126 protein-coding genes and 2 tRNA genes (1 of these 128 only partly in view) are annotated in these 106,195 nt (G+C 66.7%); 69 read left to right on the top strand and 59 right to left on the bottom strand.

What is annotated here, in order from left to right; translation table 11 throughout:
• Positions 1-178: 178 nt before the first annotated feature.
• The 7 genes from ABEJ63_RS06865 to ABEJ63_RS06835 all read right to left on the bottom strand — a co-directional run bounded on the left by ABEJ63_RS06865 (position 179) and on the right by ABEJ63_RS06835 (position 5,887).
• Positions 179-1,126 carry a homoserine dehydrogenase gene (locus tag ABEJ63_RS06865; protein WP_375795614.1) on the bottom strand — a complete coding sequence of 316 codons (948 nt, stop codon included), beginning with the start codon at positions 1,124-1,126 and terminating at the stop codon, positions 179-181.
• Positions 1,123-1,644: an amino acid-binding protein gene (locus ABEJ63_RS06860; RefSeq protein WP_375795613.1), complete on the bottom strand. Its 522-nt coding sequence runs from the start codon at positions 1,642-1,644 to the stop codon at positions 1,123-1,125. The genes ABEJ63_RS06865 and ABEJ63_RS06860 overlap by 4 nt, the downstream gene beginning before the upstream one ends.
• A gap of 88 nt (positions 1,645-1,732) precedes the next feature.
• On the bottom strand, positions 1,733-2,461 hold the full coding sequence (gene nucS / locus ABEJ63_RS06855; protein WP_375795612.1) for an endonuclease NucS: 729 nt from the start codon (positions 2,459-2,461) through the stop codon (positions 1,733-1,735).
• Between the two features lie 301 nt (positions 2,462-2,762).
• Positions 2,763-3,161 (bottom strand): DoxX family protein, encoded by a 399-nt coding sequence (locus ABEJ63_RS06850; protein ID WP_375795611.1) that lies wholly within the window; start codon positions 3,159-3,161, stop codon positions 2,763-2,765.
• 61 nt (positions 3,162-3,222) lie between these two features.
• Positions 3,223-3,813 carry a 50S ribosomal protein L15e gene (locus tag ABEJ63_RS06845; protein ID WP_375795610.1) on the bottom strand — a complete coding sequence of 197 codons (591 nt, stop codon included), beginning with the start codon at positions 3,811-3,813 and terminating at the stop codon, positions 3,223-3,225.
• Between the two features lie 176 nt (positions 3,814-3,989).
• A complete protein-coding gene (locus tag ABEJ63_RS06840) occupies positions 3,990-4,895 on the bottom strand; it encodes a serine/threonine-protein kinase RIO2 (RefSeq protein WP_375795609.1) in 906 nt (301 codons plus the stop codon).
• Between the two features lie 71 nt (positions 4,896-4,966).
• Positions 4,967-5,887, bottom strand: a complete 921-nt coding sequence (locus ABEJ63_RS06835; RefSeq protein ID WP_375795608.1) for an alpha/beta hydrolase — start codon at positions 5,885-5,887, stop codon at positions 4,967-4,969.
• A 94-nt stretch (positions 5,888-5,981) separates the two neighbouring features.
• Here ABEJ63_RS06835 and ABEJ63_RS06830 point away from each other — a divergent pair, with 94 nt between their 5' ends.
• The 9 genes from ABEJ63_RS06830 (at position 5,982) to ABEJ63_RS06790 (ending at position 12,943) form a co-directional block, all read left to right on the top strand.
• Positions 5,982-6,245, top strand: a complete 264-nt coding sequence (locus ABEJ63_RS06830; protein ID WP_375795607.1) for a hypothetical protein — start codon at positions 5,982-5,984, stop codon at positions 6,243-6,245.
• A gap of 77 nt (positions 6,246-6,322) precedes the next feature.
• Positions 6,323-7,630 carry a kynureninase gene (gene kynU / locus ABEJ63_RS06825; RefSeq protein ID WP_375795606.1) on the top strand — a complete coding sequence of 436 codons (1,308 nt, stop codon included), beginning with the start codon at positions 6,323-6,325 and terminating at the stop codon, positions 7,628-7,630.
• A 39-nt stretch (positions 7,631-7,669) separates the two neighbouring features.
• Entirely contained in the window at positions 7,670-8,275 is a 606-nt protein-coding gene (locus ABEJ63_RS06820) for a DJ-1/PfpI family protein (RefSeq protein ID WP_375795605.1), read from the top strand.
• A gap of 626 nt (positions 8,276-8,901) precedes the next feature.
• Positions 8,902-9,636 carry a ribonuclease H-like domain-containing protein gene (locus tag ABEJ63_RS06815; RefSeq protein WP_375795604.1) on the top strand — a complete coding sequence of 245 codons (735 nt, stop codon included), beginning with the start codon at positions 8,902-8,904 and terminating at the stop codon, positions 9,634-9,636.
• Positions 9,633-10,445, top strand: a complete 813-nt coding sequence (locus ABEJ63_RS06810) for a biotin/lipoate A/B protein ligase family protein (RefSeq protein WP_375795603.1) — start codon at positions 9,633-9,635, stop codon at positions 10,443-10,445. Before ABEJ63_RS06815 ends, ABEJ63_RS06810 begins: the two co-directional genes overlap by 4 nt.
• 107 nt (positions 10,446-10,552) lie before the next feature.
• Complete coding sequence (locus tag ABEJ63_RS06805) at positions 10,553-11,419, top strand: deoxyribonuclease IV (RefSeq protein ID WP_375795602.1); 867 nt, start codon at positions 10,553-10,555, stop codon at positions 11,417-11,419.
• A 105-nt stretch (positions 11,420-11,524) separates the two neighbouring features.
• Positions 11,525-12,307: a class I SAM-dependent methyltransferase gene (locus ABEJ63_RS06800; RefSeq protein WP_375795601.1), complete on the top strand. Its 783-nt coding sequence runs from the start codon at positions 11,525-11,527 to the stop codon at positions 12,305-12,307.
• A gap of 62 nt (positions 12,308-12,369) precedes the next feature.
• Entirely contained in the window at positions 12,370-12,642 is a 273-nt protein-coding gene (locus ABEJ63_RS06795; protein WP_375795621.1) for a winged helix-turn-helix domain-containing protein, read from the top strand.
• A gap of 4 nt (positions 12,643-12,646) precedes the next feature.
• Positions 12,647-12,943: a hypothetical protein gene (locus tag ABEJ63_RS06790; RefSeq protein WP_375795600.1), complete on the top strand. Its 297-nt coding sequence runs from the start codon at positions 12,647-12,649 to the stop codon at positions 12,941-12,943.
• 114 nt (positions 12,944-13,057) lie between these two features.
• Here ABEJ63_RS06790 and ABEJ63_RS06785 read toward each other — a convergent pair whose 3' ends face one another.
• Positions 13,058-13,732, bottom strand: a complete 675-nt coding sequence (locus ABEJ63_RS06785; protein WP_375795599.1) for a hypothetical protein — start codon at positions 13,730-13,732, stop codon at positions 13,058-13,060.
• Positions 13,733-13,827: 95 nt separating this feature from the next.
• On the opposite strand from ABEJ63_RS06785, the gene ABEJ63_RS06780 reads away from it, so the two are divergent.
• Positions 13,828-14,802, top strand: a complete 975-nt coding sequence (locus ABEJ63_RS06780) for a tRNA 2-thiolation protein NcsA (protein ID WP_375795598.1) — start codon at positions 13,828-13,830, stop codon at positions 14,800-14,802.
• A gap of 160 nt (positions 14,803-14,962) precedes the next feature.
• Here the strand turns inward: ABEJ63_RS06780 and ftsZ are convergent, their stop codons facing one another.
• The 3 genes from ftsZ to ABEJ63_RS06765 all read right to left on the bottom strand — a co-directional run bounded on the left by ftsZ (position 14,963) and on the right by ABEJ63_RS06765 (position 17,090).
• A complete protein-coding gene (ftsZ, locus tag ABEJ63_RS06775) occupies positions 14,963-16,150 on the bottom strand; it encodes a cell division protein FtsZ (RefSeq protein WP_375795597.1) in 1,188 nt (395 codons plus the stop codon).
• A 1-nt stretch (position 16,151) separates the two neighbouring features.
• Positions 16,152-16,328: a ribbon-helix-helix domain-containing protein gene (locus tag ABEJ63_RS06770; protein WP_375795596.1), complete on the bottom strand. Its 177-nt coding sequence runs from the start codon at positions 16,326-16,328 to the stop codon at positions 16,152-16,154.
• Between the two features lie 231 nt (positions 16,329-16,559).
• Entirely contained in the window at positions 16,560-17,090 is a 531-nt protein-coding gene (locus ABEJ63_RS06765) for a double zinc ribbon domain-containing protein (protein WP_375795595.1), read from the bottom strand.
• Between the two features lie 138 nt (positions 17,091-17,228).
• On the opposite strand from ABEJ63_RS06765, the gene ABEJ63_RS06760 reads away from it, so the two are divergent.
• Together ABEJ63_RS06760 and ABEJ63_RS06755 are read left to right on the top strand one after the other, a co-directional pair.
• Positions 17,229-17,302: transfer RNA gene (locus ABEJ63_RS06760), tRNA-Tyr, on the top strand.
• 106 nt (positions 17,303-17,408) lie between these two features.
• The gene (locus tag ABEJ63_RS06755; RefSeq protein WP_375795594.1) at positions 17,409-17,603 is read left to right on the top strand and encodes a cold-shock protein; all 195 of its coding nucleotides are present in this window, start codon (positions 17,409-17,411) and stop codon (positions 17,601-17,603) included.
• 48 nt (positions 17,604-17,651) lie between these two features.
• On the opposite strand, the gene ABEJ63_RS06750 is transcribed toward ABEJ63_RS06755, so the two are convergent.
• The gene (locus ABEJ63_RS06750) at positions 17,652-18,584 is read right to left on the bottom strand and encodes an ArsA family ATPase (RefSeq protein ID WP_375795593.1); all 933 of its coding nucleotides are present in this window, start codon (positions 18,582-18,584) and stop codon (positions 17,652-17,654) included.
• Positions 18,585-18,831: 247 nt separating this feature from the next.
• Here ABEJ63_RS06750 and ABEJ63_RS06745 point away from each other — a divergent pair, with 247 nt between their 5' ends.
• From ABEJ63_RS06745 to cobS, 5 genes are all read left to right on the top strand, one after another.
• Positions 18,832-19,002: a hypothetical protein gene (locus ABEJ63_RS06745; RefSeq protein ID WP_375795592.1), complete on the top strand. Its 171-nt coding sequence runs from the start codon at positions 18,832-18,834 to the stop codon at positions 19,000-19,002.
• Positions 19,003-19,068: 66 nt separating this feature from the next.
• Complete coding sequence (locus ABEJ63_RS06740; RefSeq protein ID WP_375795591.1) at positions 19,069-20,241, top strand: M24 family metallopeptidase; 1,173 nt, start codon at positions 19,069-19,071, stop codon at positions 20,239-20,241.
• A gap of 48 nt (positions 20,242-20,289) precedes the next feature.
• A complete protein-coding gene (locus ABEJ63_RS06735) occupies positions 20,290-20,904 on the top strand; it encodes an HAD family hydrolase (RefSeq protein ID WP_375795590.1) in 615 nt (204 codons plus the stop codon).
• On the top strand, positions 20,901-21,827 hold the full coding sequence (gene cbiB, locus ABEJ63_RS06730; protein ID WP_375795589.1) for an adenosylcobinamide-phosphate synthase CbiB: 927 nt from the start codon (positions 20,901-20,903) through the stop codon (positions 21,825-21,827). The genes ABEJ63_RS06735 and cbiB overlap by 4 nt, the downstream gene beginning before the upstream one ends.
• Complete coding sequence (gene cobS / locus ABEJ63_RS06725; RefSeq protein WP_375795588.1) at positions 21,824-22,570, top strand: adenosylcobinamide-GDP ribazoletransferase; 747 nt, start codon at positions 21,824-21,826, stop codon at positions 22,568-22,570. Before cbiB ends, cobS begins: the two co-directional genes overlap by 4 nt.
• 629 nt (positions 22,571-23,199) lie before the next feature.
• Here the strand turns inward: cobS and ABEJ63_RS06720 are convergent.
• From ABEJ63_RS06720 to uvrA, 10 genes are all read right to left on the bottom strand, one after another.
• Positions 23,200-24,405 (bottom strand): lactate 2-monooxygenase, encoded by a 1,206-nt coding sequence (locus ABEJ63_RS06720; protein WP_375795587.1) that lies wholly within the window; start codon positions 24,403-24,405, stop codon positions 23,200-23,202.
• 295 nt (positions 24,406-24,700) lie between these two features.
• Positions 24,701-25,372 carry a cob(I)yrinic acid a,c-diamide adenosyltransferase gene (locus tag ABEJ63_RS06715; protein ID WP_375795586.1) on the bottom strand — a complete coding sequence of 224 codons (672 nt, stop codon included), beginning with the start codon at positions 25,370-25,372 and terminating at the stop codon, positions 24,701-24,703.
• Between the two features lie 39 nt (positions 25,373-25,411).
• Positions 25,412-26,107, bottom strand: coding sequence for an adenosylcobinamide amidohydrolase (locus tag ABEJ63_RS06710; RefSeq protein WP_375795585.1), 696 nt, complete (start codon positions 26,105-26,107; stop codon positions 25,412-25,414).
• Entirely contained in the window at positions 26,094-27,116 is a 1,023-nt protein-coding gene (locus tag ABEJ63_RS06705; RefSeq protein WP_375795584.1) for an aminotransferase class I/II-fold pyridoxal phosphate-dependent enzyme, read from the bottom strand. The genes ABEJ63_RS06710 and ABEJ63_RS06705 overlap by 14 nt, the downstream gene beginning before the upstream one ends.
• On the bottom strand, positions 27,113-27,673 hold the full coding sequence (locus tag ABEJ63_RS06700; RefSeq protein WP_375795583.1) for an NTP transferase domain-containing protein: 561 nt from the start codon (positions 27,671-27,673) through the stop codon (positions 27,113-27,115). Before ABEJ63_RS06700 ends, ABEJ63_RS06705 begins: the two co-directional genes overlap by 4 nt.
• Before the next feature lie 80 nt (positions 27,674-27,753).
• The gene (locus ABEJ63_RS06695; RefSeq protein ID WP_375795582.1) at positions 27,754-28,569 is read right to left on the bottom strand and encodes an aminoglycoside N(3)-acetyltransferase; all 816 of its coding nucleotides are present in this window, start codon (positions 28,567-28,569) and stop codon (positions 27,754-27,756) included.
• Between the two features lie 37 nt (positions 28,570-28,606).
• Complete coding sequence (locus ABEJ63_RS06690) at positions 28,607-29,686, bottom strand: geranylgeranyl reductase family protein (protein ID WP_375795581.1); 1,080 nt, start codon at positions 29,684-29,686, stop codon at positions 28,607-28,609.
• Between the two features lie 33 nt (positions 29,687-29,719).
• Positions 29,720-30,613, bottom strand: a complete 894-nt coding sequence (locus ABEJ63_RS06685) for a WD40/YVTN/BNR-like repeat-containing protein (protein WP_375795580.1) — start codon at positions 30,611-30,613, stop codon at positions 29,720-29,722.
• Between the two features lie 3 nt (positions 30,614-30,616).
• The gene (locus ABEJ63_RS06680; protein ID WP_375795579.1) at positions 30,617-31,246 is read right to left on the bottom strand and encodes a winged helix-turn-helix transcriptional regulator; all 630 of its coding nucleotides are present in this window, start codon (positions 31,244-31,246) and stop codon (positions 30,617-30,619) included.
• Positions 31,247-31,342: 96 nt separating this feature from the next.
• The gene (gene uvrA / locus ABEJ63_RS06675; protein WP_375795578.1) at positions 31,343-34,312 is read right to left on the bottom strand and encodes an excinuclease ABC subunit UvrA; all 2,970 of its coding nucleotides are present in this window, start codon (positions 34,310-34,312) and stop codon (positions 31,343-31,345) included.
• Between the two features lie 97 nt (positions 34,313-34,409).
• Here uvrA and ABEJ63_RS06670 point away from each other — a divergent pair, with 97 nt between their 5' ends.
• Positions 34,410-34,838 carry a rhodanese-like domain-containing protein gene (locus tag ABEJ63_RS06670; protein WP_375795577.1) on the top strand — a complete coding sequence of 143 codons (429 nt, stop codon included), beginning with the start codon at positions 34,410-34,412 and terminating at the stop codon, positions 34,836-34,838.
• A gap of 477 nt (positions 34,839-35,315) precedes the next feature.
• Here ABEJ63_RS06670 and ABEJ63_RS06665 read toward each other — a convergent pair whose 3' ends face one another.
• Positions 35,316-36,056, bottom strand: coding sequence for an SDR family NAD(P)-dependent oxidoreductase (locus ABEJ63_RS06665; RefSeq protein WP_375795576.1), 741 nt, complete (start codon positions 36,054-36,056; stop codon positions 35,316-35,318).
• Positions 36,057-36,133: 77 nt separating this feature from the next.
• Here ABEJ63_RS06665 and ABEJ63_RS06660 point away from each other — a divergent pair, with 77 nt between their 5' ends.
• Positions 36,134-37,561, top strand: a complete 1,428-nt coding sequence (locus ABEJ63_RS06660; RefSeq protein WP_375795575.1) for an LVIVD repeat-containing protein — start codon at positions 36,134-36,136, stop codon at positions 37,559-37,561.
• 73 nt (positions 37,562-37,634) lie between these two features.
• Here the strand turns inward: ABEJ63_RS06660 and ABEJ63_RS06655 are convergent, their stop codons facing one another.
• Together ABEJ63_RS06655 and ABEJ63_RS06650 are read right to left on the bottom strand one after the other, a co-directional pair.
• On the bottom strand, positions 37,635-39,020 hold the full coding sequence (locus ABEJ63_RS06655; protein WP_375795574.1) for a DUF402 domain-containing protein: 1,386 nt from the start codon (positions 39,018-39,020) through the stop codon (positions 37,635-37,637).
• The gene (locus ABEJ63_RS06650; protein WP_375795573.1) at positions 39,017-39,388 is read right to left on the bottom strand and encodes a hypothetical protein; all 372 of its coding nucleotides are present in this window, start codon (positions 39,386-39,388) and stop codon (positions 39,017-39,019) included. The genes ABEJ63_RS06655 and ABEJ63_RS06650 overlap by 4 nt, the downstream gene beginning before the upstream one ends.
• Positions 39,389-39,471: 83 nt before the next feature.
• On the opposite strand from ABEJ63_RS06650, the gene ABEJ63_RS06645 reads away from it, so the two are divergent.
• The 9 genes from ABEJ63_RS06645 to ABEJ63_RS06605 all read left to right on the top strand — a co-directional run bounded on the left by ABEJ63_RS06645 (position 39,472) and on the right by ABEJ63_RS06605 (position 48,381).
• Positions 39,472-40,548 carry a PrsW family intramembrane metalloprotease gene (locus ABEJ63_RS06645; RefSeq protein WP_375795572.1) on the top strand — a complete coding sequence of 359 codons (1,077 nt, stop codon included), beginning with the start codon at positions 39,472-39,474 and terminating at the stop codon, positions 40,546-40,548.
• A gap of 64 nt (positions 40,549-40,612) precedes the next feature.
• Positions 40,613-41,317 carry a helix-turn-helix domain-containing protein gene (locus ABEJ63_RS06640; protein WP_375795571.1) on the top strand — a complete coding sequence of 235 codons (705 nt, stop codon included), beginning with the start codon at positions 40,613-40,615 and terminating at the stop codon, positions 41,315-41,317.
• Between the two features lie 71 nt (positions 41,318-41,388).
• Positions 41,389-42,792 carry an ABC transporter substrate-binding protein gene (locus ABEJ63_RS06635; RefSeq protein ID WP_375795620.1) on the top strand — a complete coding sequence of 468 codons (1,404 nt, stop codon included), beginning with the start codon at positions 41,389-41,391 and terminating at the stop codon, positions 42,790-42,792.
• The gene (locus ABEJ63_RS06630) at positions 42,792-43,583 is read left to right on the top strand and encodes an ABC transporter ATP-binding protein (RefSeq protein ID WP_375795570.1); all 792 of its coding nucleotides are present in this window, start codon (positions 42,792-42,794) and stop codon (positions 43,581-43,583) included. Before ABEJ63_RS06635 ends, ABEJ63_RS06630 begins: the two co-directional genes overlap by 1 nt.
• Before the next feature lie 8 nt (positions 43,584-43,591).
• Positions 43,592-44,290, top strand: coding sequence for an ABC transporter ATP-binding protein (locus ABEJ63_RS06625; protein ID WP_375795619.1), 699 nt, complete (start codon positions 43,592-43,594; stop codon positions 44,288-44,290).
• Positions 44,287-45,306: a branched-chain amino acid ABC transporter permease gene (locus ABEJ63_RS06620; protein WP_375795569.1), complete on the top strand. Its 1,020-nt coding sequence runs from the start codon at positions 44,287-44,289 to the stop codon at positions 45,304-45,306. Before ABEJ63_RS06625 ends, ABEJ63_RS06620 begins: the two co-directional genes overlap by 4 nt.
• Positions 45,296-46,612 (top strand): branched-chain amino acid ABC transporter permease, encoded by a 1,317-nt coding sequence (locus ABEJ63_RS06615; RefSeq protein WP_375795568.1) that lies wholly within the window; start codon positions 45,296-45,298, stop codon positions 46,610-46,612. The genes ABEJ63_RS06620 and ABEJ63_RS06615 overlap by 11 nt, the downstream gene beginning before the upstream one ends.
• A 38-nt stretch (positions 46,613-46,650) precedes the next feature.
• Positions 46,651-48,150: a carboxypeptidase M32 gene (locus ABEJ63_RS06610; protein WP_375795567.1), complete on the top strand. Its 1,500-nt coding sequence runs from the start codon at positions 46,651-46,653 to the stop codon at positions 48,148-48,150.
• Positions 48,151-48,213: 63 nt separating this feature from the next.
• Complete coding sequence (locus ABEJ63_RS06605; RefSeq protein WP_375795566.1) at positions 48,214-48,381, top strand: HVO_0416 family zinc finger protein; 168 nt, start codon at positions 48,214-48,216, stop codon at positions 48,379-48,381.
• Positions 48,382-48,435: 54 nt separating this feature from the next.
• Here ABEJ63_RS06605 and ABEJ63_RS06600 read toward each other — a convergent pair whose 3' ends face one another.
• Genes ABEJ63_RS06600 through ABEJ63_RS06590 form a run of 3 tightly spaced genes read right to left on the bottom strand, consistent with a single transcriptional unit; the run spans position 48,436 to position 52,056 of the window.
• The gene (locus ABEJ63_RS06600; protein ID WP_375795565.1) at positions 48,436-49,932 is read right to left on the bottom strand and encodes a carboxypeptidase M32; all 1,497 of its coding nucleotides are present in this window, start codon (positions 49,930-49,932) and stop codon (positions 48,436-48,438) included.
• Between the two features lie 48 nt (positions 49,933-49,980).
• Positions 49,981-50,337 carry a hypothetical protein gene (locus ABEJ63_RS06595; protein WP_375795564.1) on the bottom strand — a complete coding sequence of 119 codons (357 nt, stop codon included), beginning with the start codon at positions 50,335-50,337 and terminating at the stop codon, positions 49,981-49,983.
• A 42-nt stretch (positions 50,338-50,379) separates the two neighbouring features.
• The gene (locus tag ABEJ63_RS06590) at positions 50,380-52,056 is read right to left on the bottom strand and encodes an aldehyde ferredoxin oxidoreductase C-terminal domain-containing protein (protein WP_375795563.1); all 1,677 of its coding nucleotides are present in this window, start codon (positions 52,054-52,056) and stop codon (positions 50,380-50,382) included.
• Between the two features lie 89 nt (positions 52,057-52,145).
• Between ABEJ63_RS06590 and ABEJ63_RS06585 the strand changes: the two genes are divergently transcribed.
• Positions 52,146-53,042, top strand: a complete 897-nt coding sequence (locus tag ABEJ63_RS06585; RefSeq protein WP_375795562.1) for a diacylglycerol/lipid kinase family protein — start codon at positions 52,146-52,148, stop codon at positions 53,040-53,042.
• Here ABEJ63_RS06585 and ABEJ63_RS06580 read toward each other — a convergent pair.
• A complete protein-coding gene (locus ABEJ63_RS06580; protein WP_375795561.1) occupies positions 53,024-53,953 on the bottom strand; it encodes a hypothetical protein in 930 nt (309 codons plus the stop codon). The two genes, ABEJ63_RS06585 and ABEJ63_RS06580, sit on opposite strands and share 19 nt — an antisense overlap.
• 47 nt (positions 53,954-54,000) lie before the next feature.
• A complete protein-coding gene (locus tag ABEJ63_RS06575; protein WP_375795560.1) occupies positions 54,001-55,203 on the bottom strand; it encodes an iron-containing alcohol dehydrogenase family protein in 1,203 nt (400 codons plus the stop codon).
• 108 nt (positions 55,204-55,311) lie between these two features.
• On the opposite strand from ABEJ63_RS06575, the gene ABEJ63_RS06570 reads away from it, so the two are divergent.
• Genes ABEJ63_RS06570 through ABEJ63_RS06550 form a run of 5 tightly spaced genes read left to right on the top strand, consistent with a single transcriptional unit; the run spans position 55,312 to position 59,183 of the window.
• Positions 55,312-55,920: a VOC family protein gene (locus ABEJ63_RS06570; protein ID WP_375795559.1), complete on the top strand. Its 609-nt coding sequence runs from the start codon at positions 55,312-55,314 to the stop codon at positions 55,918-55,920.
• A gap of 38 nt (positions 55,921-55,958) precedes the next feature.
• Positions 55,959-56,846, top strand: a complete 888-nt coding sequence (locus tag ABEJ63_RS06565) for a DUF4129 domain-containing protein (protein ID WP_375795558.1) — start codon at positions 55,959-55,961, stop codon at positions 56,844-56,846.
• Complete coding sequence (locus ABEJ63_RS06560) at positions 56,843-57,397, top strand: hypothetical protein (protein WP_375795557.1); 555 nt, start codon at positions 56,843-56,845, stop codon at positions 57,395-57,397. The genes ABEJ63_RS06565 and ABEJ63_RS06560 overlap by 4 nt, the downstream gene beginning before the upstream one ends.
• Entirely contained in the window at positions 57,394-58,680 is a 1,287-nt protein-coding gene (locus ABEJ63_RS06555; RefSeq protein WP_375795556.1) for a DUF58 domain-containing protein, read from the top strand. Before ABEJ63_RS06560 ends, ABEJ63_RS06555 begins: the two co-directional genes overlap by 4 nt.
• Complete coding sequence (locus ABEJ63_RS06550; RefSeq protein ID WP_375795555.1) at positions 58,677-59,183, top strand: hypothetical protein; 507 nt, start codon at positions 58,677-58,679, stop codon at positions 59,181-59,183. The genes ABEJ63_RS06555 and ABEJ63_RS06550 overlap by 4 nt, the downstream gene beginning before the upstream one ends.
• 50 nt (positions 59,184-59,233) lie before the next feature.
• Here ABEJ63_RS06550 and ABEJ63_RS06545 read toward each other — a convergent pair whose 3' ends face one another.
• Positions 59,234-60,184, bottom strand: a complete 951-nt coding sequence (locus tag ABEJ63_RS06545; protein ID WP_375795554.1) for an AAA family ATPase — start codon at positions 60,182-60,184, stop codon at positions 59,234-59,236.
• Positions 60,185-60,270: 86 nt separating this feature from the next.
• Here ABEJ63_RS06545 and ABEJ63_RS06540 point away from each other — a divergent pair, with 86 nt between their 5' ends.
• Complete coding sequence (locus ABEJ63_RS06540; protein ID WP_375795553.1) at positions 60,271-60,804, top strand: hypothetical protein; 534 nt, start codon at positions 60,271-60,273, stop codon at positions 60,802-60,804.
• Here the strand turns inward: ABEJ63_RS06540 and ABEJ63_RS06535 are convergent.
• Together ABEJ63_RS06535 and ABEJ63_RS06530 are read right to left on the bottom strand one after the other, a co-directional pair.
• Positions 60,801-62,573 (bottom strand): PAS domain-containing protein, encoded by a 1,773-nt coding sequence (locus tag ABEJ63_RS06535; protein ID WP_375795552.1) that lies wholly within the window; start codon positions 62,571-62,573, stop codon positions 60,801-60,803. The genes ABEJ63_RS06540 and ABEJ63_RS06535 overlap by 4 nt on opposite strands.
• The gene (locus ABEJ63_RS06530) at positions 62,570-64,021 is read right to left on the bottom strand and encodes an ATPase domain-containing protein (RefSeq protein WP_375795551.1); all 1,452 of its coding nucleotides are present in this window, start codon (positions 64,019-64,021) and stop codon (positions 62,570-62,572) included. Before ABEJ63_RS06530 ends, ABEJ63_RS06535 begins: the two co-directional genes overlap by 4 nt.
• Before the next feature lie 93 nt (positions 64,022-64,114).
• Between ABEJ63_RS06530 and ABEJ63_RS06525 the strand changes: the two genes are divergently transcribed.
• Positions 64,115-64,199 (top strand) — tRNA-Ser (locus tag ABEJ63_RS06525).
• Here the strand turns inward: ABEJ63_RS06525 and ABEJ63_RS06520 are convergent.
• Positions 64,181-64,438 carry a hypothetical protein gene (locus ABEJ63_RS06520; protein ID WP_375795550.1) on the bottom strand — a complete coding sequence of 86 codons (258 nt, stop codon included), beginning with the start codon at positions 64,436-64,438 and terminating at the stop codon, positions 64,181-64,183. The genes ABEJ63_RS06525 and ABEJ63_RS06520 overlap by 19 nt on opposite strands.
• Positions 64,439-64,722: 284 nt before the next feature.
• Here ABEJ63_RS06520 and ABEJ63_RS06515 point away from each other — a divergent pair, with 284 nt between their 5' ends.
• A complete protein-coding gene (locus tag ABEJ63_RS06515) occupies positions 64,723-64,977 on the top strand; it encodes an Rdx family protein (RefSeq protein ID WP_375795549.1) in 255 nt (84 codons plus the stop codon).
• Between the two features lie 47 nt (positions 64,978-65,024).
• Positions 65,025-66,209, top strand: a complete 1,185-nt coding sequence (locus ABEJ63_RS06510; RefSeq protein WP_375795548.1) for an MFS transporter — start codon at positions 65,025-65,027, stop codon at positions 66,207-66,209.
• 11 nt (positions 66,210-66,220) lie between these two features.
• On the opposite strand, the gene ABEJ63_RS06505 is transcribed toward ABEJ63_RS06510, so the two are convergent.
• From ABEJ63_RS06505 to ABEJ63_RS06490, 4 genes are all read right to left on the bottom strand, one after another.
• Positions 66,221-66,475: a hypothetical protein gene (locus tag ABEJ63_RS06505; RefSeq protein ID WP_375795547.1), complete on the bottom strand. Its 255-nt coding sequence runs from the start codon at positions 66,473-66,475 to the stop codon at positions 66,221-66,223.
• Positions 66,476-66,587: 112 nt separating this feature from the next.
• Positions 66,588-66,878 (bottom strand): hypothetical protein, encoded by a 291-nt coding sequence (locus ABEJ63_RS06500; protein WP_375795546.1) that lies wholly within the window; start codon positions 66,876-66,878, stop codon positions 66,588-66,590.
• Positions 66,879-66,920: 42 nt separating this feature from the next.
• Positions 66,921-68,471, bottom strand: a complete 1,551-nt coding sequence (locus ABEJ63_RS06495) for a 2-isopropylmalate synthase (RefSeq protein ID WP_375795545.1) — start codon at positions 68,469-68,471, stop codon at positions 66,921-66,923.
• A gap of 105 nt (positions 68,472-68,576) precedes the next feature.
• On the bottom strand, positions 68,577-68,918 hold the full coding sequence (locus tag ABEJ63_RS06490) for a DUF192 domain-containing protein (protein ID WP_375795544.1): 342 nt from the start codon (positions 68,916-68,918) through the stop codon (positions 68,577-68,579).
• Positions 68,919-69,002: 84 nt separating this feature from the next.
• Between ABEJ63_RS06490 and truD the strand changes: the two genes are divergently transcribed.
• The 5 genes from truD to ABEJ63_RS06465 are packed head-to-tail and all read left to right on the top strand — an operon-like array spanning position 69,003 to position 71,798.
• The gene (truD, locus tag ABEJ63_RS06485) at positions 69,003-70,331 is read left to right on the top strand and encodes a tRNA pseudouridine(13) synthase TruD (protein WP_375795543.1); all 1,329 of its coding nucleotides are present in this window, start codon (positions 69,003-69,005) and stop codon (positions 70,329-70,331) included.
• 46 nt (positions 70,332-70,377) lie between these two features.
• Positions 70,378-71,100, top strand: coding sequence for a DUF2103 domain-containing protein (locus ABEJ63_RS06480; RefSeq protein WP_375795542.1), 723 nt, complete (start codon positions 70,378-70,380; stop codon positions 71,098-71,100).
• 51 nt (positions 71,101-71,151) lie between these two features.
• Positions 71,152-71,421 (top strand): 50S ribosomal protein L37ae, encoded by a 270-nt coding sequence (locus ABEJ63_RS06475; protein ID WP_375795541.1) that lies wholly within the window; start codon positions 71,152-71,154, stop codon positions 71,419-71,421.
• The gene (locus ABEJ63_RS06470) at positions 71,422-71,556 is read left to right on the top strand and encodes a DNA-directed RNA polymerase subunit P (protein WP_375795540.1); all 135 of its coding nucleotides are present in this window, start codon (positions 71,422-71,424) and stop codon (positions 71,554-71,556) included.
• A complete protein-coding gene (locus ABEJ63_RS06465) occupies positions 71,553-71,798 on the top strand; it encodes a KEOPS complex subunit Pcc1 (protein WP_375795539.1) in 246 nt (81 codons plus the stop codon). Before ABEJ63_RS06470 ends, ABEJ63_RS06465 begins: the two co-directional genes overlap by 4 nt.
• Here ABEJ63_RS06465 and ABEJ63_RS06460 read toward each other — a convergent pair.
• A complete protein-coding gene (locus tag ABEJ63_RS06460) occupies positions 71,795-72,028 on the bottom strand; it encodes a hypothetical protein (protein ID WP_375795538.1) in 234 nt (77 codons plus the stop codon). The two genes, ABEJ63_RS06465 and ABEJ63_RS06460, sit on opposite strands and share 4 nt — an antisense overlap.
• Positions 72,029-72,136: 108 nt before the next feature.
• On the opposite strand from ABEJ63_RS06460, the gene ABEJ63_RS06455 reads away from it, so the two are divergent.
• A complete protein-coding gene (locus ABEJ63_RS06455; RefSeq protein WP_375795537.1) occupies positions 72,137-72,535 on the top strand; it encodes a prefoldin subunit beta in 399 nt (132 codons plus the stop codon).
• A 4-nt stretch (positions 72,536-72,539) separates the two neighbouring features.
• Positions 72,540-72,791, top strand: coding sequence for a DUF3194 domain-containing protein (locus tag ABEJ63_RS06450; protein ID WP_375795536.1), 252 nt, complete (start codon positions 72,540-72,542; stop codon positions 72,789-72,791).
• A 6-nt stretch (positions 72,792-72,797) separates the two neighbouring features.
• On the opposite strand, the gene ABEJ63_RS06445 is transcribed toward ABEJ63_RS06450, so the two are convergent.
• The 5 genes from ABEJ63_RS06445 to ABEJ63_RS06425 form a co-directional block, all read right to left on the bottom strand.
• Positions 72,798-73,091 (bottom strand): hypothetical protein, encoded by a 294-nt coding sequence (locus ABEJ63_RS06445; RefSeq protein WP_375795535.1) that lies wholly within the window; start codon positions 73,089-73,091, stop codon positions 72,798-72,800.
• Positions 73,082-73,375, bottom strand: a complete 294-nt coding sequence (locus tag ABEJ63_RS06440) for a hypothetical protein (RefSeq protein WP_375795534.1) — start codon at positions 73,373-73,375, stop codon at positions 73,082-73,084. The genes ABEJ63_RS06445 and ABEJ63_RS06440 overlap by 10 nt, the downstream gene beginning before the upstream one ends.
• Before the next feature lie 41 nt (positions 73,376-73,416).
• Positions 73,417-75,276, bottom strand: coding sequence for a DUF2070 family protein (locus ABEJ63_RS06435; protein ID WP_375795533.1), 1,860 nt, complete (start codon positions 75,274-75,276; stop codon positions 73,417-73,419).
• Positions 75,277-75,340: 64 nt separating this feature from the next.
• A complete protein-coding gene (locus tag ABEJ63_RS06430; RefSeq protein ID WP_375795532.1) occupies positions 75,341-75,913 on the bottom strand; it encodes a GMP synthase subunit A in 573 nt (190 codons plus the stop codon).
• Between the two features lie 79 nt (positions 75,914-75,992).
• The gene (locus tag ABEJ63_RS06425; RefSeq protein WP_375795618.1) at positions 75,993-76,526 is read right to left on the bottom strand and encodes a hypothetical protein; all 534 of its coding nucleotides are present in this window, start codon (positions 76,524-76,526) and stop codon (positions 75,993-75,995) included.
• A 101-nt stretch (positions 76,527-76,627) separates the two neighbouring features.
• On the opposite strand from ABEJ63_RS06425, the gene ABEJ63_RS06420 reads away from it, so the two are divergent.
• Positions 76,628-78,472, top strand: coding sequence for a UvrD-helicase domain-containing protein (locus tag ABEJ63_RS06420; RefSeq protein ID WP_375795531.1), 1,845 nt, complete (start codon positions 76,628-76,630; stop codon positions 78,470-78,472).
• Positions 78,473-78,522: 50 nt separating this feature from the next.
• Complete coding sequence (locus ABEJ63_RS06415) at positions 78,523-78,798, top strand: hypothetical protein (protein WP_375795530.1); 276 nt, start codon at positions 78,523-78,525, stop codon at positions 78,796-78,798.
• Here ABEJ63_RS06415 and ABEJ63_RS06410 read toward each other — a convergent pair.
• Complete coding sequence (locus ABEJ63_RS06410) at positions 78,795-79,040, bottom strand: hypothetical protein (protein ID WP_375795529.1); 246 nt, start codon at positions 79,038-79,040, stop codon at positions 78,795-78,797. The two genes, ABEJ63_RS06415 and ABEJ63_RS06410, sit on opposite strands and share 4 nt — an antisense overlap.
• Before the next feature lie 84 nt (positions 79,041-79,124).
• On the opposite strand from ABEJ63_RS06410, the gene ABEJ63_RS06405 reads away from it, so the two are divergent.
• On the top strand, positions 79,125-79,724 hold the full coding sequence (locus ABEJ63_RS06405; RefSeq protein ID WP_375795528.1) for a riboflavin synthase: 600 nt from the start codon (positions 79,125-79,127) through the stop codon (positions 79,722-79,724).
• A gap of 107 nt (positions 79,725-79,831) precedes the next feature.
• Complete coding sequence (locus ABEJ63_RS06400) at positions 79,832-81,676, top strand: PINc/VapC family ATPase (protein ID WP_375795527.1); 1,845 nt, start codon at positions 79,832-79,834, stop codon at positions 81,674-81,676.
• 5 nt (positions 81,677-81,681) lie between these two features.
• Here ABEJ63_RS06400 and ABEJ63_RS06395 read toward each other — a convergent pair whose 3' ends face one another.
• Both ABEJ63_RS06395 and ABEJ63_RS06390 read right to left on the bottom strand, forming a co-directional pair.
• Positions 81,682-83,409 carry an Hvo_1808 family surface protein gene (locus ABEJ63_RS06395; protein ID WP_375795526.1) on the bottom strand — a complete coding sequence of 576 codons (1,728 nt, stop codon included), beginning with the start codon at positions 83,407-83,409 and terminating at the stop codon, positions 81,682-81,684.
• A 59-nt stretch (positions 83,410-83,468) separates the two neighbouring features.
• Positions 83,469-83,750: an ArsR family transcriptional regulator gene (locus ABEJ63_RS06390; RefSeq protein WP_375795525.1), complete on the bottom strand. Its 282-nt coding sequence runs from the start codon at positions 83,748-83,750 to the stop codon at positions 83,469-83,471.
• Positions 83,751-83,899: 149 nt separating this feature from the next.
• On the opposite strand from ABEJ63_RS06390, the gene ABEJ63_RS06385 reads away from it, so the two are divergent.
• Genes ABEJ63_RS06385 through ABEJ63_RS06375 form a run of 3 tightly spaced genes read left to right on the top strand, consistent with a single transcriptional unit; the run spans position 83,900 to position 86,444 of the window.
• Positions 83,900-84,214 (top strand): hypothetical protein, encoded by a 315-nt coding sequence (locus ABEJ63_RS06385; protein WP_375795524.1) that lies wholly within the window; start codon positions 83,900-83,902, stop codon positions 84,212-84,214.
• A 1-nt stretch (position 84,215) separates the two neighbouring features.
• Complete coding sequence (locus tag ABEJ63_RS06380; protein WP_375795523.1) at positions 84,216-86,057, top strand: ribosome biogenesis/translation initiation ATPase RLI; 1,842 nt, start codon at positions 84,216-84,218, stop codon at positions 86,055-86,057.
• A 39-nt stretch (positions 86,058-86,096) separates the two neighbouring features.
• Positions 86,097-86,444 carry a DUF4112 domain-containing protein gene (locus ABEJ63_RS06375; RefSeq protein WP_375795522.1) on the top strand — a complete coding sequence of 116 codons (348 nt, stop codon included), beginning with the start codon at positions 86,097-86,099 and terminating at the stop codon, positions 86,442-86,444.
• A 194-nt stretch (positions 86,445-86,638) separates the two neighbouring features.
• On the opposite strand, the gene engB is transcribed toward ABEJ63_RS06375, so the two are convergent.
• Positions 86,639-87,259, bottom strand: coding sequence for a GTP-binding protein EngB (gene engB, locus ABEJ63_RS06370; RefSeq protein WP_375795521.1), 621 nt, complete (start codon positions 87,257-87,259; stop codon positions 86,639-86,641).
• Between the two features lie 50 nt (positions 87,260-87,309).
• On the opposite strand from engB, the gene ABEJ63_RS06365 reads away from it, so the two are divergent.
• Positions 87,310-88,038: a 5-formyltetrahydrofolate cyclo-ligase gene (locus tag ABEJ63_RS06365; RefSeq protein WP_375795520.1), complete on the top strand. Its 729-nt coding sequence runs from the start codon at positions 87,310-87,312 to the stop codon at positions 88,036-88,038.
• 15 nt (positions 88,039-88,053) lie between these two features.
• On the opposite strand, the gene ABEJ63_RS06360 is transcribed toward ABEJ63_RS06365, so the two are convergent.
• Together ABEJ63_RS06360 and ABEJ63_RS06355 are read right to left on the bottom strand one after the other, a co-directional pair.
• Positions 88,054-88,449 (bottom strand): DUF4382 domain-containing protein, encoded by a 396-nt coding sequence (locus tag ABEJ63_RS06360; protein ID WP_375795519.1) that lies wholly within the window; start codon positions 88,447-88,449, stop codon positions 88,054-88,056.
• Positions 88,446-88,835 (bottom strand): hypothetical protein, encoded by a 390-nt coding sequence (locus ABEJ63_RS06355; protein ID WP_375795518.1) that lies wholly within the window; start codon positions 88,833-88,835, stop codon positions 88,446-88,448. Before ABEJ63_RS06355 ends, ABEJ63_RS06360 begins: the two co-directional genes overlap by 4 nt.
• Before the next feature lie 199 nt (positions 88,836-89,034).
• Here ABEJ63_RS06355 and ABEJ63_RS06350 point away from each other — a divergent pair, with 199 nt between their 5' ends.
• From ABEJ63_RS06350 to ABEJ63_RS06335, 4 genes are all read left to right on the top strand, one after another.
• A complete protein-coding gene (locus ABEJ63_RS06350; protein WP_375795517.1) occupies positions 89,035-89,466 on the top strand; it encodes a DUF5810 domain-containing protein in 432 nt (143 codons plus the stop codon).
• Positions 89,467-89,549: 83 nt separating this feature from the next.
• Complete coding sequence (locus ABEJ63_RS06345; protein WP_375795516.1) at positions 89,550-89,963, top strand: DUF5809 family protein; 414 nt, start codon at positions 89,550-89,552, stop codon at positions 89,961-89,963.
• Positions 89,960-90,364: a hypothetical protein gene (locus ABEJ63_RS06340; RefSeq protein ID WP_375795515.1), complete on the top strand. Its 405-nt coding sequence runs from the start codon at positions 89,960-89,962 to the stop codon at positions 90,362-90,364. Before ABEJ63_RS06345 ends, ABEJ63_RS06340 begins: the two co-directional genes overlap by 4 nt.
• Positions 90,361-90,924 (top strand): NUDIX hydrolase, encoded by a 564-nt coding sequence (locus ABEJ63_RS06335; protein WP_375795514.1) that lies wholly within the window; start codon positions 90,361-90,363, stop codon positions 90,922-90,924. The genes ABEJ63_RS06340 and ABEJ63_RS06335 overlap by 4 nt, the downstream gene beginning before the upstream one ends.
• On the opposite strand, the gene rimI is transcribed toward ABEJ63_RS06335, so the two are convergent.
• Entirely contained in the window at positions 90,916-91,386 is a 471-nt protein-coding gene (gene rimI, locus ABEJ63_RS06330; RefSeq protein WP_375795513.1) for a ribosomal protein S18-alanine N-acetyltransferase, read from the bottom strand. The genes ABEJ63_RS06335 and rimI overlap by 9 nt on opposite strands.
• 211 nt (positions 91,387-91,597) lie before the next feature.
• Entirely contained in the window at positions 91,598-93,568 is a 1,971-nt protein-coding gene (locus tag ABEJ63_RS06325; protein WP_375795512.1) for an aconitate hydratase, read from the bottom strand.
• Positions 93,569-93,843: 275 nt separating this feature from the next.
• Here ABEJ63_RS06325 and ABEJ63_RS06320 point away from each other — a divergent pair, with 275 nt between their 5' ends.
• Positions 93,844-94,590 carry a coenzyme F420-0:L-glutamate ligase gene (locus ABEJ63_RS06320; protein WP_375795511.1) on the top strand — a complete coding sequence of 249 codons (747 nt, stop codon included), beginning with the start codon at positions 93,844-93,846 and terminating at the stop codon, positions 94,588-94,590.
• Positions 94,591-94,644: 54 nt separating this feature from the next.
• On the top strand, positions 94,645-95,625 hold the full coding sequence (locus tag ABEJ63_RS06315) for a 5,10-methylenetetrahydromethanopterin reductase (RefSeq protein WP_375795510.1): 981 nt from the start codon (positions 94,645-94,647) through the stop codon (positions 95,623-95,625).
• Here the strand turns inward: ABEJ63_RS06315 and ABEJ63_RS06310 are convergent.
• Positions 95,614-95,847: a hypothetical protein gene (locus ABEJ63_RS06310; RefSeq protein ID WP_375795509.1), complete on the bottom strand. Its 234-nt coding sequence runs from the start codon at positions 95,845-95,847 to the stop codon at positions 95,614-95,616. The genes ABEJ63_RS06315 and ABEJ63_RS06310 overlap by 12 nt on opposite strands.
• 76 nt (positions 95,848-95,923) lie before the next feature.
• On the opposite strand from ABEJ63_RS06310, the gene ABEJ63_RS06305 reads away from it, so the two are divergent.
• The 5 genes from ABEJ63_RS06305 (at position 95,924) to yciH (ending at position 100,959) form a co-directional block, all read left to right on the top strand.
• Positions 95,924-96,175 carry a hypothetical protein gene (locus ABEJ63_RS06305; protein WP_375795508.1) on the top strand — a complete coding sequence of 84 codons (252 nt, stop codon included), beginning with the start codon at positions 95,924-95,926 and terminating at the stop codon, positions 96,173-96,175.
• 279 nt (positions 96,176-96,454) lie between these two features.
• Complete coding sequence (locus ABEJ63_RS06300; protein ID WP_375795507.1) at positions 96,455-97,402, top strand: AAA family ATPase; 948 nt, start codon at positions 96,455-96,457, stop codon at positions 97,400-97,402.
• Positions 97,399-98,385 (top strand): DUF58 domain-containing protein, encoded by a 987-nt coding sequence (locus ABEJ63_RS06295; RefSeq protein WP_375795506.1) that lies wholly within the window; start codon positions 97,399-97,401, stop codon positions 98,383-98,385. The genes ABEJ63_RS06300 and ABEJ63_RS06295 overlap by 4 nt, the downstream gene beginning before the upstream one ends.
• Complete coding sequence (locus ABEJ63_RS06290; RefSeq protein ID WP_375795505.1) at positions 98,382-100,607, top strand: DUF3488 and DUF4129 domain-containing transglutaminase family protein; 2,226 nt, start codon at positions 98,382-98,384, stop codon at positions 100,605-100,607. The genes ABEJ63_RS06295 and ABEJ63_RS06290 overlap by 4 nt, the downstream gene beginning before the upstream one ends.
• A gap of 58 nt (positions 100,608-100,665) precedes the next feature.
• The gene (yciH, locus tag ABEJ63_RS06285) at positions 100,666-100,959 is read left to right on the top strand and encodes a stress response translation initiation inhibitor YciH (protein ID WP_375795504.1); all 294 of its coding nucleotides are present in this window, start codon (positions 100,666-100,668) and stop codon (positions 100,957-100,959) included.
• A gap of 28 nt (positions 100,960-100,987) precedes the next feature.
• Here yciH and ABEJ63_RS06280 read toward each other — a convergent pair whose 3' ends face one another.
• Both ABEJ63_RS06280 and ABEJ63_RS06275 read right to left on the bottom strand, forming a co-directional pair.
• Positions 100,988-101,344, bottom strand: coding sequence for a rhodanese-like domain-containing protein (locus ABEJ63_RS06280; RefSeq protein ID WP_375795503.1), 357 nt, complete (start codon positions 101,342-101,344; stop codon positions 100,988-100,990).
• 40 nt (positions 101,345-101,384) lie between these two features.
• Positions 101,385-101,651 carry a thioredoxin family protein gene (locus ABEJ63_RS06275; protein WP_375795502.1) on the bottom strand — a complete coding sequence of 89 codons (267 nt, stop codon included), beginning with the start codon at positions 101,649-101,651 and terminating at the stop codon, positions 101,385-101,387.
• Between the two features lie 109 nt (positions 101,652-101,760).
• Between ABEJ63_RS06275 and ABEJ63_RS06270 the strand changes: the two genes are divergently transcribed.
• The 4 genes from ABEJ63_RS06270 to hisE are packed head-to-tail and all read left to right on the top strand — an operon-like array spanning position 101,761 to position 103,360.
• Positions 101,761-101,922 carry a preprotein translocase subunit Sec61beta gene (locus tag ABEJ63_RS06270; RefSeq protein ID WP_375795501.1) on the top strand — a complete coding sequence of 54 codons (162 nt, stop codon included), beginning with the start codon at positions 101,761-101,763 and terminating at the stop codon, positions 101,920-101,922.
• A gap of 38 nt (positions 101,923-101,960) precedes the next feature.
• Positions 101,961-102,584 (top strand): pyridoxal 5'-phosphate synthase glutaminase subunit PdxT, encoded by a 624-nt coding sequence (gene pdxT / locus ABEJ63_RS06265; protein WP_375795500.1) that lies wholly within the window; start codon positions 101,961-101,963, stop codon positions 102,582-102,584.
• 31 nt (positions 102,585-102,615) lie between these two features.
• Complete coding sequence (locus tag ABEJ63_RS06260; protein ID WP_375795499.1) at positions 102,616-103,065, top strand: bifunctional nuclease family protein; 450 nt, start codon at positions 102,616-102,618, stop codon at positions 103,063-103,065.
• On the top strand, positions 103,058-103,360 hold the full coding sequence (gene hisE, locus ABEJ63_RS06255; RefSeq protein WP_375795498.1) for a phosphoribosyl-ATP diphosphatase: 303 nt from the start codon (positions 103,058-103,060) through the stop codon (positions 103,358-103,360). The genes ABEJ63_RS06260 and hisE overlap by 8 nt, the downstream gene beginning before the upstream one ends.
• Here hisE and ABEJ63_RS06250 read toward each other — a convergent pair whose 3' ends face one another.
• Positions 103,361-103,684, bottom strand: a complete 324-nt coding sequence (locus ABEJ63_RS06250) for an ASCH domain-containing protein (protein WP_375795497.1) — start codon at positions 103,682-103,684, stop codon at positions 103,361-103,363. It abuts the gene before it with no gap.
• 87 nt (positions 103,685-103,771) lie between these two features.
• On the opposite strand from ABEJ63_RS06250, the gene ABEJ63_RS06245 reads away from it, so the two are divergent.
• Complete coding sequence (locus tag ABEJ63_RS06245; RefSeq protein ID WP_375795496.1) at positions 103,772-104,758, top strand: NOG1 family protein; 987 nt, start codon at positions 103,772-103,774, stop codon at positions 104,756-104,758.
• Here the strand turns inward: ABEJ63_RS06245 and ABEJ63_RS06240 are convergent.
• The 3 genes in view from ABEJ63_RS06240 to ABEJ63_RS06230 are tightly spaced (at most 49 nt apart) and all read right to left on the bottom strand, a layout consistent with a single transcriptional unit that may run on beyond the window.
• Complete coding sequence (locus tag ABEJ63_RS06240) at positions 104,725-105,225, bottom strand: HPP family protein (RefSeq protein WP_375795495.1); 501 nt, start codon at positions 105,223-105,225, stop codon at positions 104,725-104,727. The genes ABEJ63_RS06245 and ABEJ63_RS06240 overlap by 34 nt on opposite strands.
• A gap of 49 nt (positions 105,226-105,274) precedes the next feature.
• Complete coding sequence (gene npdG / locus ABEJ63_RS06235; protein WP_375795494.1) at positions 105,275-105,940, bottom strand: NADPH-dependent F420 reductase; 666 nt, start codon at positions 105,938-105,940, stop codon at positions 105,275-105,277.
• Between the two features lie 48 nt (positions 105,941-105,988).
• Positions 105,989-106,195 carry the final stretch of a hypothetical protein gene (locus ABEJ63_RS06230; RefSeq protein WP_375795493.1) on the bottom strand. Its footprint extends 387 nt past the window's final position, so the window shows 207 of its 594 coding nt (coding positions 388-594); its start codon lies beyond the right edge, outside the window; the stop codon is at positions 105,989-105,991.

The raw sequence follows: 106,195 nt of genomic DNA, 5'->3' as shown, positions 1-106,195 counted from the left end.
TTCCGTGGTCGACGTGGCCGATGACGGCCAGGTTCTGGTGCGGTTTGTCGCTCATTGGTGTATCTCACGCGCTGAGGCGCTGTGTGCCACTGGTTCGACACTCGCCCGTAAAACGATTTCGAAAGGGTCCCCCCGAATTCGACCGCCTCAGGCGGTTTGGGGGCCGTTCACACGACGGCTACCGCCGCGACAGCCGACCCACGTCCGCCAGCACCGCACTCGCTGTCTCCGGGCCACCCGCACCCCGTCCGGAGATGTTGAGCCGTCCGGCATGCTCCGTCTCTAACTGGACGATATTGCGCGTGCCTGTCACCGCGAGCGTTCCGTTCTCGGGAACGAGCCGCGGGCCAACCCGAACCGTTCCGTCGGCCACCTCGCCGATGAGCCGGACGGTGCGTCCGTCCTCGGCCGCGAGCTTGAGGGCGCTGCCTGGTAGGTCTGCGATGCCTGATACCTCTGCGTCCGCGAGCGTGTATTCACGGTCATATAGCACGTTCGCAAGGATGACACACTTCAGCGCCGCGTCAGTCCCCTCCACGTCGAAGGTCGGGTCCGCCTCCGCGACGCCGAGGTCCTGTGCCTCTGCGAGCACGTGCTCGTAGTCAAGCCCTTCTGCGGCCATCCGCGAGAGAATGAAGTTTGCCGTCCCGTTCAGTACGCCTCGGACCGCGGTGACGCGATCGGCTCCAAGATCGCCGATAGTCGACAACGTTGGGATAGCGCCCGCGACGGTCGCCTCGAACAGAACCGACCCCGCGCTCGCTTGCTCTGCCGCCCGCAGGTCACCGTACCGCTCGGCGACCGGCCCTTTGTTGGCGAGGACAACGTGTCGGTCCCGCTCCAGCGCCGTCCCGACGTGTGAAAAGCCCGGTTCGGCGTCGCCGAGCGTTGTTGGCGTCGCCTCCACGAGCACATCGTAATCGGCCGCCAGCGCGTCGGCTGGCTCGCCGTCGCCTACCTGTCCTTCGTCGTGCTTCCGGCGGGTAACCACCTCAGGATCGAGCCCGTCGGCGTCGACGGCCGCCGACGCCGAATCGGCGACGGCGACGACATCGTGGCCGTAGTCGCCCGCCAACTCCAGCACGCTCGTCCCCACCGCGCCGGCGCCGAAGACAGCGAGTTTCATGCCGCATCACCCGCTAGCGGTGCGATGATACGAAGATTCTTTTCGTCGGCAACTGACCGGACGGCTGACAGCGCCGCCTCTGCCCCGCCCGACTCGGCGACGAGCCGAAGCCGGGCAGACGAGACACCCTCAGTTCCCTCCGGCGCCGACAGCGACAGATCCGCGACGGATGCCTGTCCACACTCTTGCACGCGTGAGAGCGTGTCTGAGAGGTCTGTGTCGACGATGTGGCCCGTCAGCACGACAGTCACCTCCTCGCTGTAGCGCTGTGCGCCCGCCTGGACAACGTTAACGCCCGCCGACCGGAGCGCGTCCACGATGACGTCGAATCGCTCGGGTGTCGCCTCGATATCCACCTCCACTGGAATGTGGCCTCGGGGTGTGAGGTTGCCGCGCTCGTGGAAGATGGACAGCAGGTTGCCGCCGTTCTCAGCGATGGGTTCGAGCGCGCGCAACAGCTCACCCGGTTCGTCGACCAGCTCAAGCCGTACCGTGTACGCGCGCACTGCGTCGCTCACCGCGTGGTCACCCCGTTCATACCCACGGCGAGCGCGGCCGCGCGCATAAGCCTCCCGTCTCTGTACCACGAGGGCGAAGCCTGCCAGCTCATGTACCTTCCACCGATGGCTCGACGGCGACGAACTCTAGCCCCTCCTCGGCGAGCAGCTCGCGTGCCTGATTGGTCACCGAGGGTGCGGCTAGCACTCCGCGAATGGACGCAGCGTCATGACTGTCACGTCTGAGTGCTTCCACGTAGCGACGGAGCTGGCCGACCGCGTCCGGCCCGGCCCGTCGACGCTTCAACTCCACGATCACCGTCCGGCCGTCAGCGTCGACCCCGTACACGTCCACGGCGCCTGCAGGCGTGTCACGTTCGGTCGCGCGCGGCTCGAACCCCGCCTCTATCAGTTCCGGCTCTGTAAGCACCCGCTCCTTGAGGTCTGCTTCTGTTCCCTCAACGGTTGGGCCGGACCCCTCGTCGGCTGGGTAGCGAGTCACCTGCGCCACAGTCTCGAACCGCACGAGCAGCGTCTCCTCGGCCCCCGAGCGCGTACTGGCCACGACCAACCCCTCGCTGTCGACGGTGGGTTCATGTTCACCGCCGGGCGGCTGCCAGTTCACCGGCTGGTGGCCGGCGGCGGTGTGGACGAGCGCGGTGCCGTCTGGTTTCAGGAGAAGGAGTCGGTCACCCGTTTCCAGCCGGGAGCTGGCGCGGCCGTCGTAGGTCACCCGACACCGTCCGAAGAGACTCACCACCTCCCCAGCTGACAGCCCCGCTTCGACTGTCGCGCGGGCACGCTCGGCGTCAGGCCCGCTGCGTACCGTCGCATCCATACCTGTCGGTCAACTCCCGCGGGCTAAAAGCCGCCGGCGACGGACACTGTCGCTGCGATGCCGCAGACCTGCTCGACAAGATATAGAACGCGTCAATCGTGCCCGTGTGCCTCTTCCCCGAATCCACCCGCAACCGGCGACTTCACACCCGTGAACCGGCTCCGTGCGTACGGTCCGCCGGTAGCCACGAGCAACATCCCGTCGCCACCTGAGCCGCGCTGTGGGTGCTGAAGCCAAACCAGCAGACCAGGGACGACACAACATCCCGATGTGCGCGGCGTGGTACAATCCAGTCTGAATCCTACCGGTAAGCCTCCCGGAGGAACGCCAGCGCTGCGCCGAACATCGCGAGATTGCCGAAGAAGGCGAGTCGCTCGCCACTTGCATCTCCCTCCTCGTTCCAGAAGTCATGCATTGTCGGCGTCACCACGGCAAGGAACGTCGCGACGGCGCCGGTAGCGAGCCGGGGAGCGCGCCACAGCGCCACCCCGAGCCCCCCAGCGAGCATCATTCCCGAGGCGAATGGCGCCGCAAGATCCGGCAGTGGCACGCCCGCAGACTCGGCATACTCGACGGTGTCGTCCATGTCACGGAAGTCTTCGGAAGCCTGTAGCGCCAGCCCAAGCCCGAACAGCACCCGTCCGAGCGTCGACGGCGTGGTATCTTTGCCGGTATCCATCCGGTCGATGTCATCTCCCATACCCGTGGCTCTCGGGGCTGGCGCTTAAAGATACGCGCGCAGTGAGGTACTTGCCGCGGTGTTACTTGCCGCGGTTGTTATTCGAGCGGACCGACGGCCGGGTATGCTCGGCACCGGTGCCCCGCGTGCCCAGCCCACGGCCCTGCGTTCCGGCGCTGGTCTTGCCCCGGAAGACCCGGCCCTGCTGGTCGTCAGCGCAAATCCAGCTCAGGTCGTCGTCGTTCTGGATGGCGCCGTGTTCCGGATCAACGAGGATGATTTCATACCACTTGCGCGAGCCGTCTTCCCCGACCCAGTAGGAGTTGAGTACCCGCAGATTCGGGTACTTACGGGAGGCGCGCTCCTCGCCGATGCGCTGGATGGACTTGCGGCGCGTGATGCGGTTGACGCCCTGCCGCTTGGAGCGGCGGCCAGCCTTGAACCGCTGTTTGCGCGCGCTGCCCTTCCGGACTGCCACGCGAACAACGACAATGCCCTGTTTGGCCTTGTAACCAAGCGAACGGGCTTTGTCGAGCCGCGTGGGACGGTCGATGCGCTCGATAGCGCCCTGTTTCCGCCAGTCCTGCTGTCGCTGCCATTGGAGCTCGGCGAGCTTCCCCTCCTTCGGGGTCTCCCAAGCCTCGCTGATGTGCGAATAGAAGCTTCGTGCCATTGTGTTCACCGCGGGCGTCGTGTGGTTCAACGCGTCAAGCGCGTCACATTCCGGCCTGCCGTAGCAGGTGCCCGCCGGTGCCCGCTGTCCGGCGTGCTTAGCTTATCTTACTGTTCGTGGTAAAAAGCGCGTCGAATCACTGCTAGCGGACGTGGTTTCATATCGCCATATTCGGTTTATGCAAGCGCACGCACGCTCTCGAACTCGCCGTCCCGGAGCGTCTCTGCGAGCCGCTCGGCGCTGACATCGGGCGTCTGGCCGGGGTACTTCCGTCGGAAGTAGCCAACGACGTTCTCACAGTCTCGTTCGAGGAACTCTGCGGCGTTTTCATGATCGACGGGAACCGCCTGCGGCCAATCGAAGACGGTGACTCCGTCGCTGTCGACGAAGACGTTGTACTCGGACATATCTGCGTGGACGTAGCCCTGCTCGTAGGCGGTCGCCACCTCGTCTAGAATGAGATCGAGCACGCCGACGGCCTGTGCCGGGTCCAATTCTGCCTTCGATAGTTCGACGCCCTCCAGCTTCTCCATCACGATGCCGTGGCGATTGTGGTCGAGCGGTCGAGGCACTGATACCTCCGGATACACTGCCCGGAGCGCCTCGTGTTCTCGCTCGGCGGCCTTGCGCGCGGTGTAGAACCACGAGATATGGTCGCGATCGGCGGTGTACTCGCGTTCCTTCTGGACCTCTCGGAAATTGGTGTACCCCTCGCGGTGGAATTTCAGGGCTAGCGGTTTGTATGAGCGGACCTCGTAGACATCTGACTCCTTGCCGACGCCCAGCGGCGCACCCACCCCCTCGATGGTTTCACGTTCGGAGAAGGTCCGGAGCGCGAGCGCGTCGTAGCCCTCGAAGGTAAGCCGGAACCCCGTGTACTGGATAGTCTTGCGCTCGATGAGCCCACGCCGTTCACAGCGGTCGAGCCGGTAGTCCATCTCCTCGCCGTCCAGCCGCGAGAACTCCGCTATTTTCCCCCGGGCGACCCATCGCGAGAAGCGCATCCCCTGCTCAAGGCCTGATAGCAGGTAGAAGTCCTCAGGCTCCAGCTCCGCCATCAGCGGAGCGACGTTCTCGACCATGCCGCCCGTACCGCCCGGAGACGCAAAAGCGGCTCGTGCCGGCTCGATAAAGCGTATGCGACGATATAGAACTACTTGGCCAGCGACGCTGCTACTCCGGCAAGCGCCTCATCCGCGAGTGTCACCTCGTCTGCTGTCGAGAGGAACCCATGGCAGGCGGATGGGTAGTGGTTGTGAGTGACGGTGACTCCGGCCTCGTTCAGTGCGTTGGCGTACGTACGCCCCTCGTCACATAGCGGGTCGTGGCCGGCCGTCACCACCGTCGCGGGCGGGAGACCGGTCTGGTCACCACATAGTGGAGCAACGTAGGGATTCGCCCGGTCAACCGGCGAACGAACGTACTCTCCCCAGAAGTGCTCGATGGCTGCCTGGGTGAGCAGCGGCACATCGCCGTGCTCACGGTACGATTCTCGGGTGAAGTCGTCATCAACCATTGGATAGAGGAGTGCCTGGCGGTCGGGTGCCGGCGGCGTGTGGTCGCGACAGTAGCGGGCGACACCGGCCGCGAGGTTGCCGCCCGCACTCGTGCCCGCGACGCACACTCGGTCCGTATCGCCGCCGAAAGCGTCGGCATGCTCGCGTGCCCACACGTACGCGGAGATACAGTCATCTAATCCCGCAGGGAACGGATATTCAGGCGCTAACCGATAGTCGACCGCGAGAACGACTGCTGGCACCCGGTCGGCCAGCGCTCGGCAGATGTCTTCGACGGAATCCAGCCCGCCTAGCGCCCACAGGCCGCCATGATAGAAGACAACTGTCGGGAGCGGGCCCGCCGCGTCCGGTCGCACCACCCGGACTGGTACCGGGCCTTCCGGGCCATCAACCGCCACATCGCGCGTGTACGCGACCGGCGTTGTCCGCTCAGGGCCGAACAGCTCCATTTCGAGCTGCCGGGCGCTCTCGACGGTTACCGCGTGCCACTCTGGGAGACCGTCGCCCAGTTGATCGACGACTGCCGACAGTTCTGGATCCAGATCTGTCTCCGTCATACCCAGGATTCGCTGCCGTCCGTGCTCAAGCTTGGGGGGTCAGTCGAACAGGTTCGGGCCAGCGGTCATGGGCTACAGGCGTCAATACGTCGACATGCGACGCACGCTGGCCATACTCGCTATCGTCGCCCTGCTTGTGTTCGCTGTCGGGGGAACGGTTGCGGTGGCGGACACCTCTCCCCAGCAGAACGACAGCGCCGACACGAATCAGCCAGCCGACGGCTGTCACTGCCCGTGTCACGAGCACGACAATCACGACCACGGGCACACAAGGGGCGGGCACCGTCACCCAGAGCATGACTACGACAACTGCGGTCATAACGTCCACCGTGATCATCACGGTGGTCGTAGCCGCTGATACGGATTTGATATCGCGACATACGGTTTATCATCGCGCTCGAAAGGGTTGATGAGGCGGTAGACCGACTCATCCGTATGGAGACGCCAGCCGTCGCGTTCGGCGAGACGGGCCGCCAGCGGGCGCGAGCGGCCGACGAGCGGGATCCGCTTGCGGAGTTCGCCAATCGATTCGACGTACCGGGGACGTACATGGACGGCAACTCGCTGGGGCCGCTGTCAGCGGACGCCGTGGCGGCTGTCGAGCACGTGCTTGATGAGTGGCGTGACTACGCCGTCGAAGGATGGACTGACGCCGACCCAGACTGGTTCCACTATGGAGAACGGCTGGGCGGCAGACTCGCTCCCCTCGTTGGCGCTCGCGAACCGGAGGTGGCCGTCTGCGGCTCTACGACGGCGAATGTCCACACGCTCGTGGGCACCTTTTACGACGCAGCAAATGGAGGAAACGCCGCCCACGCCGATGACCCCGGTGTCGTGCTCGTCAACGAACTCGACTTCCCTACGGATCACTACGCAGTCCGCGCACAGTTGCGCGCCCGCGGGCTTGACCCCGATGACCACCTCGCTGTTGTCGAGTCGCGAGATGGCCGCACCATCGAACAATCCGATATCGAGCGGGCGCTCCAGGAGCAAGACGTCGACATCCTGTTTTTTCCGAGTGTGCTCTACCGGTCAGGCCAGCTGTTCGACATCGCCGAACTGGCTGCCCTCGCGCACGAATACGGCGCCTACGCAGGGTTTGACCTCGCCCACTCCGTCGGTGTCGTGCCCCACGATCTCCACGGGGCAGGCGTTGATTTTGCGGTCTGGTGTCACTACAAGTACCTCAACGCCGGTCCCGGCGCGGTCGCGGGACTGTTCTGTCACGAGGAGCACTTCGGTATCCAACCTGCGCTTGCTGGCTGGTGGGGCCACGAGAAAGAGACCCAGTTCGAGATGCGTCAGACCTTCACCCCCGCGGCGAATGCCGGCGCCTTCCAGATTGGGACGGTCCCGGTGCTCGCAGCCGCGCCACTGGACGGCGCGCTTGACGTGATCCATGAGGCCGGCATCGCGTCGCTCCGGGAGAAGTCGGCCGCGCTCGCCGAATATCTGGTCGCGCTCGTTGACGAACTCCCAGACGCCTTTGCCGTCGGCTCTCCCCGCGACCCGGCGCGACGGGGCGGCCACGTTGCCGTTGAACACGACGAGGCTGCCCGGCTGGCGGCAGCGCTGACGGACCGCGATGTCATTGTCGACTATCGCCCGCCGAACGTCGTCCGCGTCGCGCCGGCGCCGCTATACACCGGATTCGTGGATGTCCACCGAGTGGCCGCGACGCTCCGGTCACTCCACGAGTCTCGTGCGTACGAGGCGTACGAGCCGCCCTCCGGCGTGACGTAGCGCCGCAACGCTCAACGTCGCTGCCGTCCAGACCCGACCGTGAACGTTGAGATACTGCTGTACGAAGGGTTCGACGAGCTCGATGCGGTGGGCCCCTACGAGGTGCTGGCGAACGGGTTCCGGTACGCCGACCGCGAGGGCGGCGTCCGGATGGTCACCCGCGACAGGACCGATGAGGTGCGCGCGAGTCACGGCCTTCGGGTCGGCGCCGACGGCCAACTTGGCGACACTGACCCCGCGCTCATTGTTGTTCCTGGCGGCGGCTGGACCGACCCCGACGCGGCGACCGGCGCCCGTGCAGAGTACGACGACGGCCGAATCCCGGCCGCACTCGCCGCGCTGTACGACGATGGCGTAACGCTCGCGACTGTCTGTACTGGCGGGATGCTGGTTGCGAAACCCGGCCTATTTGAGGGCCGAAAGGCAGTCACTCACGCTGGGGCGCTCAAGGATCTCGCCGCCGCAGGCGCAGACGTCCAAGACTCCCGGGTGGTGGACGACGGTGATCTGCTTTCGGCGGGCGGTGTCACAGCTGGGCTGGACCTCGCCTTTCATCTCCTCACGCGGGAGTTCGGGCAGACGGTGGCCGATCGCGTCGCCCGCGAGATGGAATACGAGCCGAGCGGCGACATTGTCGTCGGTTAAGTATACACGGCTCGCATTTTCTTTGACATCCCCCTCCGCGTGAACGCGGCGGACTCCCGAGCGGTGGGCGTTTCAGGTCCGCAGTCCAATCACCGGACTACCACACCTTTCGGGCGCGGGTAGTCCCACAGCATCGGTGTGGTGGACTGCTGGCGGTGCCAAGCCGCCGGTACCCCTATCCTCGACCGTGTACGGCGTCCCGGTGTTGGTTTGGCCACGGGGACGCCAGCAGGCGTCAACAGAGTCGGGGGTATCGTCCGGTTCGCTTTGCGCAGTCGGCACGTCGGCACACCCTTCGAGGATATGTCGTTCACCGACTGGTCTTTCGGATACTGCCTCGTTACGTGGGCGGACAGGCCGCCTCCGACGGACGGGTCGGAATCCGCTCCGTTCCGACCAATTCCTCCCTACTGATCGGGGTTCCTGTCGCTTCAACGCCAGTCTGCTGACACGCAGCGTGCTGTCGACCGTGGATACGGTCCCCAAGTGACGGCGCGTATCCACGCCCTGAAGGCCGTGGTATTGCGCCTGCTCAGCATATAAACCACCGGCCGCGATACCAAATCCGCCGCCACGCTCGCTCGCGTGAGCGAGAGGTTTTAGCCGCGCCGACGGTAGCCTCGTGTATGCGAATCGAGAACAGCTTCATCCCCGTGCGCGGAGTCGGGGAAAAGACAGAACGGGACCTCTGGCGGGCGGGCGTCACCCACTGGGACGAGTTTGATCCCTCTCACGTGGGGGAGACAACGGGCCAACGTGTGTCGTCGTTCATCGAAGAGGCCCGCGACCGGTTGGCGGCTGGCGACGCCCATTTTTTCGGTGAGCAATTCCCCAACCCGTCACTGTGGCGCTGCTACGAGAACTTCCGCGACGAGACCGTGTTTTTCGACATTGAGACGACAGGGCTGTCGAAGCACCGCGACCAGGTAACGACAGTCTCCTTCCATCGTGACGGCGAGACGACGACGCTCGTGCGGGGTGACGACCTCACGCGCGAGAACCTCAGCCGTGAACTCGACGGCGCACTGCTCGTTACGTTCAACGGCTCGTCATTCGACGTTCCATTTCTCGAGACATCCTTCGACATCGACATTGAGGCTCCGCATCTCGACGCCATGTACGCTGCCCGCCGGGCCGGACTGTCAGGTGGGCTGAAGGCCGTTGAGCGGCAGATTGGCATCGAGCGCGACCGGCCGGATATCTCCGGCGAAGACGCCGTCCGGCTCTGGCACGAGCACGAACGGGGGGTCGACGGTGCACTCGAGCGGTTGGTCTCGTACAACCGCGAGGATGCCGTCCACCTGCGCAAACTGATGGATGTCGTAACTGAGCGGCTTCACGCCGAGACATTCGTCGAATGAGTGCCGACCGCGAGTGGCGGCTGATTCGCGAGCAGCCGCTTGACGGCGCGCTAGCGATGGCCTACGACGAGGCCGCTGCACGGACGGCCGCCGCTGGTGGCCCCCGCACTGTTCGTCTCTACCGCTGGCGGCCCAGCACACTCTCGTTGGGGTACGGGCAGGCGACCGACACTGTCGACTGGGCCGCCTGCGAGCAGCGGGGCGTCGATGTTGTCCGCCGGAACACGGGCGGGGGCGGTATCTACCACGACACATACGGCGATGTTTCCTACTCGATCATCGCCCCCGCCGACGAGGTTCCCGGCGACCTGCTGGCGACGTACGAGCGGTTCTGCGAGCCGCTGTTCGCGGCGTTCGAACGGCTTGGTGTTGAGGCCCACTTCGCTGAGAAGGAGCGCCCGCCGGTCCACCAGCCCGCCTGCTACCTGCGGGGACTCCACCCCGCTCATGACATCGTCGCCAAGGACGGGCGAAAGCTGTCTGGTAACGCCCAGTACCGACGTGAAGATGCTGTCGTCCAGCACGGCTCCGTCACGTTCCGCGCAGAGCCCGAACGCCACCTCGACTGCTTCGCCACCGACGCGGTGACGCCCGCCGACTTCGGCGACCGCGTGACGAGCCTTGAGGAGCAGAATCCCGCCCTGACCCGCCGCGAGACGGTGGACGCGCTGACGGCCGCGCTCGCGGACTGGGCCGGTGCCGAGACTGGGTCATGGACTGACGAGGAACGGGCGTTCGCCGAGCGACGGGCCGACGAGAAGTACCGCGCCGAGGCGTGGACCCGTGAACGGACGGACCCGACCGACTGACACGTAGCGAGCGGAAGCCCCCCGCGAGTGGAATCTAACAGCTTCAGCGTGGGAGGTGGCCAATGGCTTCCGACACGGCTTTGCAGAGTCCGCGCCAGCGGTGACACATGAGCACCGACGAGACGCTCCGGATTGGCGCACACGCCTCCATCGCGAAGTCCGCGGGCCCGTACGACGGGCCGGCGAACGCTGTCCACAAACAGGTTGAGTACGGCGGCAACTGCGGGCAGATATTCAGCCACTCGCCACAGGTGTGGCAGTCGCCCGATATCGACGAGACGGCAGCCGACGAGTTCCGCGAACTCACGGCCGAACACGACATCGGCCCGTGGGTGATTCACACCTCGTATCTCGTTAATCTCTGTACACCCAAAGAAGACCTTCGCGAGAAGTCGGTCCAGTCGATGCAGGAGGAGGTCGACATCGCCGCGGCCCTCGGGATTCCGTACGTGAACGTCCATCTCGGTGCCCACACTGGTGCCGGCGTTGAGGGAGGCCTCCAGAATGCTGGCGCGGTGCTGGACGATCTGGACGTGCCCGATGGCGTCACTGTGCTCGTGGAGTCGGACGCCGGCTCCGGCACGAAGCTGGGCGACCAGTTCGAGCACCTCGCGACCGTCGCCGACGAAACGAGCCTCGACGTGGAGTTCTGTCTCGATACCGCCCACGTGTGGGCCGCCGGCTACGATATTTCGACGCCCGACGCCGTTGCGGAGACGTTCACTGAGTTCGACGATGTCGTCGGTCTCGACCGACTGGCGTACGTCCACCTCAACGACTCGAAACATGGGCGCGGGACGAACAAGGACGAACACGCGCACATCGGTGAGGGCGAGATTGGTGTTGAGGGAATGCAGGCGTTTATCCGCCGTACCGCCGCCGAGGGGATTCCGATGGCGCTGGAGACGCCCACTGAAGACGGGAAATCCTTCGCGTGGAACATCGAGCGTGTTCGGGAACTCTACAGCGCCTGACCCGAGAGAGCGACGAACGAGAACGATTACCGGAAGTGACGCGCGAGCAGTGCAGCAACGAGGAGGAGCGACGCTGTTTTCACCCGCTCTTCCCTCAGACCCCGCGTGCGCCGCTTCAGCGCCGAGTATCTCGACCGGACCCGCGAGGGCCTGTGGACTGACCGGACGGCGCTTGCTCCGCTCCAGCTCGCGGACCGCGGCTCCGTCCTCGATGTCGGCTGTGGCACTGGTGAGCTGACCCGCGTTGTCCGGGAGACGTGTCCTGGCCGGGTTATCGGCGCCGATCGCGACCCCGGACTGCTCGCACACCTGCCTGCCGAGGTCGACGCTGTTCGCGCGGACGCCTACCGGCTCCCGCTGCCGGACGATAGCGTCGATTTGGTGGTCTGTCAGGCGCTTCTCGTCAACCTGCCAGACCCCGAGCGGGCGCTCCGGGAGTTCGCCCGTGTCGCCCGCGACGCGGTGGCGGCCATCGAGCCGGACAATGCTGGTGTCACCGTCGAATCAACCGTTGAGGCGGAACCAGGTCTGGCTCAGGAGGCGCGACGCCGCTACATCGCCGGTGTTGAGACAGACGTAACTCTCGGTGGAGACCTTCCCGGACTGTTCGCCCGGGCCGGGCTCTCGGGGGTCGAGACGGCCCGCCGTGATCACGTCCGACGGGTCACAGCGCCGTACTCAGCCGACGAGCTTGAGGCGGTCGGCCGGAAAGCTCGTGGGACGGCAATCGGGGAGCGGCGCAACGAGATGGCCGGCGACGCGGACGCGCTCGACGCGCTCCGGACAGCGTGGCGGGAGATGGGCCGGGAGGCACTCGCGCAGGCCCAGACCGGCGAGTACGAGCGCACAGAGACGGTTCCGTTCCACGTCGCCGTCGCGGCCGTATGAGCGACGGGGACACACGCCGACCGAACGACTTTGTGGCGGGCGCCCGGTCACCGAACGAACCAATGGAGAAGGCGCTGTGGTATCTGCTCGCCGGCACCCGGGGCGGAGCGAACCGCGCCCGCATCATCCGGCTCCTCGACGAGCAGCCCCGCAACGCCAATCGGCTCGCCGACGAGCTCGATGTCGACTACAACACCATCCGCCACCACCTCGACGTGCTCGTCGAGCACGATGTTGTGGAGGCAGGCGGCGATGACTACGGTCAGCTCTACTTCCTGACCGATCGCTTCGAGCACCACCGCGAGACCTTCGAGGAGGCCACTGAACACCTGTAACACCATGATGGGACCCCAGCTACTGATTGCGACCGCGCTGTCGGCGCTGAACGCCGTACTACTCGTCGTGCTACTTGCCGTCTGGTACCGCAACTACCGGGCTGTCGGCTCGCGGCTGACGCTCGGGCTCGTCGCGTTCGCGCTGGCGATGCTCGTCGAGAACGCCGTCGCAGTCGGCTTCTTCTTCCGGTCGGGCGCCTCGCTGTATGCTATGGGCGAGGGGGTCGCAAGCGTCGTTGCGGGGATGCGGGGGCTTCAGTTCATCGCGCTTGCCTTCCTCGTGTACGTCTCTATGGAGTGATTCAAAATTTGAACAACCTTTTTGTCCCCATCCGGCCGGCACTCACACGGGGCGGCCCACGCAGCGTGGACTGGTATCCCTCGCGCTGGCTCCCCCGCTTCACCTACTGAGAGGTCAGACCACGTCGCCACGCACCGTCGAGCCCGACTGCCGTCGGCGCCCCTCACGAACTGTCTCGGCGGCCCGTTCGGCTTCGGCTTCGTCCAGCCCTAACATCTCCAGTGCGGCCGAAAGCGTCGGGAAGACGAACTCGTTGGCCCGGAGCTTTTCGAGGGCTGACTCGCTCACGCGCTCATCGTCACCATCCCCTGCCCACAGCATCGCGGCCCGCGGGTCGAGCAACTGCCGATACTCCTCGCGGGCGCGGGCCGCCTCGAGCCGGCGGGTCACGTTATCCTCGAAGCCGGTGTTGCACACCTCCAGGTGGACCGGCTCGTCGTCGGGGAGCAACTGCGCCGCCAGACACCGCTCGGGGGCGGCATGGCCGTTCTCATTCGCCCGTAACAGCTCAGGGTTCGCCTCTGCCCAGTCTGCGCGGACTGTCCGCCCGACCCCCTCAATGCCGTGGGAGTCAATGAACGTCGCCTCCCGATCGGGAGCATCTTTGAATAACAGGTCCTTCGTCACGTACACGTCCACGCGGGGGACGGGGTCGAGCCCGAGCACGACGTCGCCGTACACCCACACCTCGCGCACCGGCACGGGGAGCCGTTCTGTCCGGACCGTCTCGAGTATCTCCTCGACCCGCTCGACGGCCCGCTTGCGCGCCAGCCCCTCCGTCTCGTCCATACAGGATGCGGACGCCCGAGAGACAAACGGCTTGCGTCGGCCGGCCGGACACGACAACCCGCAACCCATACCCTCGCGCGCACGGATGAGCCCGTATGGACTGCGATAAGTGCGGCGGGGCGGCGGTCACCCACATCGCTTACTCCGGCCTTCACCTGTGTGAGGGGTGTTTTTCAGAGTCGGTTGAGACGCGGGTGCGCCAGCGCGTCCGCGAGGACGGGCTTCTTGACGAGTCGGCTACGCCCGAGAACCCTGATACGTGGGTTGTCGGCCTTTCTGGGGGGAAGGACAGCGTCGTCCTCACGCGGGTGCTCCACGACACTTTTCAAGAAGACTCGCGGGTGGAACTCGTTGGTCTGACCATCCACGAGGGTATCGAGGGGTACCGGGACGCAAGCGTCGAGGCCTGCCGCGAACTCGTGGCCGACCTCGGGCTCAAACACGAACTCGTCGCATACGAGGAGGAGTTTGGCGTTCGCATGGATGACGTCGCCACCGAGGACCCAGAAGGGATGGCTCCCTGTGCGTACTGTGGGGTGTTCCGCCGGGACGTGCTCGAGCGGTATGCTGAACAGTTGGATGCGGACAAGCTGCTCACCGGCCACAACCTCGACGACGAAGCACAGACAGCACTGATGAACTTTCTTGAGGGCGACCCGGCCCAGATTGCCAAACATTTCGACGCATCGTTAGGGAGCTTCGACGACCGAGAGGCACAGGAGACGTTCGTCCCGCGTGCGAAGCCACTGCGGGACATCCCCGAGAAGGAAGTGGCGCTGTACGCCCACCTCAATGACCTGCCGGCTCATATCACAGAGTGTCCGCACGCCAGCGAGGCGTACCGTGGGGAAATCGCCGACCTCCTGCGCGAACTGGAAGAGAACCACCCCGGAACACGCCACTCCATCATGGCGGGCTACGAGCAGCTTGCGGAGGCGGCTGCCGATTCGCTGCGCGGTGGCGCCGACGATCTCGGCGACTGCGACCGGTGTGGTGCGCCGACCGACCGCGACGTTTGCCGAAAGTGCTATCTCGTCGACGCTGTCGGCGGCGATGTTCCGGCCCGCTGAGCCCGTCGTCTCTGCGGCATCCGTGTGTCAGACGCGCGTCGGTCAGGTGTAATACGGACTGAACCTGTCCCCACACTCGGCAAGTATCAAATTACTTAATCCTATAGCTACACCAAAAAGCGATGTAAGAAAGCGGGGAACGAATACTATAAAATCTGATTTATCGAATGACGTCGAGACCGTTGTTGGTCTCTGTCTCCGAGCGACCGCCATCGGTCTGGCCGTACGTCTCCGAGGCTCCGTGGACCTCACTGACGCCGGCGTCAGCCTCCGCGTCGCCACTGTCGATGGCCTGTCGGGAAGCATCGGCCTGCTTCTGAGTCGTCGGGCCGAGAATCTGGGCCGACTGGACGCCGGTCATGATGGCCATGACCCGCACCTTGCCTTTGTACTCTTCTTGGATGCGCGCGCCCCAGATGACATTGGCGTTGGCCTCCAGTCGCTCGGTGATGTTCTGGGCGATTCCTTCTGCCTCCTTTAGCGTGAGGTCAGGTCCGCCCGTAATGTGGACGAGGCCACCCGTCGCACCCCGATAGTCGACATCGAGCAGCGGGTGATTCATCGCGTCCTTCACCACCTCCTCGGTCTTGTTCTTGTCTTGTGTCTCGCCGACGAGCATGACGGCGACGCCGCCTTGCCCCATGATAGAGGTCATGTCGGCGTAGTCGAGGTTGATGAGGCTCGGCTGGGTGATCGTCTCCGAGATGCCCTTCACCGTCTCGGCGATGATCTGATCCATCACCGAGAACGCCTTGCCGATGGGCAGGTTCGGGACGTAATCCAACAGCCGGTTGTTATCCAGCACGATGATGGAGTCGGCCTTGTTCCGTAGTTTCTCGAGCCCCTCTTCAGCTTTCACCGTACGGGCCCGCTCTACGTTGAACGGCGTCGAGACCATGCCGACGACGATAGCGCCCTGCTCCTTGGCAATCTTGGAGATGACCGGCGCGGCGCCGGTACCGGTACCGCCACCCATGCCGGCAGTGACGAACACCAGGTCCGCGTCGCCGAGCACCTCTTTGATTGTTCCTTGGGCCATCTCCGTGGCACGCTCGCCCACGTCAGGCTCGCCGCCCGCGCCCAGCCCCTCGGTGAGGGACTTGCCGACGAGTATCTTCGTGTCGGCCTCGATCATCTGCAGGTGTTGTTTGTCCGTGTTAACCGCGATGGTGTCAGCACCGTCAACGCCGATGTTGTACAGTCGGTTGACGGTGTTATTGCCGGCACCGCCGGCGCCGACGATGGCGATGCGCGGATCGCCAAACTCGGAGGCGTCACCATCCGCGTCACTCAGGTCACGCGACTCCTGTTCTGCGTTCTCCAGCGCGGAATTGACGAGGTCCTGCATCCTACACCTTCGCCCACGGGCGGCGCTTGCCGTCCTCGTGTTCTTCGGCTTGTTCATTAATCATCTCCCGCACGGCCGACCGGATTGCTTCGCTCCGGTTCGGGAACTCTCCCGTGTCGACCATGCGTTCGACCTCCTCGATCTGCTGCTTCGGAATCCGTAGTGTCACACGCTCCATATTTTACTTTCCCCTTGTTGGAGTAAGACGGCACACGGTGCACACCCGCGTCGCGTCTTACAGCACGTGACCGCCCGACTGCACCGGGTCGTACCACGACCCGCCCGCGCTGTAAGACGACCGTCTTACGCAGCCGTATGCACAGACTGGTGCATTATAAAACTTTGCGCCGGCGTAAGACACGAGGGAAGAATCGGCCGTAGAGGTGCCAAAGCGTGTGTTCGCGGCGTCTTACAAATCTTTCAGTACGTCTGCTGCGGGGGTGCGACGGCCACAGCCGGGGCAGAACGACCAGTCCGAGCGGAGTTCATCGCCGCACTCACAGAACGCTCTATGTGACGCTTTTTCGCCGCAGTTGGAGCAGTAAACGGCAGACGGCTCCAAGTCATCGCCACACTGTTTACACACATCGGGGGCCGCGTCCGGCGCGTTTGCGGCCTCCGGCTCGTCTGTCTTACGCGGCTCCGCAGACTCCGACTCCTGAAGGGTCGCTGCGGCCCCCTCAAGTGTGATATTTACGTTCACGTCCTGCGGTTTACGCGGCGTAAACGAACCACCAAGTCGCTCTTCGATCAGGGTATCGACCCGCTCTGTGAGCACGTCATCGAGCGTCTCACTGCCCATGTCGTCCGCCCGCGTCCCGGACGTCGGCTCTCCAAGGTACTCCCGAAGAGCCTCCCGCATTACCTCGCTCTTAGAGGCGTCAAACTCCTCGAGCTGGCGGATGAGTTCGTCGTCCGCCCGGAACGTTATTTTGCTCATCAATCGTCATAGCCTGTGTTCCCCCGGCATTTCAATCTTCCCGCGTGTCCGACACCTGTCTGTCACCCGTCCGTCAGACGCGTCACACGCGACGGGATGATAACCGTTAAGTCCGCCAGTCGACTCGTTTCTGGTGGCCCGCCCTTAGCTCAGACTGGTAGAGCAGTCGACTGTAGATCGACTTGTCCCCCGTTCAAATCGGGGAGGGCGGACTCCTCGTCTCTCGTGACGTGATTCCTGACGAATCGTTGGCTAATCCTCCGTGATACCACGACCCTCGGAAAGGTTATTACCCGCTCGAGCGTCCGTTCATTCGTAATGGCAAACGGAAAAGTTGACTTCTTCAACGACACTGGCGGTTACGGTTTCATCTCGACTGACGACGCTGACGAGGACGTGTTCTTCCACATGGAGGACGTTGGCGGCCCGGACCTCGAGGAGGGGCAGGACATCGACTTCGATATTGAGCAGGCCGACAAGGGCCCCCGCGCGACGAACGTCGTCCGCAACTGACTGAGTATTCGACACGCCCGCGGCCGGCGGGTCTGATTCTGCGTTCTGTTACTGCTCTGCCAGCTGAGTCCCAACTCGCTCAAGCGCCGCGAGACCCGTTACCTCGCCGTGTGTCTCGGGGACTCGCCGGACCGGCACTTCGGGCAGCGCCCGCTCCAGTTCTCCGAGCGTCTCCGTCTGGACGGTGTGGCGCGCGCGACAGCGCTCGCAGTCGCCAGGGTCCTCAACGACCTTGTTGACGACGAGCGATGCTACCGGCACGTCGAACTCCCGTAGCTGTGCGACCAGCCGTTCCGTCTCGCGGACGGCCATCGTCTCGGGAAGGGTGACAACGTGGAAAGCGGTCCGGTCAGCGTCCCGGAGTGCAGCCCCCACGCGGTCCATCCGCTCGCGCAGGTCAGTGAACTTGCCGGGCGTCTCGCGGTCGCCGGCGGCCATCGGGCCAAACAGCATTGTCCGGGCGGCATCGACCTTTCGACGTACCTGCTCGCGGAGGTCCATCGCCGTCGCCAGCCCGCGGTCCATCACCGCTGGCAGGTCGAGCAGTCGGAGGGTGTGGCCCGTCGGTGCGGTGTCGAATACCACCCGGTCGAAGCGGTCGGCCGCAAGGTACGTCGCTAACCCGTCGAGCGCGGCCAGCTCGTCGCTGCCGGGCACCACGCCCGAGGAGAATAGCGCCGCCACCTCGTCTTCATCCAACTGGATGCCGGCCTCGCCGAGTTCGGCTGCGAGCGTCTCGAACAGCGCTTGGTAGCGGTCGATGCCCGCTTCCGGGTCGACCTCGACGCCCCACAGGCCGTCGCGGATTGGCGTCGGCTCGCCCCCGAGGTCGGTCTTGGTGACGTCCCCCAGCGAGTGGGCCGGGTCAGTTGACACGACCAACGTATCGTCGCCGGCTGCGGCCGATTGCAGGGCCGAAGCGGCTGCCATCGTGGTCTTTCCGACGCCTCCCTTCCCGCCGTAGAGGACGACCTCGGTCACATGCACGATTTACAGCGTGACCTCTTAACCGGGTCGCCCAGCAGTCGGGCCAAAATTGGCAGACGGTTTCGAGCCAGTTGTGTCCCGCTCACGCCGAATTGCTGTAATATTCCCCCGAAATACTCAAGCACTTGGAGAACGCCTTCCACCGCAAGGGGCTGGAGATGTTCGTTGCCGAGGAACTCAATGGGCGCAGACGTGCTCTCAGCCCTCGGCGAGCGTGTCCGGATGAAACTGTCTGAATATTTTGCTCCTGCTGGGCGGGAATGGGTTCGCGCTCTACTACTACGTCGTCGATCCGACGCTGTCAGCGTGGTTCGATACACAGGTGCCGCCGGTCGTCTGGCGCGCGATGCTGCTGTTTCACGCGCTCGAGACGCTCGCGATTGGCTTTCTGACATGGGTGACGCTTGATTGAGCCATCGACTGGACCGGTGTCCGACTTGGACGCCACACTTACCTCCCGACCCGCCCGAGCGGACGTATGCCGACGACGCTGCCCGACTCGGAGTACCGCACCCGGCTCACTGCGGTCCGCGCTCGACTCGCCGACACGGATGCCGATGCCGCGGCGTTCTTCTCCGCGACGAGCATTGACTATCTGACCGGCTTCGACCATATCCAGACAGAACGGCCTGTCCTGCTGGTCGTGGCTCCCGACGCCGTCGGCATCGCCGTCCCGCGACTCGAGGTCGAGCGCGTCGAACCAAACCCCCGCATCGACCACGTCGTCTCCTACTTCGACTACCCTGGTGGCCAGCCAGTCGAGACGGCCGCCGGACTGTGTCGCGAACTGGGCGCCGAGTCCATCGTCGCTGACGCCGAGGGCGCCCCTGGTGTGATGGGCTACGAGGGGCCGCCACTGTCGGACTTCCTCAATGTCGAGACCCAGTCGTGGGTCCCGCGGATGCGGTGGGCGAAGTCAGACGCCGAGATTGACCTCATCCGCGAGTCAGCCGAGTGGGCCAACCTCGGCCACCGCTATCTTGCTGACTACACTGAGGTCGGCGCCCACCCTGCGACTGTCTCTCAGCGCGCCTCAACGGACGCCTCCCGCGCCATGCTCGACACGCTCGGCAACCGCTACGATGTCCGCGTGCGCGGGGGTGGGCCGGTCCACGCCGGCTACATCTCTGGCGACGAGACGCGGCTCCCCCACGGCCACACCCCAAACGAGCGACTCTCAGAGGGAGACGTGCTCATCACGGGCGCCTCGGCGAATGTCGGTGGCTACCACTCAGAGCTTGAGCGGACAATGTTCGTCGGGTCGTACACCGACGATGACGAGCACTACTTCGAACTGATGTGTGAACTCCAAGAGACGGCCATTCAGGCGATGGGACCGGGCGTCGAACTGGCCGCCGTTGATGAGGCGGTGCACGAACGTGCCCGCGAACACGGCGTTGCCGACCTGCTGCGCCACCATGTCGGTCACAATATCGGAATGGACGGCCACGAGCCGCCGTACATCGACCGCGGCTGGGGCGAGCGGTTCCCCGACGACGCGACGATGGAAGCCGGCCACGTCTACACCATCGAGCCAGGGCTGTACGCGGAGACAGCGGGCTACCGCCACTCGGATACGGTCGCCGTCACTGACGACGGTACCGAGCGGCTCACCTTCTTCCCCCGAGATATCGACTCGAACACCGTCTGATCGCCCGTAGCCAGCATCTTCAAGTCGGCTACACACCGAACACGGACAGTGCCCGTCACGTTCGACCTGTTCGGGACGCTTGTCGCGGCTGACCGACCCGACAACCCCGCCGTCGCCGTCGCGCGGGAGCTCCGCGAGCGCGGCGTCACGGTCCCAGACGACTGGACCGACGCGTACGCCGAGCCGCATATCAACGCTCCCGACGGCGCAGAGGTGCCTCTGCCGGCACACGTTGCCGCCGCGCTCGCGTCCCGCGGCGTGACCGTCCGGGAGAACGCCGCCCGCCGCGCTGTCGTCGCCGCTTTCGACCCGCGCGTTGAGCGCTGCCCGGGCGCGCTGGCGGCCGTCGAGCGGGCCCGCGAGCGGGGCCCGGTCGGCTTGCTGTCGAACTGCTCTGTCCCCGAGCTCGTCCGCCGGAGCTTGCGGGCCGCAGACCTGTGGGTCGGTGACAACGGTCAGCGCTTCGACGCTGTCGTCGCCTCCTGTAGCTGTGGCTGGCGGAAACCGGACGCCCGCGCGTTCGAGACGGTCGCTAACGCGCTTGACTGTGTGCCGGACGAACTGGTCCACATAGGTGACAGTGCCGCCGATGCCGGTGTTGAGGCCGTCGGCGGCCAGTTCGTTGATACGAGAGAGACGCCGCTATCGGCCGTCCCACCGTGAGCCTTGCCGCCGCCGGAGCCGTCCTGCTCGCGGGCGGCCTTGATCGACTGGTCGGTGAACCCCCCGAGCGGCTCCACCCCGTCGCGCTGTTCGGCAGCGTCGTCGCCCGCGTCGACCGGGCATGGCCGCGGCCGTGGCTCACTGGCGGTCTCGTGGCGCTCATGCTCCCACTTGCGGCCGCCGTGGCTGTCGCCGCGCCCGTCGCGCTGGCCGCCCGGGTCGCTCCGGCCGCGGCTGTCCCGCTCGCGGCCCTGGCCCTGTTCGCGACGACGAGCCTGCGGCTGCTGCTCCAGGAAGCACGGGCCGTCCTGCAGCTCGTGGACACGGACCTGTCGGCTGCCCGCGACCGGTTACGGTCGCTTGCTGGCCGGGATTCGAGTGACCTCAACGCGGGGCTTGTTCGGTCGGCCGCCGTCGAGAGCGCCGCCGAGAATCTCGCCGACGGACTGGTCGCCCCGCTCTCCGCGTTCGCGCTCGCGGCGCCATTCGGCCTTGCGGCCGCCGCGGGCGCTGCCGCGTGGGTGAAGGCGGTTAACACGCTTGACTCGATGCTAGGCTACCCGGCCAAATCACACGGGACGGCGAGTGCGCGACTCGACGACGCCGTGATGTGGATTCCTGCGCGGCTATCGGCGCTCGCGCTCGCGCTCGCGGCTGCCAAACCCATGGCGGCGCTCCGAGCCCGCGCGTGGACCGACCGGGTTCCGTCGCCTAACTCCGGCTGGCCGATGGGCGTCGCCGCCGCCGCTGTCGGCGCCCGCCTCGAGAAGCCTGGTGTCTACGTGCTCAACGACGCTGCTGGACTCCCTGGCTCGACCGCAGCGAGCCAGGCCGTCGATGTCGTCGCGCGTGCTGGTCTGCTCGCGTGGGCTGTCGCGGCCGCTGGGCTCGCTATCCCGGCGCTTGCGGGGGTGGTCGCGTGAGCGGCCGACCGCTCCGGGGTGCTGCTGGTTTCCTCACTCGACTCCCGATCGCAACTGACGAGACTGACTGGCACGCCTTCGCCGCCTCGCCGTGGACGTTTCCTGTCGTCGGCATACTCGTCGGCGCGCTCGTGGCTCTTCCGCTTCTCCTCCCGGATCTCGTCGGCGCGCTCGGATTCGTCGTCGCCGTCTACGCGCTCATCGGAATCAACCACGCCGATGGCCTCGCAGACTTGGGCGATGCAGCCGTCGTCCACGGCGACGCCGAGCGACGCCGCGCCGTGCTGAAAGACAGCGCAGTCGGCGTTGGCGCGCTCGTCGCTGTCGGGCTCGGACTGGTCGGCCTGACCCTCGCGGCCGTCGGCCTCGCTAGGCTGCCGTGGCCGCGCGCGCTTGCACTCGCCGTCGCCGCGGAAGTCGGCGCGAAGGCCGGGATGGCGACGCTCGCCTGTCTTGGTCGCGCCGGCCACGAGGGGTTCGCGAGTGCCTTCACCGGCCGGTGCTCGCCGACGGGGCTCGTCGGTGTCGCCGCTGCGACGCTTCCAGTTATCGCCGCTGCGGCGCTGCTCGCTCCAGAAGTCGGGCTGGCGGCACTGGCAGCACTGCTGTCGGCGCTTGCGGTCGCCATCTGGCTCGGCCGCTGGGCAGACGCGAACCTTGGGGGAGTCACTGGCGACGTATTCGGCGCGGCCAATGAACTCGGACGGGTAGCCGCCCTGCACGCCGGCCTGCTCCTGTTTTGACATCCTCCTCCGTGTGAACGCGGCGGACTCGCGAGCGGTGGGAGTTTCAGGTGTGTAGTCCAATCACTGGACTCACAGCTCTTCCGGGCGCGGGTAGTCCCACGGTATCGGACTGGTGGACTCCTGGCCATGCCAAGTGGCCGTCATCCCTACATTTAAACAGCGAAAGAATCCCGCCGTTTATGGCGGGCGTGAATCGCGTCCGCTCCGTGCCACAACCCACCGGAGACGGTATCCCTAGAACCCCAACGCTTAGTTTCGCTCGTGCCAACAGTTAACACACGGGTTCCGCCGACTCCCGGCGGCTGGCGACCCCGGGAGTCGGACCGCATTCCACCTATGTCTGCGGTGCGCGGGAAGCCCGGGTGATGGGTTGCTCCCGAAAAGGTGTGAACCGCGCCGGTGAATGTGCCGGGAGGCACGACCGCCATGGAGAGAGCCGCGTTGAGAAACCGCGGGGCATTGACTTCCCGGTGGATGGGAGCCCCCGTGGCAGGGCCACAGGACGCTCCCGAGCGAGGGTCGAACCCCGCCCTGCCGACCTGGGGAGAGCCAGTCCTGAAACCGACCGGCACCGGGCCGGGTTCCCTTTGTGTAGGGAAGCCGCGCCGTTCACGGCGCGGAGGATGTCACAATGTGCGCTCGTCGCGCACGGCCTCCCGAGTAATCTCGCCGACGTCGTCGATACCCGCCAGTCCCATCGTCAGGTCGAACTGCGAGATAGTGTTGCGAAGCACGTTCTCGACGCCGGACTGCCCGGAATGGGCGAGCCCGTAGGCGAACGGCCGGCCGAGCATCACCGTGTCGGCACCGAGTGCAAGCGCCTTGAACACATGTTCGCCGCGGCGAATTCCGGAATCGAAGAAGATGGTTGTGTCGTCGCCTACCTCCTCGGCAATCTCCGGGAGTGCCTCGATAGCTGTGATGGAGCCGTCCACCTGTCGGCCGCCGTGGGTTGACACCTGGATACCATCAGCGCCCGCCTCCACCGCACGACGGGCATCCTCGGGGTGGAGCACGCCCTTGACAATAACCGGCAGGTCGGTGCGCTCGCGGACGAATGCGAGGTCGTCCCAGGTAAGTGAGGCGTCGCCAAAGATCGACAGGAAGTGGTCGACTGCCGCCTCGGGATTCTCCTCCGGCGGCTCGTCAAGTTGCGCGCGGAAGGCGGGATCGGAGAAGTAGTTCCCCATCCCCTCGCCCTCGAGGAACGGGTAGTAGCCCTTCTCAAGGAGCCGCTCGCGCCAGCCGAGCGTTGGCGCGTCGACAGTGACGACAATTGCCTCGTAGCCGGCGTCCTCTGCCCGATCGAGGAACGACTCCGCGACGGCGTCGTCTGACGACCAGTAGTACTGGAACCACTTCGGCGTGTCACCCAGCGCCTCGGCCACATCTTCCATCGACCGCGAAGAGAGCGACGACAGCACGAACGGTACATCGAGTTCGCGACACGCCCGGGCCGTCGCCACTTCCCCTTCCTCGTCGAGCATGCCCTGGACGCCCAGCGGCGTTATCATCAGCGGGTACTCGTGGGTTTGGCCAAACACCTCGGTCGTGAGGTCACGATCGGCGACACCCCGGAGCATCCGCGGGACGATGCGCCACCGCGAGAAGTCCTTGTTGCGCTCGAACGTCTCCTCCGTGCCGGCACCGCCGTGGACGTACGCCTCCGCCTGCCACGACATCCGCTCTGCAGCCTCCGCACGGAGCTCGTCGAACGACACCGGGAAATCCGGCGATTCGTCCTCGAACATTCCGCGTCGGTAGACGTCGCGAATGTGCTTGACGCCAAACTGCTCCGCGTGGACATCCCGTTCGCCTTCAGGCTCACTCATGAGCGCCCATCGGGGTCGGCGGGTAATGGCTCTGACCCCCGCGGCGAAACGGTCCACTCGCTGAGCAACTGCTCAAAGGGGGTCTAACCGGCCGCGCGGCACCGCTCAGGGGCGCGGTATCCTGGCTTGCACGCAGCGACAATCAGCACCATTATGCCCATCCCACGGACGTCAGAGGAACGTCCCTCGGTAGATGCGGAGAGCGTGTGACTCTCCGACGGCCTCACCGGGCGGGCGGTCGCCCGCCGTATAGCCTTTTCGCGGTGTCGGACGGCCGTCCGTCCCGCGTCCGACGTCAGTATTCCGTTCCCTTGCGCGCCCGAATGCCCGCATCGATAGGATGCTTCACCTTCCGAACGTTTGTGACGAGGTCAGCGTGGTCAGTGAGATAGGCTGGTTCTGCATGTGCGCCTGTCAGAACGAGCTCGAGGTCAGCGGGCTTCGACTCGACGAGCTCGACGACATCAGTGGGCGCAACGAGTTCCCGATCGGCGGCGTACAGCAGCTCGTCGATGACGAGCATGTGGACGCCCTCGTCGGCGGGCGTATCAAGCGGAAACGGGCTCGTCAGGTCTGCATCCTGGCAGGCAGCGACGAGTTCCTGTGCCCGCTCGAAGCCCGCGGTCGCCTCGGCGGCGTGGTCGCGGTCGTCGCTGCCGTCGTTGAGCGCGTGCCAGCCGTAGTGGCCGAGGTTCTCGTATGAAAGGCCCGGCAGCGCCGCGATAGCGTTGTACTCGCCTCGTTCGTCCTCAACGCTGTCGGCACCGCCCTTCATTAACTGGCAGATATGAACGCGGTAGCCATGACCGGCCGCCCGCATCGCCATCCCGAGGGCGGCGGTGGTCTTTCCTTTGCCATCTCCCCACCAAGCCTGTGTCAGTCCGAACTCCTCGGGCGCGCTCGCCTCGATGGGCCGCGCCTCCGGCGTCTGCCCTTTGCCCGGCGTCGTTGGTTCGTCGTCGGTCATACGCGGCGTTGCGGCCGGCCGGGCAAAGCGGTGTCGTCCTCAGGGCTCAAACGTCTCCGCGCGCGCCTCCGTCGTCAGTCCATGGGCCGCGGCCGCGACGGAGTCAGGTGGCGTCTCGCAATCGTAGCGGGAATCGAGGCTCCCCGCGACTGCCTCCCGAACACAGGCCCGGGCGGCCGCGCCGACCTCGGTGCCGCTGCCCGCGAACCGAACGCGTGGCTCATCGGTGGCGCCGCCGACAACAGCCGCGTCTGACGTCGTGCCAGGGACGCCAACTCTGTCGAGTAGCGTCGCAGCCTTCGCCTCCGTAACAACGGCGAGCAGCGAGGCGAGCGCGCCGTCCGGTAGCGACCGCGCGACGCCGACCAGCACATTCACAGTCCCTTGTTCGGGTTGGCCCGCCTCGGGGAGCGGCCCGCCTGCGGGATCCATTGGGAGTGCTGCGGGGTTGGAGACGCCGGCCGTCGCCACCGCAGTCACTGGACCGAGTCGCGCGCCGACCGCGTGGGCCTGCTCAACGCCGGTGAGCAGGGTCCGACCTGGTTCCGTGAATCCCGCCGCTTCCCGCCGCTCGGCGGCGTATCTCGCCAGATCAGTTCGGTCGAACCCGTCCGAGACCGTCGTGTTGTACGCCGCTCGCCCGTCTGTGTAGCCGCCGGGTGTTCCCGAAGAGAGCCACCGGGTCGTCGGGCCGCGGAGCCGGCAGACACCGGCGCGCCGTTCAGTCCGGTACATCTATATCGAGCGCAGCGAGCAGCCGCTCGTTATCCACTCGGTCTCGTACCGCCACGCGAACGTGGCTGTCTAGCCCGCGGAACGTCGTCGCATCTCGAAGGACGACACCCCGTTCGCGGGCTGCGTTTAGGAGGGCAGCCGGATCTTCACCGACGTCAACGAGCAGGAACGGAGCGTCACTGTTGTGCACCTGGAATCGCCGGCTGAGCCGCTCATCAAGAAACGCCCGCTCGCGGGCGACCCGCTCGCGGGTGGTCGCGACGAACGCCTCGTCGCGCATACAGACGCGTCCGACGCGGGCGGCCGGCCAGCCGAGCGACCACGTGGGCCGTGCCGTCGCCAGACGGTCATAGAGGTCCGTGTCGGCGGCCGTGACTGCGAACCCAGCGCGGAGACCAGGGTAGCCGAACAGCTTGGTCAGTGACCGTGCGACGACCACACCCGGCTCGCCCGCAAGCGACGGCTCGCCAGTGAAGCCGAGGAACGCTTCGTCGACGAGTAGCGTTGTCTCTGCCGCTCGGCACCGGCGGGCGAACGCCCGGAGCGCGTCGGCATTGTACGCCTCACCGGTGGGATTGTTTGGGTTACAGACGATTGCGAGTGCGTGGGGCGCCGGGTCAGCTGCCAGCATCTCGTCGTGGGAAACGAACACCGGGTCGCCTCCCTGGAGTTCGACTTCGCGGGCGTACTCCGCAAAACTCGGCTTCGGGACGAGGGCTGACTCACCTGCTTCGACGCTCACGGCCACGGCAAGCCGTATCGCTGCCAGCCCCCCCGCCATCGGTACCACCTCGTCGGCGCGACAGTTGACGTACTCAGCGGCAGCCGCGCGGAACTCTGGATAGCTCTCAGGGGGGTACGAACGCGATTCGTCGAGCGCCGCGTCGTAGGCTGCCTGCGCGCCGTCGGGGACTTGCGTATTGATGTTCGCCGAGAAGTCGAGCACATCCGGGTCGTCGCTGGAGCCGTGAGGCACCCGCTCCGTTGCGCGGACGGCCTCGCGGTTCACACTAGCGCCTCCGCGACGGCTGCGTCCGTCTCGTAGTTCACGTTCACTGCCGCGCGGGCATCCCATGTCTGCTCGACCCGCTCACCATCGCCGTCCCCGACGACATTGAGTCCTGTCGGCGAGAGCCGGCGACCGTCCCAGTCGCGGGTACGCTCGGCGGAGACACCGAGCCGGTCTTTCAGTCGGGTCGGCACGCAGATGGTGACGTTGCGACCGTCGTGGGCTGTGACCGCCCGGTCGACGAGTGTGGGCGCGAGCAGCGGGAGGTCTGCAACCACCGTCAGCGCCGGCCGACCGACAACTGACAACCCCCGGTCGAGGTCCGCGACGTACCCGTCCCCGGTACCGTCGACGACTGACCGGCCTCGCTCCGCGAGGTGTGTGCGGGTATTCGGGGTATCCGGCGACGCAACGGCGTGGACTGTCTCGACGGCCGAGCCGTCGAGCGCGGCGAGCACTCGCTCGATCATCGGCTCGCCGCCCACCTCGTACAGCGGCTTCTCGACGGCGGCACCGAGACGTGTCCCTCTGCCGCCACACATCACGAGTGCGTCCATGCCCGGGCCGTCGCCCCGGACGGCCGTGGCTCTTTCGGGGGCCGCCAAACAGAGAGGCTGTCAGGTTCGGTTGACACACCTCACCGGCGGGCCTGAGCCAACCACTCGGTCGCGAAATCGACGAGCGCGGGTTGGTCGAAAAGTGTCGCATCGGCCGCCCCGACAGTACCGGTCGTCACCGACTCCGGATGCGTCTCCGCGAACGCTCGGGAGCAGTCTGCGAAGTCGGAGTCGTCCATATCGAGCAGGTCGTAGGTGACGTACTCGCGCTCGCCATCGACGAGCACAGGCGCGCCGTTCGGCTCGTAGGCGTGGCTGATGTCGGCACGGTGCTCCGCAAGGTGGAGCGAGGTGTTCCGGCCGAGGTCGCAGCCGAGCATTAGCACCGCACCGTCGCGCTCGTAGACAGCCGCGAGCGGTGACCCCTCGCCGAGCGCAGCCGCGAAATTGTGACCAGCGACGATCGGTTCGGCGGCGGCCCCGAGTGCCGCGAACGAGTAGTGTGGATGGGCGCTCCGGACTGCCTCGTCGTAGTCGCGCAGACACTCTGGTATCGCCCCCATACCACGGGTCGGCGTCGCATCCGGTCGGTAGGGTGGTGTCTCGGCGCGAACGGTCTCGTACCACGACTCTGGTATCGGCGGATTCTCCCAGTCGCTCGGATCCGTCAGGTCCGTCGAATGGGTAGGGACGACGAGAGTGCCCTTCCCGCCGACAGCCATACGCAGCCCCTCGACGGCACCCTGCGGGCCGCCGGGCACCCAACCGAGCGCCGACAGCGATGAATGGACGAGCAGCGTCTCGCCGGGATTGACACCGAGATCAGCGAGATCCGCCGCGATGCGAGCCGGTGTCACCGGCTCGTCGACCCTGTCGACCGGGCGGTCGTCGGTCATCACGACCACCTCGCACTGCGCCGACCATCGGGGCGACTCATGGCAGCATCGCGCGCAACTGATCACGCGAGAACAGCGTCGTCGGTTCGTCCATGTGGACGCCGATTTCCCCCGAGAAGACCCACAGACCAAGCCGCTGGAGCGGTGTCGGCAGCGAGTACCCTGCGCGGACGAGCGCGCCGAGCCGCTGGTCTGTCCGGAGTGCGTCCCGCCAGGCGTCCTCGTATCGCCCCAGCGTTTCGGGTCGAGACGGCACCACCGTCCGGGCGGCGTGATCGGCCGCGCGCATCCCATAGAGGATGCCGCCGCCGGTGAACGGCTTCGTCTGGCCGGCGGCGTCACCCACGAGCAGCGACCGGCGGCCGGTGACGCGTGGCGGTGGACCGACGGGGATAAGTCCCGAGCACCGTCGGTCAATGTCCGCGTTGTAGCCGTCGACCAGCTGGTCGAATCGGCCGTTCGGGTCGTCGCCGGGCGCGACTGCGAGCCCGTACTCGACACCTGCATCGCCACGGGGGATGCGCCACGCGAAGAAGCTGGGGATGGTGAGATGGACATCGACGAAATCCTCGTCGTCGGGCGTCGGGTCGAAGCCAAGTACACCGTGGAGGAATTCGTCGGGGTCAGGGAGGCTACACTCGTCGCGGACCCGCGAGCGGGGGCCGTCGGCACCAACCACAAGTCGCGTGTCGAACCGCTCGTGGCCATCTGGGCCGCGAGCGGTGACAGTCACCGAGTCGTGACCCTCGTCGACGCTGGTGACAGTGTGGCCGTCGCGAACGTCAGCACCCGCGTCGGCCGCCGCTGCGGCCAGTGTCCGGTCGAGGCCAACCCTGTCGACGGCGTTCGAGACGGGGCCGTCGCGGTAGAATGGATAGGCTCGCGAGCCAGGGCCGCCGACATGGAACCGCGCACCGCGAATCTCGTTTTGAAACAGTGCCGGACGGGCGTCGTCGGGAACGTACTCCCACACGTCCAGCGAGACGTGACCCGAGCAGGCGAGTGGCTTCCCCACCTCCCCCTGTTCGAGGACGAGTACGTCGTGGCCCCGCCCGGCAGCCGAGCGGGCGAATCGCGAGCCGGCGGGACCTGCCCCGACGACGACGAAATCGCGCATACTCGACGCTGCGCCGGGACGAATAAGTGCTTTTCAGTCGCCCGTGAGGAGGCCGACCGGCGGCACATTGGGGAGGTCATCAGGCGGACGGAGTTGCTGCCACTCGGTCGCGGTGGCGTCCCCACGGTAGAGTCCGCGGTTCGACACTGCGAGAAACCCGTCGCCGTCGCGGCGGACCACCGACCGGTAGACGCCCTCGCCGGCCGGAAGCTCGTCGACCTGCTCCCAGCCGTCGCCAGCGTTCCGGTAGACACTCGAGACCCCACGGCGGTGGGCGTGGGTCGCGGAGCGGGCGGCCGACAACACGCGCAAATCGGGGTCGCCCCCGACAGCGACGCTCCAACAGTACTGCTCGTCCAACCCTGACTGCGGGTACCGCCATGTCTCGCCACCGTCTGTCGACTCGGCGTAGCCATCACCCGCAGCACAGTAGAGCCGGCCCGTCTTGGGGTGGACGGCGAGTTCGTGGGTGTCGCGGCGCGCCCCGGCGACGCGGTCCTCCCACGTCGCGCCCGCATCGTCCGTGCGGACGAGCGCGCCCGCCTCGACGGCGACATACCACCGTCCTGGTCGGGTCGGGTCTGGGGCGAGCCACCGAACGTGGTGGGTGTCGGGCCGCGGCGGGAACGACCACTCGTCGCTTGAGGGGAGGTCGGTCAGCCCCGGCCGCTCCGTCCACTCGCGGCCGTCCGACGAGCGGTAGACAGCGCTCGGCTCTGTCCCGAGCCACCACTCGCCAGTCCGGTCGTCGAACGCCAATGCGGTGACGTGCCCAGTGAAACGCTGCTCGTCGCTCTCGAGCGTGTACGCGCCCTCGACAGTGCCGACGAGCGTCGTTCCACCGCCCCGGGCGAGACAGGTCACCTCGGCTGGCGGAACCAGCGTCCCGTCGTCAGCGACCAGCCGGTCTGGAAAAGCGGCAAGCACCGGTCAGTCGCCGCCGAGCAGCCGCCGGAGCACGAGCAGCGCGACAACGCCTACGGCGACAGCCGCGAGCGCACGGAGCCCCTCCTCGTCGTCGGACAGTTCGGGCAGGTCAACCTCCTCTTCTTCCTCGTCTCCACGGTCGGCGGCCGTTCGAGTCTCCGTCGCTGCGTCGGGCGTCTCGACGTCCGGCTCCGTGTTGGCCTCGACGGCCTCTACCTCGACCTCCGTCGGTCCATCATCAGTTTCGGCCTTCGACTGATCGGTCGCCGTTACCTCAACCTCTGCAGACTCGTCTTCCGTCTCGTCGGGGTCCGTCTCCTCCTCGCCACCGGCTGGCTCGTCGCTCTCTTCCGCCTCGGCTGTGTCGGCTTCCGCCGTGTCCTCGTCTTCAGCGTCTGGCTCGGCTTCCGCCTCGGCTGCCTGCTCGTCGGCCCGCTCGGGGAGCCACCAGACAACTTCGTTCCCCTCTGTGGTCCGCTCCAGGAGCCCATCGTCGACGAGCCGCTGGAGGCGAGTCCGTGTCGTCCCGCGGGTCACCGGAAGGTGGCCGGCCACTTCCGTCGTCGTCATCCGTGGCTGCTCGTTCGAGCGCAGTACCTCCAGTATTGTCTCGTCGTCGACCGTGGCGGACATACTTGGAGGGTCGTCGCGCTTGGCCTTAAGCCCCCCAGACGCCGGGCCACCAGCCGCGGATCGATCGACCGCCCGACCGGTCAACAATCGGGTCGATTAGTCGTCCGCTGCGGGCGCCTCCGCGGCGTCCTGCTTTTGCTGGTGGCGCTCGCTGTCGGCCCGCGGGCCCTCGAGATCTACGGCCGGCAGCAGATCCCGTAGATACCGACCGGTGTGTGACGCCTCGGTGCGGGCGACCGCCTCGGGGGTCCCCTCGGCGACCAACTGACCGCCGTGCTCGCCTCCCTCCGGCCCGAGGTCGATGATGTGGTCAGCGTTCTTCACCAGATCGAGTTCGTGTTCCACGACGACGACAGTATTACCCTTGTCGGTCAGCCGCTGAAGCACCTCAATGAGCTTCCGCTCGTCGTGAGAGTGGAGGCCGGTCGTCGGTTCGTCAAGCAGGTACAGCGTCTCGCCGCCATCCTGTTTACCGAGCTCCTCGGCGAGCTTCACGCGCTGAGCCTCACCGCCCGAGAGGGTCGTCGACGGCTGGCCGAGTCGCATGTAGCCGAGCCCGACATCCTTCAGCAGTTGAAGTCGCCGGCGCAGCCCAGAGTGGGACTCGAAGAACTCGTAAGCCTCGTCGACCTCCATGTCGAGCACATCCGAGATTGTCCCGCCCTTGTACGTCACGTCGAGCGTCTCGTCATTGTAGCGTGCACCGTCACAATCCTCACAAGGGACATACACGTCCGACAGGAAGTTCATGTCTATCTTGACGGTCCCCTGGCCGCCGCAGGCCTCACACCGGCCGCCTTTCACATTGAATGAAAAGCGGCCTTTTGCGTAGCCACGCTGTTTTGCGAGCTTCGTCTCAGCGAACAGCTCGCGGACATAATCGAAGACCCCGGTATACGTCGCCGGATTCGAGCGGGGTGTCCGGCCGATGGGCGACTGGTCGATGAGTCGCACCCCCTCAATCTGGTCGACGCCCTCGATGGCGTCGTGTTCACCGGGATTAACATCGGTGTCGTTCATCCGCTTGCGCAGCCCCTTGTAGAGTATCTCGTGGAGCAGCGTCGACTTGCCAGAGCCGGAGACGCCGGTGACAGCGGTGAAGGCGCCGAGCGGAATCGACACGTCGAGGTCGGCAAGGTTGTGCTGGCGGGCACCTCGAACGGTGAGGTGACCGTCGGGCTCGCGCCGCTCCTCGGGCACTGGGATGGCCTTCCGGCCGGCGAGGTAATCGCCCGTCACGGAGTCGTCGGCGTCCATCACCGTCTCGACGCCGCCGTGAGCGACAATCTCACCGCCCCGCTTCCCTGGCCCGGGCCCCATGTCGATGACGTTGTCTGCCCGCCACATCGTCTCCTCATCGTGTTCGACGACGAGCAGGGTGTTGCCCAAGTCACGCAGACCCTCCAGGGTGTCGAGCAATTTGTCGTTGTCCCGCTGGTGGAGACCGATGGACGGCTCATCGAGCACGTACAGCACACCGACGAGCCCGGAGCCGACCTGCGTCGCCAGTCGGATGCGCTGGCTCTCGCCGCCCGACAGCGTCGATGCCTCGCGATCCAGTGTCAGGTACTCCAGTCCGACCTCCTCCATGAAGCCGAGTCGGGCGCGTATCTCCTTGCAGATCTCCTCGGCGATGGTGCGCTCCCGCTCAGAGAGGTTTGCCTCAAGCCCCTCGAAGTGGCTCAGTGCATCGCCGATGGACATCCGGTTGACCTCGGTGATGGGTGTGTCCGCCACTAGGACAGCCCGCGACTCCGGTCGGAGGCGGGTCCCGTCGCAGGCGGGACACGCCGTCGTCGCCATGTAATTCTCGATGTGGTCGCGAGTACTCTCGGAGTCTGTCTCGACGTAGCGGCGGTCGAGATTCGGGATCACACCCTCGAACCGCTTTGTCTTCCGGCGGGTCCCGTTCTTCGTCTGCCGGCGGAATACCACCTCCTCGTCGGTGCCGTAGAGGAACGCCTCCTGTACCTCCTCGTCAAGCTCGGCGAAGGTGGTGTCGACGCTTACGCCAAAATGCTCGGCGACGGCGTCGAGCCGCGTCCGGTAGTACGACCGCGAGTACGACCACGGCTCGAACACGTCTCGGAGTGGCTTCGACGGGTCGGTGACAACGAGGGCCTCATCAACCTCTTTCGTCTCGCCGATACCCTCACACTCCGGGCAGGCGCCGTGCGGTGAGTTGAACGAAAACGAGCGAGTCTCTATCTCCGGCAGATCAATGCCACAGTGGGTGCAGGCGAGTTCCTCCGAGAAGGTGACGACCAGCCGGTCGTCGCTCTCGCCGGCTAGGTCGCCGGTCGAGCGGGTCTCGGTGCCGCCGATATCAACGTCTGCAGGCGGGTCTGGCAGGATAAGCTTCAGCGCGCCGTCAGCCTCCGCCAGCGCCGTCTCGACGGAATCGGTGATGCGCGAGCGGTCCTCCGCGCGCACCGCCACGCGGTCGACGACGACATCGACCGTGTGGTTGTAGTTCTCGTCAAGATCAGGTCGCTCGGTCGCGAGGTCGTACTCCTCGCTGTCCACCTCGACACGGGCGTACCCCTCGCTTGCTAGGTCGTCGAACAGGTCCTCGAAGGCTCCCTTCTGGTCGCGGACGACTGGCGCAGCAATCTTCACTCGGGTCCCTTCGGGCAGGGCGAGCACCCGTGAGACCATGTTCTGTGCCGACTGTTCGCCCACTTCGCGGCCACACTCCGGACAGTGGGGCGTGCCGACCCGCGCGTACAACAAGCGGAGGTAATCGTGGAGCTCGGTGACTGTCCCGACAGTCGAGCGAGGGTTGTTCGCGGCGTTCTTCTGGTCGATAGAGATGGCGGGTGAGAGCCCTTCGACGTTTTCCACCTGCGGTTTGTCCATCTGGCCGAGGAAGTTGCGCGCGTAGGCAGACAGCGACTCGATGTAGCGACGCTGGCCCTCAGCGTATATGGTCTCGAAGGCGAGCGAGGATTTGCCCGATCCCGACAGCCCGGTGACAACGGTGAACTCCTCGCGGGGGACACGGACGTCGATGTCCTCGAGGTTGTGCTCCTCGGCCCCGCGGACCTCGATGTAGTCCTTGCTCATCTGTGCGGACGCACGGGCGCGCGTGTGGAAACCCTGTCGGTCACGCGGTCCCGACGTGCCCCGTACCTCTAAGCACACCCGCTGCCTTTCTGTCCGTATGACTGACGAGCCTGACTTCGAACTGGCCGAACACGCGTGGGCGCTCGCCGAGGCGGCTGATGCCGAGGTGGAGTCCGTCACCGTCGATCAGCTGGCGGCCGAGCGCGATGATCCGGACACCGTCGTGCTGGACGTCCGGGATGTCCGCGAGCGGTGGATAGAGGGGGCGATTCCCGGCGACCGCCACGCCCCCCGTGGAATGGTGGAGTTCTGGGCCGACCCAGACACCGACTACTACAAGGACTTCTTCCATCCCGACCGGCGGTACGTCTGCTACTGCAATGAGGGAGGACGGTCGGCGCTGGTCGCCAAGCGGCTCCGCGAGATGGGCTTCGAAGATGTCGCCCACCTGTCTGGTGGGTTCACGGCATGGCAGGCGGCCGACGAGGAGACGGTCGCTGTCGAGCAGCGCGACTACGGCGACTAACGGCCCCAGAACGTATTCCGTAGGGCGAGTCGTCGCCGTCGTGACCACTGCTGCTCGTAGGCCATCCCGGGCGTTGACCTGACGGCCGCCGAATACACCGTCGTCCAATCTCTCGTGCGCAACCGCTGCCGGGCGACCGATCCCGACGGCGGGGTGGTGCTCCGGAACAGACGGCCGCTGTCCCGGCCGCGCAGAAAGTTTCCATTCACTGGGAACGGTGCTGATCTATCGCCGTTACAGCTCGTACACGGCTCTGTTACCGTCGCAGTCCGGACACGCCACCCGCGTGCAGTCGAGGTTGCGACCACAGCGGCGACACTCACAGTGTCGCTCTTGACGGCCGACGACCCTCTACAGTCGCTTACGGAGGCTCATTGCGACCTCATCTTCCGGTCAGAAATCGTCGGGGGCAAGCAAAAGGGCTCCGGCAACCACTTCGAACCGGACGTGTGTGCAGTTCGGCGGACGGCGGCCCGCTCAGACGTCCTCTGGAAGCCAGCCGCCGTCGACCTCGACGTTCTCGCCGGAGACGTACTCGGCGGCGTCCGAACAGAAGAATAACGCTGGCGCGAGCAGGTCATCGAAGCGCGCCCACCGACCGCGAGGGGCGTCCTCAGGGAACTCATCGGAACTCTCAACGACGTACGGGGAGACGGCGTTCACGGTGATGCCGTCCGCCTGTGTGTCGGCCGCGAGCATCCGTGTGAACATCAGTACACCCGCCTTGGCGACAAAGTACGGGAAGTTCTTCGGCGCGACGAGTCCCCGCTCGGCAGAGGCGTATCCCACATTGACGATGCGACCCCATCCCTGCTCACGCATCGGTCCGAGCGCGCGCCGCGAGCAAAGCACTGTCCCCTCGTAGTTGGTTGCCGTGACCGACCGCCACCGTTTCCAGTCGATATCCTCCCAGTGACGCGGCGCGAAGTCGCCGACGTTGTTGAATAGGACGTCGACGCTCCCCAGCTCGGCCTCGACAGCGTCGAAGGCGGTGTCTACGGCGGCCGGATCGGTGATGTCCGCGCCGACGGCAGTCGCGGCGACGCCCTGATCGCGCACCTCGGCCGCGGTCGCGTGGGCTGCTTCCTCACTCGTGTTGTAGTGGACCGCCACGTCCGCGCCACAGTCAGCCAGCCCAAGTGCGAACGCGCGGCCGAGACCGGTCGCTGCGCCGGTGACGAGCGCAACGCGCCCCGAGAGGTCGGGTGAAAGCTCCATGTCCGACGGAGATGCGCCGCCGCTATAGGCGTGCCGACGGCCCCCTCGTTTATTCGTGTCGGCATCCATTCGGGGGTATGCGACGCCGCGCGACGCTTCGGGCGCTTGGGGGGGTGGCAGCGCTGGCGCTCGGCGGGACGGCGGCGACTGGGCAGAGCCGCGCCAGCGGCCAGACGCTCGCCCCCAGCGGCCAGCTCGTGCTCCCAGGACTCAAAGAGGTCGTCGTCGCTGGCGAAACGGCTTACGCCGCCGTCTCGGATGGCTTCGCCGTCGTCGACGTTTCGGAACCAGCGGCGCCGACTCTTCGCGCCGAGAATCGGGCTATCCTCTCAGAGCATCCTGATGGGCCGCTGTCAGATATCTACGACGTGGCCGTCGACGGCGACCGGTTGGCTGTCGTCGGCCCAGCCCACGGAGGTGCGAGCCTGCAGGCAGCCGTTGTCTACGATGTGAGCGACCCGGCCGCCCCCGAGCGGGTTGCCGTCCACGAGACTGACTTCTTCAACCACAACTGCGACATCGCCGACGGGACTGTCTACCTCTGTGGCAACGACGGCGAGCGGAACCCGCTGGTGACCGTCGACGCGGCCACCGGCGAGCGGCTCGGCTCGTGGTCGGTCGTCTCCGTGGAGCCTGGCTGGCAGGACGCCCCGACTGGTGTCTGGCCGCTCCACGACGTCACCGTCCAGAATGGTGTCGCTTACCTCGCACAGTGGGACGCCGGGACGTGGATGGTCGACGTGAACGACCCAGCCGTGCCGGAGCTCCGTGGGCGGGTACGCGGCCAGCCGGTCGGCGACTACGTCGACATGTCGAGCGAAGAGAGCAGCATTGCACGGGTGCAGGTACCCGGTAACGACCACTTCGCCGCACCCAACGACGACGGCTCACTCGTCTGTATCGGCGCCGAAGCGTGGGACGTCGGCACTGAAGAGCAAGCGGCCACGCCCGGCGGTCTCCACCTCTACGACGTGACCGATCCCGCCGACCCACAGGCGCTTGCGACCATCGCCGCCCCCGAGACGGCTGACGAGGGGTTCGACGGCACTTGGACGAGCGCACACAACTTCGAAATCGATGGCGATACCCTCGTCTCCTCGTGGTACCAAGGGGGGGTCCGCAGCTACGACATCTCCGATCCGACTCGGCCGATACTCACGGGCGCCTACCGCGACGCCGACGCGACGAGCTTCTGGACTGCACAGCATGCCGGCGACGGGCGTTTCCTTGCCGCGAGCCGGGGAGACCCCGGTGATAGCGGTGCCGATGTCGACAGCGACCGCGCGGCGCTGTACACGTTCGGCCTTCCCGAGGAGACAACGCCGGCAACGGAGACGGCCACGCCCACACCGACGCCAACGCCCGACCCGACGGAGACGGCCACGCCCACACCGACGCCGACAGCCGGCGAGCCGACGCCGACCCGGAGCGACGGCCAACCGGGGTTTGGCCTGCTTGCAGCACTCTCGGCGCTCGCCGTCGGCGCGTGGCGCCGGCGCGAGTGAACTACCCTACCTTCCTTGCTCACGGCTGACGCCGTTCGCTCCTTGAGGAAAGAGAATTAGCGCCTGTGGCCAGTCACAGCGCCTGTTCCAGCTTCGTAGCAACTGCCCGCGCCCGTTCGGCCAGCGGCTCCGGGACGCGCCCGGCCGCGACGGCCGCATCGAGTTCGTCATCGTCGACCCGCTGGACCGTCCCGTCAGGGCCCTTTACCACGTCGACGTGGAGGTCAACGTACCGCACCGCGTCAGGGAACACCTCGACGGGCGTACAGACATTGACGTAGGTCCCCCGGCGGCTCCCATCGCCCCCCCGATAGACCGTTGCGTACCACCATCGCCCCTCGACGAACTTGGTAACGGCGACGTCGCCCGCCCGCCGCTCGACACCCAGCGCGTCGTACTCACCGCCGGGACTCATCTCTCGCTCGAGCCGGAGTTCCCCATCTGCGAGGCCGGTCACTTCGCCGCGACCGAGCGTCACCAGCCGCCCGTCTGGCTTTCCGTGCTCGATAGCGACCTGTTCGCCCTCGTGGGGGCCGAACTGTCGGGTCGCGGCTCCGAAGGGGAACTCGTCGTCGGCGTCGAACTCCGCGACGGCCTCCGCGAAATCGACGCCTGCGCTTGCCGCCTTTGTCGCGGCCTTCAGCCGGTGGTGGCCGGGCATCGTCGTGGCCACTGCGCGACGCCGCTCGTCGAGCGCGAACCGTCCCTCCCGGCCGAACCAGATGTGTGCCGTCGCTAACGGTGCCGCCAGCCGCCCGGGCGCTGGTCCAAAATCCTCGGTCTCGGCTGCAGCGTCGACAAGCTGTGCGCGCTCGACCGCGTCAGCCAGCGCGTCGGCCAGCGCATCCATCGACGCCGACTCCTCGTCGCGACCCCACTGTGGGCGCCACCCCTCGGGCACGTCGACAGGCAGGAGGTCGACGAGGCGGGCGGCCTGTCCGCCCGTTCTGGTCGCGCCGGTCTCACCGCCGGTGACCAAGCGGACGAGTTCGCCCGAGATAGCGAGATCAGTCGCCAGACGCGGCCGCCGGTCCGACCACGGTGGCTCGGGGCGCCGCACCTGTACGCGGTAGCTGTCCCCCTCAGCCACGTGGTCGTCGGTCGCATCGTACGGAAGGAATCCCTCCCTGTCGCCGAGCGCGACGACAGCCCCGGAGCCGAGCGTCTCCGTCACTCGTCCGCGGAAAATGGCGTCTCGCGGCGCTACGTCGTCCCATGCCAGCGTATCCACGCTCACGCCTGTCAGCTGGTCGCGCACCCGACCGACGGCCGCCCGCGATCCGACGAGAGTCACCCCCTGTCGATCGTCGGTCGTCTCCACGCGAACGTCCGCCGGCGCGACGGGGAACTCAGCGTTAAACCGCTCGCGGATGGGCGGTGACGCCTGCACGATGTCGTCGAGGAGTGCAGTGAGCGCGGTGGCGTAGACGCCCCTGACACGGACGCTATCGCCGCTCATAGCGCGTCGGCCTCGGCCGCAAAGCGTGTGCGTCCGTGTCGGCCGGCGAGCGTAAGTTCCACCACTGACTCGGAGAGCACTCGACCGTCCTCGACGCGCACGCCCCACGTCTCGAAGCGGAGCCACCCGTCAAGGTCGGCCGCATGTGTGTACAGGTCTATGTAATCGACAGTGTGTTCGGCAACGCCCCCGCTGGCGTGCGCGAGGTCCATATCCGAGTAGACGGTCTCGCGGCCCGCGAAGAACGCCTCGAGATTGGCGGCGGCCTCGTCGACATGCTCGGCGACGGCCTCCGACGCCCGCTGGAGATCGTCTATGTCGAGGCCGACCTCGCGGAGTGCAGCCTGCTCCCGCTGGTCGAAGTGCATGGGCGTGATTCGACGCCAGCCCTCAAAAGCGACGCGACGGCGACGGCGCATGGTTTTACCACCCTCGGCTGTCACCGGCGGATATGGACCAACAGGACCCGGTTGAGGCGGGCGCAGACGGGTCGCGTGACCTCTATGACATCTCCCAGTGGGAACCGCGGACGGCACTCGATCGGCTCGCCGTTCGCGTCTACCGCGTCGGTATCCGGGCGGCACGCGCCACGGTCGTCTTGGTCGCGGCCGCGATACTGCTGGTGCAGTTCCTGCTCGGCGGTATCGGCGCCACGTTCGCACAGGACCCGTACGCCATCGGGCTGGTTGCGTTGTCGGTTGTGCCGGCGCTTGCGCTCGTCGCATACGTCTACCTCGCGGACGTGACGACCGGCGAGCCGCTGGAACTGCTGGTGGGCGCGTTCGTGCTTGGCGTGCTGTTCGCCGGCTTCGCGGCCATTCTCAACTCGGTGCTCTCGGCGGTACAGGTCGTCCCGCTCGTCGGGCCACTCCTGTTTTTCTATCTCGTCGTTGGCCCCGTCGAGGAGTCAGTGAAGTTGCTCGCCGTCCGGCTCTACCCGTATCGTGACGACCGCTTCGACGCCGTCGTCGACGGGGCTGTGTACGGGGCCGCCGCGGGACTCGGCTTCGCCACCATCGAGAACGCGCTGTACATCACTCGGCAGTTGGAGGCGACGGGCGCGACGAACGAACTGATAACTGCGGTCGGGGTCGGTGGCACGGCCGTCGCCGTGCTCGGCCAGACCGGCTCCGGTATCATCGGCGCCGGCGGCAACATCACCGCAGTACGGGCGCTTGCCGGCCCCGGCCATGTCATCTACTCGGCATTCGCAGGGTATTATCTCGGGCTGGCGAAGTTCAACCCCGAGGACGCCGGCCCAATCGTGGTGAAAGGGCTGCTCATCGCGGCGTTCATCCACGGCACCTACAACGTCACCGTTGGCATTACGCCCGCGGTAGTGGGCGTCTTCTTCCCTGCAGTGCCGCCACTCGCGCTGTTCTTCGGCTTCGTGCTCATTTACGATGGACTGTTCGGTGCCTTGCTCGTCCGGAAACTCTCGCGGTACCGAGCCGCGTACAACGCTGTCGAAGCGGACAACCCTGACGCGGCTGATATCCGTCCGGAGCGCACCGAGTTTGAGGACTGACTAGACCGACGGCGGCAATTTTATATCTGCCCGTAGTTGTAGATTAATAACTAGGAACAGATCGATGATCGAACTCACCCTCGACATGGAGCAGTACGACTGTCCGTTCATCGATACGACCGCCGAGTACGACGTGACGTTCTCGGCGATCCACTGGACGTTCGACGAGACGGAACGATCGCTCGCGACTCGAATGTTCGTCGAGGGGGCAGACCCGGGAGCGCTCGACAATGGCCTCTCTGCGCTGACCGACCACGAGCATATGCACGAGGCGACGCTGCTATCCAGACAACAGGAGGTCGCGCACGTCCGGACGACAATTCACGAGACGGCAGCGATGGCGACCATCCGGCGCAATGACGGCTACATTACTGGCCCCTTCTACATCGAAGACGGGAGCGAGCAGTGGCGGGTTGGGTTCGACCGCGCGTCGACCGCCGACGGGACGCTCTCGTCGCTGGAGGCGGACAATGACTTTTCTGTCCTTGAGCGGTCGGAGATGTCGCTCGCGGATATGGAGGGCTTCGTCAGCAATGTCGGTGCGGCGATGACGCTCGTCGACGGCTGTCGTGACCTCTCGGAGACGGAACGCGAGACGTTGGAGGCGGCCGTCGACGAGGGCTACTTCGAGTCGCCGCGCGACGCGACACTTAGCGATCTCGCAGAGCAGTTCGATGTCTCCAAGTCCGCCGTCTCCAAGACGCTCCGGCGCGGTGAGGACAAACTGCTCGGCAGTGCCGTTGACGCGCTCGAAGATATCGACGACTGACACATCGTCCCTCGTTCACATATTAACGTGGCAGTTCTTGCGACTGGCCCCGTAGATTTGAGCGTGTCATGGTGCGAGACAATCTCACACGACGGCGGATGCTCGCGAGCGTCGGCGCGGCCGGTATCGCTGGACTGGCCGGCTGCTCGGGGGGCAGCGGCGGGGACAGTGGCGAGACCGAGGGTGACGCTCAGACAGCTACCGAGGGGACGAGCACGTCGATGAGCGCCGAGGCCTCAGGGACAGTGACGGTGGGCGTCCTCCAGCCGGTGTCGGGCGACCTGAAGTACTACGGCCAGCAGTCGCTGTGGGGGTTCTATCAGGGACTCAATTACAAGAGCGACGAGACGTTCACGCCTCCGGCCGAGACGGGGCAACACACGGCGACGGTCGGCGACGTTGACTACGAACTGCTGGTTCGCGACACCCAGCTGAGCGCGGACAATGCCCAGACGCTCGCCACCGATCTCGTAAGCAGCGAGAACGTCGACGTACTGGCCGGGTGTACTTCCTCGGCGTCGGCCACCCGGGTCATCAATACGGTGGCGAAACAGTCGGGCGTACCGACCCTCATCGGTCCGGCAGCCTCCGCAGACATCACGAGTAATAGCGATACCTGCGCGACGAACGTCTTCCGCGCCTCGGAGAACACGGCGATGGACGCTCGCTCTGGCGGCCGGTACGTCGCCAACAATTCCGACGTCTCGAAGGTGTACCTGTTCGGCGCGGACTACTCGTTCGGCCGGGCTGTCGTCAACAACTACCGGACCGTTCTCGAGGCGAATGGCGTCGAAATCGTCGGTGAAAAGTTCGTCCCCCGTGGCTACTCCGAGTGGGAAGGCCTACTCGACAACGCTGAGAGTGCAGGGGCTGAGGGAATCGTCGCCGGCTTCACCGTCGCGACGCTCCCCTCGCTGTTCACGACGTTCCTCAATGGTGACTACTCGTACCGTGTGTTCGGCGGCTTCGCCACACAGATCACGACCGGCATCGTCGGACAAACTCTCCAGAAGGTGCTCGGCGAGGATCTCACCAGAGAGAAACTGGCAAACGCGCGGCTCGGTCCCTTCACCAGTCGCTACCATTGGAACCAGTACGACAACGAGATTAACGACGCGTTCGTCCAGAGCTACACCGACGCATACGGCATCGTTCCGGACCTGTTCTCCTCTGGGACGTTCACGGCATCGTCGGCGCTCGTGCAGGCCGTCGAGGCGTCCGGCTCCACCGCGGGTGCCGACATCAGTGCCGAACTCCGGGGGATGGTTGTCGCCGACACTCCGAAGGGGGCCGACGGCTACGCGTTCCAAGAGTACAACAACCAGGCCCGCTCGCAGATGACCATCGCGGAGATGGTACCCAACGACGAGGAGAACTGGAATGCGGCCATCAAGCCGAGCGAACCGGTCGCGACCGTCGCTGCCGAGCAGACGACCATCCCGGCGGACAGCTCGGAGATGGGCTGTAATCTCTGATGCTCGAGACCGCCGGCCTCACGAAGCGGTTCGGCGGACTGACGGCCGTCGATTCGGTGGACTTCGCGCTTGCCGACGACGAGCTCTGTTCGCTCATCGGCCCCAACGGCGCCGGCAAGACGACGTTCTTCGACCTCCTGACCGGCGCGCTCGAGCCAACCGCTGGTACTGTTCGGCTTGCCGGTGAGGACGTCACCAGCCTATCGCCGGATGCGACGGCCCGGCGCGGTCTCCACCGCTCGTATCAGGTGACTAATGTCTTCCCAACGAGCACAGTCCTGGAGAACGTCCGAATTGCCGCGCAGGCACACGGTGATGACTCCTTCCGGCTGTGGCGCAACGTCGGTGCTTTCGAGGGCTACTACGAGGAAGCCCATCGCATCCTCACACGGGTTGGACTAGCCGGTCGTGCTGACCAGCCCGCAGAGAGCCTCAGTCACGGTGAGAAGCGCCAACTCGAGGTGGCCATCGCGCTCGCGGGTGACCCCGATGTACTCCTGCTCGACGAGCCGAATGCTGGCGTCTCCAGCGAGAGTGTTGGCGACATCATCGACCTCATCGAAGACGTGGCACGCGACCACGCCGTCCTGCTCGTCGAACACAACATGGATATCGTGATGAACGTCTCTGATCGCATCGTCGTGCTTAACCGAGGCAGCGTCATCGCCGACGGCCCCCCTGCAGACGTACGCGGTGACCCCGCAGTCCAGGAGGCGTATCTCGGCGGCTACGAACCGGGCGAACTCGCCGACGCTGAGGACGATGTCGACCCCGGGGAGGAGCCGGCGTGAGCGATCCGCTGCCGCTGCTCTCCGTTGAGGATATCCACACCTACTACGGAGAGAGTCACATCCTCGAGGGGGTGTCGCTGTCGGTCGACCGCGGGGAAGTGGTCGCGCTCATCGGGCGCAACGGTGTCGGCAAGACGACGACACTCCGGAGCGTTCTCGGGCTGACCGCTCCTCGCGAGGGGACGGTGCGCTTCGATGGCGTGGACATCACTGGTCGGCCGACAAACGAGATTGCGCGTCGAGGCGTTGGCTGGATTCCCGAGGAACGACGCGTCTTCTCGCAGCTTACCGTCGCCGAGAATATCCGCATCGCGACGCCCACCGACGCAGACACGGCTGCCGCTCTCGAGTTGGCCTATGATACCTTCCCAGCGCTGGCCGAGCGACCGACCGCGAAGGCCGGTGCGCTGTCGGGCGGCCAACAGCAGATGCTCGCAATCGCCCGTGGTCTCGTGGGTGACAATGACCTCCTGCTCGTAGACGAACCATCCGAGGGGCTCGCGCCCCAGATTGTCGCCGACGTGGCGGCAGCACTCGCTGACGTCGCCCGAGAGACGACACTCCTGCTGGTCGAACAGAACCTTCCGCTGGCGATGGATCTTGCGGATCGCTTCTACCTGCTCGACAACGGCCGGGTGGTCGCCGACGGCGAGGCAACGCCGGCTGTGACTGACGACGAGGAGATACGGGGGTACCTCTCGGCATGACTGCCGTCGACCCGATGCCGCTGGTTGCGGTCCTCGACGCACTCGGACAGTTCCTGCGACCGTCGACGCTCGCGGAGGTGTTCGTCAACGGGCTCTCGAAGGCCGCCCTCTACGCGATGATTGCTGGCGGACTGACGCTCATCTTCGGGTTGATGGGCGTACTCAACTTCGCACACGGCTCGCTGACGATGCTCGGTGCCTATCTCGGTGGGTTGGTGCTCGTGCTCGCGGTCGGACAGGCGACTGGGCCGCTCGCGCGAATCGGCGCCTTCTTCGCCGCTGTTGTCGTCGTCTTCGGCGTACTGGCGGCGCTCGGAGGCGTCCTTGAGGCCGGCCTCATCCGTCCGCTGTATGACCGCCCGCCGATCTACCAGATACTGCTCACGTTCGGCGTGACGCTCGTGCTCGACGAACTGGCACGTATCGTTGTCGGCTTCTATGGCCTCCAACCAATCTCTGACTGGCAGGCAGCCTTGGGGACGAAACCCGGCGTACTGTCGGCGAGCTACGACCTCGCGGGCGTGAGTGTCCGAGGACTGGCCGTTTTCGAGATACTCGTTGGCACGGTCACTGTCGCAGCCGTATGGACGTTCCTCACGCGAACCCGCTACGGCCTCGTCGTCCGTGCGGGCAGCGAGGACAGCGAGATGACGGAGGCGCTCGGCATCGACGTTCGCCGGGTCTTCACCACCGTCTTCGCGCTCGGCGCCGGTATCGCCGGTGTCGCCGGTCTGTTGCTCGCGTGGGATCCCGTCTGGGGAGCCTCGGTCCCGCTAGCCTCTGACACACTACTGCCGGCCTTCGTCGTCGTCATTATCGGCGGGCTGGGCACGTTCCGCGGAACCGTGTACGCCGCCCTGCTGGTCGGCCTTGTTGACGCGACGATGACGTGGTGGTTTGTCAACGCTATCGACTTCTCCGGGCTCCCGCAGATGACTATCTTCCTCATCCTTGTGCTCGTGCTCGTGCTAAAGCCACAGGGACTGTTCGGCGTCTCGGAGGTGGGTGGCCATTAGCCCCCCCACATCCGACGCGAAGGAGACAGACGACGAGCCGTCTCACGCCGGCGAGGCGGCCATTGCGTGGCCGCTCCAGTATCTCCGTGAGCACGCCATCCATGCCGCTGTCGTCGCGTTCTTCATCGCATATCCAGGCCTCTATCACCTTGCAGTCACCTCGCCGGCCGCTACGGAAGCGGCGACGCTGCTGCCGCGTGTGGAGACGATGATAGCTATCTTCTACTTCGGACTGTTCGCCGCCAGCTTCGACTTCATCTCGGGGTACACCGGGTACCTCTCCTTCGGCCACGCGACGTTCTACGGCGCCGGCGCGTATCTCGTCGTGTTGGCAGCCAACGGCAAACTGCCGGTCCCGTACGATACGCCGTTCATGCTACTGGTGCTGTTGGCCGGCCTGCTCGCGGTGGTGCTCGCCGTCCTCATCGGTGCCGTCTCGTTCCGGCTGTCGGGCGTCTACTTCGCGATGATTACCCTCGGCTTCTCACAGGTCATCTATGTATTCGCTCGCGACTGGTCGTTCGTCTCTTCATCGCCACGTGACGGCGCAGCGGTAGTTGGACCAGGCGGCGGCGCGCCAATTCCGGTCTTCAATATCGGCATCCCAGGCGTGGACGCGCTGAACCTCGCCATCGGCCAGCTGACGGGCGATACTGTCGAGGGACTGTTCGGCATGCTGTCGTTCTCGGCTGCCGAGGTGTCTTACTATATGGTGGGGTTGGTTGTGCTCGTTGCGTACCTCGCAATGCAGCGTATCATCCACTCGCCGTTTGGGCGAGTAATGATTGCCGTCCGCGAGAACGAGGAACGGGCCCGCGCCGTCGGGTACGATACCTTCTGGTACAAGCTAACCGCGTTCGCGGTGAGTGGCTTTTTCGCCGGCGTCGCAGGCGCGCTGTTCGCCGGCTTCCGACGGTCTGTCGCGCCCGATAACTCGCTCTTTTTCCTCGTGTCTGGCGACGCACTGCTCGCCTCCATCATCGGTGGCTTCGGTACCCTTGCCGGCCCGCTGTACGGCCGGCTGTTCGACGAGACTGTCCGCGAGTTCCTCTCGAAGGAGGGGGCAGGTGGCGGACTGCTCCCGTATCTTCGGGGTACCCTCTCGGAGTCGACGCTCGCAATCGAACTGTTCAACGGACTGACCGTCCGGGAGGCCATCGCGACATTCCTCAATGGCCACGCTGGCCTCTATTTGGGGCTGCTGTTCGTCGCGTTCGTCCTCTTCGTTCCAAGTGGACTATTGGGGTCGCTCCGTGACCGTGTCGGCGACACGCTCGCTGCCGCCGTCGCCAAGCGGCTCCGGTAGACCCGACGGCTTTTGCCGCCGCCCGTGCTACCGCGCGTATGGCGACACAGGAGACGGTTCCGGACGCGTATGACGACTTGCTCGAGCAGTACGAGCGGGCGACCTACATCGGCGACGCCTCACAGGTGCTCTCGTGGGACCAAGAGGTGATGATGCCTGAGGGCGGGACGCCAGCCCGCTCGAAGCAGACCTCCGCGCTGTCGGGGGCCCGCCACGACGTGCTCACGAGCGATGCGTTCGCCGAGGCCCTCGAGACTGCGGAGGCTGCCGACCTCCCCGACCGCGAGCAGGCTGTGGTCCGTGAGATTCGCCGCGAGTACGACCGCGCCGCGAAGGTGCCCAAGTCACTCGTCGAGCGCATCTCCGAGGAGACATCGAACGCACTCCCGATCTGGAAAGAGGCGAAGGCCGACGACGATTGGTCGGCTTTCGCGCCACAGGTGGAGACGCTGCTGGAGCTGAAGCGAGAATACGCCGAGCATATCGACCCCGACGCCGATCCCTACGCGGTACTGTTCGCCGACTACGAGCCGTGGCTCGACCTGTCGGTCGCAGAACGAGTCCTCGAGCGGCTCCGGGATGAACTCGTGCCGCTCATCGACGAACTGAACGACGTCCAGACAGATCTCGCGGACCCGTTCGACGGTACATACCCCGAGGACGACCAGTTCGCGCTCGCGACTTCGACCCTCGAGTATCTCGGCTATCCCGACGAACACGGCCGGCTCGATACCGCCCCTCATCCGTTCTCGACCGGGACGCAGTTCGACGCCCGCGTTACCACCCGTTTCGACGAGTCTGACCCCGTCGGCGCCATGGGCTCGACGATTCACGAGTTCGGCCACGCCACCTACACGCTCGGGCTCCCGAAGGAGGAGTACGGCACCCCGCTCGGCCAGCACCGTGGCCTGTCGGTCCACGAGTCGCAGTCGCGGCTCTGGGAGAACCATGTCGGCCGCTCGCGGCCGTTTATCGAGGGCCACGTCGACCAGGTCAACGACCACCTCGGCAGCTCTGTCTCGGCACAGAACCTCTACGAGGCGGCCAACCGTATCTATCCGAATAACTGCATCCGGGTTGAGGCAGACGAACTCACCTACCACATGCACATTATCCTGCGGTTCGAAATCGAGCGCGCCCTGCTGGCGGGCGAACTCGACGTTGTGGACGTCCCGCAGGTCTGGAACGAAAAGATGGAGGAGTACCTGGGCGTCACACCGGAGACTGACGCCGAGGGATGCCTTCAGGACATCCACTGGGCCCATGGCTCGTTCGGCTACTTCCCCACCTACTCGCTGGGAAGCGTCATGGCCGCCCAGCTGTACGACGCGGCCCGCGCGGATATCGACGACATTGACGCGCGGCTCCGTGCCGGCGAGTTCGAGCCGCTACACGACTGGCTCACCGAGAACGTCCACCGCCACGGGCGCCGCTACAAGACGAACGAACTGGTGCGGCGGGCCACCGGCGACGACTTCACCGCCGACGCCTTCATCGCCTACGCCGACGAGAAGTTCCGGTCGCTGTACGGAATCTGACAGTCTCTTCCGTGTCAGGCCGTACCACACATTTATGCGTCGTCGGGCCAGAGACCAGCCTGTATGGCGACTGCGAACGACATCTTCGACGAGTTCCTCAACGACAACGGCCACGACGTCGAACAGCAGACGTGGGAAGAGGATTATAACAAGAAGCGATGCCCGGAGTGTGGGGGACTCCACGAGATGTCCGCGGTCGAGTGTTCCGTCTGCGGGTGGGTGCCGGAGTAACCGGCTTACCCGTGTAAAGCAGACGTTACACGGTTCGCACTGCGGCGGCGTGTCCTACAGCCCGTAGAGGTCGGTAAACTTCTCCTCGGCGTACGTGATGAAGGCATCCGCGGACAGCGGTTCGCCGGTTGCCTCCTTGACGAGTTTATCGGCGGTGTACCGCTGGCCGTGGCGGTGGACGTGTTCGGTCTGCCACGCGCGGAGCTTTTCGAAGGCACCGTCGCGGATACAGCCCTCGACGTCGAGGTCCGCCTCCATCGCGGCCGTCAGCTGTGCCGCGAGCACGCTCCCGACTGTGTAGCTCGGGAAGCCGCCGAACCGGGTCGTCCAGTGGATATCCTGGAGCGGGCCGTGGGCTGCGTCTTCTGGGGTGACGTCTAGGTACGACTCGGTCTTTTCCGCCCACCGGTCGGGAATCTGCTCGACCGAGAGGTCACCGTCCAGATACTCCTGCTCGAGTTCGTGTCTGAGGATGATATGCATATGGTAGGTGAGCTCGTCCGCCTCCACACGGATCTGGTTATCCGGGTAGATACGGTTGGCTGCCTCGTAGAGTTCGTCGGTCTCGAGCCCATCGACATCTGAGAGGTGTCGCTCCATCTGGGGGCGGAGCCGCTCGCAGAATGCGCGGGTCCGACCGATGTGGTTCTCCCAGAAGCGGGATTGTGACTCGTGAACCTCGGTACGCGCGCTCCCCAGCGGCGTCCCGTAGTCGTCGTCGGGCAGGCCCAGTTGGTAGGTGGCGTGGCCGAATTCGTGGATGGTCGCGGTCAGCCCATCGAGCGGATCTGACTGCTTGTAGCGGGTGGTGATCCGGGCGTCGAACTGGGTGCCGGAGGTGAATGGGTGTGCAGAGGTGTCGAGTCGGCCGCGCTCGTCGGGATAACCGAGATCCTCAAGCACTGCGCGGTTGAGCGCGTCTTGCTCTTCCTCGGGATACGTGCCATCGAACGGATCCGCAAGGTCGCGTCCTCGCTCGGTTATCTCTGCGATGAGCGGGATGAGTGCGTCCTTCAGGTCCGCGAATATTTCCTCGACCGTCTCGAGCGGCAGCGTCGGCATGTTCTCCTCGTACAGCGTTGGGTAGACGTCCGCATCGGGCGCCAAGTGGCCAGCCCGCTCGACCCGGAGGGTCCGAAGTTCGTCAAGTGCGGGTGCGAACGCAGCCCAGTCGCTGTCGGCTTTCGCGTCCTGCCAGGTCTGCTGGGCGTCCGACGACCGAGCGGCGTGCCGTTCCACGAGATTGGCCGGCACGCTCGCGGCCCGCTCGTGGCGCCGCCGGAGCTCGCGCACGACTGCCTGCTGTTCGTCAGTAAGGTCGGTCTCCTCGCAGGCAGCGAGCAGGGCAGCCGTCTCGTCGTCGGCGAGCAGTTCGTGGGTCACGCCAGACAAGGCCGCGAGCTGTTTCCCTCGGGCAGGGGCACCGCCGGAGGGCATCGTAACCTGTTGATCCCAGCCAAGCAAACCGGCGGCGTCCTCAAGCCCGGTTATCCGCTCGATACGCTCGCGGAGTGTCGCGTAGGGGTCCTCTGCCGTGGTATCCGTCGACACGGACGAGCGGGGGTCGCCCGGCGTATCAAACCACCGCCTCCCGGCGGCTCACAGCCCCAGCGCGCGCCGGACACGCCCGAGCAGGCCGCCGTCGGCAATGCCAAGCTCCGCTGCGATTGCATCGAGTTCCCCGTCGTCGTACCGGTCGTCGCGGCGGGCCGCTGCTAGCCATCTCCGCCACTCTTCGTCGGTGAGCACGCCCCGCGAGCGGTCGCTCCACTCGGCGACGAACGCCTCCCGCGAGGGAACGGGCACGTCCATCCCACCGCCAGCCCAGTAGAGCGGCGAGAGGATGAACGCCGTCTCGGGGTCGTCGCTCGGCCGGAACCGGTAGGGATACTCCTCGTAGTGGAAGACGTCCTCCGGCGTGACGACCTCACCGGTCGGGAGTTCGAGCCGCTCCATCACTCATCCGTAGGGGCGCGGCCGGCAAGTTCGTTCCGGCTGTTAGTCTGCGGCCGCCGGCGGCGTCTCGTCGGGATCGACGACGCCGTCGTCGCGCCAGCCACGCGCCTCGTAGTAGGTGGAGAGCGCCGCGTCCAGCCCTTCGATATCGTACGGGAGCTGGTCATCACTGCGGTCGAATCCGCGCTGGTTGTTGAAATGCCGCTCCAGCTCGACAACGCGGCCCCCGACCGCGAGCAGGTCCGCGAAATCGGCATCGAACAGCGTCGCAAACCGCTCTGGCGTCATCATGTCTCGCGAGAACCGACAGACAATGCCACAGTCCTCCAGCGCGCGGGTGTTCTCCAGCTCGACCAGCTTCTGGGCCTTCTCCTCACCGAGCCCCTGCGGGTCGAATGCCTCTTCGCGAGAGACAAGCGGGTATTCGTAGGAGTAGAAGGTGGCGTACATGTGATCGGCGCCGCGGTTGGAGACGGCAAAGGAGAGCCCCTGCCCGTTGAGTGCGCGGCCGTCATGGGCAGGAAACTCCATCCCTTTGACCGACCAGTTCTCGACGCCCAGTTCCTCGTGGGCACGGTCGACTCCCTCCGCGAGCACGTCGCCAACGCCCTCGCGGTGGGCAATCTTCTCGACCATCTCGTGGACGAGCTCGCTGTCGCCGAAGGCGTCCTGCGCCTCCAGGTATGCCGCGACCGTGTCGCCACACGAAATAACGTCCATCCCAAGCCGGTCACAGAGCTCGTTGGACTTCATCACGGACACGATGTCGTCGACGGCACAGTTACCGCCGAACGCCATGATGGTCTCGTACTCCGGCCCCTCCGTTTCGAGGCCGGTCGCCTCGTCGCGGGTCGGCAGTTTGCACGCGAAAGCGCACTGCGAGCAGGTTCCCTTCTTGTACTTTTTCGACTCGACGGCGTCACCGTTGATTTTCTCGGAGCCCTCAAACGAGCGCTCGGAGAAGTAGCGGGTCGGGAACGCCTCCATCTCGTTGCCGAGGTCTGTGACCGAACTGGTTCCCTGCCGCTTCATGATGTGGTCGGTCGTCGCCGCCTCGCGGTGGATATCCATCTGGAGTGGTGGCAGCTCGACGTCCAGCGACGCCTCGCCATCGAAGGTGACTGCCTTCACGTTCTTGGCGCCAAGCGCCGCTCCAAGGCCACCACGGCCGAACGCCCGCGACCGGCTCGTCATCACGCTGGCGAACCGGACTTGGTTCTCGCCGGCCGGCCCGATACAGGCGATGTGCTCATCCGCCAGCCCGTGTTCCGACTCCATGTACGAACACACCTCAGGCACTTCTGCGCCTGCGAGCTCGGGTACTGCCTCGAAGATAACACCCTCCTCGCGGATGTGCACGGCGAGCAGTTCGTCGCTCTCGCCGACGAGCTCGACGGCGGCGTTCCCCGTCCCGGTGAAGTTCCGCGACATGAAACCGCCGGCGTTCGACGACAGCAACCCGTCCGTGAGTGGAGAGATGCCAGTAAGCGACATCCGGCCAGTGAACGACATCCGCGAGGCCTGCATTGGACCGGTGGTGAAATAGAGGCGGTTCTCGGGGCCGAACGGAGCAGCATCGAACGGAATACGCTCGTGTGCGAGCTTCGTCGCCACGCCGCGGCCGCCGATGAACGACGCGAGTACATCGTCGATCTCCTCTGTCGTCGCCTCGCGGCTCCCGACGTCGACGGACAGTAGCGGGCCCTCCATGTGGTTCATACCCGAACCGTCCGGCTCTGAGTGCATAAATCGTGCCCGTCCGACTGAAGACGGCGTGAACTAAGTTCTCGCCTGTCGTCCACTTGGATATGCAGATTGGCTCGCGGCGTGCCGTGCTCAACCCGGCCAGCGGCACCGGCGACCACGCCGACTACGTGACGCGGCTGCTGGAGGCGCGGGGCTTCGCCGTCGACCGGACAGAGGAGGCTGGTGACGCCGTCCGGCTGGGCCGCGAGGCAGGCGAGGCCGGCGTCTCCGAACTGGCCGTGTGTGGCGGCGACGGGACTGTCAACGAGGTGTTGCGCGGGCTGGCCACAGTAGACCGGCTGGGCGAGACGACGGTCGGTGTCGTCCCCTGCGGGACGGCGAACATTCTCGCGGGAACGCTCGGTATCGAGACCATCCGGCAGGGCGTTGAGGTGGCCGACAGCGGGCCTGTGCGCGAGGTTGATGTCGGCGTTGCCGACGGTGAGCCGTTTGTCGTCTCGTGTATCGCGGGCTTCCCTGCCGACGCCAGTCTCGCCGCTTCCGGCGAACTCAAAGAACAGTACGGCACCCTCGCGTTCGTCATCACGGGCGTCCAGCAGGCCGTCGGCTTCGAGGGGATCGAGATACAGCTTGATGCGGAGGCCGCCGACGGGACAAAGACGTGGCGTGGCGAGGCAACGTGCGTGCTCGTCGGTAACGCCCGCAAATTTATCGAAGAGGGTGGGCAGGCTGACATGGAGGACGGCCTGTTTGACGTCGCTATCGTCGACCACATGCCCGCGGGCAACCTTGTTGCGGAGGCCATCGGCCACCGCGTGCTCGGTCAGGAGACGGAGGGAGTCACCCATATCCGCGCAAGCGAACTCACTGTCTCCGGCCCAGAGCCAATCACCTTCTCGCGAGACGGTGAACTCGCCACCCACGAGTCGCTCCACCTCTCGTGTCGTCCGCGGACGCTCTCGTTGCGAGTCGGCCCAGACTATGAGCCAGATCCGTAGTCCTCGCCGGGCACAAGCGGCTCGCCGCCCAGCGGTGCCGTCACGTCCGCGAACCTACAGCCATCACAGGCGACCGTCTCCCGGTCGCTAAGCCGGTACCCGACGAGTTGCTCGCCGCACCGCGGACACGGATCGCCCGCCGACACGGGCGGCCGAACCGGGATGACACCCGCGAGAACGACCCATGCAGTCACTGGTTTCTCTGTCTCGGCATCGGTATCCGCCTCGGTAGCGCCCGCCCCCCAGATGACGTGACTTCCGTCGACCAGCTGATCCCGGACGGCCGCGACGGCGTCGCCGGCCGCCTGCACCGATAGCTCACGTCCGCCCGTGAGGTGGACCAGCGCGCCGGTCGCCCGCTCCAGCGACACCGGCCCACAGGCATCGAGTGCGGCCGCGACTGCCTCCTCAGGGTCTGCGGCCTGCGCAGTCCCGACGGCCGCGAACCCGCCGGCGCCGACGGTCGTCTCCACGTCCGCGAGATCGAGGTTCACCTCGTCGGCGCCGGCCACCAGTCGGATGAGTGTCGCCAGCCCTGCCGCGGTGTCGGCAACAGGGTCGGTCCCGCCGACGAGCACGACGGCGTCGACCGCTGCCCGGAGCTCCGCGAGCGTCCGGCGTCCGTCGGCGTCAGGCCGCGGCGGGACAGCCGCCACACAGACGACGAACGTGCCTGCGGCGGCTAACTCCCGGCCTATCTCGAGGGCCGGCGTCGGGGCCGCAAGGTCGACGCCAATGAACGCCGCCCGCGCCGCCGGCGACGGCTCGCGCGTCACGACCGGGTCGTCGGTCGCAACCTGGGCCGCAGCGCTCTCGCCGGTCGGCCCGCACCCCGTCACGACGAGCGAGTCGCGCAGCGCCGCTACCGCCGTGTCGAGGGCCTGCTCGTGGTCCCCCTCGGGGTCGCTCACGCCCCCGCTTGCGCGCCAGCCGGTATGACCGTTCGGGCCACCCGGCCTCACCACGCCCGCTCGAGCACCTCGCGCAGTTCCGCCTCCGTCGTGTTCAGCCCTGGCGGCGCGTTCGCCATGAACGCGTCCTCGTGGGTTATCTTGGCTGCGCGATCCAATCCTGACTCTGGAACAGCGGTATCACGGAGCCGCGCGGGAAGCCCGAGGCCGTCACGCACTCGCGCGACGGCGTCGACGACGGCGTCGGCCGTCTCCGCTGGGTCGTCGCTATCAACTCCGAACCCGTCAGCCAGCAGCCCTCGGCGGCCGTCCGTCTGCTCGAAGATGTACGTGAGTGCGTGGGGGGCAATCGCGCCATGGGCCGCGCCCTGCTGGACGTCGCTGACGGCGGTCAACCCATGGCCGAAGGCGTGAATCAGCGACAGCGTCGAGCCGTCCGGCCGGGAGGCACCGTACTGGGCGAGCATGATGCCCGCGACGGCCTCACGGAGCACGTCCCGGTCGTCGGTACCGCCGCCCAGTTCGGGCAGCGAGTCACGACAGAACCGGAGCGCGTGGATTGCCGTTGCATCCGAGATGGCAGTCGCGTTGGCCGCGTACAGTGTCTCGATGGCCTTGTCGAAGCCGTTCATTGCCGAGGCCGCTAGCACGCCGGCCGGCGTATGGTCGAACAGCAGCGGATCGTAGAACAGCGCTGTCGGCATCAGCTTGGGATCCGAAATCCCGCCGCCAACGGGCTCGTCGACGCCGCCCGACTCCGGAGTGGCAGCCAGCCCGGCCACCTGCGAGAGATCTGCGCCCGCGAGCGTCGTTGGCACACTCACGATGGGTGGGAGGTCGTCGTCCGGGATGGTGAGCGCCCCCGTCTCGGCGACGTCTGCGGCCGCCTCGTTGACCGGCTGGCCGCTTGCTATCAGGACAGCGGCAGCCTTCGCCACGTCCAGCGCGGAGCCACCCCCAACCGCCAGCATCGCGTCCGCGTCCGTCTCGTGGAACCGCTCGCGAGCCCCCGCCGCCTCCACGAGCGCCTTCTGCGCGCTTGTGCCTGCGAATGTGCCGGCGTGACGGTCGCCCAGTCCAGTCTCGACGGCCTCGCGGACCGGCGAAGCGCCGACACTCTCGCCACAGCACACGAGCGCCCGTTCGATATCCTGTGTCGCCAACTCCGCAGCGAGATCGGCGGTGCAGTCGGCGCCAAAGCGGACGACGCCAGGCTGATACGCGAACCGGAACGGTGTCGGCAGGTCCATGCCGACCCATCGGCTCCCCGTGGCAAAAGTACCCACCGGTAACACACGTGTCACCGGCTGACGCTGGCGCCGCCGGGGCTACTTGGGCGTCTGGGCCGTACAGTCGGTATGTCCGAGACAGACGGTGTCACCGCCGAGCGACCGGACGGACTGCTCAACACGACCGGCTGGGACCACGTCACGCTGATCGGGAGCAACGCCGCTGACACAATCGAATTCTACCGGGACGTGCTCGGGATGCCGCTGGTGATGCGTCAGCCAAACCTGGACCGTCCGGAGGTGGAACACCTCTTCTTTGACGCCGGCGACGGCCGCATCGTGACGTTCTTCGTCAGTGATGATCGTGAGTCGACAGCCGAGCAGGAGCCAGGCATCGGCGCGGTCCACCACCTTGCCTTCCGGATTGCGCCCGAGGAACTCGGGGAGATTCGCGACCGCCTGCTCGAGGCGGGCCACGACGTCAGCGAGTACGACCGTGGCGCGTTCCACTCGCTGTATACCGAGGACCACAACGGGCTGACGATCGAACTGGCGACCGACAAATACGAGATCCCCGACGAGCGCCGCGGCGAGGTGTACGCCCGCGCGCAGTCGCTGCGCGAGGCGGAGGGCGACGAGTTCGTCCAATCGCAACACCTGGAGGCGGCCCTGGAGGCGCTTGACATTCCCGTCGAGCCATACGACCTGCCAGAGGCGACGGCCGGCCGCGGCACCTGAGCGGAACGTCTAAGCGCGCGCCAGTCCTGCTCTCGCGCGTGAACCGTCGGCTCGTCGCGGCCGCCCTCCTCGCGGTACTTGCCGTCGCCGGTCTTGGCGTGGCCGCGGCGTCGCTCGACACACTCGACGACGGTGCGGCTGCCCCTGGGTTCGGAAGCGGCGACGGTGGCGTCGATCTCTTCGGCGATCGCGCGCCGACGGAGCCGACAGACCGACCGGTGCTCGGCCCGCTCGTCTCTCTCCTGCTCGGCATCGGCTTCCTTCTCTTCGTCGCCGTGGGACTCTACTCGCTGTGGCGCGCACTCGGGCTCCGTGGGCTTACGACCGCAACCGCCGCCGGCGTCGTGTTTCTCGCGCTCGTCTACCTGCTGTTCCGGTCAGCCCAGCCCCCCGACCCTGGCCGGGCAGGCAACCGCTCAGGCAACACGAGCGGGTTCGGCATCGAGGGATCGCTGGCCGACGGCGCCCCCGTCGCACAGAGCGTTGACCCGCCGGTTGTCTTCGCGGCACTCGTCGTGCTGACCGTCGCAGGCGCGGCCCTCCTGTTCGCGTGGACTGGCGACGACGACCGAGCCGTCGACGCTACCGAGCCCGCCACAGACGGTGACGTCGCGGCCGTCGCGCGGGCAGCCGGCGCAGCGGCCGACCGCATCGCCGCGGGCACCGCCGTCGACAACGAGGTGTACCGTGCGTGGCGCGAGATGACCGCCCATCTCGATGTCGAGGACCCGGAGACCAGCACGCCAACAGAGTTCGCCGAGGCCGCCGTCGACGCTGGGATGGCCTCCGACGACGTTGAGGCGTTGACGACGCTGTTCGCGGAGATCCGCTACGGGCCGGGCGAGCCGACGGCCGAGCGCGAGCAGCGCGCACTCGCCCGACTCAGACGCATCGAGCGCCGTTATACCGGGGGTGACACGGAGTGAACCGGACGCTGTGGCTGGGCGTGCTCCTGCTCGCACTTGGGCTGGCGGCCGTCGCGGTGCCCGGTCTCTCTGTGCCACTCCCGTCGGGGACAACGGTGCCGCTCCTGGTCGCGGCCGGCGCCGCAGTCGCCGGTGTCGGCGCTGTCCGCGCACGCCTGGGTGCTGACTTCGAGACCGCAGAACTCTCCGAGCCTGAGACACGCCCTGGACGGCCGACGCCCGGCGACGAGTTCGACGACCTGCTGGCGTCGCTCTCGCGGTCACTCTCCCCCGACGAGCGGGCGCGGCGGAGGCGTGTTCGTGAACGGGTCGAGGGGATCGCCATCGCCGTCCTCCAGACGGTGGGCGACGACGAGGAGACGGCCCGGCGCCGCCTCGAGACGGGGTCGTGGACCGACGACGAGACCGCGACCGCGCTGTTCGCCGACCGCCGCGAGTATGGGACTGTCTCGCGGCTCCAGGGGGTGCTCGTCGGACCGTTCCGCCGGCGGGTCGCCCGGGCCGTCGCCGCGCTCGAGTCTGTCGGCCGCGACGAGGAGGAAGAGCCGTGACCATTGTCGCCGACCGGCGGACGGATCGGTGGACCGGGATTGCCGCCGTCGGGCTGTTCGCCGTTGCCGCCGGCGTCCTGTTCACGCAGGCGGGCTTGCTACTTGTCGCGGCTGTCGCCGTCGTCGCCGCGGCCGCGGCCCGGTTCGCGACGCCGCCGGCTGCGACCCTCGCCATCGACCGGCGCGTTCAGCCGACCGACCCCGCCCCGGACGACCCGGTGACGGTGACACTACGCGTCCGCAACGACGGTGACCGAACGCTGCCCGACATCCGTGTCATCGACGGCGTCCCTGGCCCGGTTCAGGTGACTGAGGGATCGCCGCGGCTCGCCACAGCGCTCCGCCCCGGTCGGACGGCCGTCATCGAGTACACGATTGCCGGACCAGCTGGTCGTCACGAGTTCGAGGCTACAACGGTCCTTGTTCGAGGATACACGGGCGCGTGGGAACGGGAGTTGTCGCTTACGGCCGCTGGTGACGACTGGCTGCAGACCCGGCCGCGACTAGCCGAGACCGACACCGTCGACGCGCCGCTCCGGCCGCACGCGACCCCGTACGCAGGCCGGCTGACGACGGATACCGGCGGCGCTGGCGTCGAGTTCCGTGCCGTCCGCGACTACCGGCCGGGCGACTCGCTCTCGCGAGTCGACTGGCGACGACTCGCCCGCGACGACGACCTCGCAACCGTGGAGTTCAGCCGCGAGCGGGCCGCGTCGGTCGTCCTCGTCGTCGACACTCGGACAGCAGCCCACGTCGGTGGCGGGGTTGGCCGTCCGTCGGCAGCGACACGGGCGCTGTCGGCCGTTCCTGCCGTCGCTGCGTCGCTACTCGCGGCCGGCGACCGGGTCGGGCTGGCGTCGTTCGGACCTCAACCAGCGTGGCTTGCGCCCGGCGCCGGCGACGACCACCGGGCGCGGCTCCGCCGCCTGCTCGGCGACGATCCCGCGTTCGCACCGACGCCTTCCGAGGCACCATTTCTCGCGTCCGTTCGACTGGCGGCGCTTCGGACCCGACTCCCGGCCGGCGCGCAGGTGCTGTTCTGCTCGCCGCTCGCCGACGAGTATGCTGTCTCCGTCGCGCGTCGCCTCGACGCTGCTGGCCATCCAGTGTCTGTGCTCAGCCCGGACCCGACAGACACGACGACAACCGGCCACCGGCTAGCCCGCCTCGAGCGGCGCGTCCGACTCTCGCGGCTTCGGCGGGCTGGCATACGTGTCATCGACTGGGCCGAGGAGCCGCTGGCCGTCGCTCTCCAGACCGCACGACGGCGGTGGTCAGCGTGAGCGACGTGGAGCCCGCGCGGTTCGAGCCCGCGACGCCACCGCTCTCGCAAGGGCTCGCAGTTGGGTCGGCGCTGGTCGCGGCGCTTGCGCTCCTTCCGTCCCCGCCTGCAGCCGCCCTCGCGCTTGGTGCCGTCGCGGGCGTCCTCGTGGGCACCCGGCTGCTCGTCCGGCGTCTGCTTGACGCGGCGGTTCTCGCGGCGACGGCTGGACTCCTGCTCGCCGGTATCGATGGCGTAGCGCCGCCGCTGCTGGTGGTCGCGACGGCCGCGACACTCGTGGCGTACGACGCCGCCGAGACGGGGCTGTCGGTCGGCAAGCAGATCGGCCGACGAGGCCGGAGCCGCCGACTGGTTGTGGTCCGGTTCGCCGTCGCGGCCGCGGCCGCAGCCGGCGTCTCTGCGGCTGTCTATGCGGCGTTCCTACTGGCCGGTCGCGCGCCGGCGACGGCGGTGACGCTTCTGCTGATCGGCGGCCTGCTCGTTGCGGCCGCGCTCCGACGCTGACTATCCGGATTCAGCGAGAGAGAATCTCGTCGTTCACGCCGGAGAGGATATCATACCGTCGGCACGGGGACGGATTCGAGCATCTCATCGACGATTGTCCGCTCGTCGACGTTCTCGACGGCCGCGTCCGGCGTAAGCACGAGCCGGTGGGCGAGCGTCGCCGGCGCGACCTGCTTGACGTCTTCCGGTGTAAGAAACTCGCGTCCCTCGATGACCGCACGAGCTCGCGCTGTCTCGAAGAGTCGCTGGGTTCCACGCGGGGAGACACCGACCGCGACGCGGCCATCCTCTCGGGTAGCTCGCGCGATTGCCGCGATGTAGTCGAGCAAATCCTCGTTGACCTGCACTGACTCCGGGGCGGCCCGCAGCGCCTCTGCCCGGCCATCTTCGAGTACGCGCCCGACAGTCGGCGCCTGCTCGACGCGGCCCGCCCGCCGGCGCAACAGTTCAACTTCTGCGCGCTCGTCGCTCGGGTAGCCGACGGCCGTTCTGACAGCAAACCGGTCCAGTTGCGCCTCTGGCAGCGAGAAGGTTCCCTCCTGTTCGACGGGGTTCTGCGTCGCGATGACGACGAACGGCTCCGGCAGCGCGTGGGTCTCGCCGTCGACGGTCACCTGCCGCTCCTCCATCGCCTCCAGCAGCGCCGCCTGTGTCTTCGGCGGTGCGCGATTGATCTCGTCGCCAAGTACGACGTTTGCGAACACCGGGCCCTCGCGGAACTCGAAGCGTCGCTCGGCCTCGTCGAAGACGTACGATCCGGTGACGTCTGAAGGAAGCAGGTCGGGCGTGAACTGGAGCCGCGAGAACGACAACCCCAGTGCCGTCGCGAACGATCGCGCCGTCAACGTCTTCCCTGTACCGGGGACATCCTCGAGCAAAACATGGCCCCGCGCGAGCACGCCCGTCAGTACCGTCTCGAGGAATGCACGGTCGGCGACGACGGCCTCCCCCACCGCGTCGAGCACCCGCCGACAGTCCTCGTGGGCGGTGTCGATGTCCATACTCTCTCCGGGGTCGGACGCCGCTTAGGCGTGTCGACAGCCCTGCAGGCCGGCGGGCTTTTTTCCCTCCAGAGCGACCCTTCGCCGTGACCGAGCGGCTCGACATTGCCCACGACCTGCCGGAGGAGCTAGCCGACGCGCTCGCCGACGACGCCAGGACCGCTGGGACGCTGTACAACGAACTACAGGATCTCTCGGACGAGGGGTTCGCGACCCGTTTCGAGGCGCCGCTCGCGGCACTCCGCGAGGCCGTCGATGGCGTCGATGCGCCGCTCGTCATCGCTGTCGTCGGGCTAGCCGTCGACGTCGACGAGGGACCGCTCGTGGCCGATGCCGCGCTCGTCTCTGCTCACGAGCCGCAGCCAGACGGCGGCATCGAGCGATTGCTGTATACTGCCGACGAGACGACCGCAGTCGACACATTCCTGATGCTGCCGCTCCGGCCGACGGACTGTCCGCCCGGCTCCGGTCAACCGGCCTCGGCACTGTCGCTGTCGGCGTTCCGCGAGGTGGTCTCGGCGATGGCGTACAAGCGGTTCGACCTGCTCAACGAGGATATTGACGCTTATTGTGACTCGTATCTCCGACCGCTTGTCCGCGGGCTAGAGGCGTATGCCTAAGTGGGCAGCGTCAGTGCGACGGTCGTCCCGGCGTCGGTGTCCTCGACCTGGAAGCTGCCGCCGACGCCCTCGACGGCCCATCGGACCAGCCAGATGCCAACCCCCTGTGTGTGTTCGAGCTGTGTCTCCGCGCCAGCGGTCAGCGCTCGTCGCTCGACAGGCGGCAACGGGGCGCCCTCGTCGTAGATTCGCAGGGTGACGCTCGCCTCGTCGGCGGTCACTGACAGCGTCACCTCCGGGGTGTCGTCAGCCCGTTTGACGGCACTGTCAATCAACTCTTCGAGACAAAACTGGAGCTGTGCCGGACAGCGGGCGACCGCCTGTTCGGGGAGGTTGGTCGTCAGCCCGAGATCGGGATGAGCTGCTCGCAGCTCGGGGACCATCTCGCGCACCAACTCGGCCACGTCCCGCTCGATGCCGGATACATCGTCTGGGCTGACGTCGAACGTGCGGACGGCCTCCGCGATGTCGAGCAGGCTGTCCGTCGCGCCGACGATGGTGTCGGCGGTCTGGGCTATCGCCGCCGGCGGCTGGTCGGGATCGTCGACCAATCTACTGGCGTGGCCGGCGATGACGTTCAGTTTGTTGCGCAGGTCGTGCCGGAGCACGCGGTCGAGCACGGACAGCCGGTCTTGGTGCCGGCGGATGTCGGTGATATCGCGTGCAACGACAATGATGCGGTCGTCTTCGGGGGTCTCTGGCTGGAAGCGGAGCTGGTAGGTTGCCGGCCCGCCGACGGGACCGGGTACCGACAGCTCGCAGGTCTGTTCGTCGCCGGTCTCGTGCACGGCTGCGAGTGCATCCCGGATTGCCGTCGCTCCGGGATCGGCGAATAGCGCTGCGAACTCGTCGCCGGCGGCGCCCCCCGAGAATGCCTGCTTGGCGGCCTCGTTCGTGTATGCGACGACCCCCTTGCCGTCGACGACGAGAATAGGATCGCCCACCGACTGAACAATCTGCTCGTACTCCTCCAGTTGGGTCTCGCGGTGCTTCCGCTCGGTCACGTCTTGCTGGAACCCAATGTAGTGGGTCACCTCCCCGTCGTCATCGCGAACCGGTACCACCTGCACCTCGTTCCAGAACAGCTCGCCGGACTTCCGGTAGTTGCGCAGTTCGACGGTTACCGGCCGCTCGGCGGCGAAGGCCTCGCGGAATTGCTGGCGCTTCCTCTCCTCGGTCGCCGGCCCCTGAAGAAACCGGCAGTTGCAGCCGAGCGCCTCCTCGCGGTTGTAGCCGGTCATCTGGCAAAACCGCTCGTTGACGTACACCAACGGAAGGTCCGGGTCGGTGGCGTCGGCGATAGTGATTCCGACCTGCGCGTCGTCCATCGCCCGGCCGTACAGCGCTAGTTGTTCGTCCCGGCGGGCTGCCCGCATCGAGTGACGCCTGAGCGCGGCTAACCCATCGACGCGAGCCCGGATGGCACGCTTGGGTGCCGGGACAGGCTGGACGGTGTCGAGTGCCTCACCCATAGCGTCGGCGTAGCGGCTCCACAGCGTCTCTTCCTCGTCCCCGTCAACCAGCAGCACTGGCGCGGCCGCGGGCTGCTCAGCACGCTTCCACTCCGCGAGCGCTTCGCGGAGCCACGCGAAGCCGCCAGAGTCGACGACGCAGACGCCCGTCCCCTCGGGAACCGTCTCGTGGGCAGTGACTACCTCGTAGCCGTCGAGAAGGCCAGCGAGCAACTCGCGGTTGCGCTCGCTCTCGAAGCCCAACGCTACCTGGACTGGCTCGTCGGCCGGCTCGTCGTCGGCCGGTGGGTCACTCATCCCATGTCGTCAACTTCCTCGGGGATGCCCGTCAGCAGGCCGCGCATCCCGGTCAGCCGGTCGCCGACATCGACGCCGCCCTCGCTGATCTCGAGTTCGCGGAGTGACCGCTCGAAGTCGCCGAACCGCTTCTTCAGTACGCCGATGACTTTCTCGATGCTCCCCATCCGCTCGATGTAGCGGAGAAAGAGGATGTTATCGGCGAGATAGCTGATCTGTTGATCCGTCGGCGTAAGGTCGCCCGTCAGGTTGCGCACCTCGTCGATGAGGACGACGGTGACACCCATCCGTTTACAGTAGCGACACAGCGCGTGCAGCTCGCGGTTCAGCGCCTTCCCTGTTTCGTCGCCTCGCAGCGCCAGCCGGTAGCCCGGAATCCCGTCTATCATCACTAGGTCGGCGTCGTCCTCCTCGACGGCCTGCCGGACATCGTGGGCGAATTCGTCGGCACTGCGCGTCAGTGACTCTATCTCCGTCAGCCCGAGCGCTCCCGACTCGTGGTGGCTCCGGACATCCAGCCCGAGGGCATCCGCCCGGTAGAGGTAGTCGTCGCGCAGCTCTTCGAACAGGTAGCCGACGGCGTGGCGATCTGTCTCGGCGGTCGCTTCGAGGAATAGCGAGCCGACGGTGGTCTTGCCGACGCCTGACGGCCCCGAGATGATGGTGACCGATCCCGTCTTGATGCCGCCGTTCAACAGCGCGTCGAGTTCGGCGATGCCCGAGGAGAGCTGTGTACGGTCGCGCTCGCGGTTGTGGTCACCGGGAACGAGCTTCGGGTAGACACGACCGCCGGTCTCGCCCTCGATGCGGTGCGTATGCCGGCCACTTGCGGCGTCGGAGCCGCGTGACTTCGTCACCTCCAGCGTGCGCCGCTCGGTCGAGCGGTCGATTTCGATGGTCGTGTCGCCGAGGAACTGCAGGTCGCGGTCGGAGCCGTCGCCCGACTGTGTCGTACACAGCGTCGTCACGTCACGCTGTTTCAGCTCGTTGATGAGCGAGGAGATGTTGCGCCGGAACCGGTAGTCGTCGGGGACGAGTGACCGCAACTCCGACAGCGGGTCGATAACGAGCCGGTCGGGGTCTTCCTCATCGATGGTGTCAGCAATCCGGTCAAGCATCTCCTCACCCTCCACCTCCTCGTGAGGAAAGATGGTGTACTCCTCATCCTCGAAGAATCGCTCGCCGGAGGCACTCAAGTCGAGGATCGAAACGTCCGAGAGGTCGATGCCGAGTGTCGCCGCGTTCGCCCGGATATCCGGCTCCCGCTCCTCGAAGCCGATGTACAGCCCCGCGTCGCCAGCAGCAAGAAACTGGAGCGCGAGTACCGTCTTCCCACTACCTGGTCCGCCGGTCACGATAGCCGTCTGGCCGCTGATGAATCCACCGTCAAGCACCGCGTCCAGGCCGGTCGTCCCCGACGGGACCCGGGTCGAGCGTTGCGGCTCCATTGTCGAACGTCCGTACGAAATACGTATGATGGTTTCGGTGGGTCGGACCGGACCGTAACCCATAAACTCGCCACCCGCGGACTGACGTGTGCAGCCGAGGTAGCCTAGCCCGGCCAAGGCGGCAGATTCGAGATCTGCTGTCCTCACGGACACGTGAGTTCAAATCTCACCCTCGGCGCTCTCCTCCCGACCGGCGTCTGGTTCGCCGGTCCGGTCACGTACGAACCCGCCACGGAACGCAAGCCACGCGAGGACGCTCACGAACAGGATGGGCGGGAGAATCATGAATCCCCACAGCGGGTCGAGTCCCCACTCCAGCAGGAGGACGACATCCGCCAGCCCTAACAGCAGGAACGGGAGCGTCGCGAGGAAGGCCCGCCGCCGACTGAGTTCGTACGTCTCCGCGTCCGGGCTCATACGCACAGTTGAACGCCCGCGGCCAAAAGCCGCCCGGTCGGATACTTTCTCTCAGATACTGCACGCTAATACGAACCCGTTGTAACTGTCGCATCGGACAACCGTCCGCGCATCTCCCCACGCTTGTCCTCCCCGGCCGGGCCCGACGCTGTTGCGTTTCGGTAGCGGTCCCCGTCGTTACAGCTGGCCTCAGACCCTGTTAGTCCGCTCCGCCCGACGACTCGCCGGCCGTTGAGTTTCGCGGCGACCCCTGAGTTTATAATGAATGTTCACTTACAACTGCCATGGCGAGCATCGAAATCGAGTATTGCGGCCGGTGTCGCTTCGGTGAGCAGGCCGCCACGACCCGGCGCGTACTGCTGTCGTGGCTCCGCGAGCGACCTGATGTCGACGCCGAGCAGGTGACCCTCTCGCCGGCCACTGAGGATATCCTCTGTGTTGCCGTCGACGGCGAGCGAGTGTGGTGTGCAAGTGAGCCTGGCCGCCGTGTTGACGCTGTCGAGGCGGTCAACGCGGTCCGGCGCCGACTGGCCGGGTAACCGCACAGCCGGCGTAGGCTCTTTATTCTGCCTGCCGCGGGAGCCACATGGACCGGAAATGGCGAGCGCTCGCGCTCGTCGCGACGGCGGAACTGCTGGCAATGTCGCTGTGGTTCTCCGCCAGCGCTGTCGCCCCCGAACTGACGAGCCGGTGGGCGTTGACCGGCACGGAGGCGGCACTCCTCACCTCTGCCGTCCAGATTGGGTTCGTCCTCGGTGCGCTCACATCGGCGGCGACGACGCTCTCGGATGTCGTCCCCGCCCGATATCTGTTCGCTGCCAGTGCGCTTGTCGGTGCGCTGTGTACTGCTGGCGTGGCCGTCCTCGATGCGTTCCTGCCTGCGCTTGGCCTCCGGGTGCTCACGGGTGTGGCCCTTGCGGGCGTGTATCCGCCGGGCATGAAGTTGGCTGCCGGCTGGTTCGACGGCGGCCGCGGGCTCGCTATCGGGAGCGTCGTCGGAGCGCTCACTGTTGGCTCCGCGCTGCCACACCTGCTTCGTGGCGCCGGTGGCGTCGGTGACCCGTTTGCCGTCTTGTATGGTGCAGCGGGGCTGGCGGTCGTCGGTGCACTGCTCGTGACTCGGGTCCGCCCCGGCCCGTACCAGGCACCAACCGCACCGTTCGACCCGCGAGCGCTCGGCCGCGTGCTCCAGGACCAGCCGACGCTGCTCGCCGACCTCGGCTACTTCGGACACATGTGGGAGTTGTACGCCGTCTGGACGTGGGTGCCTGTGTATGTGCTTGCGGCAACCGGTGACGCGGTGCTGGCGGCTTTTGTCGCGTTCGGCGCCATCGCCGCCGGTGGTATCGGCAGTCTTGCGGCCGGCGCGCTTGCCGACCGGCTCGGCCGCACTGCCGTCACAAGCGGGAGCATGATCGCCTCCGGGAGCGCGTGCCTGCTGGCCGTCCCTGCGTTCGGCGCGCCCGTGCCGCTGCTGGTGGCGTTTCTGCTCGTGTGGGGGGTCGTCATTGTTGCTGACTCCGCGCAGTTCTCCGCCTGCGTGACCGAACTGGCGGAGCCAGGCTACGTCGGCTCGGCGCTCACAATCCAGACCGCCGTCGGATTCCTGCTCACAATCGGCTCGATACAGGTGACGCCGGTCGTTGCTGAGGCCGTCGGCTGGCGATGGGCGTTCGCGCCGCTGGCAGTCGGGCCGCTAGTCGGTACACTCGCCATGCTCAGACTCCGGGGGCTCCCCGCAGCCACGCAGCTTGCGAGCGGACGCCGATAACAATCCAGCGCTCAGCCGCCCGCGGCCTCACCGCCAGGCGTCAGCCCGGAGACGGCCTTACCAAGCGAGTCGACGCTCCCTGACAGGAAGTCGTTTATTGTCTCGAGGATGTCACCGACGAAGTCCGGGACCGGCCCCGGGAGGTCACTCGGCGGACCCGCGTCCGCGCTCGGTCCAGTGTCACCGGGAACCGCGGCGGCCGTCCCCGCGCTCGCAACGAGCAGCAGGGCGGCAAGCGCCGCGATTGCGCCTGTGATTCGGTTCATTGCAACTGTTCCTACCGGATGGGGCTACTTGAGGGGGCGAGAGCGTTCAGTCGCGTTCAGCCCCGAGCCGGTGAGTGCCCGGAAAATGGCGGCGTTGAACCGTCTGAACCGTTCATGCGTCGTCATCCTCGCCCGCCAGCGCCGCCTGTTCACCGGGGTCGGGATCCTTCCGCGGGGGGACCCGCCGGCCACCGACGACGTAGCCGTCGACGCTGTCGTCCCACGGCACGGCGTCCTGCACCCAGACGGTGTAGCCGGGCGGTGACATCGTCCGTGCCCACTGTTTGGCGAGCGCTTTCGTGCTGAACTGCCGACGGCTCCCGTGTTCGCGAACCCACTGACCCGCGCTCGCGGATACCTTCCGGGCGGAGGCTTTCACCTCGACCACGTAGCCGTCGCTCACGGTCGCGGATGTGTTGCCGGCCGACAAAATCCTACGGGTCTGTCAGTCGTCGCCCAGCGCCGGTGCCGGCTCCTCAGCCAGCAGCCGGTCGAGCGCGTCGACCATCGCCCGCACCGAGGCAACAGTGATGTCGGCATCGCTGGCAGTGACTGTCACGGAGCGGTCGCCCCGCGACATCTCCACCTCGACGGTGACGACGGCGTCTGTCCCACCGGTGACGGCGTCGACGTGGTACGACTCAAGGCTGGCGTCGGCCGCCTCACCCAGCGCCTCACGAGCAGCCCCCACCGCGGCGTCGACGGGGCCGTCCCCCGTGGCGGCCGCGCGCTTCTCTTCGCCGTCGACATCCAGCCGCACCGAGGCGGTCGGTGTCGCCCCGCCTGCAGCGGCCGTCATATCGAGAAGTTCGACCCGGCGTTCACGCTCGCGGCCTTGCACGTCCTCGGCGACGGTGAGCAGGTCGGCGTCGGTGACCCGCTTCCCCCGCTCGGCTAGCTGTTTCACCCGGGTAACTATCTCCGAGAGTTCCGTCTCATCGACATCGACGCCGTGCTCGTTGAGGGCGGCCTCGACGCCGGCTCGGCCGGCGTGCTTCCCGAGGACGAGCCGGCGCTCACGACCGACCGTCTCCGGCGGATACGGCTCGTACATGGCGTCGTCTTTCAGGGTCCCGTCCGTGTGGATGCCCGACTCGTGGGTGAAGGCGTTCTCGCCGAGGACAGCCTTGTTCGGGGGGAGCGGCACACCCGTCGCGTCCGCGACCAGCCGACCCAGCGCGTAGAGCCGCTCGGTGTCGAGCGTCTCGACATCGTACCCCTCCAGCAGCGCGATAGCCACCTCCTCAAGCGAGACGTTCCCCGCTCGCTCGCCGATGCCGTTCACCGTTGCGTGGACGAGGTCTGCGCCCGCGGCGACAGAGGCGAGTGCGTTCGCCACTCCCAACCCTAAATCGTCGTGTGTGTGGGTGCTCGTCGGGCCGTGTTCGGCGAGTCGCGACACCGCCGCGACGGTGCGATCCGGCGTCGCGTGACCCACGGTATCGGCGAAGCAGAACCGGTCGGCGCCGGCCTCGTGAGCGGTTTCGGCCAGCCGCTCGAGGAAGTCGAGGTCAGCTCGCGAGCCATCCTCGCCAAGCGCCTCGATCCACAGCCCGTGGTCACGGGCGTACTCGACAAGCTCCGCGACAGTGGCGACGACATCATCGCGGGTCGTCCCCACCTTCGTCTCGATGTGGCGGTCGCTCGCCGGAACGACGAGCGTGACGCCGTCCACATCACAGTCCAGGGCAAGGTCGATGTCGTTCTTCACGCCCCGCGCGAAGGAGGTGACCGTTGCGTCCAGACCGAGGTCGGTCACCTGCTGGATGGTCTCGCGCTCGCCGGGACCAGTGCACGCACTGCCCGCCTCGATGACGGCTACGCCGACATCGTCGAGCGCCCGCGCGATGTCGGCCTTCTGATCGGGCGTCAACGAGACGCCGGGCGCCTGCTCGCCGTCACGAAGTGTCGTGTCTAGGAAGGAGACGGTGGCGTCGCTGGGTGGTTGGGTTGTGTCTGTGCCGCCGAAGAGTGTCTCAGAACCGTCGAATTTCACGGCCAGCCGCCGTGTGGCGACTTCCTCTATCCTCGTGCGTCATGGTAACCGAACACAGCCGGCCGGTCTATATAAAACGCGCGCATCCACCAGCACCTGCCAGGATTACCGGATGACCAGGCGGTCACCCGGCGACACGCCTGCGGCCGCGCCAGCTGGCAGTTCGACGACGGTATCGGCGACTGCACCGCCGTAGCCGGTCCACGCTGACAGCCGCTTGACCTGCTGAACGACGTTGTCGACGGCCCAGACAGCGTCGATGTCGAATGGGACGAACAGCATGTGCAACCGGCGGGTCGCTTGCCCGCTAAACCGGAACACGAGCGCGTAATCGTCGGGGATAGACCGTCGGAAGGCAAGCCCGCGGGCCCGCGCAAACGCCGTGTCGGCGACATCGACGTCCGTGGCGAGAACCCGATCGCCGTCGCCGACATGGATGACCCGCACGCGCCGACCACGGCGCGGCACCTCATGTGGGTTTCGTCGCTGCGAACCCCGGCTGATAAGCCGCCGGCTGCCGAAGAGGAGACAATGCGCGAGGCACACGAGCGCGAGCGGGCAACAGGCGTCGACTACTACGTCACCGACGCCGACGGAACGGGCGGCCGGCTCCGGGCGTCGCCGGAGGCGTTCCGCGTCCGTGAGTTGGAGGCGTTCGAGACAGCGCCGCTCGACGCCGATCCCGGTTCGTACGCCCACCTCGTCGTCCGTGTGACGCTGCGCGACTGGGATACCAACGACTTCGCGGGGGCGCTGGCTGACAAACTCGGGATCTCCCGTGAGCGAGTCTCGTGGGCCGGGACGAAGGACAAACGCGCCGTGACGACACAGCTGTTCTCCGTGGACGGTATCGACGCCGACGCGCTGCCCGAACTCGACGAGGCGACCGTCGAGCCGGTTGGTCGCGCCGGCCGTCCCGTCCTGTTCGGCGACCTCGCAGGCAACGAGTTCGAGGTGACTGTCGCCGACCCCGACGCGCCTGAGAACGCCGAGGCCGTGACCGAGGAGCTACGAGCCTTCGCCGGGCGTGCCGAGCGCGTCGGTGTCCCCAACTTCTACGGTCCGCAGCGATTCGGGAGTGCGCGGCCCGTTACTCATCGGGTCGGGCTGGCGGTGGTGCGCGGCGAGTGGGAAGCGGCCGTCCGCACGTACGTCTGTGACAGCACGGACGCCGAGCCGGAAGAGAGCGCCCGTGCCCGCAAGCGAGTGGCCGAGCGGTGGGGCGAGGACCCAGCCGTCCTAACGGAGCTGCTGCCGGGTCGGCTCCACTACGAACGGTCGCTGTTACAGGGGCTCGCCGAGGCGGGCGGCTACACGCCCGCCGACTGTCGGGCCGCCCTCGAGCGGCTTCCCTCGAACCTCCAGCAACTGTTCGTCCACGCTGCCCAGTCGTACGCGTTCAACCGGATGCTCTCCGAGCGGCTGGCCCGCGGACTCCCCTTCGACCGAGCCGTCGCGGGCGACGTGGTCTGTTTCGCCGACCGAGAGGCCCCGCTACCGCTCCCCGACCCGGACCGAACCCAGCGAGTCGACGACACCCGGGTCGACACCGTCGCCCGCCACGTCGAACGGGACCGGGCGTTCGTCACTGCACCGCTCGTGGGGACAGAGACGGAGCTTGCGGACGGCGAGCAGGGAGAAATCGAGCGCGAGGTGCTTGCGGCGCTCGACCTGTCGCCTGCCGACTTCGACCTGCCAGGGGAGTTCGGCTCTACAGGAACCCGACGGGCGGTTCTCGTGACGACCGACCTCCGTGTCGAGCGAGACCCGCTGACGTGTACCTTCGCACTTCCCAAGGGGAGCTACGCGACGACACTGCTGCGAGAGTACCTGAAAACGGACCCGGCGCGGCTCGCCTGATGGGCCACTCCGGGCGGTTTATGCGGCGTCGCGGCCTCCTTCCGACATGGACTGCCGGCAGTGCGGGACTCCGCTCGAACGACCGGGTGACTTCTGTCTCACCTGCCGGACCCCCAACACAGACGCTGTCGTGGTCGAACTCACCCGCGAGCGAGCGACGGTCACCTGTCTGTACGACGGTGAGGTGGTCTCGACTCGCGAGGTGACGACCCGCCCTGAGGACGACCCCGAGCGGGAGCCGCGAGAGCTCCGCAACTTCGCCGGTCTCGTTGCCGACGAGGTCCACCGCAAACGGCCCGAAGAAGTGTACGTCGCTGGCGATCGGGCCGTCCTCGACGCGCTGCGAGCAGAACTCCACTACACGCTCTACCGGGTCGCCGACGACGACCCCGTCGCGGCTGTACTCGCCCGTCAGGACGAACCGGCACTGGATGTCGTCGAGAAGCCCGCCGGCGAGAAGCTTGGCGGTAGCCACTCGACGCTCATCGGCGACCGGGCGGGTCAGCGGGCTGTCGAGACGGTCGGCGGCCACCCCCACGTAAAGAAAATCATCCCCGGTCCAATCGACGCCGGTGGCTCCGGCTCCCGCTCTGGCGTGCGGGCGAAGGCGACCCGAGCAGACGACAACGGCAACGTCCGGCTGCTCGTCCGCGACGGCTCCTCGGTGCAGGAGAACCGCGTCGTCACGACGGCCAGTGACCGCGAGACCGGCGAGTACGTCCGCGAGGACCTGAACGACGCGCTCCGGGAGGCAGAGCTACGCGAGTGAGCGGCGCGTCTCGCAGGGTTTAAGCCCGCGAACCGTGTTCGTTTCGACACTATGGCCAAGAGCAAGACCGGGAGTGCCGGCCGGTTCGGTGCGCGCTACGGGCGTGTCGCCCGTCGCCGGGTCGCCGAGATTGAGGCAGACACGAACGACGACCACACCTGTCCGGAATGTGGCAAGGACCGCGTCTCCCGGCAGGGGACCGCCGTCTGGGCGTGCAGCTATTGCGGCTACAAGTACGCCGGCGGAACCTACCGTCCGGAGACACCCGCCGGCCGCACCGTCCGCCGGTCGCTGCGTGCCGCGCTCGCCGACGAGGAATAGATGACCTACAAGTGCTCACGCTGCAAGCGCGACGTCAGCCTCGATGAGTACGGCGGCGTCCGCTGTCCGTACTGTGGCCACCGCGTCCTGCTGAAGGAGCGGAGCCGCGATATCAAGACAATCAACGTGGAGTGACGGGCGACCGGCCCCACTCGGCACAACTCACCTTCGAGTATCCCTCCCCAGCCAGTGCCGCGACCGTCGCCCGGAGCGTGCGGCCGGAACTCGGCGAGATTGACAGCGACCGTGCCAGCGCGAGTGTCGACCGCACGGCCGACACGGTCACCGTCACTGTCGACGCGGCCGATCTGACGGCCTTACGTGCAGGGCTCACCACCTGGACGACGCTCATCGAAGTGGCCGAGGCCGTCGACTAGTCGACCCGTTCCTCCAGCCTGATGAGATCCTGCTTCACGCGTCGAAGCTCCTCCTGTGCCTCGGTGAGCTCTGCCCGGACCGCCGAGAGTTCCCGCTCCTGGGTATCTATCTGCGTCTCGGCGGCGGTGAGCTCCGCCCGCAGTTGTGCGTGAGCCTCCTCTGCAGTGTCCTCAAGCTGACGGACGAGGTCGTAGACCTCCTCGACCGTCGGCGTCTCGTCGTCGGTCATGGCTCGTCGTCGGACGCGCCGGAGCATAATGGTGTCCGTGGCGGTGGCGTTCTCGTGGCCGACGGCGGAAAGCGGGGGTTTTTGGGTGGGAAGCACATCTCCGCAGGTATGCAAGGGAACATGCCGCCGGAGGCACAGGAGAAAATCGAGGAGCTACAGGACCTGCAGGAGACAGCCCAGCAGGTGGCTGCCCAGAAGCAGCAGGCCGAGACGTCGCTCCAAGAGTCGCAGGCGGCACTCGAGGCTCTCGACGAGCTCGAAGAGGGCGTCGAGATGTACCGCGAGGTCGGTGAACTCCTCGTGGCGACCGAGTACGACGAGGCATACGACGACCTCGAGCAGAAGGTGGAGTCGCTCGAAGTGCGCGCAGAGCAGCTTGAGAAGCAGGAGGAGCGTGTCCAGCAGCAGTTCGAGGAACTCCAGCAGGAACTCCAGCAGATGCTCCAGCAGGGCGGCGGCATGGGCGGCCCACAGGGGCCGGGCGGTCCGGGCGCAGGCGGCGCCTGAGGACGTGGCCGAGTCGACAGACGAGCCGACGGACGAGGCGGTCGTTGAAGCCGCCTCGGACGCGGCTGAGGGATTGGTTTTCTCTCGGTACAAACAGAGCGACGTCCGTGACCTCGACGTGACCGTCACCTTCGAGGAAGGCGTGCTCGATGTCGATGTTTATCTCAACGTCGACGACGACAATGTCGACCAAGTCGCCGAGGACGCGGCGCTGGCGGCCCGTTCGGCCGTCGACGAACTCTTCGAAGACGCGTAGTGGTGGTCACCGGCAAGCGACCGTCACGCCTTCTCGGACGACTGCACGCGCTGTGAGCCGATAGTGTCCCGCCCGTTCGAATAGGTCGCCGTGCGGCATCGGCGTCGGCGTCTCCTCGCCTGTCGGGGTCGTGCACGGCTCGTAGTACACGGCCGCGGACGTTTCGACTGTTGCCTCGAATCCTTCGTCGGTCTCGACTACCTCGCTGTCCGTCCCCCACAGCTCGATTCGCGAGACGCAGTCGTCGCTGTCGACGTGGTCGGCGAGGACACTGTTGAACCGGTGGTACCTTAGCGACACGTCGCTGAGTGGCCCTCGGCGTCGACGTGGTCGGCGAGGACACTGTTGAACCGGTGGGCCCGCTCGAACGACTCGACGAACGACCGCACCGACTCGCGGGTGAGCTGCGCAGGCGGGTCCGGGTACAACCGCGGCGCCGGGAATCCCGGTTCGCTCTCGGGCATCGGAGGCGGCGTCGGCTCGCAGGCAGCCGTGGCCGTTTCTCCGACGGTGTCCGCCCCGGTACAGCCGGCGAGCCCGGCGAGCGAGCCCGCGAGCGCGCCAAGAAAGTCCCGACGCTCCATGCCGGTCGTGGGCCGTCCGTCGACAAGTGTTTTCAGGGGGATTAGGTCAGCAAAAAGAGCAGGACAGACACAGCCGTCACCGCGAGGATACAGGCGGCTGCGAGTGCTCCGCCCATCTGGACCATCGCGTTCGCGTGGGAGGCTAACGACTCTGTGCGGTCGTTGCCGAAGACGGTCACCTCTGCCCGTTCCGTCGCCATCCCTGCCTCGACCGGCTCGAGATCGTCGACTGCCTCCTCGACGAGGTCGACGATGAGTGTGCGGAGTTCGCTGGCGTCGATTCGCTCGCCGACCTGGTTTTGCGCCTCGACGGTGTTGACGATGTGTGTATCGGTTGTCATTACCTCGGCGAGGTCGACCTGCTCTTCGACAGCCGCGACGATGTCGTCGCGAAGCCCCGGTTCCATGTTGTTGCCGTCGACAAGGACGTAGGCGGTCCGCTGGTCACCTGCCTCGGTGACGGCGACCCGCACACCAAGCGGACCGATACCGTCGAGCGGCTCCCATGGTGTCCGGTCCCACGCGACGCCCAGCCGGAGCGGCCGTCGGTCGGCGTCGGCCAGCTGTTCGCCGGCCGCGCGAGCTCCCTCTATCATGTCGAACGAGCGCTTCGAGCCGGGAACAACGTGGCCGAGGTCCTCGCCTTCGAGCCCGTTGTTGCAGTTGTGCGCGTCCGCGAGCATTACGTCCTCCAACCCGCCCTGCCGAGCCTCGGCCTGCGCAGAGAGTCCAACGGCGTACTCGACATCGTCGGCGAAGCCCGGCGCGTAGGTGGCGGTCATGAATGCGCTGTCGCCGAACGCCTGCGCGAGCAGCGTCGCCTCCCCTTCTTCGGTGCGCACGCTCTCGGTGGCGACCTCGTGGTAGTCGACGGTTGCGAGCGCACGGTCGGCGGCTTCGATGAGTGTCTCCACCTCACGGGAGGTGACGAGGTTGAAATCGTGGCCGGCGGTGGCGTGGGGCGGGAACGCCAGCCCGTCGGCCTGTCGGGCGACCCGCATCGGGAGGTTGCCGCCGCCGATCTCCCCCATCGGGCCGGGGTGTATCATCGGGAGGACGAACCGCGCCTTCTCGCCGGTCGGCGTCCGGAACGAGAGCACAGTCACGGGAACGACGGCCTCCTCGCCGATACCCTCGAAGAAGTCCTCGAGTTCGCGGCTTCCCTCGGCGATGTGACCGATGAAGCCGCGCAGGAAGTCGAGGACGGACACCTCCATCGACTGTTTCCACGGCCGGTCGATGACCTTGATAAAGACGGTGACGGCTGTTGCGTACAGTACGCACATTCCCGCGAGCAGGACGAAATCACCGGGGACGATAACCAGCAGCTCTTCGGGGGCTACTTCCGGCCGCGAGAGGTACGAACGGGTCAGCGGTCCTCCGATCTCGAGGAAGCGCATCGTCCCGCTGTAGACGAACAGGAGCACGCCCGCCGCCCCCGTCTGGATGCTCGCGGGGACGCTCGCGCGCAGCGGCGAGCGATGGGAGACGGCCATCACCACGAGCAGGCGGAGCGCGAACACGGCCGCCAGTGCCGCCAGCAACGCGTCGAAAACGAACCCCTGTCCGAGCCGCGGCGTCAGCGTCGCAACGACACCCACGACGACGAGCGTGCCGACGACGAGCAGTTCGCAGACGAGTGCGAGCAGCGACGCCCGGTTTGGCGTCAGCTGACCACCCATCGCCCGATCGACGTACGGCGTGAGCCCGCTGGCGATGATGGTCGGGATGCCGATGAAGAATACCCCCTGCCAGGCGTCCTCGAGGACGAACCGCGACTCGAATGCCGCGACCCCGGCCAGCGCGGCAATGACGACGGCGAACGTGACACTCGAGTACCAGCTCGGCGCGCGAAAGATGAACCGCGAAAGCGAGGCAAGGTCCCCCTGTGTCGCGGTCATTACGACTGGTTTCTCGCCGGCGCCTCATAACGATGCTGTCAGACGCGCGCCGTGCCAGAGGCTCTCAGACGGTGTCTGGCGCTGCCCGCTCGCGACACCGCGCAATGAAGTTCTCAAACAGCTCTTCGCCCCGCTCTGTGTGTGCTACCTCCGGGTGCCACTGGACACCGTAGAAATCGCGGTCAGTGTCGCTCATTGCCTCGATGCCACAGACATCACTCGTGGCCGTCCGGACGAACCCAGGCGGCACCTCGCTCACTTCGTCGGCGTGGCTCGCCCACACCCGTGTCTCCGGGTGGAGTGTCCCGACCAGCGGGTCGTCGGCGTCGTCGATGCGGACGGTCACGTCCGCGTAACCGCCGTAGTCGCCCGACTCGACGCGCCCGCCCAGCTCCATAGCCATCAGCTGGTGGCCGAGACAGATGCCGAGCACGGGGACGTCCGTCTCGAGATACTCCGCCGCCCGGCCCGTCCGGTCCATGCTCGGGCCGCCCGACAGCACGTAGCCGTCGGCCTCGGCCTCGGCCGGCGGCGTCTCGTTGTCGACCGTCTCCACGTCCACGCCCAAATCGCGAAGCGTCCGGTGTTCGAGGTGAGTGAACTGTCCGTGGTTGTCGACCACGACGATACTCGTCATACGCTGGGTAGCGTACACGTGGGTAAAAATCCTCCCGAACGCCCCGCGACAGGCACGGACGTGGATACAACCACGACGCTCACTCCTCGTCGTAGCGCTCGGCAGCCGTCTCGAAAGCCGTCTCCGAGAGCGCCTCGCTGCGACGCCCCTCACGTTCCGCGATTGCCTCCGGGTCGGGGGCAGCATCGTCGTCGACGCGGGCCCACGAGTCGTGGACTTTCGCGTGACACCACCGACACAGATAGACGGTTATCTCGTGGGCCAGCTCGCGTCGGTCATCGTCGGCATACGAGAGATGATGTTCCTCCAGCAGAGGCCGCTCGTCGCTGTGGGCACGACGGTGCTCGGCGAGTCCACACCGGACACACTCGCGGTCGTGCTGGCGCGCCCGGAAATGAGGGCAATCGGCCCACGTCCACTCCCCGTGCGGGTCCGCAGCCGGACACCGAAGGTCATCGCGGCGGCGCTCGGCGGCAAACTCAGGGTCGTGGCGGGCATGTTCGGCGGCGTACCGGCATCGGCCGTCGTCGGTGAGGTGGTCACACCGCTCGACGAACGCGTACGGGTCGTCGACGCCGACCGAACTGCCCTGTGGCGTCTTCTCTGACACCAGTGGCCGTTCGCCCTGGCTGATAAAAAGCTCCCGCCACGGTCGCGGGCGGGGGGCTCCCGCGAGTCACGCTACTTATGCCGGTGGCTCGCTTGGGTCCAATAATGTCCGACGGTCCACACGTAACGCGGCTCTTCGGCGGTCCCGGCAGCGGGAAGACGACCGCCCTGCTCGACCGTGTTGACGAGATGCTTGACGAGGGCGTCGATGTCCGGGATATTCTCGTCGTCTCCTACACCCGAGCGGCCGCCGCCGAGGTCCGCGAGCGACTGGCCGACCGTCTCGATCGCTCCCCCAAGTCGCTGAAGGGGAACGTCTGTACGATGCACGCGAAGGCCTACGAGCTGTTGAACCTCTCGCGTGGTGATGTCGTCGGCGAAGACGACAAGGAGGCCTTCTGTGATGATTATGGTATCGAGTTCGAGGGCGAGTATGACTCCAACCGGCGGCGGTCCGCCCGCTCGACCACCATCGGCAACAAGATAATCGCTACCTCGGAGTGGCTTCAGCGCACCCGCAGAGAGGTCGCCGACTGGTATGATGTCCCCTTCCAGTGGAACGTCGATGAGGTGCGACTCCCGCCCGATGTTGACCCGAACGCTCAGACGGGCAATAAGTACACCCCGACGTGGCCCTCCGACGATGATCGTATCGACGTGCCCGAAGCTATCCGCGCGTGGCGTGACTACAAGGGCGAAGAGGAGGTCGTCGGCTTCGCCGATATGCTCGAACGCGTGAAGGGCCGCGCACTCGTCCCCAACGTCGACCATCTCGTCATCGATGAGTTCCAGGACATCACGACGCTCCAGCACGATGTCTACGAGGAGTGGAAACCCCATACGGAGTCGGTACTCATCGCCGGCGACGACGACCAGGTGGTGTACGCCTGGCAGGGGGCCGACCCCGCACTCCTGCTGGAGGCAGACCCCGACGAAGATGTCGTCCTCCCGAACTCCTACCGGCTCCCGTCGAACGTGCTTCACGTCGTCAACAGACAGATTCGCCACATCGACGAGCGCCAGGAGAAAGACCTCAACCCGCGCAAGGAGGGCGGTAGCGTCGAGGCCGTCCGGTCGCCCTCGATGTTCGACCTGACACGGAACGTCCGTGATACCGTCGAGCAGACCGACGAGGAGACGGTGATGGTGCTGTTCCGCGCCCGCTACCAGCTGTTCCAGTTCATGGAGGAGTTCACCTCGATGGGTATCCCGTACACTTCGCTGACGGACATGCGGATGTGGACTGATCGGCTGGAAGGATACGTCCGCGCCGTCGAGAAGTTCGACGACGACGAGCCAATGACCGGTCTCGAGGCGCGCCGACTCGCGGAGATGCTGGCTGACTCCGCGTTCGGTACCGGCGAACGTGACGACCTGTTCGACGCCCTCGACGACCAGAAGGAACAGGAGGATGCCCGTCTCGAAGAGTTCACCGTCGAGCCAGACTTCATCAACGAGTACGCCCCGTTCACGCCCGGTCCCGCAGGGGCGTCGGATATGCTCACCCGCACCTCGAACTTTCAGGAGAACTCCGTTGAGGCGTACTTCGACGGTCCCTATCAGGGGATGGACCCCAACCGCGTCCGCGTCGGCACTATCCACTCCGCGAAGGGCCGCGAGGCCGACCATGTGTTCGTCTGTACGGATCTCACGGAGAAAGTGGTCGAGCAGATGGCCGCCACCGTCGACGAGTCGGTACTCCCCGAAGATGTCGGCTTCGAGAAGGGAACCGACCCCGGCCCCGTGCTGACTGACAACGAGCGACGCGTCTTCTACGTCGGTATGTCGCGGGCCCGCGAACGGCTCGTCCTGCTGGAGAATCTCGTCGACGGCGCTCCGACCCTCCCGATCGACGTGCTCATCGACAACGCCCCTTCCGAACTGTCACTGGCGGAGTTGATGGAGCGGGCACAACAGCCCCTCGAACCGGTCGAAGGGGCGGCCGACTGAGCGGCCCTGTACCCCCCGACCTTTCGGTGTCGGCGCCCGTACCTCTGGCCGTGAGCGACCAGCCTACGCGCGTCTGGCTCGTCGAACGGACCTACTCGGACGACGAGCAGAATCTCATCATCCTGACGTATGCGACGCCGGATGGCGAGCGGTACTTCCGGAAGGAGCGGGCGCTCACCACGTCTAGTGACGTCCGCGAGACGACCGCCGCGGTCACAGTGTCGCCGGACAACCTCGGTGAGGTGACGGACCCCGAGGAGCGGGAGCGGTTCGCGGTCGAGGCCCAGCGGATGGCGAGTGAGCACGCCCCCGACGACACCATCTAGTCGCGCTCGTCGGACGGCTCCTCGACGATCCGGCCGACCGTCGCCTCAGCGACCTTGCCGGGAATGTCAGTCGGCGTCGTGAGGAACTCCTCGACGAGTATCATCAGGGCAGCGACGCCGAGTGCGGCGAGCCCGACGACGCTATCGCCACCGAGCAACTGCTCGACGCCGTATAGGGCGATGGGCGCCGCGAGTGCCAGCGTCACTGCCAGCCCGATTGTCCCCATAATGGACCGCGCCATACCCGACGGTGGCTGCCGGCGCGGGAAAGCCCTCCGGTCGGTGCCGAACGGTAAGGACTTGTGAGTCACAGCCCTACCTCGGATATGTTCACGGGGATTGTCGAGGCGACCGGTGAAGTGGTGGCCCGCGAGGCGACTGACGGCGGGCTCCGGCTCCGCGTTGCCGCACCGTTCGCCGCCGACCTTGAGCATGGCCAGTCGGTTGCTATCTCGGGTGCCTGCCTCACCGTCGAAGAGCACGACGCCGACTCCTTCTCGCTGTTCCTCTCCGAAGAGACCGTCGAACGCACCTACCTCGGCGAGTTGGAGGCCGGTGCGGTCGTCAACCTCGAGCGGGCGCTGCCTGCCGACGGCCGCTTCGACGGCCACTTCGTGCAGGGACACGTCGACGGCGTTGCGACGGTGACCGGCATTGAGCGGATTGAGGACGACTGGGTGTTCGGCTTCTCGCTGCCCGACGCGATGGGCCGGTACGTCGTCGAGAAGGGGTCGATCGCCGTCGACGGCATCTCGTTGACAGTGGCAGAACTGCTCGACGGCGAGTTCACGACGGCCATCATCCCCGCCACCTACGATATCACGAGCCTCTCGGAGAAGTCGGTCGGCGACCCGGTTCACCTGGAGGTGGACGTGGTCGCGAAGTATGTGGAGTCGCTCACGGAGGGGTACCGGGACGTGGAGTAGCGCCCGCAGCGCCGGTCGACCCGAGCGAGAATTCTACCCGAATCTGGCCGTCTCCGGCGGTCGGCCGCTGTTACAAGGCTTATCAGCGCGCCGGTCGAACCGATGATATGCACATTCTACCGGACACGAGCGCGGTCGTCGACGGCCGCGTGTCCGAACGGGACGACATCGACGTCGTCTCCGTCCCCAACGCGGTCGTCGCGGAGCTGGAGTCGCAGGCCAACGAGGGCCGCGACGCCGGCTGGTCGGGCATCGAGGAACTTCAGCGGCTGGTCGAGGCCGCTGAGGCCGGTGAGTTCGATCTGAAGTATATCGGCCGGCGGCCGACGAGCGGCGAGTCGGAGGGCGCCGGCGAGGGAGACATCGACGCGCTCATCCGCGATCTGGCAGCCGACCACGGCGCGACGCTGCTGACGAGCGACCGCGTCCAGGCGGAGGTCGCCCGCGCGACGGACGTCCCCGTCGAGTATGTCGAGCCCAAGGTGGACGAATCCGTCGACGAGGGGCTCGACATCGAGCGGTATTTCGACGAGCAGACGATGTCGGTCCACCTGAAGACGGGGGTGGTACCGATGGCAAAGCGAGGGGAAATCGGCGACATCACCTACGGCCCCATCGGCGAGGAGCCGCTCTCGGAGTCCGAGATGCTCACCATCGCCAACGAGATAGAGACGACCGCCCGCGGCTCCGCACAGGGGTTCGTCGAACTGGAGGAACCGGGCATGCGCATCATCCAGTACGGCGACTACCGTATCGCTGTCGCCCGCCCGCCGTTCGCGGACGGCATCGAGGTAACGGCTGTCCGGCCCATCGCGCGGACGACCCTCGACGACTACGACCTACCGGTGGGGATGCGCGACCGGTTCACCGAGCGCCAGCGGGGTGTCCTCCTGTCGGGTGCACCTGGCGCCGGTAAGTCCACGTTCGCGCAGGCGGTCGCGACGTATCTCAATGACTCGGGGTTCGCGGTCAAGACGATGGAGAAGCCGCGTGACCTGCAGGTCGGCCCCGAGATTACCCAGTACACTGAACTCCGGGGGTCGATGGAGCGGACGGCCGACTCGCTGCTGATGGTCCGGCCGGACTACACGGTGTACGACGAAGTACGCAAGACCGACGACTTCCGCACGTTCGCGGATATGCGGCTCGCGGGCGTTGGGATGATTGGTGTCGTCCACGCCACCCGGCCTATCGACGCGCTCCAGCGGCTGGTCGGTCGCGTCGAACTGGGGATGATCCCACAGGTGGTCGACACCGTCGTCTACATCGAGGCCGGCGATGTCGATACCGTCTACGAGGTATCCACGGAGGTGAAGGTCCCCCACGGACTGATGGAAGAGGACCTCACCCGGCCGGTCATCGTCGTCGCCGACTACGAGACTGGCGACCCAGCCTACGAGATTTACACGTTCAACCAACAGGTGGTCACCGTCCCGCTCGAAGGCGAGGAGGCCGACGAGTCCGGCGTCGACCGCATCGCCCGCAACGAGATCGAACGCGAGATACGCTCGGTCGCGCAGGGGCCCGTCGAGGTAGAACTCACTGGCGGCAACTCGGCGGCCGTCTACGTCTCCGAGCAGGATATCTCGACTGTCATCGGGAAGGGTGGTGGCCGAATCTCCGATATCGAGGACCGGCTCGGGCTCGAAATCGACGTGCGGACGCTGGACGAACACCCCGGCCGGCTCGCAGGTGGCGACGACAGCAGCTCCAGCGACCAAGGCAGTCGACAGGGCGAAATCGTCACGCCGGAGGTCACCTCTCGACACGTCGTCATCCCGATGGAGGGTCACGCCGGCGAGACGGTGGAGGTGCGTGCCGACGGAGAGTATCTCTTCACGGCCACCGTCTCGCGGGGCGGTGAGATACAGGTGTCACGCGGCAGCGCCATTGCCGAGGAGCTAGAAGCGGCCATCGACCGCGGGCGGACGGTGACCGTCGCGCCCCAGTAGCCAGCTCAGCGCCAGCGGCCGGCGACGAGTGCGGTCAACGCCAGCACCAGCGCGACGAGCGCGGTGACGACCCCGAGGCCAGGCTGTCCGGGCGTGGCTGTCGCGGCGTCCGTTTCGGTCGGCGTCGGGGTTGGACTTGCGGTCGGTGTCGGCGTCTCGGTATCGAGAGCCGACGGCGTCGGCGTCGGTGGCCGGGCGTCCTCGGGAACAGTCCCGGCCCGCACCTCGTTGAGATCAGACAGTGTCGGCGCGTTCACGATGACGACGGTGTCATCTTCGACGGTCAGTGCGAAGGCGTCGGCGAACTTCGTTCCCGGGCCGAATCCCTCCGGCGAGATGACGTAGGCGTCGTCGGCGCCGCGGGCCGGCTGTGCGCCGTAGAATTCGAGCAACTGCCGGTAGGCGTCGGCGAATTCGCGGGCATCCTCGGGGCTGTCCCAGACCAGCTTCCAGACGTAGCCCGTCTCGTTGGTCGCCGCCGAGGACTCGTTCACGTACGGATAGAGCTTGTCGCCGTCCCAGCCGGTCGACGGTTCGCGTGCGAAATTGAATCCTACCAATGGATTTGATGTCTCATTAATCAGCGGAACAATAACTTCCTCCCCGCGCTGACGAGTCGGATACCATAGCATCGAGAAGACACCTGCCTCGCCGAACGTGGCGTGTTCAACGGTGCTGTTGGGGAGTTCGAGCACGTTCCACTCCTCGTTCGAGCGGTCCTCGACGGTGACCGTCTGCGGAGTGTCGTCGGGATACCGGTCGGGGTGGATGTACTGCTCGGTGCTGACTGGCCGGTCCTCGCCGCGGTAGAAGCCGTTCAGCGTCTCGTAGCCGCGCGTCTCGATGATGTGGCCGACGAACGCGCCGGTGTTGCCGTAGGCAGCTAACCCATAGATTGCGAGCCCCCAGTTAGCAATATTACCCGCTCCTCCAGTGCTATTGGCTGACAGACAGTCAAATGCCGTCCCACACCGCTGATTGTACGTTTGTTCGACATACTCTGCGTCTCCCTCGATGAGGCTCAGGTTTGCGCGGGTGGCTTCTTCTGTGTCACCCGTGACGTTGAGCGCTGTCGGGAAGTTTTGACCCTGTGCGGCATGAGTCAGTTCGTGGGCCAGTAATGACGGCGAGAATACCTGTGTCGTGTTCTCGCTCGTATCACCCGTTATGATAGCAATCTCGCCCTCGCCGACACCGACTCGCGGGAGTGGCTGTCGGGCATAGAAGGCCGCTACGGAGCCAGCTTGGTTCTGCCGTTGCACCTGGAAGTACGACTCCTGCTCGCCGACGAAGAACAGCGCCTCGAACTTCGTGTTCTGGTGGAGCCGCTGTGGCGTCGACACCGACACGTTGGCGAACCGGCGATCAATTGACGCGGTATACTCATCACGCGTCACGAGGTTCACCGTCGGAATGCGTTCGAACTCTAGCTGGCGGATGCGCTCGACCCTGGCGGCCGTGCGGGCGACGTACGCCCGCAACTCCGTTCGGTTGAGCCCGTCGTCGGTCGTCACCGGCAGGGTCTCGTTGTACCAGTAGCCGGCCTCCCAGCCGAGTTGATCGGTCTCAGGGTCCGGTGGCGCGTTTTCGCTTGCCCCTACGGCCCCCGTTCGCTCCGTCACCTGCTCCGGCGTCGGCGTGGTCGCGGCCGCGCCCGCGGCGGGCGCCACCCCCGCGAGGACGAGTCCAAGTACGCTCGCGACCACGACCGCGCCCTGTGCGGTCGCTCTCACGACTCCAGACAACGGATTCGACCGTCAAAAGTCCCCGCCGACCGCCGCGTGACGCCGGCTTAGTCGTCTGCCGCGGCGGCCGCCTCTTCCGTCGTTGCCTCGGTCTCGGTGTCCGGAACGATCTCGTAGAGGTTCTGTCGCGCGTCGGCGAAGTAGACGTCTTCCTCGACGATGTCGATTTCCTCGAGTCGCTCCAGCGCATAGCGGACCGTCCGGGCCGACAGCATCGATTCCTCGACAATCCCCTTCTGTGTCATTGGACCCTTGTACTCGAGCACCTTGAACACGAGTTTCGCACTCGGCGGCAGGTCCTCGATGGTCTCCCCGTCAGAATCGCTCATGCCGCTTGAACACACGGCCCCGGGGTGTATAAACGTGCGGTGCCGGGACGCTCCACGGGCGTTTCAGCCGGTCTCGTGGCAGGTGGCCACGACCGGGCCGACGGCGCGTAGTCGAATCGCTTTTGTCCGCACGGTGACCATCCGCGGGTATGGCGACAGACACGGCCGACCGGTTCTCCCCGCACATGCGGGGTGTGACGGTCACGGCACTCGCGTCCGTCATGGGGATTCTCGCCGCCGTCGGGTCGTCGGTCGTGACGGCCAGCGCCGCGACGCCTGCGACGAATCCGCAGGGCGTGTTCGTGCTCGCGGGGGCGATTCTCGTCCAGTTCCCCATCCTCCGGGCGGTGGGGATTGACGTGAGCGACTTCTCCACAAAGGACTACCTCTACGTCGCGTTCATGACGTTCTCGCTGTGGTTCGTCTGCTGGGGAATCCTCCTATCGACGGGGACGAGCCTCTGAGATGGCCGACGACTCTATTGCCGTTGTCGACCTCGACCGGTGTCAGCCCGACCGGTGTAACTACGAGTGTATGAACTTCTGCCCGCCCAACCGGACGGGTAAGGAGTGTATCGTCGAGCGAGGCGAGTACTACGACGAGGACGAACCCTACGAGGGCGGTCCGGCACAGGTGTTCATATCCGAGGAGATCTGTCTCGGCGAGTCGTGTGGCATCTGTGTCGAGAAGTGTCCGTTTGACGCCCTGGAGATCATCAACCTCCCGCAGGAACTCGACGAGACGCCGGTCCACCGCTACGGTGACAACGCCTTCGCGCTCTACGGGCTCCCCGCGCCTGCTGAGGGCCGGGTCACCGGCATTCTCGGGCCGAACGGCATCGGGAAGACGACGGCCGTCCGTATCCTCGCGGGCGAGATCGAGCCGAACCTGGGCCGGCACGCCGACCAGCCCTCATGGGACGAGGTAATGGACGCCTACCGTGGGACCGCCGTCCAGGAGTATCTCGCGGCGCTGCGCGACGACGAGGTGTCCGTCGCCCGCAAGCCACAGTATGTCGACAAAATCCCGGAGACGTTCTCAGGAAACACCAGACAGCTTATCGAGGGTGTCGACGAGCGGGACGCCGCGGCTGAGGTCATCGACCGACTCAACATCGGCCCGGTTGTCGACCAGGATATCGACACGCTGTCGGGTGGTGAACTCCAGCGGGTGGCGCTGGCGGCGACGCTTGTGCGAGACGCCGACTTCTATTTCCTTGATGAACTGACACCGTATCTCGACATCGGCCAGCGCGTGACAGCCGCCCGGCTCGTGCGTGAGCTCGCGGCCGACGGCGACCGTTCGATGCTCGTCGTCGAGCACGACCTCGCGGTACTGGATCTGCTCGCCGACACGATTCACGTCGCATACGGTCGACCGTCGGCGTTCGGCGTCGTCACCGACCCCAAGAGCACCAAGAACGGCATCAACGAGTACCTCGAGGGGTACCTCGACAACGAGAACATGCGCATCCGCCAGGAGGCCATCGAGTTCGAAGAGCACGCCCCGCGGGTCGCCTCGGCCGGCGAGACGCTCGTCGAGTACCCCGCGCTGTCGAAGTCTTACGGCGACGGCGAATTTTCACTTGCGGTCGACGCCGGCGAGATACGCCGCAACGAGGTGCTGGGGGTCGTCGGCCCGAACGGCATCGGCAAGTCCACGTTCGCGAAGCTGCTCGCCGGCCGGCTCGATCCCGACGAGGGACACATCGATGCCTCACTCGATATCTCCTACAAGCCGCAATATCTCGATATCGACCAGCCGATGCGGGTCGACGCGTTCCTCTCGTCGATCACCGACGAGTTCGGCTCCTCCTACTGGAACACGGAGATTGCTCGCCCGCTCCAGCTCGAGCGGGTGATGGAGCAGGACCTCACCGACCTCTCGGGTGGCGAACGCCAGCGGGTCGCCATCGCGGCGTGTCTCTCCGAGGACGCCGACCTCTACCTGCTCGACGAGCCATCTGCCCATCTGGACGTCGAACAGCGGGTGCTTGCAACCCGCGCGATTCGCCGGTACGCGGAGAACAACGACGCCACCGCGATGGTCATCGACCACGACATCTACATGATCGACCTGCTGGCCGACCGGCTCCAGGTGTTCGACGGAACGCCGGCAGAACACGGTCACGCCGGCCAGCCGGTGGGGATGCGCGATGGGATGAATGAGTTCCTTGCCAACCTCGACGTGACGTTCCGCCGCGACGAGCGGACCGGGCGCCCACGCATCAACAAGCCCGGCTCGCAGAAGGACCGCGAGCAGAAGGCCGCCGGCGAGTACTACTACACCCCCGCCGGCGACGAGTAGCTGGCCAAGCGTTTTCTCGCCGCGCTGCCACGCACACGTATGACACAGCCGACGCGTGCAGTGGCACGGATGGAGACGGTAGCTGGCGCGCTCGACGGTGCCGTCGACCTGCCGGTGGTCGGCCGCGTCGGCCTCGACCCGCTGCTTGGGCTCGTCCCCGTGGCGGGTGACCTGCTGGCGGCGCTGGCGGCGCTGTATATCGTCGTCGAAGCGGCCCGGGCTGGCGTGTCGACGCGGACGCTTGTTCGGATGCTGGTCAACGTAGGCCTTGATGCGGCGCTCGGGACGGTGCCGGTCGTCGGCGACGTGTTCGACCTCGTCTGGCGAGCCAGCGACCGGAACGTCCGGCTGGCAAAGCGGGATCTCGGCCTCGACGGAGAGACCTGACTGTCGCGCTGCGACCGGGCGCCGCCGAGTGGCCCACGCAACCGCCTCGCACCGCCGTTCCTGTGCTCACCGCGGCGGTTGACCACTGACGGTAGACCAGTCGGTTATCGTGTCGCTCCCACCCGCACTTAGAGCGGTGGACGTCCGCTCGCTATGTGTCATGCGGAGCGGACGTTAAGCGGTAAGACGGTACGTCAGAAGAACTTGAACAAATCGTCACGCTTCGCCGCGTGGAGGTGGTGCCGCACGGCTTCGTTGAGCGTGTCGATACGACCAGTCTTGGCGACGATTGGCGCGAGTGTCTCGCCCTCCCACTGCTTCCAGGGCGGAAGCAGGCCGAATCGCTCACAGATGGCGTCCAGTCGCTCGTCTCTGTTGTCGACCTTGTCCATCTTGTTGACCGCCAGCACGGCCGGAATACCTAGTTCGCGCAGGAAGCCGAACATCTCGACGGCGTGGGGCACCTCGTCGGGCCCCGAGTGGCGGTCGATGATATCGACGGCCGCCTTCCCATCAAGCACGACGACACCACAGAGGATGTTGTCGGCGTACGTCTCGAGGTACCGGACGATGGCTGTCTTGATGTCGTCTTGGACGTCGTCAGAGACACCGGACATGAACCCGAAGCCTGGCAGGTCCGTGATGACGAAATCCTCTGGTGCCCAGTCGTAGTGGTTGGGCTCGCGGGTGACGCCTGGTTTGCGTCCGGTGTCGAACGTGTGCCCGGTGATTTGGCGCATCAGCGTCGACTTGCCGACGTTGGAGCGCCCGAGCAGCACCACCTCCGCATCACGCTCCGGGCGGGTGTCGAACATGTCCGTCCTTCCCTGCCGAGACGGATAACGCTCTTGGGACGCTCGCCCGCATGGTCCCCGTGGACAAACAGCGGCTCCGCGAGCGGGTCTGGGACGCTCTCGAGACGGCCGGTGTCGCCCGCTTTCCGTTCCCGCCACACGGTCGTATCCCTAACTTCGCCGGCGCTGCCGACGCGGCCGACCAGCTGGCAGCCCACCCGGAGTGGCGGCGTGCAGACACGCTCAAGGCGAACCCGGACGCACCACAGCTACCGGCCCGCAGGCGGGCGCTCCGCGCGGGCAAGACTGTCTATGTGGCCGCACCGCGGCTGCGCGACGAACGGCCGTTCCGGCGGCTCGACCCTGACCGACTTGCCGCCGCGGGCGTCGACACCGACGACGCAGCGACCGTGAGCGGCAGCGACGAACATGGCGTCCCCGTCGACCTCGGGGCAATGCCCGACATCGATCTGATTCTGTCTGGCAGCGTCGCGGTCACCGAGCCGGGGGCGCGAGTCGGCAAAGGAGAGGGGTACGCCGACCTCGAGTTCGCCCTGCTACGCGAGGTCGGCTGCGTTGACGACGACACCACCGTCGCTACGACGGTCCACCCGATGCAGGTCGTCCCCGACCAGTTCGTCACCGCCGACGCACACGACGTGCCACTGGATCTGCTCGTGACACCCGAGCGAACCGTCGAGACCGGCGCGACCGGAAAGCCAGCCGGCGTCGACCCCGATGCACTCGATGCCGAGAAGCGCGCCGCAATTCCCGTCCTCGACCGACTGCTCGACGGCTAACAGCGTCGACGGGGGTCAGCCCGCCGTCTCGGTCGGTTCGGCGGTCTCGGTCGGTTCCGTCGTTTCCGTTTCCTCGCCGTCAGCTTCGTCGTCAACCTCCTCGACGTCGACGTCCTCGCCCGCGACGCCGCTCTTGCCGATGACGGACAAGAGGTTGTAGCCGCCGCGTGGGCCCTTCTTGATTACCCGGATGTCGAAGACAAAGCTCACCTCCTCGTCTACGGCAATTTCAAAAGGCTTGATGATACGGAGCCAGTTGCTCGGCATCTTCACGTCGACAGTCTCGCCGTCGACGACGCCCTCGGCGCTCGCGACCCGGAGTTCAATACCCGAGTAGCGGCCCTCCTCGAGTTCGCCCTCCAGCACGGAGACGGCCCGCTCGCCGGTGATTTCGGTGAGGTCGGCGGTCACACCGCCGAGGTCGAACTCGACGAACCCCTCGGACTCGCTGTCGTCTTCCTCTTCTGTCGCCTCTGCTTCCGTCTCCTCCGTCCGGTCGCCTCTGTGACCGTTGTCGTCTCCTCTGCGTCGGCCGTCTCGTTCACCATGGCCGGGGTGAGTGTCTCCTCCTCGTCAGCCCGGAAGACACGGGCAGACGAGAGCGTCACGTCGAGCGACTCGAAGTCCTCGATTGTGGCCGGCTGGTCGCTGATGAGGAGTCGGAAGCTACCAGTTCCGCCACTCCCGTCGCCGTCACCGCTGGTCCCGCCGTCTCCGCCGCCGGTGTTCCCGAAACACCCTGCGAGGGCGACCGTTCCAAGTCCAGCCGCGGCCGCGATGAATCGCCGCCGTCTCATCTACCCTCACCTGCGATCCGCGCCCCAAACAACATCATGTGCGTCTGCCGTCGCTGCGTCTGACTCATCCTCTGAGTTCGCTGCTGTCGCTGATATGCCTGCTGGCCGCCGGGTACTGGCGTCTCGCTGTCGTCCTCGACGCGACGCCTCCGCGCATCGTCCCCGCGATGCTTTTCCCCGCGGAGGCCACAACTTGTCTATGGGATACGCCTGTCCCGTCTGTGACGACCCGCAGGCCGACGCCCGCCACCTCGCGAACCACCTCGCGTTCAGCGCCATCCTCGGTCACGAAGACCACGAGGCGTGGCTCGATGACCACGCCCCCGGGTGGGCCGACGAGGGAGAGGCGGAATTGGCCGACCGCGTCGCCGAGCACGCCGACCAACGTGACTACCCGCAGGTGTTCGAAGACACCGTCAACCGGTCGGGGGAGGCGAGCCTGTTCGACGCGGAGGGCCACGCCGGCCACGACCACCTCGCCGGCGGCGCACATCCCGGCGGGGCCGGCAACTCGATTCCACCGCAGGCCGACATCACGCCCGACGAGGACACGGAGGCGGTGCTGGCGGAGGCCCGCGAGTTGACCCGCGAGATGCTCGCCGACGAGGACGACGACCAGAGCGACGATTGACATCCACCTCCGACTGAAGTGCGGGTATTCTCCGTGCTCTGTATAACGATACGCCTACCTACGGGCCCACCGTACCGGGACGCATGCACGTCGAGGGGCTGCTCGCGCCCAGCACGGCCGAAGAGGCGCGCGCAGAGTACGACGCGCTCGCGCCCGCCGCCAAGACCGTCGTCCGCGAGACGGCAAAGGCGATGTCGTTCGACCGCGCGGAGTACGACGAGCGGGTGACGGCGGACGTGGTTGAGACGGCGCTTGACGCGCTGTTCGCGTCGCTGCTGGAGGTCCATATCGGAACGCGCGCAGAGTTCGAGACCGCCCGCGAGCAGACGGACCTGACCGTCGATATCGAGGGAGGCGATGATGTCGACCGGGTCGTCTGGCACACGGCCCCGGCAGCGGACTTGCTTGTGGCCGCCACGTTCCACGAGGCGGAGGATGCGGCCATTGGGACACTCCGCCGACAGGCCTTCGGCAAGGCGTACCGCGACCTGCTATGAGGCCGATCACGCGCAACTTCCTCGTGGGCCTGCTGGTCGTCGCGGCGCTACTCCTCGCGTTGGGTGCGGTGCCGTCGCTGCTGGCCAGCGGCGACCCTTATTATCTGACGGCGACGCCCGCCGATCCGCCGGCGGACGTGACGCCGGTGAACGGGTCGACGCTCTCCGAGCGGCGGTTCCCATACACGTTTGCGGCTATTGCGAGCCCCGAGGGTCGGTCAGCAGCCTACTACCGCGGCCCGCTTGGCCTAAAGGGTGCGTTTACCCACGCCCCGTTCGATGAGATGGGCGCCTACGCGGAGCAGTATCCCGAGGCGGTGACGCCCACGGCGACGTACGTCCGCCTCGAAAACACCACCTACCGGCTGACCGTCACTCAGGCAGCCGACTCAGAGTCATGACTGACGACGACACCTCACGACCGAGCGGCATTGACCACGACTGGCCCGTCCTTGAGCGACGCGCCGAGTACGAGACCGGCTGGTACACCGGCGGGTACGACCGCGTCCGCCAGCCGGACGGCTCGGAAAAGAACTATTACTGGGCAGAGCTGCCGCCGGCTGTCGTTGTCGTCGCCGTTGCGGGCGACGAGCTGGTGATGGTCGAGCAGTACCGCCCGGCCATCCGCGAACACTGTCTGGAGCTGGTCGCTGGCATCGTCGAAGACGGTGAGAGCTATACTACTGCCGGCGCGCGCGAACTCCGCGAGGAGGCCGGCTTCGACCCCGCCGGGACGGCACTCGTCGAGGAATTCTGGTGTGCGACGGGCGTGCTCCGGCACCGCCGCGGTATCGTCTTCGCCGAAGGACTGGAGCCGGTCGACCGGACACTGGACGGCAACGAGTTCCTCGAGGTGACGACCGTCCCTGTCGACGAGGCACTCGCGCGGGCCCGCGAACCGCCGGCGAACGACGCCACTATCGAGGGACTGCTGCTCGCGCAGGCCGACGGACTACTGTAACTCTCGAATCATGACGTACGCGTCCTCGCCATCGTCGTAGTAGCGGGGAAGGGTCCGGCGGAACTCGAAGCCGAACCGGCGGTAGAGCCGTATCGCCGCGTCGTTCGATTCACGCACTTCGAGCTTCACGCGGCTGGCCCGCTCGCCACGCATCACGCGGAGTGCCCGCCCGAGCAGCTGTGCGCCGACCCCCCGGCCCCGGTGATCCGGATGGACCGCGATGTCTTTCACGTGCCCGAGCGCGCGGCCGGCGTTTGGCACCGTGTCCGCGACGACATAGCCGACCACTTCGCCGCCCCGCGCTGCGATGAGAAAGCCGGGCTCCCCGAGGAAGCCCTCGAAGGCCGCGAACGGCCACGGCTGGGGAAACGACGCCTTCTCGATGCGGTAGACGGTAAGCAGGTCCGCCCGCGTCGCCGGACGCACCGTCGTCGTCTCGTCGTCCGGTGCCGGCGTGGTCACGCCCGGACATTTGGCTCGCCACACTAAGCCGTGCCGGCCACCAACTTTCATATCCGAGACGGTCGTACCCTATAGTGCACCCGCGATGGGTGCATCCCCCACCCCATCCCCCTCGCGGGCGGATCCTCCGCCCGCAGTGGTCCCGCTCCCCCCAGCGTGGCCACTGTCTCTCCGTTTTCGCGAATAAAGCCTGAAAGAAGTGTGTCGCCGGTCAGTCGTCCGCTGGCGCGGCGCCGCCCTCCTGATCGTACTGCTGTTTCGTCAGCGGCAGCTTCCCGCCGGCCGAGAGGATACGCCGCTCGCGCTCGGAGGCATCAAGTTCGGCGGTCAGTTCCCACTCGTCGTTGACGCGGACGGTGAACTCCTCCTGTCCGGCGTCAACGGCCGCGGCGACGTCGTCGACGATCTCGATGTCGTCGCCTTGGTTGATGCGCTCGTAGTCGTCGGCGTCGATGGTGAGCGGAATCAGCCCGAAGTTGAACAGGTTCGCCTTGTGGATGCGGGCAAACGACTGCGCGAGGACACCCTCGATGCCGAGATACATCGGACACAGCGCGGCGTGTTCACGCGAGGAACCCTGGCCGTAGTTCTCGCCGGCAACGAGGAAGCCGCCGTCGCTCTCGAGGGCCCGCTCGGCGAACGTGTCGTCCACCCGGCTGAGGGTGAACTCCGACAGCTTCGGAATGTTCGACCGGTACATCAGGATGTCCTGGGTGGCCGGGATGATGTGGTCGGTCGTGATGTTATCCTCCATCTTCAGCAGCGCCGGCCCCTCGAGGTGCGCGTCGAGCGGCTCCTTCAGCGGCACGTCGCCGATGTTCGGTCCCTTGATGAGCCCGTCGTCGACGGCCTCATCGGGCGCGATGAGATCGGCCTTCGAGCCGTCGTACTGGTCGGGCAGTTCCATCCCCGGTGCATCCATTCCGAACTCGTCGGCAAGATCACGCGGGTCGACGAGTTCGCCCTTCAGAGCGGCTGCGGCGGCCACCTCTGGCGAGGCGAGGAAGACGGAGTCGTCCTCGATACCCGAGCGGCCCTCGAAGTTGCGGTTAAACGTCCGCACCGACACGGAGTCGGAGGCGGGAACGTGGCCGATGCCGATACATGCACCACAGGTCGCCTCGGAGAAGTTGACGCCAGCGGCCATCAGCTCGGCCGTCCACCCCTCGCGGGCGAGGATTTCGGAGGCCTGCTTCGAGCCTGGGGCGACAATCATCTCCGTCTTCTTGTTGATCTCACGGCCCTCTAGCATCTTGGCGGTCGGGAGGATGTCCTCGTAGCCGCCGTTCGTGCAGGAGCCGATGATGACCTGTTCGACCTCCTGCCCCTCGACCTCCCGGACCGGCACCACGTTGTCGGGCATCGACGGCGTAGCGACGAGCGGCTCGATCTCCGAAAGGTTGACCACGATCTCGTCGTCGTATTCGGCGTCCTCGTCCGGGCCGATATCGACGAACTCGTCTTCGCGGCCCTGCCGGGCGAGGTAGTCGCGCGTGTACTCGTCCGTCGGGAAGATGGAGGTGGTCGCGCCCAGCTCCGTCCCCATGTTGGTGATGGTGGTCCGCTCGGGGACGGTGAGCGTCTCGACGCCCGGTCCCGTGTACTCGAAGATCTTGCCGACGCCGCCCTTCACGCTCAGCCGGCGCAGCATCTCGAGGATGACGTCCTTCGCGGTCGACCACTCCGGCAGCTCACCCTCCAGCCGGACGTTTACGACCTCCGGCATCTCGATGTAGTACGGGCCACCGCCCATGGCGACGGCGACGTCGAGCCCTCCCGAGCCGATTGCGAGTTCGCCCAGGCCGCCTGGCGTTGGCGTGTGTGAGTCGGAGCCGAGCATCGTCTTGCCCGGCGCCGCGAAGTTCTCCTTGTGGACGTTGTGACAGATACCGTTGCCGGGCCGCGAGAAATGCGCGCCGAACGTGCCGGCCGCAGACCGCAGGAAGCGATGGTCGTCGGTGTTCTTGAAGTCGAACTGGTACGTCTGGTGGTCACAGTACTGGGCGGCCACCTCCGTCTGGACCTCGTCCAGCCCGAGTGCCTCGAACTGCAGCCAGACGAACGTTCCCGTGGTGTCCTGTGTGAGCACCTGGTCGATTTCGATACCGATCTCCTCGCCCGTCTCGAGTTCCCCCTCGACGAGATGGTCTTCGAGGATTTTCTCCGTGAGCGTCTGTCCCATAACGTTGGCACGTCGGCTGCCATCGGATATAAATCCGGCGTGTCGGCCCGATATTGCGCCCGAGACGGCCGGTCTCGACCCGTGTCGGTTCGCGTATAGAACGGTCTTTCATCCGGCCGGCGAGAACTCGCCCCAGCGTACCCCACATCGACGTTTGCGACACGACCGCGTCACGTGTTCACACGGATGTTGATGCCGTCCGTCACGTCATGGAACGGATACGTCATGGGGTGACCGACCGGGCGGCTTTTGCCCGTTCGGCGGCGCCTGTGAGTATGGAGCTGTTCGCTGTCCCCGGGCTTCCGGAGGTGCAGCCCGGCGACGACCTCGCCGGCCTCGTGGCCGACCGCACCGAGCTGGCGGACGGGGACGTGCTATGTGTCGCCTCGACGGTCGTCTCGAAGGCGGAGGGGCGCGTCTACGAGTACGCCGACTTCCCAGCCGGCGAGCGGGCCCGCGCTATCGCCGACCACCTCGAAGCGGTGACGGGCGATGAGAAGGACCCTCGGTTCGCGCAGGCGGTGCTCGAGGAGAGCGAAGAGCTGCTGACGGAGGCGCCGTTCCTGCTCGCAGTCACCCGGTTCGGCCACATCACGGTCAACGCCGGTATCGACCGCTCGAACGTGCCTGACGGCGACCTGCTGTTGCTCCCGGAGGACCCCTCCGCGTCGGCCCAGCGGCTCTCTGAGCGGCTCGACGTACCGGTGGTCGTCACAGATACATCAGGCCGGCCGTTCCGCTACGGCCAGCGGGGCGTCGCCGTCGGCTGGGCGGGACTGCCCGCCTCCCGCGACTGGCGAGGCGAGCGCGACCGGGATGGCCGCGAACTCGGGGTGACGGTCCAGTCAGTCGTGGACGAACTCGCGGGCGCAGCCAACCTCGTCGCCGGCGAGGGCGACGACGGGACGCCGGCTGTCGTCGTCCGCGACTGGTCGTTCGGCGACCACGACGGCTCCAACAACCTGTTTCGAGCCGACGAAGACGATATCGTCCGGGCGGCGCTGCGCGACTGGAGTTTCTGACCTGTTGCCGTTACCGACAGGCCGAGGGGTTGGGAGGCATCTTATCCGGTAGGGATGCTCGGAATCGAACTCACGCCCGAACACCCGGTTGACCGGGTCGGTGCGCTGGGCGAGCGCGCCGAGCGCGCGGGCTTCGACACCGTGTTCTGCTCGTCGCACTACAACAACCGTGACCCGTTTGTCGCACTCGACCGGGTGGCCCGGCGGACGGAGGCAGCCCGCGTCGGTCCCGGCGTCGCCAACCCGTACGACACCCACCCCGCCGCGCTCGCGGCGAAGGTAGCGACGCTTGACGAGACCTCCGACGGCCGGGCCGTGTTCGGCATCGGCCCGGGCGACCCCTCGACGCTCCGCAACCTCGGTGTCGACCGCGAGCGGGGGCTCTCCGCTGTGCTGCAGGCGTTCAAGGACGCCCAGCGACTCTGGCGCGGCGAACGGGTCTCTCGCGACGGCGTCCACGTTACGGACGACGCGGGCCTCAACTTCCAGCCGCCACAGGGCGATTCTATCCCCGTTCACGTCGGTGGCGAGGGACCACACATGTGCCGGATGGCTGGCAAGCACGCTGACGGTCTGCTGTTCAACGGCTCACACCCGGACGACCTCGCATGGGCCCGCGACCGGGTCGAGGAGGGGAAAACAGACCGACCGGCCGACCGCGGGTCGTTCACGCTCGCAGCATATGCGTCCGTCTCGGTGGCCGAGGATGCCGAGGCCGCCCGCGAGGCTGCCCGGCCCCCTGTCGCGTATATCGCCTCTGGGGCGGCCCCGCCGGTGCTAAAACGACACGGCATCGATACAGACCGGGCCGACCGCATCGGTCAAGCAATCTCCGCTGGTGAGTTCGAGGAGGCGTTCGGGCTGGTCACGCCTATGATGATCGAGGCGTTCTGTGCCGCCGGCACCCCCGCCGAGGTACGCGAACGGACTGAAGCACTGCTCGAGCACGCTGACGCCATCGTCGCGGGGTCGCCGCTTGGCCCTGACCTTGAGACCGCAATCGACCTCGCGGGCGAGGCGCTGTCAGCGCCCTGACTCGCGGTACTCCTCGGGTGGCTCCCCGCTCGGGAGCACCTGTGCGAGGACGCTGGCGAGCCCACCGAACGACAGCACACCGAAGACGACCGACGCGCCCGCGGTGATGAGCGCGCCCACGAGCAGGAGGATTGCCTGCTCTGGGCTTTGGGCGGCTATCTCGGCGAACCGAACCGGAAGGTCGATAATGCTCTCCAGGAGTCCGCTGCTCTCGCCTGCCATGCGCGAGACTTCGGCGCGCGCTACTTGCCACTTCCGGGTTCGTCACGCTCTTTTCCTGGCACAGTCACTCCCGGATATGCGGGACCGCTCGCTCGACGAGTTCCTCGACGGAGTCGACGAGGAGCCAGTCGACGAGACCCCGGAGAACGGGGGGGCCGACGCGGAGGCGACGAGCGACGCCCCCGATGACGAGGATGCGGACGCTCCAGCCCAGCCGACCGTTCGGTTCGACCCTGCGGGTGCTACCTGTGCGGCCTGTGGCGAGATGGTCCAGCGACGCTGGCGGCAGGACGGCGAACTCGTGTGCGGGACGTGCAAATCATGGTAACGTCTCGGCTTTTCTGGGAATCATGACGCTCACTCGCGGTGCCGGTCACGCTTGCGATTCGGTCGCCCGGCTGACACTGGTGCGACGCTGGCCAGCGGCTCTTGGCGGCACTCTCCGACCGCGTCTCGCTCGATTGCGCGCCCCACATCCGCGAGAGTCAACCTTACGTCGTCCCGGGCCATCATGGGGTGTAATGACACGTCTCTTGTCAGAGGCGACCACGCAAACCCGGGCCGCGGGTACACGACCCGCACGACCGACCACACACCCGGAGGAGCGATGAGCGACGCCGAAGAGGCCGTCGTCGAGGATGTCTCGGACGCAGGCGCGACCGCACGTGCCGTCGTGGAGAACGTCGGCGAGGTCATCGTGGGGAAGGAGACGACCGTCGAACACCTCGTCGTCGCGCTGCTTGGCCGCGGTCACGTCCTCCTCGAGGACGTCCCTGGCGTCGGCAAGACGATGCTCGCGCGGGCTGTCGCCACCTCCTTTGAGTGTGCGTTCAATCGCGTCCAGTTCACTCCTGACCTACTGCCGGCAGACATCACCGGCGTCAACGTCTACAACCAGAAGACGGGGACCTTCGAGTTTCGCGAGGGGCCGGTGTTCGCGAACGTCGTGCTCGGCGACGAGATCAACCGCGCGCCGCCGAAGACACAGACCGCCCTGCTGGAGGCGATGGAGGAAGAGACGGTTACCGTCGACGGCGAGACACGCCGGCTGCCGGACCCGTTTTTTGTCGTCGCGACACAGAACAGCGTCGAACGAGACCGTACCTACGAGTTGCCGGCAGCCGAACTCGACCGCTTCGCAATGAAGCTCTCACTGGGGTACCCCGACGAGACAGAAGAGCAGGAGGTGCTCGGCCGCGTCGTCGGCGACCATCCCATCGATACGTTAGAGCCAGTTGCGACGACCGACGATCTCGTCGCTGCTCGCCGGACGACGGCGAACGTGACTGTCGGCGAACCGGTCCGGTCGTACGTGACCCGGCTGGCCCGTTACACCCGCGAAAACGCTCAGTTGGGTGTCTCACCGCGCGGCTCTGTCTCGCTGCTGCGAGCCGCACAGGGGCGAGCCGTGCTGGACGACCGCGACTACGTCGTCCCCGACGATGTCCAGACAGAGGCGGAGCCGGTGTTGACACACCGAATCCGGGTCGGCCGGGGCGAGGGGTCGGCCCGCGAACTGGTTCGCTCGGCGCTGTCTGCGGTCCCCATCGAGTGACCGTGCGGCTCACCCGTCGCGGCTACGCTACGCTCGCCGTCGCGCTGATTGCGGTCGGCTTTGCCGCCCACTCTGGGCCCCGATCGCTCAACGCCGTCGCCGGGCCGGCACTGGTTGCTGTTGGCTTCGCCTGGCTGACGCTCCGCCGGCGCCGTGAGCCGACGGTTACCCGCCGTCGCCCTGTCCCTGGCTTCCCCGGCGAGACACGCGAGATCGAACTCCGGGTCGACGCCGCTGGCCGCGCGCAGGTGACCGACGAGGTCGGTGAGGGACTCGCCCGTGTCGGTCCGATTCAGCCAGGCGGCTACTCCGTCGAACTCCGCGAGCGAGGCGCTCGGCGGCTTGGCCCGGCAACCGTCCGGGAGACAGATGCGTTCGGCCTGCTTGCGACCGAGACGACTGCCGGCGGCCGGACGGAGTTGCTCGTCTACCCGCCTGTCGAGCCACTCGTCCCCAACCGGGCGTTCCGTGGGCTGGTCGACCGCGCCGGCTCGCCCGACCGTGATGCCTTCGAGTCGCTGCGCGAGTACACGCCGGGCGACCCGCTCCGTGATGTCCACTGGAAGTCCTCGGCCAAACGTGAACCAGGCGAGCTGGTCGTCACGCAGTACGCCACCCCCGATCAGGGCGCAGTGACTGTCGTCGCCGAGGCGGCTGAGGGCCGCGCGGACGCGATGGCGTCGGCCGCCGCCAGCGTCGTCGTCTACCTCCTCGAGGCCGGCATCGCGGTCGAGGTGGTTGCCCCCGACGGGACGACTGATCGCGGCCGCGGCGAGGATGCCCGCGACGAGGCGCTGGAGTTGCTGGCCCGGACGGGCGCCGGCCGGCCGGGCGTCGACGGCGATGTCCGCCTGGCCGCGCCCGCAGGAACCGACGAGGTGCGTGTGGCTACCCGCGGCGAGTCGTTCCCCTTCGCTGACCTGCGGGCCGACGACGACAGTGAGGCCGCTCACGATGAGCGCCAAGAGGTGGTCTCGCCGTGAGTCGGCTTGCTCGATTCCAGTATGCCGACCGGGTCGATGCCGGCCGCCTCCTCGCGACCGGTGCCGTCGCCGTGACGATGGGCGCGTATCTCAGCGTGCTCCACCGCATCGTCACGGTGGCTGGTGAGCCGCCGCAGTTCATGCTCGCGGTTGCCGGCTCGCTCGTAGCCGGGACGCTGCTCGCGCGGTTCGTCCGCCCGCGGATTGCGGTGCTTGTGACGGCCGCCCTGTTCGTCGCCGGCGGCTACTATTACTTGTCGACGTTGCCAGCGACCGTCGACCCATACGAGACGATTGGCCCACTCGTCGCTGACGCCATCTCCATGCTGTCGGGCCTGTCTATCCTGCGTATCGTCAACGCCGGCGACTGGGCGCTCGCCATCACGCCCGCGCCGACACTGTTCACCTGGTATCTGGCTGTCCGCCGCCACTACCTTGCGGGTGCGACCGTCGCTGGCCTCACGCTCGGCCTGCTCGTCCTGACGGGCAACGCCGCCCCGGCGACGACTCTTATCGGCGCCGTCGGCGTGGCGGCCGCAGCCGGCTTCGGCGATACCGCCGGTACCGCGGATACTGCCGACTCTGCCGCGTCGAGCGCCGATGACGCACCCAGCTGGGCCGCGTCGGGGGCCGTCGACGACGCCCGTCGGGACGTCCTGCTGGGGCTCGGGACCGTCGTCGCGACCACCAGCACCGTCGACCTAGTGCCTGGTGAACTCGGACTCGGGTTCGGCGGCCTCGACACGGGGTTGAGCGCCGGGACGACGGAGGCGAACCTGCTTGGCAGCAGCGAACAGGTCGATATCGTCGGGAGCATCTCGCTGTCGCCAGCGGTGCGGTTCACCATCGAGAGTGACGTGCGCGGCTACTGGCGGGTCGGCTCGTTCGACCGGTTCACCGGTGATGGCTGGGTCCGGACCGGTGAGAGTCGTCCCTACGACGGTGACACGCTGACGAGACCTCCCGGCGAGAGCCGCCAGGCTACCCAGACGGTCCAACTCGAGGGGAAGATGGGGAATATGCCGGCGCTGTGGCGTCCTTATACAGTCGATCGAAGTGACACCGGCGTGAACGTCCTTCCGGATGGGAGCCTCCAGCCAGTCCGTGCGTTTACCGAGGCGGAGTCGTACACCGTCGAGTCACGGGTACCTGTCGCCGGCCCACGCCAACTCCGACAGGCTGGGACCGACTACCCCGAGAGGATACGGGACCGCTACACTGTGCTCCCGGAGAACGTCCCCGACCGCGTGCGCGAGCGGACGGCCCGAATCACAGCCAACGCGACGAACCCGTTCGACACCGCTCGCGTCGTCGAGCAGTGGCTCTCCAACAACCGCGACTACTCGCTGGACGTGGAGAAGCCGTCGGGCACCATCGCCGATGCCTTCCTCTTCGAGATGTCGGCCGGCTACTGCACCTACTTCGCAACGACGATGGCGGTCATGCTGCGCACGCAGGGCATCCCCGCGCGGTTCACGGTCGGCTACACGCCCGGCGAACAGGTGAGCGAGGGCCGCTGGGTCGCTCGCGGCCTCGACGCCCACGCCTGGGTCGAGGTGTACTTCCCCGGCCACGGCTGGCACCGGTTCGACCCGACACCCGGCGGCGCCCGGCAGGCTGCCGAGCGTGATCGCCTCTCGGAGGCGCGTGCACTCAACGAGACGAACGTCGACACCAACGAGACGGGCCCTGGTGGGTTCACGCCCACCCCCGAGGGTGGAGAGACGACGCCTGCTGGGACGACGCCCGGCGGCGGCCCCGTCCAGCAGACGCCGAGCCTACCGAACGGAATCTCCGAGAACACCCCTGTCCCGGCCGACGGCGGCGGGACGGCGACGGGCGGCGGCGGCGTCGACCTGCCGGAGCTGCCGCCCCGCGAACAGTTAGCCCTCGGCGCCATCGTCGCGCTGGGGGCCGTCGCGGGCGCCCGCCGTACCGGCCTGACTGACCGCCTCTACCGGGCCGTGTGGCTCCGCTACCAGCCCCGCTCGGATCCCGTCTCCGACACGCGGCGCGCCTACGAACGGGTCGAGTACGTCCTCTCACGGCAGGTCCGGCCACGCCGGCGCGGGGAGACGGTCCGCGCGTACGTCTCGCAGGTTGGTGACGAGCGAGCCCGCCGGGTTGCTCGGCTGTACGAGCGAGCAACCTACGCTGGCGGTGTCACCGAGGCGGAGGCCGACGAGGCGGTGGCGCTGGCCGACGAGCTTGTGGGGTCGTGAGCGTCCTGTACGCCCTCCCGACAGTGTTTAATACGGCGACTATGTAGCTTTCAGCGTAATGTCGGAAGTCTGCTCGACGTGTGGATTGCCCCAGGAACTCTGCGTCTGCGAGGACGTCGCCAAGGAGTCCCAGGAGATTGAGATCCGCATCGACGAGCGCCGATACGGGAAGGAGGTAACGATCATCGAAGGGTTCGACCCCAAGGACGTGGACATGGACTCGCTCTCCTCGGACCTCAAGTCGAAGTTCGCTTGCGGGGGGACCGTCGAGGACGGCTCCATCGAGCTCCAGGGGAACCACACGGGCCGCGTGGAGGAGTTCCTCCGCGAGAAAGGCTTCAACGTCGCCTGACGTCTCGGCTCTTCTTCTGTCTTCGCAGTCAGAACGGCGCGTCCGCGTCCGGACTAGTCGACTCCTCGCTCGCCAGCGGCTCGTCGGCCTCCTGCCAGCCCTCGATTCCCGCCACAAGCGACTCCACCGTGCCGGTCGCCCCCTCGTAGGAGGCGATGAGCCGGGCCGCCTGAACGGAGGCCTTCCCGTGGGGACAGATCGTCACCACGCGGTCGGCGCCGTTCAGTTCCTCGACCCGGCTCGGCAGTTCCGCAAAGGGAATGTTCCGGCTCCCCGGCACGTGGCCACGCTCGTACTCGGCGGGCGACCGGATGTCGACAATCTCGACGTCTACGCCCTCCTCGAGGAGGGCTGCCAGTTCGCTGACCGATATTTCGCCGTCCATACGCGTCGGTGCAGGTACGGGGAGTTAAGCCCGGGGGTGGCTACGCGCCGGCCTCGGCCAGCGCCGCCTCGATGTCGTCACGCTGTGTGACGCCGACGAATCGCTGGACGATGCCGTCGTCGTTCTCGATGACCAGCGTCGGCAGCGACCGGACCTGGTACTCGTTGGCGACCTCCTGCTCTTCGTCGACGTTCACCTTCTCGAAACTCACGTCCGGGTAATCCTCCTCAATCTCCTCGAGGATGGGGTCTTGGGTCTTGCACGGGCCACACCAGTCGGCGTAGAAGTCCTTCAGGCTGACACTCATACCGGCGAACCGTAGATTATCCGCGGTGTAAAGTGTTTCCCACCTGCTCGCCGGCCACGCACGCCGGCCGTCCCGGAAGACTTACCACCGCAACCCGTCCACTACGGGTATGAGCAGTGGCCAAAACTCCGGCGGGCTGATGTCCTCGGCGGGACTCGTCCGCTACTTCGACAGCGAGGACCGCAACGCACCGACCATCGACCCCCGGACGGTCGTCGCCTTCGGTCTCCTCTTCGGCGCGCTCGTCCTCGTGTTGAACGCTGTCGCCTGAACACGGTACTTTTCGCCGTCCGTCTCCTACCAGCATATATGACACTGAGGGTGGGCGTCGTCGCCGTGCAGGGTGACGTCTCGGAACACGTCGCAGCCATCGACCGGGCCGCCGCCCGACACGGCCACGAGACGACAATCGTCGAGATTCGCGAGGCAGGGCTGGTAGCCGACTGTGACGTCCTGCTCGTCCCCGGCGGCGAGTCGACGACCATCTCGACGCTGCTGGCCGAGGAGGGAATCGACGAGGAGCTCCGCGCTCACGTCGCCGCTGGCAAACCTATCCTGGCGACGTGTGCCGGCCTTATCGTCGCGGCCCGGGATGCTGGCGACGACCGCGTCGACACGCTCGGGCTGGTCGACGTCACCGTCGACCGCAACGCGTTCGGCCGGCAGGCCGACTCCTTCGAGGCGCCACTGGACGTCGTCGGGCTTGACGAACCGTTCCCGGCTGTGTTCATCCGCGCCCCCGTCGTTGACGAGGTGGGTCCCGATGTCGAGGTGCTGGCGACGTGGGAGGGTCGACCCGTCGCGGTCCGTGACGGTCCTGTCCTCGCCACCGCCTTCCACCCCGAACTCACCGACGACGCCCGCATTCACGAGCTCGCCTTCTTCGCGCCCCGCGACCGGCCCGCCGAGGCCGGCACGTCCCGCCAGCCGTAATCGGCTTACCGCCGGCCACCTTCCCCTCGGCATGGACGCGTTCATCGACGGGGTGAAGATCGCGCAGACGCCCACCGGCACTGTCCCGGTGGTACTCGTCGGCGTCGAAGGCGAGCCGGACCTGCTGCCCATCTTCGTCGGCTTCGACGAGGCGATGGCCATCCGTCGCGGGCTCGACGCGGCGGACATCGGCCGACCGCTCACCCACGACCTCCTGCTTGACGTAACCGAGGAGCTGGGCGGCCGCGTCGAGCGCGTCGAGATCACGGAACTGCGCGACGGGACCTACATCGCCGACCTCCATCTCGCGACGCCCCGCGAGGACACGGTCGTCGACGCGCGCCCCTCCGATGCGCTCGCGCTCGCCGCCCGAACGAACGCCCCCATCGGCGTGGCGGCCGACGTGTTCGAGGCGGGCAAGCAGCTCCCTGAAGAATTCGACGAACTCCACGATATCCGCGAGGTGGTCGAAGATGCCTGACAGAGAGCCGTCGCCGGAGGCGTTGGCGGAGCTGTTTGCGCTCATCGAGGACCGGCGGGCGAACCTCCCGGACGACTCCTACACGACGCGGCTGTTCACCCACGAGAAGGGAGAGAACTACGTGTTGGAGAAGCTAGGCGAGGAAGCCACCGAGACGATACTCGCGGCGAAGGATGACGACCCCGAGGCGCTGGCCGCGGAGGCGGCCGACTATGTCTACCACCTGCTCGTGCTGTTGGCGATGAAGGAGATGAGCCTCAAGGACCTGCTCGCGGAACTGGAAGCGCGACGGTGATCACTCGCGCCGCTCGAACCGATAGGTGAGCACGTCGGCGTCCTCGTCCCATTCGAAGTTGCCACCGTGGGCGCGCTTCATCCGCGCCTTGTAGGCATCGAGCGTCGGTGACCCTTCGCGCTCGGCGTCGGCGTCGGTCATATCGCCGAGCTTCCGTGCTTCCACCTCGACGACCTCGAAGGTGTCTCCCTCGAGCTGGAACGTGTCACCGGCCTCGGCGTACTGGGTGCCCGCCCCTCGCGTCAGCTGTGTTATCTCGCCGTCTTGGACGGCCTGTTTCACGTGGCCGTTCGGCAACAGCGCGTCGACGTCTATCTCTGCCATACTGCGTGTTGACGCGCCAGCGTCTAAAAGCTCGGGCGACGGGGCTGGACGGACGCGCTTTTACGCGTCGGCGGCCAATCCGGTCTAATGACCGTCTTCGAGTCGCTTCCGACGACCCCCCGGTCGGAAGAGCTGATCGACAAGGCCTTCTCACGGGCCTCGCGGGCCGGCCGCGCCAAGCAGGGCATCGAGGCCCAGGAGTCGATGCTCCAGACGGCCGGCAACATCCTCTCGGACAACCTCGGCAATGTGGTCACCTCCTGGCCGGACTTCGACGCGATCGACCCTTTCTATCGCGAACTTGCGGACGCCATCGTCCGCCGCGAGGACCTCGACGTTGACGCGCTCCGCCAGCATCTCAATGAGGTGATGTGGGCCTCCCGGCAGATCGAAGAGATACAGCGGGAATACCATGGCCGCATCCGCACTGCCGACACCGACACCGCCCGGAAACTCCGCAAGCAGGCGTTCGCTCGCTACGCCGACGTCACCGAGTCGGTCGCCGGCGACTTGCTCGCCATCGCGGACGCCCGGGAAGAACTGCGAACACTGCCGGATATCCGCGCCGACGAGCCGGCAATCGTCGTCGCGGGGTATCCGAACGTCGGCAAGTCTTCGCTCGTGAACGCCGTCACCCGCGCGTCCAATGAGGTGGCCACCTACCCGTTCACGACGACACAGATTCGCGTTGGCCACCTCGAGCGCGACCATATCCGCTACCAACTCGTGGACACGCCGGGTGTGCTCGACCGCCCGGCCGACGAGCGTAACGCTATCGAGGCACAGGCCGTCTCGGCGCTGACCCATCTCGCGGACGCCGTCGTCTTCCTCCTCGACGCGAGCGGCGACTGCGGCTATCCGCTCGACTCACAACTGGCCCTGCGCGACGAGGTGCAGGACCTGTTCGGCGAAGCCGTGCCCGTGCTAACTGTCTGTAACAAGGCCGACCGCGCCCGCACCGAGACCGCCGCTCACCACATGAGCGTCGAGACGGGTGAGGGGGTCGAGGCGGTCGTGACAGCGGCCGTGGAGGCCGTCGACTACGACGTCGAGCTACCGTTCGACGGGGAGTAAACGGCCGCGAGCAGCCGGTCGAGCGCGAGTAGCCCGACGACGGCGGCCACCACGATGACGGCCTCGATTGGCCCGGTCAGGAGTCCTAACGCGACAATAAGCGTCGTCGCACATGCCGGCGCGTGTCGCAGATCGCTCGCCAGCATCCCAGCGGTTGTGAGTCCGACTGCGACGACCGCGCTCGCGGCCAGTCCGAGCCCCGCGGCCGACGGCGGGGCCGGCTGACTGGTGAGGATGGTCCCCGAGGCGAACAGGTGGTAGCCGACCAGCCCCGCGGCCAACCCGATGGCGTGGCCGCCGACCACGCGGTGAGGTCGGTTCGTCTCGGCGCCCGGGCGAACCGCCAGCGCGTACGCCGACGGGCCGAGACTCGGAAACACGAACGGCCGGCCGCTAATCCATGCTATCCCTGCCAGTACCGCCAGCAGCGCGACCACCCGTGCGGTGGCACGCACCGTCTCGGTCACGGGGCTCACCTCGTCGATGGGCGAGCATACGCCCGCGGCCCGTCGCGGGTCACCAGAACTTCACGCCCAGATCGTGCAGGCCGTCGTTCTCGCTTGCGAGGTTGATGAGCAGCGGCGTCAGCGACTCCACTTCCCCAGCATTGGCGAGCCCGCCCGCGTCAAGCGGCCGCAGCCCCGCTATCTCGTCGGCCAGCGCGGTGACCGTCTCTTTGGCGTCCTCGTCGTCGCCGAAGACAGGCGTATCCCAGTCGATGTCCGCCTCGAGGTTCGCCAACCGCCCGGCCGCGAGGTTGTGGAACGCGCCGATGACGGGAACGCCCTCGGGAGCCGCCTCGGCCGCGAGTGCCGCGACCGAGCCATGTGGCGGCGGGTTGTAGTGGAATCCGTCCTCATCCCGGCTCATCCCGACGGCAGGCGTGACGAGTACCGTCTCCTCGAGCCGATCGGCGACGGCCTCGACGGTGTCGGAGATGTGGTAAGCCGGTACCGCGAGCACGACCACGTCCGCTCGGTCGGCGGCCATCTCGTTGGCGAAGCCGGTCACCTTCACTTCGCGACCGACGGAGGCGAGTTCCCGCTCGTACTCCTCGGCTTTCTCGCGAGCCCGGTCGGGATCCCGTGACCCGATGATCACGTCGTGGTTGGAGTCGCGGGCCCACCGGAGCGCGAGCCCCTGTCCGATGTCGCCGGTACCGCCGAGTAGCGCGATTCGCATACCTCTCCTGCGGGCGGGGTCGGCCTAAGGGTTGCGCGACTGAGCCGGTCAGCGCCGCGCCACCTCCCACGTCTCTGCGTCAGGGTCGAACGTCGCGACAGCATCAAATGACGAGCGAAGCGTCGACACCGTCTGGTCGTCTTGTGTCATCGGGTCGAGGTGGAAATGCGAGCGGGCCGCAGTCCCGGCGAGACGGGTCGAGATGATATGGAGGAATCGGTAGACATCCTTCGCGTCCTCATACTGGAGCAAGGC

This window comes from Halosegnis sp. (assembly GCF_042216475.1).
Taxonomy (GTDB): domain Archaea; phylum Halobacteriota; class Halobacteria; order Halobacteriales; family Haloarculaceae; genus Halosegnis.
This window is presented reverse-complemented; position numbering and strand designations above follow the sequence as displayed.

Bases quoted from the DNA above. Each gene is read 5' to 3' on its own strand.
- ABEJ63_RS06865 (WP_375795614.1), bottom strand. From the start codon at position 1,126: ATGAAACTCGCTGTCTTCGGCGCCGGCGCGGTGGGGACGAGCGTGCTG.
- nucS (WP_375795612.1), bottom strand. From the start codon at position 2,461: ATGGATGCGACGGTACGCAGCGGGCCTGACGCCGAGCGTGCCCGCGCG.
- ABEJ63_RS06850 (WP_375795611.1), bottom strand. From the start codon at position 3,161: ATGGGAGATGACATCGACCGGATGGATACCGGCAAAGATACCACGCCG.
- ABEJ63_RS06845 (WP_375795610.1), bottom strand. From the start codon at position 3,813: ATGGCACGAAGCTTCTATTCGCACATCAGCGAGGCTTGGGAGACCCCG.
- ABEJ63_RS06840 (WP_375795609.1), bottom strand. From the start codon at position 4,895: ATGGTCGAGAACGTCGCTCCGCTGATGGCGGAGCTGGAGCCTGAGGAC.
- ABEJ63_RS06835 (WP_375795608.1), bottom strand. From the start codon at position 5,887: ATGACGGAGACAGATCTGGATCCAGAACTGTCGGCAGTCGTCGATCAA.
- ABEJ63_RS06830 (WP_375795607.1), top strand. From the start codon at position 5,982: ATGCGACGCACGCTGGCCATACTCGCTATCGTCGCCCTGCTTGTGTTC.
- kynU (WP_375795606.1), top strand. From the start codon at position 6,323: ATGGAGACGCCAGCCGTCGCGTTCGGCGAGACGGGCCGCCAGCGGGCG.
- ABEJ63_RS06815 (WP_375795604.1), top strand. From the start codon at position 8,902: ATGCGAATCGAGAACAGCTTCATCCCCGTGCGCGGAGTCGGGGAAAAG.
- ABEJ63_RS06810 (WP_375795603.1), top strand. From the start codon at position 9,633: ATGAGTGCCGACCGCGAGTGGCGGCTGATTCGCGAGCAGCCGCTTGAC.
- ABEJ63_RS06805 (WP_375795602.1), top strand. From the start codon at position 10,553: ATGAGCACCGACGAGACGCTCCGGATTGGCGCACACGCCTCCATCGCG.
- ABEJ63_RS06795 (WP_375795621.1), top strand. From the start codon at position 12,370: ATGGAGAAGGCGCTGTGGTATCTGCTCGCCGGCACCCGGGGCGGAGCG.
- ABEJ63_RS06790 (WP_375795600.1), top strand. From the start codon at position 12,647: ATGATGGGACCCCAGCTACTGATTGCGACCGCGCTGTCGGCGCTGAAC.
- ABEJ63_RS06785 (WP_375795599.1), bottom strand. From the start codon at position 13,732: ATGGACGAGACGGAGGGGCTGGCGCGCAAGCGGGCCGTCGAGCGGGTC.
- ABEJ63_RS06780 (WP_375795598.1), top strand. From the start codon at position 13,828: ATGGACTGCGATAAGTGCGGCGGGGCGGCGGTCACCCACATCGCTTAC.
- ftsZ (WP_375795597.1), bottom strand. From the start codon at position 16,150: ATGCAGGACCTCGTCAATTCCGCGCTGGAGAACGCAGAACAGGAGTCG.
- ABEJ63_RS06770 (WP_375795596.1), bottom strand. From the start codon at position 16,328: ATGGAGCGTGTGACACTACGGATTCCGAAGCAGCAGATCGAGGAGGTC.
- ABEJ63_RS06765 (WP_375795595.1), bottom strand. From the start codon at position 17,090: ATGAGCAAAATAACGTTCCGGGCGGACGACGAACTCATCCGCCAGCTC.
- ABEJ63_RS06755 (WP_375795594.1), top strand. From the start codon at position 17,409: ATGGCAAACGGAAAAGTTGACTTCTTCAACGACACTGGCGGTTACGGT.
- ABEJ63_RS06740 (WP_375795591.1), top strand. From the start codon at position 19,069: ATGCCGACGACGCTGCCCGACTCGGAGTACCGCACCCGGCTCACTGCG.
- ABEJ63_RS06720 (WP_375795587.1), bottom strand. From the start codon at position 24,405: ATGAGTGAGCCTGAAGGCGAACGGGATGTCCACGCGGAGCAGTTTGGC.
- ABEJ63_RS06715 (WP_375795586.1), bottom strand. From the start codon at position 25,372: ATGACCGACGACGAACCAACGACGCCGGGCAAAGGGCAGACGCCGGAG.
- ABEJ63_RS06710 (WP_375795585.1), bottom strand. From the start codon at position 26,107: ATGTACCGGACTGAACGGCGCGCCGGTGTCTGCCGGCTCCGCGGCCCG.
- ABEJ63_RS06700 (WP_375795583.1), bottom strand. From the start codon at position 27,673: ATGGACGCACTCGTGATGTGTGGCGGCAGAGGGACACGTCTCGGTGCC.
- ABEJ63_RS06695 (WP_375795582.1), bottom strand. From the start codon at position 28,569: ATGACCGACGACCGCCCGGTCGACAGGGTCGACGAGCCGGTGACACCG.
- ABEJ63_RS06690 (WP_375795581.1), bottom strand. From the start codon at position 29,686: ATGCGCGATTTCGTCGTCGTCGGGGCAGGTCCCGCCGGCTCGCGATTC.
- ABEJ63_RS06680 (WP_375795579.1), bottom strand. From the start codon at position 31,246: ATGTCCGCCACGGTCGACGACGAGACAATACTGGAGGTACTGCGCTCG.
- uvrA (WP_375795578.1), bottom strand. From the start codon at position 34,312: ATGAGCAAGGACTACATCGAGGTCCGCGGGGCCGAGGAGCACAACCTC.
- ABEJ63_RS06670 (WP_375795577.1), top strand. From the start codon at position 34,410: ATGACTGACGAGCCTGACTTCGAACTGGCCGAACACGCGTGGGCGCTC.
- ABEJ63_RS06665 (WP_375795576.1), bottom strand. From the start codon at position 36,056: ATGGAGCTTTCACCCGACCTCTCGGGGCGCGTTGCGCTCGTCACCGGC.
- ABEJ63_RS06660 (WP_375795575.1), top strand. From the start codon at position 36,134: ATGCGACGCCGCGCGACGCTTCGGGCGCTTGGGGGGGTGGCAGCGCTG.
- ABEJ63_RS06655 (WP_375795574.1), bottom strand. From the start codon at position 39,020: ATGAGCGGCGATAGCGTCCGTGTCAGGGGCGTCTACGCCACCGCGCTC.
- ABEJ63_RS06650 (WP_375795573.1), bottom strand. From the start codon at position 39,388: ATGCACTTCGACCAGCGGGAGCAGGCTGCACTCCGCGAGGTCGGCCTC.
- ABEJ63_RS06645 (WP_375795572.1), top strand. From the start codon at position 39,472: ATGGACCAACAGGACCCGGTTGAGGCGGGCGCAGACGGGTCGCGTGAC.
- ABEJ63_RS06640 (WP_375795571.1), top strand. From the start codon at position 40,613: ATGATCGAACTCACCCTCGACATGGAGCAGTACGACTGTCCGTTCATC.
- ABEJ63_RS06630 (WP_375795570.1), top strand. From the start codon at position 42,792: ATGCTCGAGACCGCCGGCCTCACGAAGCGGTTCGGCGGACTGACGGCC.
- ABEJ63_RS06620 (WP_375795569.1), top strand. From the start codon at position 44,287: ATGACTGCCGTCGACCCGATGCCGCTGGTTGCGGTCCTCGACGCACTC.
- ABEJ63_RS06610 (WP_375795567.1), top strand. From the start codon at position 46,651: ATGGCGACACAGGAGACGGTTCCGGACGCGTATGACGACTTGCTCGAG.
- ABEJ63_RS06605 (WP_375795566.1), top strand. From the start codon at position 48,214: ATGGCGACTGCGAACGACATCTTCGACGAGTTCCTCAACGACAACGGC.
- ABEJ63_RS06595 (WP_375795564.1), bottom strand. From the start codon at position 50,337: ATGGAGCGGCTCGAACTCCCGACCGGTGAGGTCGTCACGCCGGAGGAC.
- ABEJ63_RS06590 (WP_375795563.1), bottom strand. From the start codon at position 52,056: ATGAACCACATGGAGGGCCCGCTACTGTCCGTCGACGTCGGGAGCCGC.
- ABEJ63_RS06585 (WP_375795562.1), top strand. From the start codon at position 52,146: ATGCAGATTGGCTCGCGGCGTGCCGTGCTCAACCCGGCCAGCGGCACC.
- ABEJ63_RS06575 (WP_375795560.1), bottom strand. From the start codon at position 55,203: ATGGACCTGCCGACACCGTTCCGGTTCGCGTATCAGCCTGGCGTCGTC.
- ABEJ63_RS06570 (WP_375795559.1), top strand. From the start codon at position 55,312: ATGTCCGAGACAGACGGTGTCACCGCCGAGCGACCGGACGGACTGCTC.
- ABEJ63_RS06545 (WP_375795554.1), bottom strand. From the start codon at position 60,184: ATGGACATCGACACCGCCCACGAGGACTGTCGGCGGGTGCTCGACGCG.
- ABEJ63_RS06535 (WP_375795552.1), bottom strand. From the start codon at position 62,573: ATGAGTGACCCACCGGCCGACGACGAGCCGGCCGACGAGCCAGTCCAG.
- ABEJ63_RS06530 (WP_375795551.1), bottom strand. From the start codon at position 64,021: ATGGAGCCGCAACGCTCGACCCGGGTCCCGTCGGGGACGACCGGCCTG.
- ABEJ63_RS06520 (WP_375795550.1), bottom strand. From the start codon at position 64,438: ATGAGCCCGGACGCGGAGACGTACGAACTCAGTCGGCGGCGGGCCTTC.
- ABEJ63_RS06515 (WP_375795549.1), top strand. From the start codon at position 64,723: ATGGCGAGCATCGAAATCGAGTATTGCGGCCGGTGTCGCTTCGGTGAG.
- ABEJ63_RS06510 (WP_375795548.1), top strand. From the start codon at position 65,025: ATGGACCGGAAATGGCGAGCGCTCGCGCTCGTCGCGACGGCGGAACTG.
- ABEJ63_RS06505 (WP_375795547.1), bottom strand. From the start codon at position 66,475: ATGAACCGAATCACAGGCGCAATCGCGGCGCTTGCCGCCCTGCTGCTC.
- truD (WP_375795543.1), top strand. From the start codon at position 69,003: ATGCGCGAGGCACACGAGCGCGAGCGGGCAACAGGCGTCGACTACTAC.
- ABEJ63_RS06480 (WP_375795542.1), top strand. From the start codon at position 70,378: ATGGACTGCCGGCAGTGCGGGACTCCGCTCGAACGACCGGGTGACTTC.
- ABEJ63_RS06475 (WP_375795541.1), top strand. From the start codon at position 71,152: ATGGCCAAGAGCAAGACCGGGAGTGCCGGCCGGTTCGGTGCGCGCTAC.
- ABEJ63_RS06470 (WP_375795540.1), top strand. From the start codon at position 71,422: ATGACCTACAAGTGCTCACGCTGCAAGCGCGACGTCAGCCTCGATGAG.
- ABEJ63_RS06460 (WP_375795538.1), bottom strand. From the start codon at position 72,028: ATGACCGACGACGAGACGCCGACGGTCGAGGAGGTCTACGACCTCGTC.
- ABEJ63_RS06455 (WP_375795537.1), top strand. From the start codon at position 72,137: ATGCAAGGGAACATGCCGCCGGAGGCACAGGAGAAAATCGAGGAGCTA.
- ABEJ63_RS06440 (WP_375795534.1), bottom strand. From the start codon at position 73,375: ATGGAGCGTCGGGACTTTCTTGGCGCGCTCGCGGGCTCGCTCGCCGGG.
- ABEJ63_RS06435 (WP_375795533.1), bottom strand. From the start codon at position 75,276: ATGACCGCGACACAGGGGGACCTTGCCTCGCTTTCGCGGTTCATCTTT.
- ABEJ63_RS06430 (WP_375795532.1), bottom strand. From the start codon at position 75,913: ATGACGAGTATCGTCGTGGTCGACAACCACGGACAGTTCACTCACCTC.
- ABEJ63_RS06420 (WP_375795531.1), top strand. From the start codon at position 76,628: ATGTCCGACGGTCCACACGTAACGCGGCTCTTCGGCGGTCCCGGCAGC.
- ABEJ63_RS06410 (WP_375795529.1), bottom strand. From the start codon at position 79,040: ATGGCGCGGTCCATTATGGGGACAATCGGGCTGGCAGTGACGCTGGCA.
- ABEJ63_RS06405 (WP_375795528.1), top strand. From the start codon at position 79,125: ATGTTCACGGGGATTGTCGAGGCGACCGGTGAAGTGGTGGCCCGCGAG.
- ABEJ63_RS06400 (WP_375795527.1), top strand. From the start codon at position 79,832: ATGCACATTCTACCGGACACGAGCGCGGTCGTCGACGGCCGCGTGTCC.
- ABEJ63_RS06390 (WP_375795525.1), bottom strand. From the start codon at position 83,750: ATGAGCGATTCTGACGGGGAGACCATCGAGGACCTGCCGCCGAGTGCG.
- ABEJ63_RS06385 (WP_375795524.1), top strand. From the start codon at position 83,900: ATGGCGACAGACACGGCCGACCGGTTCTCCCCGCACATGCGGGGTGTG.
- ABEJ63_RS06380 (WP_375795523.1), top strand. From the start codon at position 84,216: ATGGCCGACGACTCTATTGCCGTTGTCGACCTCGACCGGTGTCAGCCC.
- ABEJ63_RS06375 (WP_375795522.1), top strand. From the start codon at position 86,097: ATGACACAGCCGACGCGTGCAGTGGCACGGATGGAGACGGTAGCTGGC.
- engB (WP_375795521.1), bottom strand. From the start codon at position 87,259: ATGTTCGACACCCGCCCGGAGCGTGATGCGGAGGTGGTGCTGCTCGGG.
- ABEJ63_RS06365 (WP_375795520.1), top strand. From the start codon at position 87,310: ATGGTCCCCGTGGACAAACAGCGGCTCCGCGAGCGGGTCTGGGACGCT.
- ABEJ63_RS06355 (WP_375795518.1), bottom strand. From the start codon at position 88,835: ATGAGACGGCGGCGATTCATCGCGGCCGCGGCTGGACTTGGAACGGTC.
- ABEJ63_RS06350 (WP_375795517.1), top strand. From the start codon at position 89,035: ATGGGATACGCCTGTCCCGTCTGTGACGACCCGCAGGCCGACGCCCGC.
- ABEJ63_RS06345 (WP_375795516.1), top strand. From the start codon at position 89,550: ATGCACGTCGAGGGGCTGCTCGCGCCCAGCACGGCCGAAGAGGCGCGC.
- ABEJ63_RS06340 (WP_375795515.1), top strand. From the start codon at position 89,960: ATGAGGCCGATCACGCGCAACTTCCTCGTGGGCCTGCTGGTCGTCGCG.
- ABEJ63_RS06335 (WP_375795514.1), top strand. From the start codon at position 90,361: ATGACTGACGACGACACCTCACGACCGAGCGGCATTGACCACGACTGG.
- ABEJ63_RS06325 (WP_375795512.1), bottom strand. From the start codon at position 93,568: ATGGGACAGACGCTCACGGAGAAAATCCTCGAAGACCATCTCGTCGAG.
- ABEJ63_RS06320 (WP_375795511.1), top strand. From the start codon at position 93,844: ATGGAGCTGTTCGCTGTCCCCGGGCTTCCGGAGGTGCAGCCCGGCGAC.
- ABEJ63_RS06315 (WP_375795510.1), top strand. From the start codon at position 94,645: ATGCTCGGAATCGAACTCACGCCCGAACACCCGGTTGACCGGGTCGGT.
- ABEJ63_RS06310 (WP_375795509.1), bottom strand. From the start codon at position 95,847: ATGGCAGGCGAGAGCAGCGGACTCCTGGAGAGCATTATCGACCTTCCG.
- ABEJ63_RS06305 (WP_375795508.1), top strand. From the start codon at position 95,924: ATGCGGGACCGCTCGCTCGACGAGTTCCTCGACGGAGTCGACGAGGAG.
- ABEJ63_RS06300 (WP_375795507.1), top strand. From the start codon at position 96,455: ATGAGCGACGCCGAAGAGGCCGTCGTCGAGGATGTCTCGGACGCAGGC.
- yciH (WP_375795504.1), top strand. From the start codon at position 100,666: ATGTCGGAAGTCTGCTCGACGTGTGGATTGCCCCAGGAACTCTGCGTC.
- ABEJ63_RS06280 (WP_375795503.1), bottom strand. From the start codon at position 101,344: ATGGACGGCGAAATATCGGTCAGCGAACTGGCAGCCCTCCTCGAGGAG.
- ABEJ63_RS06275 (WP_375795502.1), bottom strand. From the start codon at position 101,651: ATGAGTGTCAGCCTGAAGGACTTCTACGCCGACTGGTGTGGCCCGTGC.
- ABEJ63_RS06270 (WP_375795501.1), top strand. From the start codon at position 101,761: ATGAGCAGTGGCCAAAACTCCGGCGGGCTGATGTCCTCGGCGGGACTC.
- pdxT (WP_375795500.1), top strand. From the start codon at position 101,961: ATGACACTGAGGGTGGGCGTCGTCGCCGTGCAGGGTGACGTCTCGGAA.
- ABEJ63_RS06260 (WP_375795499.1), top strand. From the start codon at position 102,616: ATGGACGCGTTCATCGACGGGGTGAAGATCGCGCAGACGCCCACCGGC.
- hisE (WP_375795498.1), top strand. From the start codon at position 103,058: ATGCCTGACAGAGAGCCGTCGCCGGAGGCGTTGGCGGAGCTGTTTGCG.
- ABEJ63_RS06250 (WP_375795497.1), bottom strand. From the start codon at position 103,684: ATGGCAGAGATAGACGTCGACGCGCTGTTGCCGAACGGCCACGTGAAA.
- ABEJ63_RS06245 (WP_375795496.1), top strand. From the start codon at position 103,772: ATGACCGTCTTCGAGTCGCTTCCGACGACCCCCCGGTCGGAAGAGCTG.
- npdG (WP_375795494.1), bottom strand. From the start codon at position 105,940: ATGCGAATCGCGCTACTCGGCGGTACCGGCGACATCGGACAGGGGCTC.